Source organism: Sphingobacterium sp. UBA7625 (assembly GCF_002484085.1).
GTDB classification, from domain to species: Bacteria; Bacteroidota; Bacteroidia; order Sphingobacteriales; family Sphingobacteriaceae; genus Sphingobacterium; species Sphingobacterium athyrii.
The window spans coordinates 57672-173014 of record NZ_DLJD01000021.1; the positions used below are offsets into that span (position 1 = coordinate 57672).

The following is a 115343-nucleotide window of genomic DNA, read 5'->3' on the forward strand; positions in this document are numbered from 1 at the left end:
TCTCTCCTACGCATTTTGGCCATTGCAAAGCTTCCTATTCCGAATAAAATCGTTGCAACCAACAACAGCTTAAAGATCGCTCCCATAATCAAGCTGGCTAAACCCACTATTACCGTCAATGCAATCAAGCGGGGTAATATAAATCGAATTTTATTTTTCATTTTTTCTTTAATTTAATTGTTCTTTAAACCCAAAATCTGTCAATCCACTTATTGGTAATCCTATTCGTTATCCGATATACTTCTTTCGTTGTCAATTTCTCAACCCGTATCATTGTTTTATATCGCTAGTAACAGATCATCGCGTCCTGTCATTACCTTTACAGTGTTTCTTCAGCTCTTGGCATAAAAAAAGGCGCCTTTATAGAAGAAGACGCCTGTACCAGGTTTTTACTTTAAAAAATTTTATTTTTTTCAGAATCCACATCGTCCATTGAAACGACGTTTCCATTCCTCACGCAAGCGCTCCCTTTCCTCTTCTGAAAGATCTCCATGGCGGCCCATATCAGAGGGGAAATTTTTACGGAATCCGCCCCTTCCCGACTTACCAAATCCACGTCCAAATAGAATACGTGATAGCAAAAACAGACCAAATGCCTGCCAATAGCTAATAGCTTTCAAATTGAAAATATCACACATCAATGTATTCCACAAATATTGTAATAAGGCTACCAGCAAGAAAACTCCAATGATAATGGCAACAAATACAAAAGCAAATTTGCCTTTTCCCTGTCTTCTCATTCTTCTATTCATAGCTATATTGTTAAAATTTTAATTCTTCGTATAAGTTCCGCAAACGTAAACGCAGATGTTTTACAGCATAACCCTTTCTGCTTATTATCGTTTTTAGATTTTCATTCTCCATCTCGGCAATCTCCTGCAATGTTTTATCTTCAATTTCATTGAGCATAAAAACCCGACGTTGCTTTTCTGGCAATTCTTCCAGCGCTTTCATCAATTCATCCCAGAAAATATCTTTGAATAATTTGAGCTCCGGGTTGTTCGAATCATCGGCCAGCAGAAACTGACGTATCGGAAAGGCCGTATCCACTTCCTCTCCATCCCCCACTAAATCATCAAGTGATTCATCTTTCTTTTTTCGGTAGCTATCGGTAATCTTGTTTCGAGTGACAGCATACAACCATGCCCCGGCATTTTCAAGTTCGTCCATATTGGTCAAACGGCTGAATTGATACCAGACCTCCTGCAAGATATCCTCGGCATCTTCCGTTTTTTTGACCTTTCCTTTTACAAAACGCAGCAATTGACTCCCATAAGTCTTGACGATGTCTGTAAATGATCTGGAGTTTTTTTCTGCCATATGATTTTGGTATGCAATGTCCATAGCCACATAGACGAACCAACAACGCTTTTACTCTAAATTATTTGCATCTGTATATTTTTTTTCCTGTGATGCAGCTATCAGATTTATTAATCGTCTGTATTTTTTAAGCGACATTCATGAGCTCAATCGTTCGATTCATCCGGCGTAAAGAAATCACGATGGTTACATGAACATACAGGTTGTTGTTTAATAGGATTACTTGCGTTTATCCCGGACAACCTTTCCTTTGTCTGTAATAAAGATAAAACGATAATTTGGGAAATTACGGATTATTTTCTTCCCTTCTTTTTCACCCAGCACCATAATGGAAGTGCTCAGTGCATTGGCTATTTCTGCCGACGGGCCATAGATTGTCACCGAAGTCAGTCCCGTAGCTGGGTATCCGCTAATAGGATTAATAATATGAGAATAACGTTTCCCTTCGATTTCGGCATATTTTTCATAGCTGCCTGAGGTAGCGACAGCCATTTCATTTAGACGAAGAACCTGGACCATCTGATGCGATTTGAAGGGGTTGTTCACCCCAATCTTCCAGGGCTCACCATTTGGTTGGCTACCCCAGGTAGATAGATCCCCGGAAGCATTGACGATTCCGGCAGTGATTCCACGGGCTTTCATGATCTCCCGTCCCCGATCGGCGGCATAACCCTTCCCGATCGAGCCAAAGCCAATCTTCATGCCCGGAAGTTCCAAGAAAATAGTCGAAGCAGCACTATCCAAAACAATATGTTTATAGCCAACTTTGGCAACCGAATTTCTGATCGCATCCTCAGAAGGCATTGTATCCATGCTGCCATCAAACTTCCATATTTTATCTAAAGCGACAATGCTAATATCAAAGGCTCCTTGTGAATTCCAGCTGTATTGAATTGCCCTTTTAGTCAGGTCAAATACTTCCCGATCAACTTTAACAGGTTTAATCCCCGCATTGCGGTTGACCTCCGAAATCTGCGTATATGGACGCCACTCCGAAATCAGGTTTTCGATACGTTCAATCTCTGCGATGACTTCGACAATATGCTGGTTGGCCTTTACGCTATCCTGATCAACTAATGTGATCTCAAAAACAGACCCCATAAGGGTCACCTGTTTTTTGAGCAATACCTGTGAAAAACCGTTAACGGCGGCTATCAACCAAAATACTGAAATCAGTAGAAACTGCTTATAATAATCCATTACAAATTGTTATAACAAATAAAAATATAAGATTGTGAACCTTTTCAGGCAAAGTTCAAAATCAAAACCAAATAACGATTATGCTCTTCCAAGTGTCCAACAACATAACGGTTACAGGCGATTCTGCAGCATATCCTCATGCGATTACACACCATATAATTTGTTTCATACCCGAATCTAGTAACAATCTGTCAGGATCTGACCATTTTCTTTGTAGATGCTGATCGATTTGCCTGTACTTACCAGCAGTATCTCGTTTAAAGTTGCTTCGACATCCTGTTGCATACGAAGTGAACCACACAATAAGATACAGCCTTGCTGTTCGAGCAATTCAACAAAGTACGTACCGTCCTGACGGATCAGATCCATCACATACTGCCCCTGCTGTTCCCGTGAAAAAGCCAGCTGTACATCGTTCAGCTGTCCCAGTTTTTTTTGTGCGTCGGTAAATTCCAGATATTGTGTTGTGATCTCATTGTTCTTGCGGAAGCCTGCATAGAGTTTGACGGGTATTTTATGCTGATTTTCCGCAATCATACCCAAAAACGGTGCAATACCGGTTCCATTTGCAATCAACGCCACAGCAGGTGCTGTCTTGGGAAAATGAAAACTTGGATTGGCCATGACACGCGCTTCCAGAACCTGATCAGCTTTTAGTTGGTATAGAAATCCCGAGCCAAAACCATCAGGAAATAGCTTGACGACCAATTGAACCATTCCGTCCTTGCATCCAATGGAATAGAAACGTTCCCGTTGATCCTGTGCCGGATAGATGGCCAACAAATCTCCAGACAGCACTTTCATTTTTCCAAGTGGCTTTAATAAAAGTGTAAAGGTACTGTTGCTCTCCGAAACAGTTGATCGGGCAATCACTTTAAATTTCTTCAATCCAACAACTTTGAAGCTGTATATCGCTGGAGCAGAAGCTAAGGCAATATTGGTATGTTCACTCCAATGATGTACCCATGCAATCAGTTCATCAACACTTTTGTCATTGACCGTATGTGGGTCTATCAGTCGGGAGGCCCATACTTGCTGACTGAGCAACTTGTCTATCGCATATGCATAGGCACAAAAATCAGGGTACGCTTTCGATCCAAAACCGAGAACAGAGAAATTAATCGACTGCTGCTGTGGATAGGCCAATAGCTTTTTCTCAAACTGAGTCGCATTGGAAGGCGCTGTTCCTAGACCGTAGGTGGACGTAAACAGCAAAAGATGTTTTGCTTTTGGAAAATACTGATAGTGGTTCATCCCGAGCAAAAGTGATTTTTTACCATCAGCCAATAGCTGTTTGTGAATCTGATTGGCAAAAAACAAAGTACTCCCATTTTCAGTACCTACCAGAATAACAATTTCGGCGTCAGCTGCCTTATACTTATTCTTAATCTTTGTTCGCGTACGTTTGAAGGTAATGACAAAACCCGTATAAATAAAAAACACAATATTCAGTGATGCAAGCCCCAAAATGATGGCCCATATCATATTGGTTTTACCGGTGTGAAGATCGAGCGAAAATTGTTCTGCAAGTGCAGTAAAGGGATACTTGACTTCTTTATGTGCGGCACCATTCAATTGATTTACTGTCAACTCCCGGTCTTTCAGTTTGAGGACATAATATTCGTCAGGATCTCCTTCCATAAAAGGGAACTCCACCTTCACGACATCGTTAAGTTTCGTTTTTTTAAAGATCGAAAAATCTGCTATCGCCAGCTCCTCGGTCTCATTTTCCTTCACCGGATATTCAACCGTTTGATTTGTCTTCTTTAACAGTTCGATTCGGACCATAAATAAATAGGTCCCTGTCAAAGCCAAAATTAAAATGGGTATCAGAAACAACCGCCCTGAAACAACATGAAAATACTGTGCGAAGAAATCCCGATTGATCTTAGCAAAGAAATGTCGAACGCCCTGTTGACGTTTGATAATCAACACCAAACCTGAGATAGTAATCAAAAATAGTAGAAAAGAAGCGATGCCGATAATGATTCGGCCTGTTACCTTTAAGAATAAGGAACGATGCAGTGCTGTAGTCCATTGAACAAACTGTGTTTTGTTCTTTTGTGCACCCAGATATTTGCCGGTTTGCGGGTCAATATACCCTTTTACAGTATTTCCCTCAGCATCTATGGCGTCAATGCTCACAAATTGATTGTGGTCGACCGAAATTTCAATAATTTCAGGATAAACCTTTCGCAGACCGGTAATGGTCTGCGAAAGATCCAAAGAACCTATATTTTCTATTCGATAGGGTGGCATTTTTTCATTGACGGCGTCAATAGCCAAAATTACTCCCGTGACCGATAATAATAGTAAAAAAACAGAAGAAACAAGAGCTAAGGCTAAATGTGCATACCTCCAGACAGATACCAACATTTTTTCTTATTGTACTTTATTTAATTTGACAAGCTTAATGTATCCCTTACCATTTGCTTTTTCAGTAATAGCCTCTTTTGTTAATGGGATCTCTACATCTGAAGTATGATATTTTTGCTCTTCGACAGCGGATTCAAAGCGAAGTTTATACCCTTTGTTGAATTTAGACTCATCAATTTCCAAAGTACGCATCGCACGGTCACCGCCACCAACAGAAGCACCGGTCACTGCGCTCAGTTTTTCTTTGGTTTTAGCCTGAAATTTATACCACTCTTTCAATGTATTATACCATTGTTTATCTGGCCCCAATACAGCAAGTGTTTTTTCGTATGCTCCCTTCGGGAATATGAGTGAAATAACGACATAAGCTCCTTCTCCTTGATAGGCGTTCATTTGGATCATACATTTATACTTACCCGTTTGGGCAAATGTGCTGACAGAAACTGCAGAAAACAAAAGTGTGATTAGCGCGATTTTAATTATAGTATTCATCTTATTATTTTAAAAAGTCCAACTGTACATTTCCTTTTGACAAAAAGTCATTTTCTTTAGCCAAATCGTATGCGGTTTCATCAAATTCGGTTTTCAGTTCTTTATTTGCTCCTAAAGCGACCAATCTCTTCAATAATGAATCGTCTTTCGCAATCAAAGCAGCTTTATGTAGTGCGGTGGTTCCGTCTTTATCCTGTGCATTGATATCTACCCCCAATTCGCTTGCTTTCTGAATGAGGTTTGTGCTTTCCTTAGCGACAGCAAGATGATAAAGTGTACTACCATTTTTCTGGGGTGCGACAACATCCAATCCACCAGCTTTAAGCACAGCTAATTTTTCTTTAAAATCATCTATGTACGAGCTATTGGATTGCGCTCCTTGTTGTGGACGTCCACCTTGTGGGGTTTCCTTAAAAGAATTAAACCAGTAAACGGCTAAGTTATTACCGTCTTTATCCAACAATTTGGTATCAGCACCGTTTTTAATTAAGAGTGCTGCGACCTCAGCTGTACCATTACCCACTGCCTTGGTCAATGCGGATTCACCTTTCTCATTCACCGCATTCACATTTTTCGCTTTGGAGAGTAGCAGTTCCACTAATTTTGCGTCCTTGCCATTTGCCGCAACCATAAGGGCTGTATTGCCCTCGTTATCTGCTTTTGCAACATCAACCCCTTTTTCTAAAAAGTAATTGATCACCGCCATATCTGGGCGACGCACCAAGGCATGCAATAAAGTCGCACCGTCTTTATTAATGGCTTTAGGATCCAATTTTAGTTTCTCTACCAAATAGGTATACGTGTCCAAGCCATTTGAAACCTGTCTTGATCCTTGAGTAGAAAAAAATAATGCATTGTTTGTCGGTTTTACACCACGGGCAATAAACTTTTCGACCAAGGCCATGTTACCCAATTTTGCCGCATAATCTGTTACGGTACGCCCATACTCATCTTTATCTTGTATAGAAAGCCCCTTCTTGATAAAGTAATCTGTCAATGCAAGATCTTTATCAGCAGAAGCCGCCAACATCATTAACGTAGCTCCACCTTCATATTTTTGTTTAGGATCTACTCCAGCTTTAAATAAAGCCTCATAAACAGCGGTATTGGTATTTCCTGTCGACGCTGCATAGGCTACGATCGGGTAGCCATGACTATCCTGGTAGTTCACATCGGAACCTTTTGCAATGAGATAATCCACCAATTCAGCATTACCACTTGAAGCCGCCCAATGCAGATAACTCCGGCTATGGTGGGTTTTCTTAGTGACACTATTTCCTTCTTGTTCGATCATGAATTTGACAACATCAGTCGGGGCTCCATTTAGGATTGCCATCGTTACAGGATCGAAAGATGCCGCATTTGGTTGTGAAGGACTATTTCCTTTTGTAATCTCTTCCTTAACGGTAGCCAAAGTAGGTTTACCTTTCCAAAACTCACCATTCATCAATGAATTTGTCTGTGCCTGGGCATAAGATGCCGCTAAAAGTAAAGCTGCTAAAAGTGTCTTTTTCATTAGAACGTATTTTTATTAATAATGAAGTCATCATGAACAATCGCTATCCCCTACCTTTTTGTGAATATCGTATGGCTCTTGCCAACCTCAGCTGGATTCAAATATTAAACCGAAGAACTAATATCTTATTTAAATTAATTCTAAATTACTGCAAATCTAAAAAATATTCTGGTACTAAAAAATTAATACGGGCGAAATTTGCTCGGTATGCGTCACTTTGCTTTTTTATCCAAACGATAAACTCCACTTGCAAATCCAACAAAATTATCTTAGTTTACTTTAACACTAAGGAAGCAACATCATGAATATGGTATCGTCCAATCTTTTTTCAATACGTTCTTTTGAAGGTAAACCAGCCCATAAACTCTTCTATACTATATTTAAACCTGAGAACCAAAAGGTACTAGGAACAATATTGATTGTTCATGGCATGCAGGAACATAGTGGGCGCTATCAAATGCTTGCCGATCATCTGGCTAACCGTGGTTTTGCTGTACTCCTTTATGATCAGTTGGGGCATGGGAAAACGGCCGTGAATGCGGAAGGGTTGGGGTATTTTCAACAATCTGATCCAGCGGAACAACTTGTGCAGGACGCGTTAACAATGAGTACTGTATTACAACAAAGCTACCCCGATCAACCGCATTTTATCTTGGGCCATTCCATGGGATCTTTTGTGACCCGATGTGCCTTACAACAAGCGGGAGATCGTTTTAAAGGAGCCATAATCGTAGGGACGGGCGGAAGACAAAAGGGATCCACAGCTTTTCGTACGCTATTGGCTGTACTGAATTCCCTTGCCCCCAAAAAACGCAGTAAATTAATCAACGGTATATTTGACAGGCGTAATAATTCCGGATTTAAGAATGAACCCAACCAAAACAATAGCAATTGGCTAAGTGTCAACAAAGCGAATCGCATGGCTTTTATTGAAGATCCACTATGCGGTGGTTTGTTTACCAACAATGGTTTTTATACGGTATTGAGTCTATCGCTACGAGCGACAGACAAAGAGCTGACAAAACGCATCCCAAAGGGTTTACCCCTATTGTTTATTAGCGGACAAGATGACCCTATTGGTGATTTCGGGAAGGGAGTGGAAGATACTGTCGCCCAATTGCGTACGCAGGGTCAGGCCGATATTACTTTAAAACTATATAAAGGCATGCGTCACGAAATACTCAACGAAGACTGCAGGGAAGATGTCTTTCAATTCATTGATCAATGGCTAGAGCAGCATCTAAGCTAATTGTAGCCAAGTATTTGGGCTAAACAATTGCTGTAACTCAAGCATCTCATCTAGTAGAGATAAAATGGCCCTTAGCAGTAGTAATCCAATTTCCGTCAAAATGTTAATCAAAACTATTTAAAGACAGGTGCGACCTTTTCCACAACGCTACTTGTCTCCCCCTCAATCGTAGGCCAATCTTCTTTCCAGATTACCCTATCCAGCAATAGCATGCGGCGATTTCCCCTGGTAGAAACACGTGGCCTTTTGGGGTCTATGGCATGATAAAGCAACCAATCGTTGCCTTGATCATCGGTTATAATCCGGGAAGTATGCCCTGTGCCCACAAATTTATCATTTCCTTTCAGTAATAATGTTCCGCTTCCTCTTTGTGTCAAATCACGGCCTTCCTGATCCAGATAAGGGCCCTGCAATTTTTTTGATCGGCCAACGAGGACATGATAAGTACTTTTTTCGCCTTCGCAACAGGATCCTTTTGAACCGATAAAGTAATAATAGCCTTTTCTTTTATGGATGACCACAGCTTCAAAATCACCAGCTGCAACCTTAAATTTCTTTTTAAGATCGGGGATTTGCATTCCATCATTATTTAAAGGAATACCAAAAGTCCCCTGCGTAGTGGCATCGCTAAAACTTCCCCAGAAGAGGTAGTTCCGGTTATTTTCCCTGAAAAAATAGGGGTCTATCGAATTGGGTACATCGATCGATTTACTATCGAACAGTTTGCCCTGATCCACGAATGGCCCCTCAGGTTTGTCCGCTAGGGCCACCCCAATACCGGGATTAGGATCGCCCCAAGTGGAGTAAGCATAGTACATTATATATTTCCCATTCAATAACACCACATCTGGCGCCCAGATCCCACCTTCCGGCTTCCAGTTGGGCTTGGCTGAAAATGCCGTTCCGATCCAGGTCCAATGTACTAGATCTTTTGACTGCAAAATAGAAACTAAACGCTGTCCCTTGCCATCGCCCCAATTATCAGCTGTTCCATAAGCATAAAATAATTTATTCTTTGGATTACGTACCACTGTAGGGTCTGCGAGTATCGGTTCAAAGACAGGATTTATATACGTTGTGTTTTTTACGGAAGACCGCGTAGTCTGAACAGGTTGTGTAACTGAACCTGAAGAACTTCTACAGGAGTTCAACAGGCTCAGGATTATCACTACGCCACTCCAATATTTTAACGAGTTCGACTGCAACATTTTATCAATTTTATGTTATCCAGATGCTTTCCTATCCTTGTATCCGAAAAAATTATATGAAAGCCGTCACAATTTCCATTCATGATGTTCCTTTAAGACTATTTCGTTGGCGCATGATAGAGGGCCTGGTGGGCAGCGTTTAATTCTGTTTCAGGCATTTTAATGACTTTACGATCATACGTCATCAAACCATTGGTTTCCACCTCCACATCTGTCGTCTGTGTATAAACGCCTGCCGACAGCCCCATAGGAATCAGTCTTGTCAAATCACGGATCAATTGTTTATACCGTTCGAGCAGTTCGGTTTTATTTTTGAAACTCTGGTAGCCCCAGTTGTCTTTTTGTTGCCAGGAATGACCATCTACGGGAAGTCCCAGACCTCCAAATTCACCTAATGCCAATACCTGATTTGCGCCAAACAATTTTGGATCCGGCATTGCCGCATCTGGGTAGTTGTGTATATCCAGTATATGGCCGGTTTCCATAAAATTACCGCCGCTGGCACTGTTTACCAAACGGGATGGATCATTGGCCATCGTCCATTCGGTGATTTCTTTTGTCTTAAATTGTCCCCAGGCTTCATTAAAAGGCACCCAAATCACAATGCTCGGGTAATTATGCAAAACCTCCATGATGGTTTTCCATTCCTTTCTATAATATCCTTCAGACTCTGCTGAACGCACCTTATCCCGATTTCCGCCAGATATTTTCCCAGGTTGCATGTCCCAATGATTTCCCCCGAGATCGCCGCTTGGCATATCTTGCCAGACAAGCATACCAATGCTATCACAGTAGCGATACCACCGTGCGGGTTCAACTTTAATGTGCTTACGGATCATATTGAAACCCATTTCCTTTGTCTTGATTACATCAAACTTTAGGGCTTCATCCGTAGGTGCAGTATGCAAACCATCGGGCCACCAGCCTTGATCAAGTGGTCCATACTGAAATGTAAAATTATTGTTCAATAGGAGTCTTTGTATCCCGTTTTCATCTTTTCCCATTGAAATTTTACGCATCGCGAAATAGCTTTTTGCTTGGTCAATGACCTTCCCTTTGCGGACTAACTGAATTTCCAAATCGTAAAGCTTCGGATTATTGGGTGACCAGGCTTCCAAATTCGGAACGGCAAGCTCGAAAGCTGCATTTGGTTGTCCCACCTGTTCTTTAATGACTTGAGTTCCGTTTAGTGCCCGCACTTTAATTTCATCACCGGCCTGACTACCTGCCACTGTCGCCTGGAAGGCAAGTATCCCTTCATCCAACCGCGGTGTCTGTTTTGTTGTCACGATATAAGATGATGGCACACTTTCCAGCCACACCGTTTGCCATATGCCGGTAACCGGTGTATACCAAATGCCATTCGGACGATTGACCTGCTTACCTCTTGGTTGTGGCCCCTCATCTGTCGGATCCCATACACGTACTGCGATTTCCTGTTTAGTTCCTTTTTTGAGAAAACGGGTCACGTCCATCGAAAAAGGGTCAAAACCGCCTTCATGTCTACCGACCAATTGATTATTTACATATACATCGCATTGCCAGTCCACAGCGCCAAAATGGAGCAAGACATTATTTTTGTTGACCGACTTGTCCAAGGTAATCGTGTTGGTATACCATAATGCTTTATCTTTACCAACTTCCTTACCAACCCCTGAAAGTGCAGATTCTACCGCAAAAGGCACCAGGATACTTCCGTCCCACTGTTTGGGAATTTCTTTTGCATTTACTGGAGTAATGGCATATTTCCATAAGCCGTTTAAATTTTGCCAGTTATTTGTCCGCACCAGTTGTGGTCTCGGATATTCTGGATGTGGTTTCTGTGCAGTCACTTTTTCACCCCAGGAGGTCAATATGTGATCGCCTACCGGCTTCCATTCCTGCGCAAAATTCAATTGTGCAGCCATCATCAGACTGGCAAAAAATAAAGTTTTCTTCATCATAAAAAAATCGTTATATCATTTATATCTTTAATTACTTTACTGTCGGAAATGCTGCTATACGCAAACGGGCAGCCCCCATTGGAATCAATTCGACTTGTTGAACTGCTGCCTGACTTTCCACTGGGCTCAATGGCAATACACCGGTCAATCCATTTTCATCTATTTTCCAGCCATCAATTCGTTTCGCTTTTACCAAAATGGAAATAGGTACCGCATCCGCTTCAAATGGAAAGGCATCTTTTGGCCACGCCCGTTTGACAACTTTCAATTGATCTGGAGCAAGCAATTCATTTTGGACAAGGCCATAATTCCAATCACTCGCAGGAAGGATCTCGTACGAAGGCCATTTGGTTGGGTCAGCGGTTTCCTGCCATTTTGAGTCACCAATAGCCGAAGCTTTACTATCCTTTTGTATATAATTCTCCTCAATCTTCAAGGCATAGGTCAATGGTCCCCGTTGGATGCTAACCGCATTTTTATTTGCCGTCCAGGTATTCAACTCAATGGACATCGGCAACAATAGTTCCACCTGATCTCCATCTTTCCATTTTCGGTCAATCCGGATGTACTTTGCACCTGGCTCAACGGTCTGTGCCTTTCCATTAATTTTGACCTGTGCCTGTTTTGCCCAGGCAGGAATCCGCAAGTAGAACGGAAAATCAGCTGCCTTTCCATTCGTTCCTATTGTAAAGCGAATCGATTCTTCGAATGGATAATTGGAGGCTTGTTTAATCTGAATCTTTTGATTGTCCCCGACCTTGATATCTGCATGGGATGCAGCATAAAGTACTGCGGCAACGCCATTATCGTTTGTTGCCATATACAGATGCTCTGCATAATATGGCCATCCTTGACTATGATTATGTTGGCAACAGCGTGAACTAAAAGGGTTCATCATCAAAAATGGACCGTTGTTATCAATTCCCGGAGCATGATTATGACTATCGCTAATGCTCATATTTGGGCTAGTGATATAACGTAGCGCTTTGAAATCAGCTGTTACTGCTGCGGGATAGGTATTAAAAGCAACCTCTTCCGCGTGATCTGCCCAAAATGGATCCCCTGTGATTCCAAGAAGAATTTCATTTGAGGCCATCTGTTCGACCATACCGCAGGTTTCGACTCCTTGCCGCGGGTCGGTATACCCCGGACGGGCATTTTCATCGGCGCCGAACATTCCGCCCGGCACTTGACCAAATACTTGTCTGACAAAATGAAAATTATTGTAAGTCGCCTTCAGATCTTCAGTGGACTGACTTTTGAGATAATAAGTTGCCGGCTCCCTGAAACATTGTGCAACATTGACATTGTGCCAGTTGGGCAAGTCATCTTTTTGCCGCCAGTTGGCTGTGTTACGATGGATTTTATCTGCAAGGCCCATCAACCATTCGTTCCCTTGGGTCCGATTATAAAGCCAATAGACTGATAATAAATTATCCCCACCACGACTATTCTCCCAATAGTCTTTTAGAAAAAAGCTATCCGGTAAATTTGACTGCCATTTAAAGTAGTTGGTCATTAGGGTTAGCACACGTTGATCAGCACTATATTCGTAATAGGATTGTAAGCACCAAAGCATGATCATATTACCCCATAAATCGGGTTTATTGTTCCGCAAGATCAGGGGACCAAAGTAGCCATCAGGCCGTTGGCTCTTGATTGCTGCTTCCAACCATATTTTTGATTCGGCTATTATTTTAGGGTCTTTCAGAATATACCCCAGATTTGCATAACCTTTCAGCCAATAGGGGACTTCCTCCCAACCGTAATCACCTTTCCCATTGGAGCTCAACCATGCATTATTTTTCTTTGATAACCATGCACTAATTTCACCAAGATGCCCCGTAAGACCATCTTTCTGCAGCTCCAGGTATTTGCCTAACCAGCCTTCCGGAACAATACTCCCTACAGGTAGCTTCAGCAGGGCGTTCTGTTTTAACGGCAAGCGGTTGTTAATATAGTTTAGATTTTTACCCTCAACCGGTAGTTGATCAACGGCGACTACGGCATTGCTCTGCGCAGAACTTAAAAAACAAATTCCAATGAAATAAGATAATAGACCTATTTTTTTTGTCATTATTGGCTTGATTAGTTTTATAACTGATTATCCAAAAATAAGATTTAATCAATGAGTTGGACGATTGATTTTTCTCAAAAGACTGCCTATTTGTATCAAAAGAAGAAAGCACATCCCCATAGGGATGTACTTCCAAAACCAATCATTATTAATCTATACTATTTTATTGAAAAACGATACAGGGACTTCGTTTGATAGACCTGCCCAGGACTTACAATTGTTGTTGGAAAGTTGGGTTGATTTGGCGCATCCGGAAAATGCTGTGGTTCTAAACAGAACGCTGTCCGAAAAGAATCCTTTTTTCCATTTTTTAACTGCACTTGCTCATTCATAAAGTTGCCGCTGTAGAATTGAATCCCCGGTTCGGTGGTCAAAATATCCATGATAATACCAGACTTATCTCCCACGACCTGTGCGGCTTTATACCACTCGCCTTCTTTCTCCTTGCTCAACACAAAATTATGGTCATATCCTTTTCCATAGGTGAGCTGCCTATCAGTGGCATTGATATCTTTTCCAATAGTCTTGGGAGAGGTAAAGTCAAACGCTGTTCCTTTTACTTCGGCTAATTGTCCTGTAGGTATCAAGGTACTGTCGACGGGGGTATATTGATTGGCAAACAATTGAAGCTGGTGGTCCAGAATCGTTCCGCTGCCCTCGCCATTCAAGTTAAAATAAGCATGATTTGTTAAATTAATCACTGTCTTTTTATCAGTTTCAGCTCGGTAAGCGATCATCAATTCATTCTTGTCATTGAGCGTATAAGTAACTTCCATCTGAATGTTGCCCGGAAATCCTTCCTGTCCATCTGGCAAGATATACGCAAAAGTAAGGGACGACCGATCAGCTTTCTTTAAGGTCCAATGCGCAAAATGTACGCCTTTGAAACCACCGTGTAATGTATTCGGTCCATTATTGACAGCCAGCGTATAGTTCTTGTCATCCAGCTTAAATTGCCCTTTTGCAATACGATTGCCGAAAGGTCCCACGATTGTTCCAAAAAATGGTTCTTTGGGATTATTATAATCACTGGCCTTAGAAAATCCCAAGACAACGTCACACAATTTACCTTCCTTATCCGGTACCCATAAACCAACAACGCGGGCTCCAAAATTAGTAAAATAGGCCTGTACACCGTTTTTGTTAGTCAATTCATATAGATGGACTTTTTTTGTATCGATTGTCGCGCTGAATGATGAAGTGTCCATTAAGGCTGCTACCGTGTCTTTTGAAGCCGTTTTTGAACTATTCATTTGTTGACAGGACAGACAACAATAGGTAAGTAAACCGGAAATACCCAGCACCATCAATTTTCCTTTCATTTCTTATGATTTAAACAGTTTATAATCTTTGTTGAATAACAAATGCGTTGTTATCCATATTTTTTATAATTTTATTGGTTGCAATACAGATACTAAAATCTTATTTTTTTTTATTCTTTTGGGATTAAATTGTTTCAATTTTAAGCTATTTTGTATCAATAACCAAATGATCATGATCAACCTGAAGCCGCTACATTTTTTATTTTTCTTGCTGCTGTCTCCTTTGCTTATCCACGCACAACCCTATTATTTTAACCATTATCAAATAAATGAGGGGCTTTCAAACAATGCGGTGATCTGCAGCATGCAAGATAGCTACGGATTTCTCTGGTTCGGCACTAAAGATGGTCTCAACCGATTCGACGGAAATAGCTTCAAACATTTTGATGCTTCCGACAAAAACAGCTTAGGGGGCAATAATATTATCTCCCTGAAAGAAGATTTCAAGAGAAGGATATGGATTGGTACGGATCAGGGAATCTACTGTTACAATCCCATCGATGAACAGTTTAGATTATTAAGTAAACAGTTCGAAAATTCGGATGTCCCAGTTATCATTACAGATCAAAAAAAAAGGATCTGGTTTATATCGAATGGTATGCTCTATTACCATCATTTGATCAACAACGAAATTAAGCAAATCACCAAATCGGATCTTTATATTACGGCAGTCGGTTGCACGAAAAATGGAACTATTTTCTTTGGCACTCCGGAAGGAAAAATTTTCCAGATCAATAATGTCGACAAAGCCGCTCTCTTGCTGGACTTTCAACTAAAATATGGTACAAAAGACTGGTTCAGTATCGAAAAAATAACGGAGAACCGCAAGGGGGAGTTATTGATCGGCACCTCCAAATCTGGCGTCTATGTTTACGATTTACAAGCCAAGACTCTGAAATCCATCTTAGGGCCAGATCGCCTAAAGCAATTTCTCTATGTTCGAGACATCTTACAGCCCAATGATACCGAATATTGGTTTGCGACCGAGTCAGGGCTCTTTATTTATCAAATTGCAGATCAAAGCTTTATCAATATTCAAAAAGAACAGGAAAATCCATGGGGCATTTCTGACAATGCCGCTTATAATATCTTACAGGATAAGGATCAAGGAATTTGGATAGGTACCTATTTTGGTGGCATCAACTATTATCATAAAAACAACAGCATTATCGAAAAATTTTTACCAAAAGATAAACCTGGTAGCCTAAAAGGTTCTGTTGTACGGATCATTACCAAAGATCCAACAGGCAATGTATGGATCGGCACTGAAAATGGCGGTCTATCCAAACTAGATCCTATATCAGGCAAAATCAAAAATTTCTCTGAAAAACAAGGAAATCTGGCGAACAATAATATTCATGGAATTCTTCCATTTGACAATAAAATATTGGTCGGTACTTTTGTCAACGGGCTGGATATTTTTGATCCCAAACAAGAAAAGGTTGTTTACCATATTGATAGAAATAGTTATTCCAACCCAGATCTACAGAGTAATTTCCTGTTTTATCTCTATAAAACAAAGAAAGGAGACATCTTAGCAGCTTCCACCCGCGGTTTGTATCGTTTTGATTTCGCCAATAAATCTTTTCATATACTGCGAAACGTTCCCGAGTATATGTTTTATACGACTTTGCTCGAAGATAAACAGGGAAATATCTGGCTGGGCACCTGGAGGGATGGCTTATTCTGCTATACGCCTGCTACCGGAGCGCTCAAACATTATACTCACCAAAAGGACGACCCAACATCGCTACCAAACAACCGTATCAATAGCCTATTTGAAGACTCAAAAAAACAGATTTGGGTGGCCACGGAAGGTGGTATGGCAAAGAAACTGCCTACTGGAAATGGTTTTGACAAAATTGGCATCAAAGAAGGTATGCCCAGCAATGTGATCCTGGCCATTCTTGAAGACGCGCAAAATAATCTTTGGGTGAGCACCTCTAAAGGACTGGTTCGTTACCATTTATCGAACGGGAAAAAACGCGTTTTTAACCTGGAATCAGGCTTGCCATCCATTCAGTTCAATTACAATTCCTCATTTAATGACGGTCAGGGAAATTTTTATTTTGGCACGATCAACGGCTTAATCCGTTTTGATCCAAAAAAACTCAATCAGATCAATTACAATACCCGAATTCCGATCTATATCACCAATCTCTATATCAATAACAAAGCGATCAACCAGTATACAGATGGCAATATACTTTCCAAATCCATCCTATTTACGGATAAGATTCAATTGAAACACGATGAATCATCCTTTAGTCTTGATTTTGCTGCACTTCATTACCAAGCCCCCCACTCCATCCATTACAGTTACAAGATGGAGGGCCTAGACAATAACTGGGTAGATATCACCAGCAATCAACGGGCTTATTTCACGAAGCTTGCACCGGGAAACTATATTTTTACAGTCAAAGCGGAAGATCCCAACGGAAATGTCATTCCTACTGCTGCAAGTCTTAGAATTGTCATCCTTCCCCCCATCTGGGCAAGTATACCAGCATATATCTGTTACGCCCTTATCCTTATTGCGCTAATTATATTTATTATTTATCATTTTAATGAAAAGGCAAAACAACGAAACCGCCAACATTTACTGACTGTTCAAAATCTTCGCGAACAAGAGCTCTATCGCTCAAAAATCAATTTTTATACAGATGTAGTCCATGAAATACGTACGCCTTTAACATTGATTAAGGCACCATTGGAAAAACTCATGGACAAAGTCGAACACAATCCAGTAACGAATAAGCTATTGACGACCATGCAGAACAATACCGAAAAATTGATTGCGCTCAGTAATCAGTTGCTGGATTTTCGGCAAGTCGAAACAGAAGGATTTAAATTACACTTTGAGCTGGAAAACATTAGTCAGGCAGCACAAAAAATCAGCAATGATTTCAGTGTCACTGTTCAGGCCATGGGCAGGAACATGACAGTGACCATAGCTCCCGATATCATGGGGTACATTGACATAGATGCTTTTGATAAAATCTGTTATAACTTATTCAATAATGCCTTAAAATACTCATCACAGGATATTGAAGTGAATTTAGCGGCGGATAAACAGAAAAATATTGCTATATTGACCGTGAAAAACGACGGTGCTTTAATTCCTTCAGAAGAAAGGGAACGAATTTTTGAACCATTCAATCGCTTAAAACAAAATAAGAACATTCCTGGAAGTGGTCTAGGCTTAGCATTGACAAGATCCTTGGCATTAAAACATCAGGGCAGTCTAGTATATGAAGTCGAAAATTCACGCTGGAATGTATTCCGTTTGACGTTACCGCTAAACCACAGTTCAAACCAATGATTATGAATGCAAAAGCCAATTTATTAATAGTAGATGATCATGCTGAATTACTTGAATTTATTGCAGACGACCTCAATGAAGATTACCATATCACCACCAGCACCAATGGAAATGAGGCCTTAAATTTACTCGCGTCCGAATATTTCGACTTAATCATCAGTGACGTGATGATGCCCGAAATGGATGGCTACGAGCTTTGCCAAAAAATTAAGGAAGATATCGCTTATGCACATATTCCCGTCATCTTATTGACTGCAAAAAATAGCATAGAGTCGAAGATCCAAGGTTTGGAATATGGTGCCGATGCGTATATTGAAAAACCTTTTTCGCCCGCATTTTTAAAAGCTCAAATTGCTAGCTTATTAAAAAACAGGATTAAAATCAAGGAATTTTTTATCAAAAATCCGATGTCCCAGATACAACAAATCGGTCAGAATCAAAGTGATCAGGATTTCTTGCTCAAGATCGACGAAATCATAATGGAACATTTGGATGACCCTCAATTTAATGTGGACCGAATGGCAGACATACTCTGCATGAGTAGACCCACATTGTATCGAAAAATAAATCTGGTATCGAGCCTGTCACCAAATGAACTGATTAACCTGACCAGGCTTCGAAAAGCAGCTGAATTGCTTAGTTTAAGACAATACAAAGTATATGAAATTTCAAATTTATTAGGTTATAGTTCGGCCACACATTTCTCCCGAAATTTCCAAAAACAGTTTGGACTCAGTCCGACGGAATTCCAGGATGCCCAATCGAAATAATTGAACAGCGACTTTTCATTAGAGACAGATCAAATTTGTGCTCGGTAATTTAAATCAAATCATTGGCCGAATAATAACTACGGTCACAAACTTAGCCCGGATTCAATTGAGATTGCTATTAATGCAGCTATAAAAAAGAACCATATTTCATGGAAAATATGGTTCTTTTTTTTGATATGGCAACCAACGTATAATTAGTCTCAAGTTCACAAAATCAGAATTGCTATCATCTCCTTTATCTGAAAATCGAGTGGTCTCACCTATTACCATTTGATAGCTACATGTACACCGTCGGGACTATTTTCAAATCCCAACAGATACGTTTTTGTTTTTGTATCCCAATTTTCCTCCGAAAAGACTTCTTTTTTATCCACCAGCACGCTCTTTGGTTTATTAGGTAATAATATCCGCGAAATATTTGTGGTGTTAATCGGGCTTTTTGCCGTAAATGAATAGTGATGATTAGCCGATGTTTCGTTGTAGATACGGCTTGCGGAAGCTAACACTTGCGGTTGTTGTTTGTTTTTTATATGATCTAAATTCACAAACAAACATTGCTCATTCGGTTGGATATTTTTGGAAGTAACAATGGGCAAAGTCGGATCATAAAGATCAATTAGATTTCCTTTAACATGATATGGCTGATTACTCACACTCTCATCCAATACGGCGATCAGATCGTAATTACCGCGCGTCAACGTAAAATAGTTTTTAAATTGTAGCTTTTCAGATTTGCCGTTGTTTTCATAAAGATTTTTCGTCACGTCCAGCAGTTTCTGACTGTTATCCGGTTTGACCACAAATTCTTTGGGATCCGATCTTAACACATAAAAAGTACCTTTCCCATACGTATATTTCCCCTCCTTTGTCATACCGTCCTTCAGCCCCATTTTCTCAAATAGATGATCCGATGGCCGTTGGTAATTTTTACCATTCGTGTTCCACCATTCCTGTACCGATTGAAAGGGATCGAGATCTGTACCACAATAAATTAGGATGCCGCCATTCTTTACCCAATCTGCAAGGTACTGATGCGCCTCAGCTGACAGGGGCTTCATATTGGAATAGGACATGAGGAGTACCTTAGTCTCCGCCAGGGCGTCCTTAACCGCCAAATTCTCCAGGTGAACTGTTTTTATGGGCACCCCACGTTTTAGGAAAGGAAGAGCGAGACCATAAAAGTTCGCCAGTTGTGGATCGTCATACCCGGCATGCGTCGGAAAACGTTGAAACATCAACGAATTTGCCAACAGGACACTGATCCCCGTCGATCCAGAAACTTTACTGGCCGTTTTTGGCATACTATTCAGGCTATTGATCATCACCTGCATCTGCGTCGAATAATGCTGTGGTATTTTTTCCTTTTGGTCACTATTGGGGCTTGTCTTATACAGTCCCTCATAGATCCGTTCGGGCCAGGGCATCACTTCATAGTCAGCGATATTCGGATAGAGCAGCTGTGCTGTGAACGTAGCTTGATAATTCTTTTTGTAATCTGCCCAATCCCGGGGCCAGTCTTCGATTGGATCCGTCAGAAAAAACATCTTTCGTCCAGTAGGTGCGGTCATAGATTCCATTGCCCCATACTCCAAAAATGCGGTTTCGAAAACACGTTCTTTCGCTACACCATTAAAATAGTTAGGTTCACGCGAAGTCCCCGTCCATACCTGCGCGATATAACCATCCACACAGGGAAGCGAAGCTAAACTCGCTTCAGGACTCACGATCATCCACTGCGAATAGTTGATCAAGGAATGCGTGGGCACATAACATTTCACATCCATCCCTTTGGTTTTTCCATAAGATTTCGCGTACGTAAAGACCTCATTCAGTGCATTGAGGTATAAAGCGTACTTTAATTTATTGGATAAGTATGTGTTCTCAGGCGATTCATGCTGTGGTCGCCAATCAAAACCATAGTATTTTTTCCATTCTTTCTTAAATGATTCACTGTAACCTGCACGTGCCCAGAATTCGGGTTCCTCCATAAATATGGCGTCAATCCCGGCATCAATAACGCGCTTGACATGCATCTCTTTGATGTATTTTAAATAATTTTCAGTAGGAACAATATAGGGAACCATATGACCATGCCAGATGGTATCCCCTTTTACGTCAACCTGTCCCTCATCCAAATGCATCTTTCCATCCCATTTTCCTGTAAAATAATCCTGGTACTCGCCCCAGGCAATCCCGGTCATAAAATGGGTAATATATCCTTTATCACGCCAGGATTTCACGCGCTCTTCAAATGGAATCTTTCGAGACTTGTCGGATGGATTCCCTCCTGTTCCATAGATCATCACCGCATCCGTCCGGTTGTCTATTGTCGGGCGCCATTCTCTGGAACTCTGAAATGTCGTCTTTACAGGATCTTTTTTTTGAGCGATCGCGGTAAGCGTCGTCAGCATCAATAAAGCGAGTATGTTCGTTTTTATCATAATCTGTTGTCTATTTCCATTGCTATTACTTATCGTTTACTTCTGCATTTTTCATACTATGAAATATGATTAGCTTGTTTATTGGTCAACAAGCTGAACCAGTCTTATTCAAATCCAACTGCAACATTGATATTTTAAACAGACTGGTTCAGCCCGGTAGCGAATTTCTTTATGGAATATCTACTCTTTTGGCTTCATTGTAATTCCACCGCAGAATTCCTGTACCGCGGGGGGTATCATAGTTAATTCTGGACGCCGCCCGAACAAAAACCGTACGACCAGCCGGAATTTCATTTGCGGACTCGATCTCAATAACCTGTCCCAACTTTGTATCAAAACTATTTCCACTATAGTCTATTTTGGTTGACCATCGCTCATCCCGTGCCCTATAACCTACCGTGGAGGAATAGCTAACAAATAACTGAATATCCTTAACATTTAGAAAATCTGGACTAAAATTTCCCATCGGTTCTATTTTTTCGCGAAAAAACTGTTCGCTTACCGCACGGGTGACCTTTACCTTAGCTTTTATCTTGCCGTTTTCGACAGTGGGGTCGCCAACCCATTCCACTTTAAGAAAAGGGTGCACCTCCATTTTTATTTCATGCGAACCATTCAGCTCCATCGTTTTACTATCGTCTGACAATACTTTACCATCAACATCTGTACGCACCAATGGGATAAAAGGCCCGTCTACCGTGATATGATAATTACCTTTAAATAATTTGGTATTCTGAAAAGTTCCATCTGGCATGCAATAAAAGTCAGGGTTGTGCTCCACATTATCTCCCCAACTAAGCTCTGTCAATCGGACACGGATACCTTCACTCCCCTGATCGGTCAATACCGGTTCACCCGTCTGTGCATCAACGACAACTCCTTTTAATGCCACAGAAGGGGCTTCATAATTATCTGCCTCAAAGAGGCTACACGAACTCAGCATACATAATATGCCTATCGTGCCAAAAATGCTATTTTTCATCTCTTGTAATTCATTATACGTTAATAGTAGAAAATCACTCCTCCAATTAAAACTGCCCTGTTCAATTACGTTCGCAGCACAGCATACTTATCTATCGGTTGGGTTGCTGGTCGATCACCGGACTTTTCGCCACCTCTCCACCGGGAATTTCAAAATAATAGTCTACAGGTGTGTACCGGAATGTTTTGGTACTTACCCATTGAAATCGTGCATCAAAGAAGTATTTACCTGTTGCGGTGGAAAAAAACGGATACAATCCTCTGAACCTGAAGTTCTCGTTATTGCTGTATAAATTTTTATCCTTTTGTGTCCCCCAGAAACCATCCCGACCTTCAAAATGCAATACCCGCCAGCGACGTAAGTCCCATTTTGCCTTATGTTCAAATGCTAGTTCTTTACGACGCTCTCTTCGAACAATGTCTCTTCCGGTATTATCACCGGTTATTGTACCTGTAAGTAGATCTGCTCCTGCCCGGGAGCGAATCTCATTGACGGCGGTAGTTGCTGTCTGTAGTAGGTCGCTTCCATCGGTGGGGTTCGCTCCCAGCATTTTCAGTTCAACAGCTGCTTCGGCAGCATTCAACAAGACTTCCGCATAGCGCATCAAAATAAAGGGCTGATCGGATTTCCCTTCGCCAACTTCTTTTGCTGGATTTGTATTGAGCCATTTACGTACATAAAACCCTGTTAGTGTCGCTTCACCATTATCAAAGAATGGTCCTTCGTTTCCAGCGGCATTCATTTTTTGCCCATTGTAATCCACCGTTTGCTGTCCATTCCCATCTCTTGGACTCAGATATAAAGTCTTTGGTGAGCCCGAATAAGCACCCAGCTGTTGATAACGCGTATCTGCTGTAGCATAAGAATAATCTGAGAACAACGGTTTTATAGGAGTCTGACCGGTATAAACCCCTGCCCGTATATCCATTTTTCTTTCCTTGAAGATATCGTCAGGAAAAATAACATAAGCGCGCAAGCGGGGTTCCGCGTTTTTAAAGAAGTCCATTGGTTTGTCGTACAGTTTATACTCACCCTCCTTATTGCTTTGTCCGGTAGTCACTTTGACAGTTCCGTCAGGGTACTTGTCAAATCCATCAAACAATTCCATAAAATCCACCGTAGGACAGGTGCCGGCAGAAAGTGGTGACCGAAAGGTGAAAGGCGAGCTAAATGCATCAAAACTATGTGTCAACGTCGGATAAACATATTCTTTGACGTAGATATTTTCCGGGCTACTGAGGTCACTAAACATATCTACCATATTTTGATATTGCGCATCTTTGTCGTTTGCCGCCCATTTCTTTTTATACAGAGAATAGCCTCCCGCCGTTATTACTTGTCGGGCAGCAGCATAGGCTTCTGCAAAGTACTTTTGTGAAGCTGTTTTTGCTCTACTGGCGTCAAAACCGATAACCCGTACACCAGTTTTCCTTCCGAGTCCTGTCAAGCGACCAGAAACAGTTTCATTGTATTTGGCTACGCTTCCCGCATAAAGCATGGCTTCGGACTTAAAAGAAAGTGCCACATATTTATTGGAATATCCAGTTTTTGGACCTTTTGGAAGCATTAATTTGATTGCTTCATCATAATCCTTCAGGATCTGGTTCCAGGTATCTTCTTCCGATGCACGGGGGACTTCTAAGTTTTCCGAAGTGTTTGGATACTGCAAAACCTTCGTCACTAATGGAATCCCTCCAAACCGTCGGGCCATCGCGTAAAATACCGTTGCCCGAACATAATATCCTTCACCTAAATAATGGTTGTAAAGATCTTCAGAAAACTTGTCCTTGTAATTGGGTAAATTCTCGATCAAATGGTTTGCATCCCGAAGTAATTCGAATGCTCTCTCCCAATAGGCTGTCCTTTCACCGGTAAAGGAAGTACTAATGCCATCCCTGGTCACAGCTTCCCCCGTTCCTTCAATGCCGATGGCAGCCAACCAGCCATTGAATTCTATTCCCCATTGTGCCATATATTTGAAATCTTCAAAAGGCATTAGGCTATACATCCTGGCCATGTAAATATCCATGCCAGCGGGACTGTTCAACAGATCTTGATCTGTAACCACATTTTTGGGTGTAATATCGAGATCGGCGCAACCGGTAAATCCGATTGAGCCAGCTAATGATAATATAATGAGTAGTTTTTTCATTGGAATATTTTTTTGCGTGCTAAAAAGTAAGCGATAAGCCTAATGAGTAGGTCTTATTCAATGGATACATCCGACCTAAGTCATCATCCGGATGTTCTGGATCCACAAATCGTACGCCTGTTATTGTAAATAAATTATAGGCATTCGCGTACACGCGTAAACGCATCGTCGACGAAGGCTTTAGGTTTGAGAAAGTATATCCTAGTTCCAAACTCTTCAATCTCAAGTAAGCTGTACTGACGCGATTGAATTCAGAGTTTTCCTTTGGATATCTCCCCGTAAAGGCATAATATCCTTTCACCCATGCTGTTGCCGGATCGTAGGGATCAGCAGAAGGATCCACGGGATGCCAGCGATCAAGATATTGTTCCAGCGTTCCACCACCATTTGATCCCCAGATTGCATAGAGAGGTTCTTTATACTGCATGGAACCGAGAGCAGACCCTTGCAATAATAAGTTCATATCAAAATTTTTGTAGGAAGTCTCAAGGTTCATACTATAGTTAACCCAAGGTGTCTGGTCGAAGGCAAAGGGATGCTCATCTTGACCATTAATTTCACCATCGCCATTCCAATCCAGGTATTTATAATCTCCGGGCAATACATCACGTTCCTTATAAATCGGGTAGCTCCAGATATCTGCCCAATTTTCGTATCTACCGGCCGATTCATAGCCAAACTGAAGCCCCTGATAACGATTGTTCAGATTATCATTGCGCCAGCGATCATAGGAATTGCTATAAGGTCCATTTTCAACAGAAGTCAGGTACTTATTCCTTGTCACTGTGGCGATCGCTCGAATATTATAGGAGAAATCATTGATTCTATTGCGATGTTTCAATTCCAGTTCTAGCCCCATATGACGATCACTATCCGCATTTTGCAATGGCGGAACAGCCCCGATTACTGTAGGGAATTCGCTTTCAGGACGCTTAAATAGTCCTGATCTCGTGCGTTCAAAATAATCCAAGGTAAAACCAAATAAACCGTTCCAACCTTCAAAGTCTATACCGGCATTGAATGTTTTTGCAGTAAACCATGTAATTAACTCGTTTGCAATAGGTTTACGCGTAACTCCAGTGACGTATTTATCACCAAAAATATAACCCGGAGCATACTGATTGTTATAGCCGTTTTCGGCATTTCCGCTAGTTGCTGGATAAATATAGCCCGGTAACCAGCCAAAATCCCAGTCTTTGAACTGATCATCACCCAATGCGCCATAACTTGCTCTCAATTTTAACTGATTGACAAAAGAAAGTGCATCATTAGACTTGAAAAACGGTTCTTCAGAGATACGCCAGCCTACAGAAGCTGATGGAAAAAATCCCCATTGATGCCCTTTTGCGAAACGCGACGATCCATCATACCGAAACTGGAATTCAGCGATGTATCGGCCTGCAAAATCATAATTCACCCGCCCAAATAAAGCGGATTTCGCTTCGTTATAGTAATCTGCAATCCCAGGATACATCGAACTCATCTGACCGTCCTCCACACCAGCTGATAGTCTATCCGAACCAAATGCTAGATTTTTTAAAGCATAGAAATTATCGCCGTCATTTTTTTGTGATTCCCATCCCACAAGTCCGGATAGCTTATGTTGCTCCCCAAACGTTCGATCATAATTCAAGATAAATTGCCCCAATACCTGTTGTTTATCGAAAAACTCCCGTTTCATTTGATTCGGGCTGCTCAGATTATAGAGTTTCTGATCATATTTACCCGTTGTTTTATTCAACGCATATTGATAATATTCCTTTCTGAATAAGGAATTGTTATCCGTACGGTAATCATAACTAATCAATGCTTTTGCGGAAAACCCTTGAAGAGCGGGAGATAAATTACTCAGATCGTAATTCAGTGCGGCGGAGGATTGAAGGGTCTTCTTTTTGAATTTACGATACCCGGAAATATCCGCGTCCATCATTGCTACTGTATTTTGTTCTAAATCCAGTCCCTCATAATTTAACAAGGTATTTTCGGGATCAGCATACGCGGCGAATAACATCCCCTGTTTCCAATAGTTTCGAATAATATCAACAGAGCTGTTATAGGGATTATTTTGCTGATCGGCCATACCACTAATATTCAGATCCAATTTCAATCCCTTGGCCAATTCTGCCGAAATATTGGAACGTAGGTTGTATTTATTATAATTGAGATCACCTGATTTAAAGAATCCTTGTTGATAAGAATAGCCCCCGCCAATATAATACTGAACTTTATTACTACCGCCAGAAAAGCTAATATCGTGCTGAGTCTGCGGTGCATATTTGGAGAAGATTAACGAGGTCCAGTCTGATGAACGTCGTGTCCCATTTCTAAAATCTTCGAAATCTTTTTCCGTATAAATAGGACTACCACCATTGATGTTGTTCATGGACTTCTCATTGTAGATCGTCATTGCGCTGATCGCATCGGCCAATACAGGCAGACCCGAAGGCCTTTGGAAGGTATAAGATCCATTATAATTCACTGTGGTCTTCCCTTCCTTCCCTTTTTTGGTTGTAACCAAAACAACACCATTAGCCGAACGCACCCCATAAATTGCTGCCGATGCATCCTTTAATACCGAAACATCTTCAATATCACTTGGATTCAGGCGTTGAAAGTCTTCGCTCGTACGAGGAACCCCGTCGATCACAACCAGTGGAGCACCAAGTCCACGAATGTCGAAATTAGCACTGTAGGCACCCGGCTCTGCACTTCTCTGCCACACGCGTACGCCGGCCACACGACCCGTCAGCATATTCTGCGGATTTTCATTTTTCGTCTGCCTCATTTCCGTCCCCTTTACGGAGGAAATAGCTCCTGTAAGAGACTGCTTTTTCTGCGTTCCATAACCGACAACAACAACCGTTTCCAACTGTGTATCATCATTTTCCAATACAACATTAATTGTGGATTTTCCCTCAGTAAGCTCTTCCTTAGCGTTGAAACCAAGTGATTTAAATAAAAGCTTTTTCCCTTCCGGAACACTGATAGTATAACTACCATCCGCATCAGTCGTTGTTTCAATGCGAGTACCGGCATTCTGAACCGATATTGTCACTCCGGCAATAGGCTTATTGTTACTATCGAGCACTTTTCCACTGACATTCTTCTGTTGTGCCCATCCGATGGACGGAATGCCCAGCGCCATCAGCACGAGCAGCGTGCTGAGTCGCCGCCTTGATTTCCCTATATCCTTTTTCATCTTAATAAATTGGTTTTTAAATAGTTATTATACTACCTGATGTATTTCATGAGCTCGAAAGCCCGGTTTTTATTGGTATTCGTTTTTCTTATTCACAATTGTTTATGCCGATCTTCTGTTCATCGCACTATCTGCCGGCCTCATATTGCGATAGCATCGCATACTGTGCCGCATAAGCGAACATGAACATCCCTTCCAGGTTATTTTTGTCTTTGTCCGCATGCCATCCTCCAAGAAGGTCCTGTGGTAATAAACCGGAGCGCAAAAAATGGCTATACCCGTAGTCCAAATTCTGCTGAAAGGTGTCCATATAACTTCCCGCTTTTTCAAAGACTGGAGAAATCTGAAGAAACCCCCGAAGTAATACACCATTAAACCAGTTGTTAAACCCGTCCGAAGCATAGGTATAATGCTCCGAAACCTGTGAATCAGGCCTGGCAAAGTACCGGAAACTGGCATTCGCGAGTTCCTTTCCTTCTTCCAAATAGACCTTAGATCGGGTCGCGCGGTACAGATCAGCAGCTCCAGAAATCATTGTTCCGCTGTTGTAGGAAAAAGAGGTTCCGACGGCTTTCCTTAATTGGGTATTTTTGCGGTATTTTACGCCATCAACAATTTCGTAGGCAATGCTACAATCTGGATAACAGTCGCCCATCATATCGTCATAGACACCTTTATTATTCAATAAATTATCTTTTTGCCAAGCATAAATCCTTTTAGCAAAATCCAAATAAAAATCACTTTTTCGGATCATTTTAGAACGGCGGGATTGTTTATCCTTGGCATCAATATAATTGTATGTTATCTGGTCCTTCTTTTTCTTATAGATTTCATGCAGCCAGACCAAAGGGCTAACCATTGGGGCATTGCTACAGGCATGTTTGGTCACATATCCGGGGCCCCACGGGATTCCACCGTTCTCATTCCCTTGATCATTGCGGGTACAGTCCCATCCATCCAAGACGTAAGCTGTTAGATATTCTGCTTCTTTCAAATAGGTATCTTTACCGGTCAGGTGATAGGCTTCTATCAACTCGCGTATCATCCACATTTGATCGTCATAAACATTCAGAATACCTGTTGCGTTAGCTCCGCCTTTTTCGCGCGCACGGTCCACCGCATATACTGTCCAGTCCTTAGTTTGTGTAAAAGAAATCAGGTTGAATTTCCCCAAATAATGAGCAGCATTTTCATGGAGCTGGGCCAACAGGTCGACATAGCGCTTATAATGTTTATCAAATAGGCCATGATTCCCCTTTTCTTTTTGCAGTCTGAGACCACTCAATATCGCATTGACAGCTTCTATTGAAGCGGAATACATCCATACGCTTGCCTTTTCTTCGGGACGCACCTTTGTATCCGGGTTATAAAAACGATACATGGCTTGCCTGTCGGCTGAGAAATAAACTTCCATGGACCGATCAACGAGTTCCATCGCACGGACCAAGTTTTGCTCTTGAACAGACTGAAAGTTATTGATATTGATAACAGAAAAGGAGGTTCGTGTTTCACCGTGCGCGTGCCGAACAATCATCATTGATACGGAAGCAACAACAATTAATTGCAGCTTTTTAAAGACTTTCATAAGTAAGATTTCGATTTATAATTAGTTCGAGTTCCCACTGGAAATACCTGCAGGAATTCTAACGCAAGGTAATGTCGAATGATTAATTTTTGGGTTAAAATCGGGTTAAAACGCAAAAATAAAACAATAACCCAGCGACTATTTTTTTATAGCTTAATAGGAGACACAAATGCCTGTCGTGATTGTAACGTAGCTTTTATTTTATTGCGCGCATTTTTTTGCATACTTTTAATCCTGTAAGATATTGATAAGGGATATCCTAACCGTTACGATTTCATAAAAAGCCGACAAGGAACAATCTTTATATTGAACAGCTCATTGTCGACAACTATTGGTTTAAGTTTTTTTGATTGCGCTATGCGACGCTGTATATTATATATTGTTTTTTTACTTTTGATTCCGATACTTTCCCGATCTCAGGGGCTCAAGTTTAGAGCCGGACATGAACCTATAGATAAGCGAACCTCCTATGAATTATTCGACAAAAAGGATATTTCTTTTGAAAAGCAGTTTACCCTAACATTCCAACTATCCATTTATTCATCAAACTCATTAGGCAATATCTTCCGTGTCAAGAATAAAAACAATAACACGGTTTACAATCTATTTTATGATGAGGAGGCCGGAAATTGTATCTTCCGTCTGAATGAAGAAGGCAAAAGTAGCCTGATCATTGCAAAAATAAGCCAACAGCGACTATTTAGAGAAGAGTGGATTGATATCCAATTGACTTTCAACCTTCAAGATCAACTATTTGAACTCAAAATACAAGATCAGACTTTTCAGTCTCCAAAGGTGAAACTACCGCAGCAATATAGCCCCCAGGTTATTTTTGGAAAAAGTGATTACCTGATCGATGTACCAATGATGTCCATCAAAAATGTACGTATTGGAAATAAAAAAAATAATTATTCCTTCCCGCTAAAGGAAAATTCGGGGCATATTGTCCACGATGAACACGGTACGGCTTATGGGCGTGTCTCCAATCCAACCTGGCTGATTGTAGATTCTTACAAATGGAAAAATATTTTTACTGGCAATTCCCCATCACAGGCCGGTTCTAGTTACAACGAGCGCACAAAAGAGATTTATTATTTTAATCAGGATTCCATTACCATATTCAATGTAAAGAACAATCAGACAAGGAAACTCGCTTTTCCTAACCCCTGCCCTGTCAAACTGGTTTTAGGAAACAATTTTATAGACTCGACGACAAATAAACTATATGTCTATGAGCTTTTTTATACGCAACCTTACTTAGGTCCCACTGTCGCCAGTCTCGATCTTGAAAATTTCGAATGGAAAGTTGAGAGCGACGACCTGATGAAAAAAGAGCTAAACCATCATGGTTCTTTCTATGATGAAAGACATCGGCAGTTCTATATTTTTGGTGGTTACGGAAATATGGCTTATAGTGGCGAATTTAGACGTTATTCCCTAGACTCCAGTAAATGGCAAACCGTAGATGGATGGTCAGGCGATAAAATTTTCCCACGCTATTTTCTGACGGCTGGACAAGGACCTAAGGATCGGACAGCTTATATATTCGGTGGTATGGGAAATGAATCCGGTGAACACATTGTCGGACGAAAATATCTTTATGATTTCTATCAGATTAATCTGGACAGCAAAAAAATCACAAAAAAATGGGATATCGTTTGGAAAGACAAACATATTGTACCTGCCCGTGGTCTGGTCTTCCCTGATAGTGCTCACTTTTATGCCTTATGCTATCCGGAGTATCTGACTAAATCCAATATCCAACTTTACCGCTTTGCTGTTCAAGATGGAAGTTTTGACATATTAGGAGACTCTGTCCCAATCTATTCAGATAAAATAAGTACGCATGCCCAACTTTATTTTGATAAGCAATTGGGACGGCTTTTGATATTGGTTCAAGAATCAAAAGATGACATACAATCTACGCTAAAGGTTTATTCGTTAAATATGACGCCAATAACCCTCGCTGAATTAAATAGCTTCCCCACATACCGTTCAAACCACAAGGTGCTCTTATTGTTGATCTTGTTTGGCACATGTGGGCTTGGCGCTTACTTTATCTGGCGACGAAACCGAAGGAAAAGAAGCATGATCCATAGAACTGAGGAACCAACACTTAGTACGGTTCCAATAACAGTAACAAATCAATTACGACAAAATGATGAATATATTCGCGCTAATTCAATTTTTCTATTTGGCGAGTTTCGTGCTTTTGATCGCAATAAACGCGATATCTCCTATTTATTTAGTACAAAGCTAAAGCAGGCATTTTGCCTCATCTTGTCCCATAGGTCCGGAATCAGCTCGCAATATTTCAGTCAGCTGATGTGGCCTGACAAATCAGAAGATAAGGTAAAAAACTCGCGCGGAGTTACGATCAACCATTTAAGAAAAGTGCTGAGCGAGTTTACAGGAATAGAACTTGTACATAAGCAGGGCCGATTCATTCTTGAAGAAACAGATGAATTCTATTGTGATTATGTCGATTGTATCCAATTGATGGCAAACCCTTCCAATATCAATGAAAGTAGATTAATTCAGATCATTCAAAGAGGTAAGTTTTTACAGGGATTGGATCAACCTATATTTGATGCCCTAAAAACTGAAGTTGAACAAAATTTACTTCCCATTTTACTGGCAGAACTTCAGCAGGCGGATCTTGGACACCAGTATAAAAAAAGTATTGAGCTGGCACATACGATTTTCTTATTGGATCCCTTAAATGAACAGGCTTTATTTTCTGAAATAAGAGCGATGTTTGCTTTAAATCAACAGCATGATGCCCGTATTAAATTTCAGCAATTCTGCCTCAATTATAGACAGCTAATGAATGAGGACTTTCCACACCACTTGGATAAGATTATATAAATAAGGCCAATCATACGGCGAGGTATGATTGGCCTTATTTATATCACCACCGAAAAATTTAGGAGACCAATACCTCGCGATGACGTTTTACGAATTGCTTTTTGAGCAGATATAGTTTATAATGATCATACAAACCTATAATCAGCAACACGAAACAAACGACATAAAATGTTTTATTGGACAGGTAATTAAAGGAAATTCCGCTGAGTAGTCCCCCTATTACATAACTTGTAACAATGGTCAGCAACAAATGAAACTTATCCACCAAATCTTTATTGCTTCTATTGGCTTCTTTGGTGAACATGGATATCAATATCGCCAAATCGGTCGTCAATCCCGTCAAATGGGTTGTTTTCACAACAGAATTGGATATACTCGCCGTCAGTCCATTTTGCAGGCCCATTGCAAACAATAAGGCTCCGACCAATATTTCGGTTTCCTTTAGCGAATCTTCATAAAAAAGATCGAGGTATATCCCGACAAATAATATACTTAATATCTCCAGCACCAATGGTATCGAATGCGTCAGGTATGCGCTGAACTTTCCCTTTCCATGGATGATAATCAAATTGGAAAACATGCTTCCAATTAAAAACAACAAGATCCAAAACAAAACAACAGCGCCCTGATACCAATTTCCTTTCGCTATCTCCTGTGCAAAAACGGCATAATATCCTGTTACATTAGATGTAAAGGAAAAAAATACAATAACAGAAGCAACATTGACCATGCCGGCTGAAAATGCTGTTAGTCCACCCAGCTTAATATTGTCTTGAATCGTCCGATGGTTGCTATATTTCCTTAGCATATTTTTCCTTTCCTCCTTTTTTCAGCACGATACGTGCTATTCCTTTAGTTTGCATATCCAGGTTGAGATGTAAGACGAGCTGGTTTTTATTCAGTTTCTGAATAATAAAGCTTTCTACAAGCTCATTATTTTTACGCAGCTCAAGGATATGTCCCCTTCCTTTTAGAAACCAGTTATATTGTTTATCCTTGTGGTGGGCAACAAAATTCTTCTCACCCATTCTTTCAAAGTGCCAAAGGCCATCCTGTAGTGGCGGCAGATGTGCAATCGCAGCATCTTTAATTTCTTCGTGGATAATCGCCTGTTTTTTGAAAGTTGGTGATTTTTCTACCTTTTCAAAGTACCACCCCTGTTCTTCCCACTCTCCTTCCAAAAGCCTCTCGGGGTTTTCATAAAGCATAACCATTGACGACGCCCCGAAAAGCAACAGTGCCAAAAAGACAAAGTTGAATCTCGCCAGTATTTTTCTTTTAGTAATTAACATCCCATTTTTTATTAAAAAATAAATCCGCCAAGACACTCCTTCCCGTTTTGTTCGTTGCCGGCTTTTCGACAATATTCACATGCTTACGCTTAGTCTTGTTCAAATGCAGCAATGCCTGTCCAACATCAAAGAAATGTCTCGTTCTTTTTTCAAATTGATAATCCGTAGGAATCTTGACCTCGTCAATTCGCGCTCCAGTCAGATAATGATGTAAATAATTGGGATTGTCTGTACCGATAATATCTGCGTAAATATTCAGTTTGCGGTTTTCATATCGATGGCAAATCATCTGACAAGCCTTTAAAAAGTCTTCAGATTGAAGATCATTGAGCCGGTCCTCCAGTGTGATTCCTAATAACTCACTGATTGAAGTGCTGCTCTTATTTCCGTAAACCAAAATAATATCCAGCTGTTCGGCCTGAGACTGCTCGATACTATGGATTACAAAAAAAAGAGAATCAATTGTAAAATCACTTGGAATCAATACACGCGTTGTTTTTGCCATACCCAATTATTTTTTTAACAAAGTTAATTGGCGCGCATGGCAATGGCATGAAGCTAGAATTAGCTTTCCATTAGAATTTTAACAGACTTATTAAAATGAGATTAAAAATACAGCACGAATTAAAATGAGATTAAAACCGAATGTATGTTGGCAGTTCAATCTCTACGGTTGTACCCTCACCAACCACAGAATTAACCTTCAATGTTCCACCGTGTAGTTTGATTATATTTCTCGCCAATGGAAGGCCGATACCGTATCCATCGATTCCACTCGTATTGGAAGCCCTAAAATAGGGATCATAAATATATTCTAATTCTTTTGAAGGAATCCCGATTCCCTTATCTTTTATCAGAATAAACACTTTATTATCCAACGCCCCCAGAGCGATATAAGCTGTCCTATTAGAGGAATATTTACAGGCATTGCTAATGATATTGGATAATGCCAGTTGGAGTAAAATTGCATTTCCATTGACTTTAAGCCGCATACTATCATCAGGTAACAGACTAAAATCAGTCGTAATTTTAAATTTATCGTTGATGGCTTTAACCGTCAACTCGGCATCCATAACAATCTGGTCTATACGAACAGGATTGAACGTTGTTGAATTGCTTACAAAACCTGTGCGGGCTAACAACAAAAGTGCTTTGGTCTTTTTTTCTAAATGTTCAGCTGATTCAATAATTTTACCCAATGTACGTTGATATTCATCAACTGTTCTTTCTTTCGAGAGCGCCAGATCAGCTTGTCCGATTATTGAGGTCAGCGGCGTATTCAACTCATGTGAAGCATTACTGATAAAGTTTTTCTGGGTTTCAAATGAAGTTTCCAAACGCGTCAACATGTTGTTGAATGTAAATGCCAGATCATGAAGCTCACCCTTATATTTCTCTTCGTCAAGCCGTTTATCGAGATTCTCAGAACCAATCTGCTGGACTTCTTTCATCATTGTGAGGATAGGCTTCAAAAATGAACGTTTCATGAATACTGAAACCAACGAGATAAAGAGGATACCCAAAATCAAACTAATAATGAGCAAATTACGCAGGTAAGCCAAGTGATGTGTATAAAAGTAATTTTCAGCCGATGCACCGATAATATAATTTTTATTGTTTTTTGAGAAGTACTTTGTCGAATAGAATTGATGTCCAGCTTTGAAATTTGATGTTCCGGTCTTATTAATTTTATCCCATAACGCTGAATGAAAGCCCTGACTTCTTAAAATCTCCCCGTTCTTATCAAATTCAACAAAAAATTCATGTTGATTATTTAGATTTTCTATAAAATCCAAACTCCACTGATCTGTTTGTGATGCAGATTTACCATTGAGGAATTTTTCCGCCGCAATATTTCTCCGCAGATCCAGGCGTTTATAGAAATCCGTAAAAGCAAAGTTTGTAATCGAATAAAAGATAAAGCCAACGAAACAGCTGACATATATAACTAATATTGCTATTAGATAGATGAGTTTCCTATTGTAATTATTCATTTTAACCTATTCTGCATTCTTAACCAATTTAGTCTTCGATTTTTAACACATAGCCCATTCCGATAACCGTATGGATCGCTTTTTTGTTGGTTACCTTCTCGATTTTCTTTCGTAGGTAATTAACATATACATCAACGACATTTGATCCGATATCAAAATTAATTCCCCATATTTTATCTAGCAACTCACTACGCTCAAATACTTTCTTAGGGCTTTGAATGAATAGTAGAAGTAACCGATATTCGGTACTTGTCAAGTTAAGCTCCTGACCTTCGCAATAGGCAACTTTTTTGTAATCATCAATCGTTAGAAACCCATAATTAAATGTATCTTTCGAAGGTTGTGCTTCGCGTTGTGTTGCCTGAACTATGGATTGCTGTCTACGGATCAACGAACGTATTCTGGCCTTGAGTTCGATGAGTTTAAATGGCTTGGAAAGATAGTCGTCGGCGCCATTATCAAGTCCGAGAACCACATTTTCGGGTGTCCCAAGTGCTGTTAACATCATGACTGGCAAATCGGTATACCCCCATTGCCGAATCTGTTTGCAGATATCAAGTCCATTCGTGCCCGGCAAAAGAATATCCAACAGAACAAGAGCAACATCTTGTTTGGCCAATAATTGTTCGAGTCCTTCTGAGCGTCCAAGATGAAACACCCTATAACCTTCTTCCCCTAAACCCTGAACGATTAAATCTGCAACGTCCTGCTCGTCTTCAACCAAAATAATTTTTTGCTCCTCCATATTCGTCATAATCTATATTTCCTATTATCGCTCCGAATCCAAACCATAAAAATACTGTTTTGATACTATAGACACAAATCCCTTAGCCGTGATAAAGGGCAGCAGGGCTAGATATATCAAAAGAAGTGATTGTTTCCGCAAACAGCGCATCATATACAGGAATAAAAATTGAAAAACTATATTTGTATAACTAGTAATACGGCAGTTTATTTTACGGAATTATCTGATATAGTTCATTTTTTAACCTTAATCAGTGCATCGTTTATTGGTTGTTAGACATAGCCCCCCATTCCTATTTATATGACGGTTAGCGCTATGCTCTGCTAAGCTCACTTGTGAATTGACTTCTTCGCTCTTCTTACGACGTTTGTTAGCGGATTTATCCTCTGCGACACCAATTTTCCAAAAGGAATAAACGTAAAGTTCTTCCCTTTTCCAACCAAGATCCTTACGCAAATAGTTTCGTATTCCTCGAACGGTTGAAAATTCGGCAGCAACATAAGCTAACCGATCCGTATATCCTGTATCCCATCAGAGATCGATTAAAATATCCGCATTAATTTTTCAATTTACTTGGTGGAAATCCAAATTTTCGTCTAAAAGCGTCTGAAAAATGACGCTGATTTTATATTTAAAAAATGCACAAAATACGACATCTGGCATCGATATTTCGAGTTCTGACGTATTTTAGTGAGCTATCTACCGGGAAGTAAAGAAGGGGGAAGCAAAATTTAACCCCATTTGAAAAAATCGAATGGGGTTAGACAAAGCAGTTAAACTTAGGAACTATTCAGGGATTTTTAGCAAAGAACGGTGCTCCGCCAGCCAATTTCTTGCCGCATCAGCTTTATCTCTTTTTCCTTCCATTTGTACCAAGAGATCAGCCATCGTCCCCTCATCAAAGTGGATGTGTGAAAAGAGATTTGCCAATTCCGGTTGATCTTCGCCAAAGTCTTTGCGTGCAAAGATTTTAATCGCTTCTGTACTTCCCAATGTCTTTTTAGGATCGTTTAAAAATTTCAATTTCATCTTACCAAACATCCAATGGGGCTGCCAACCCGCCACGACAATCCACCTATGATCCTTAATAGCATTTTGCAGCTCAGTAATCATCGCCACTGTGGATGAATTTATGTGTCTGTAATTCAATTCATAATCTTTAACAACCTGATCTACTACCGCTGTAATCCCTGCGCCTTTTTCGATCCCAATAATGCTATTATTGAATGCTGCTTCATGCTCTTTCAATTGACCGATATCATCAATGGAAACATAATCGGGCACAACAAGACCATTGCGTGCGGAAGCATAACTGGTACCTATTTCCTTTAGATTTGGGAATTTCGCTACCTTAGCGCCATGTGTCAAAGGTAGCCAGACATCCATATAAAGATCTGTATCACCATTATTCATCGAAGCCAAGATCATATCTGGGGTAGCACGCTGTATAACCACATGATACCCTTTCTCCTCCATGATCGCTTTGGCAATATAGGTCATCGCAACCCCCTCTGCCCAACCGTCAACCATCCCGATATGGATGATATTATTCTTCTTGCCACTATGACAAGCCGAAAACAAAAGCACGATTACACAGCATACTAGTATCCTAATTTTCATCATTATTTATTTTTTATTTACAAAACCTTGTGTTATCCGGTCTAAAATAATTGCTAGAATCACCACGGATAGTCCACTTTCAAACCCAAGGCCTATGTCAAGATTATTGATTCCCTCAAGAACTCTTTCGCCCAAACCGCCAGCAGCAATCATCCCCGCAATTACCACCATCGATAACGATAGCAATATTGTCTGATTGATCCCGGCAAGAATGGTTTTAGTTGCCAAAGGCAATTCGACCTTAAATAAAATCTGCCGATTGGTTGCTCCAAATGAACGGGCAGCCTCAACAATATCCTTCGGTACCCCATCAATACCCAGCGTGGTCAAGCGAACCGCTGGGGGCATGGCAAAAATGATCGTAGCAAAGGCACCGGGTACTTTTCCTATACTAAAAAACAGTACTGCTGGTATCAGATAGACAAAAGCAGGCATCGTCTGCATTAAATCCAATAAAGGCCGGATGATCTTTGCTGCAAATTTATTTTTGGCCGCCCATATCCCCAGCGGTACAGAAATAAGTAATGCTGTCACCGTCGCGACCAGCACCAAAGCCAATGTTTCCATTGTTTCCGTCCAAAATCCCATCAGATAGATCAATGTCAATCCCAGGAATGTGGTCAGCGCAACGCCTTTACCGGATTTCCACCAGGCCAATGCGGTAAAAAGTGCGATCATAACGAAAAAACGGGGTCGCGATCAATAACCATTCAAGACCAAGAATAGACGTATTTCCGGTATTTTTGATCAGGTCAAAAAATGGTTTCAGATTGTCTGTCAACCAATTGACAGCGATGGCTATATATTGTCCTATGTCGATTACTTTATTCATATCTATTGATTATTTGCTTGCTCTTTTAATTCTATGATTTCCTCTTCGTTGTATTTGGTCGCCTCAATAATTAATGAAGTCTGGGTTACGATTCCCAGTAAACGGTTGTGTTCATTGACCACAGCAATGGGCGATCGCACTTCTGATATCAGAGGTAACATTTCCTCCACAGTCACTTCTTTTGATACAGTAGGAACATTTGCGTGAATGATGGTCTCAACAGTCGGTTCTTTGCGTTTGGCCGACTGGATCACTTCGTTGATATGCACAAATCCGAAAAAATGATCATGCACGTCCACGACAGGTAATATATCTATACCTGAAGCACGCATTTTGCGCAGAGCACCTTCGGGACCATCTTTTTTGAACCGTACAACAGTCGGTTTCTCAAACATCAATGAGCCTGCCGTAATAATTGCTTTCCGATCCACTTTTTCAACAAAAGCTTTTACATAATCACTTGCTGGGTTCGTCAGGATATCCTCAGCAGTACCAATCTGCTCAATTACTCCATCCTTCATAATGACGATACGATCGCCTAATTTGATGGCTTCATCGAGATCATGTGTAATAAAGACAATTGTTTTCTGTAACGTATCCTGTAGTTCAAGCAGCTGATCCTGCATTTCGGCTTTTATTAGGGGGTCCAGTGCCGAAAACGCTTCATCCATCAGTAAAACCTCAGGATCATTGGCCAAGGCTCGGGCCAATCCCACGCGTTGCTGCATCCCGCCGGAAAGTTGAGCTGGCAGCTGCTGTTCGAAGCCGTTCAATCCAACGATATCAAGAGCCTTTTGCGCTTTTGCTTCACGTGATTCTTTGTCCTCCCCTCTTATTTCCAGTCCAAATGCAGCATTACTCAGCACCGTATGATGCGGAAGCAAACCGAATTTTTGAAAGACCATACTCATCTCTGTCCTGCGCACCTCCAAAAGCTCTTTATTATTTTTCCCGGTAATATCTTCGTCATTGACAAATACCTTTCCTGAGGTAGGCTCATTCAATCGGTTTAAACAACGAAGTAAGGTCGATTTGCCGCTTCCCGAAAGCCCCATGATCACAAAAAACTCACCTTCATGGATCTCGAAATTCGCTTTGTTGATCCCTATGGTACATGCCGTCTTTTCCAATATTTCTTTCTTCGAAAACCCCTCGTCCAATAATTTCAAAGCTTGTTTTTTTTGTTTACCAAAAACAATGGTTAAATCTTCAACTTTTACTTTTACCTTTCTAGTTTTATCCATTTTTTATTTTTTTTTAAACATAAATAAAACAAAAGAGCATGAGTAAACCACTAAGGCTGCACACCTACGTAGTTTTCATTCACATAAAATATCCCTACAGTTGAATTCGTTTGATCGAAATTTTAAACTTCAGTTCAATCTACTTATTAACTAAGACGCTTTACTCTCGGTTCGATAAGAGCAACGATGAAAAAGAAACTAATCTTTTAAAGATGAGCTATGCTAAACACAGCTCCAAAATATACTTCAACAAGTACAACGAACAACTTCGACTGTGCCTCAAAAAGGATCCAGTCCTAGCGGAATAAACTCACGCCATTCTGTCTTTTGACAGTACAAAGGTACGAAAAATAAATTAAACACCTTTTTAACCACATAGACAACTCACTGTAAGCATGTTATAAAAAACACCAAACAAAGTAAAAATAGGTGCTAGTGACTGCTAAAACAGACTATCCCGTAATCCATATTGTGAACACAACAACTTAGCCTTATTTGCAAAAGCCTGGCGGTAGTAGCCCGGCAATTTTCGATCTGCACCAAATAGTCGCTGATACTTTTGTAATAGCTGAGGATAATGTTTTTCGATAGCGCGCATGACCAGTGCGCTATTGTCCGCAGGATCATTTCCGTATAGGACGAGCGTAGCAGGGAAAACATAACTTGCACCAATAGCCTGAAAAGTCTGAAATAGCGATTCCAGACTCGCTCCAGTATCCGATATATAGGGCAACAGTGGCATCAGACTGACGCCACTATAGAGCCCCTGTTCAAGCGCTTGCCTTAATGCTTCCAATCGTAGTGAGGGCTTAGGAGCCCCCGGTTCGAAAATACCGGCAACGCGATCATCTATAGTCGAAAATGAAAAGGTAACAAACGCCTTATGTGTTAATTTTGACTGAAGATCCTCAGGAAGTATTGCCGCTGCATCACTCTCTCTTAACAAATCAAAATCCCGGGTAACTAAGTTCGACTTCGTAATAATATGTACCGGAAAACGATAGTGCAGGATGACTTCCAGCAACTGTCGGATAAGCAATTCGGACTGTTCCAGCTGCAGATACGGATCTGTCGCAGAAGAAAGAACGATAATTCCATACTGTTTTTTTCGCGCACGCAGAGACAACTGTTTTTCCAAGAGTTCGACAGCATTGCTTTTCATACTCAATTTTTCAGCCATGTTTATCCCGTACTTACTTCCCCTGATATAGCAATACAAACAATTGAAAGAGCAACCACTATAGGGATTCAGCGTATAATCGTCAAGAAACCAAGGGTCTCTTCGTTTGGTCTTATTGAGAATGGATTTCGCAATTAAACGGCGCATAATATCCCATTCACTTTAAAACGTTCTACCCATACCTCTTGATGCAGGCCACACCTCCTTAAAACCATATTGCGCATAGAGCTGGAAAGCAACACCATCTGCGATCAAACTGACATAACAGCTGTCAGGGAGGTTTGAATTCATATATTCATCAAGTTTCTGCATAATCAGTTTTCCAAGCCCTTTTTTCTGATGTTCAGGGAGCACACAGATGTCAACGACCTGGCAATGGCAAGCACCATCGCCAACAATCCTACCCATACCTACAATTTCATTATCATTGTCCTCATCTAAAATAGCCACGCAGCATAGGGAATTTTCCATTCCTAGACGTGCAGCTTCCTCCGTTTTTGGAGATAACCCTGAGTGTTCCCTTAAAAATTGATAGCGCTTATAATCTATCTTCTGATATACGGCTTGATAGTGCATAGTAAAATGATCAGTTTATTCGCTATGAAATTATTCATAATAATACATTTTTCAAAACCGCATTGATTATACAATACTAAAAAACACATAAATAGTTATTCTAAAATACGAATTCCAGTTGGGGATCAGCACGCTATTTTTCCTTAAATTAGCTCAATTATCTGGTTTTCGCTGTATTTTCACGGCCGGAAAATCACTTCGGAGGGGCTAATGCCCCTAAAAAATCTCTATATTCAGTGGATAATCGCAAATATTTAATTTTCAATGCATAATAAATATTTTAATTCATTACCTTTATAGCATTGAAACAAAACTCAACACCAGCCATGTTTATCGGCGCTGTCAAATGGTTCGACAATAACAAAGGATTTGGTACCCTTGCGTTACCTTCCGGAGAAGAACTCTTTGTGCATATACGCAGGTTTAAAATTCCTCCGGAGCATATTATTCAGCCTGCTGAGGTAATAGTCGGAGACAAGAAGTCTGACCCCAAGCGGAGCGGTTACTTAGCCCACAACTGTAAAATCCTCAAGAGACCTGAAGATTGGAAATTTGTCATCTCTCTCTTTGAAAAGGATCATACTGTACTCATCCCCGATAACCACGGCCACGAGCAAAAGCACAACCTCACCTCATTAGCAGCAAGACAATTATTACGAACCCAAGGCAAAGACAACGTAGTTTCCATGTTGACCTCTCATTTTGATGTCCGTTTCAACAGCTCCATTTTCTTAGCTTATGCTGAATTGCTTGACAAAAGTATCTCAGGTATTTTTGAAAAAGAAATAGCATCTGAACTTCTCGCTCAGATTTTCTCATACTTTGGAAACCATGTTTCACATCAGATTTTATTCAGGGTTTGGAAAGAAAGGATGTTCAGGTATATTGGCTATCCGGCCGATGGCGACTATGAGATTCCCGAAGAAGTGCTTAATCTGAACGCAACTGAGATAAATTACGACGATTTAACACGAATCAGGGCTTATAGTTTTGGTAAATCTTTCTGTAACGATTTTGTAGAAGCATTATTTGACGATTTGGAAACAATGGACAAGCAAGATGTCGAGCCCTTGATTCCCTATATTGATTTCCTTGAAAACGAAGATTCTATTGAGAAAATTAATCTAATCATGCAGTAAGGTGAATTGAGAATGGGAATAACAATCGTATTTATTGCTATACTCGTTCTTATACTCATGTTAATTATTCGTTCCAAACTGCCCATAACTCAAAAAATAGCAGTATCAATCGGCACCATTTTACTGCTCTTCTTCCTACTTGCTTATCTATTTATCAGCGGATTCGACAGTGGGAGAACACCGAAAAAAACAGCAGAAGAATTAAATCAAGAAGAAAAAAAATAAAACAACAGTCTTTCAAATATTAAGATAAACGAGTAATTTAGTTAGCGCAAAGCGACCATTAAAACAAGATAAAGCTGTAAGATTAATTAAATTAAAATAATGCCAGAATTATTATTCACATTACTAATCAGACTTTTACCGAGTCATTATCATATAATTGACTCTTTCCGTAACGACGATGACTTTTTAGCGGTACTGCTCCTGATGGGTTCATTCGTGTTTCTGGCACTCACGGTCATAAGCATCCTTCTTGGTTTACTCTTTGTAGCAACAATCATCCTGCTTATTAGCGCTGGCATTATTTCAACATCGGTTATCGTCGGGTTACAACAGCGGTCCGTAACCAAAGGATTCAAAACCCTATTCCTTTCTTCAGCCATTGTGGGCAGCACTATAGTTTCCGTTATATTTTGCATTTTCCTCAATGCAGTTTATGATTGGCACAGCAATAACATGGCTATTCTAATTGGCATCGGCCTGGGCATTGTTTTGGGTATAGGATTAGGTTTACTCGCCTTCAAAGCCATGACTGGACTTGTCAGGTTTTTGACGAATAAATACCGGAAATAACACCCATCTTCGCAAATTATCTCCTTCCTATTCCACATATTTAAACCGAAGAGCCGTTAGACTCGCCTTATCACCATTACCTTCGATCAACGAAACACTAATTTTATACCGCCCTGTCTTGCTGAATTTCATCCAGCCCCAAGGATACCAATTATATACATGCGCCGATCCCTGTTGGTTCTGTACAAGTTCTCCTGCCGAATTTTCTATACGCCACACCATCCGTCCTTGGCCCGCATAATTCATGTCTATCTGATAGTAGCCAGGCTTTTCAATAACTATTTCATAAGATAACCGGCTTTTTTCTGTCCATTTACTGGCCTGAAAGACATGTTTCCATTCACCAAATTTCTCCATCCAGGATTTCCCTTCTTTCGTACAGTTCACCACCTCTCCAAAATCAACAGGAATAACGGTTTCGAGCGCAGGATCAACACCCAGCATTTTTTCGACCTGAGGCGTACCGTTTACCTTAATCTCAATAACGGACACCATCTTATCAGGTACGATTCTTGGAATGTTAATTTTAAGCCAGTCCTTTTCAACCGTATAATTTAATTTTTCCTGATTGTCCGTTCCCATGAGTCTGATGGACTGTACCCCTTTGCTCAATCCCGGAACGTATAAGGCTCCATCGGTAGGCCAATGATAGACCAGTAAGGAAATTCGATCCCCCTGTACGGTGGCGTCGCCCCAGGGTAGCGCATGTTTCCAGGGCGATGCTTGCGCACCGTATACGGTTTCTGGATAACGTTTGATCCAAGCACCCGCATTGCGCAGGGCTAAACCCGCCTGATCCGGAATAGAACCATCCGGTTTCGGACCTACGTTCAACATATAGGTACCTCCGCGTGCAACAGTTGATAGTGTTCGCTGCAATAGCTCCTGACTACTCTTCCAGTTGTTATCATACCAAGCGTAACCCCAGGAATCATTGGTCACATCAACAGTTTCCCAGATACCATCCACATTCTCCCTGGGCACTTCCATATCTCCTAGCGTGGAGTAATCGCCCAGCCCATGCCCTACCCTTCCGGAGACATAAGCGCCAGGTTGATTTTTATGCACGAGTTCTACGAGTTTCTGTGCATATTTTTTGTCCATTCCACCCGGTGTATCAAACCAGACCAGTTCTATAGGGCCATAGCCTGTTGTAATTTGCTGTACCTCAGGGTAACATTTCTCCCAAAAATAATCGTCAAAAGATTTCGCTTTCCCCTGCGCATCCAGCTTGGGTCCTCCGTTTCCACCGGGATAAGTCCAGTCCTGATTTTGAGAATAATAAAATCCAAAACCAATGCCACCTTCCTTACAGGCTTTAGCCAATTCAGTCATCGGATCGCGTTTAAAATCCGTCGCATCAACAATATTGAATGGGTTCACTTTCGAATGAAACATCGAAAATCCATCATGGTGTTTACTGGTAATAACGATATAACGCATTCCAGCATCTTTCGCCAGCTGCACAATAGCCTTGGCATCAAACTGATCCGGATGAAAAGAAGACGCGGCCAACTTATATTCCGCAGGGGGAATATTCGCCATGCTCTTGTTCATAAGCCATTCTCCGATTCCATAATAGGTTTTTCCCTGCCATTTATTTGCTAATTGGGAATAAATACCCCAATGAATAAATAGGGCATATTTGCCTTCTCGAAACAGCTTTCCCCTATTTTGTGAAACAGCACTTTTCCCGCCGGCACCATCCCACATCTCTTCCATTCGTTGCGCAAGGGCATGATGTGTACATAATATACTGACTGCTACCCCGAATACGATCGTTTTAAAACTCATCGCTAAAAACTTTGATACATCCGGATACAACATTATACCTTAGGCATACTATACCCGTTTTGATAACTTTTAGCCAGATAGCGATCTGCATCCTTATCATTGAAAGTGCGCTTATTTTTATCCCAGTACAGCTTCTTTTTGCTTCGATAAGCAATATTCCCCATCTGGGAGAAAATGGCAATATGAGCACCCGCCTCAATCGGCGCATGCAGTCCTTCACTGGATTTATTGCGAACAGCTTCTATAAAATTGACCATATGCTTATCCAGTCCATTATCTTTTGAAGGTTGAAAAGCAACAGCCTCCATACGACCTTTTTCGGGGATAACCTCCCAGCCTTCACGATTGACCACCAATGTGCCATTATTACCGATAAAAGCGACCCCATGTGTTTTTTGATAAGGCCCTAGATCTATTCCTGTTGCCTGTTCCCACTGGACATTGAATCCGTCAAACTCATACACGGTGGTTAAACTATCCGGAGTTTCAGCCGCATCATCAGGATAAGCAAATTTTCCTCCGGCAGCCATAACGGATACCGGATCGGAAACTTTCATTCCGATCAGGGCATAGTCCAGCATATGGACGCCCCAATCCGTCATCAGCCCCCCCGCATAATCCCAGTACCACCTAAAATTAAAATGGAAACGATTGGGATTGAAAGCCCGTTTTGGAGCTGGCCCAAGCCACTTGTCATAATGAACACCGGCAGGAACCGAAGCATCAGGCAGCACCGGAATGCTTTTCATCCAACCTTGATACGCCCAAGCTTTAACCAAACGGATTTTACCCAGTTTTCCACTATGGACAAAAGCCATGGCATCCCTAAAATGCTGCTGGCTCCTTTGCCATTGTCCAACCTGTACCACACGTTTATATTTTTTTGCTGCAGCGACCATGAGCTCGCATTCCCGAATGGAATTCCCAATAGGTTTTTCAACATACACATCTTTTCCCGCTGCAACCGCATCTACCATCTGTAGGCAATGCCAATGATCTGGCGTGGCCACGATCACGACATCCACATCGTTTGCTTTGAGCAGATCTTTATATTCTATATAAGTTTTGACCGTAATATCTCGTTTTTTTAACTCTTCGGCCCTATTCCGAAGTATATTTTCATCTATGTCACAAAGCGCAGTACACTGGACGCCGGGCACCTTCAATATTGCATTTAGATTAGACCAGCCCATTCCATTTACGCCGACCAGCCCGACACGCACAGTTCCAGATTGCCTACCGAAAACAGGTGTATTGGCAAATAGCACTGAGACTGTCAGGATCCCGGTATTACGGAGAAAATCTTTTCTTTTCATTGTTTAATTTGGTTTAGTTTTGTATTATTTTGATTAGATCTACCATCTTTTTGGTAAAGACGATTCATGCAGCACTTTCCCTAGAGATAACTAATATAACATTTAATCATGAAGATCAGGAAAAATAAGGAAATTCTCTTTCCATTGAAATGAGTTTTACATTTTCAGAAAGTGGTCATCGGTCTTCCGGCGATGTGCCTTCCTGCCTTCATGCCCGAAAAAATGCAACCGCCCAAAAATGTCCCTTCCAATGCCCTATAACCGTGCATGCCTCCGCCTCCAAAACCAGCTACCTCACCGGCGGCATACAGTCCTTCGATGATATGGTCGTCTACTGTCAGAACCTGTGCGTCTAGGTTTGTCTTAATCCCGCCCAACGTCTTACGTGTAAGCACATGTAAACGTACAGCAATCAATGGTCCATTCTTCGGATCCAATATCTTATGTAGAGACGAGACCCTTCCAAGCCGATCACCGAGATACTTTCGCGTATTACGGATATAATTGACCTGCGTGTCTTTAGAGAATTTGTTATCCAACTCGCGGTCTCTTGCCATGATCTGTGATTCAATAGATTCGTAATTTAACAGATCATCTCCGGACAGGAGGTTCATTCTTCGGACCAATTCCGATAATGTGTCCGCAACGATAAAATCGACCCCATTCTCCTTAAACGCTTCAACTGGTGCGGGGGCCTTTTTACCGAAAATCCGTTTGAGGAAGAGTTTATAATCCCTATTGGTAATATCTGGATTTTGTTCGGAGCCGGAAAGTGCAAATTCCTTTTTGATGACTTTTTGCGTCAAAATAAACCAGGAATACGAATAGCCACTATCTTGTATATGCTTTAGTGTACCCAACGTGTCAAACCCCGGAAAAAAAGGCGCCGGAAGTCTATTTCCTTTCGCATCGAACCATAGTGAAGAAGGACCGGGTAAAATACGTATACCATGATTGGGCCAAATCGGATTCCAGTTCCGTATGCCTTCGGTATAATGCCACATACGATCTTTATTGATCGTATGGGCGCCGATTTCTTCGGCGACCGCAATCATCTTTCCATCTACATATGCCGGAACTCCAGAGATCATCGCGGATGGAGCTGTACCCAGCCGTTCAGGCCAGTTCTTTCGTACCAGTTCGTGATTGGCGCCAAGCCCGCCCGAAGCAACGACAACGTGCGGAGCATGATATTCGAAGGTGTCAATGACATTTCTATTGGTCGCAGCCCCCCTTTCTTTATCATCATCTTCTAAAATATCACCAAATACTCCTTTTATAGCACCATTTTCTGTAATCAACCTCGTAACACGATGTCTAAATTTAAATTGCAAGAGTCCATTTTTTTCTGCGGTATAGGCCTTTTCTATAAAAGGTTTAACGACTCCCGTTCCAGTTCCCCAACTTACGTGAAATCTGGGAACCGAGTTTCCGTGACCAGAAGCACGGCCATCTCCACGCTCAGCCCAGCCTACCATAAACATGAATTTCACACCTAGCTTCGTTACATATGCATATTTTTCACCGGCGGCGAATTTCAAGTAGGCATCGGCCCATTGACGGGGCCAGTAATCCGCTGCCCTATCAAAACCTGCGGTACCGAACCAGTCTTGCTGTGCCAACTCCAAAGAATCTTTGATCCCCATACGACGCTGTTGTGGTGAATTGATAAAAAATAGACCGCCAAAAGACCAGAATGCCTGTCCCCCGATATTTCTTTCGGTCTCTTGATCCAATAGAAGTACCTTCTTTCCTGCGTTGGTAATTTCCATTGCCGCAGTTAATCCTGCCAGACCAGTCCCGATAATGATGGCATCAGGTTTAAATTGTTCTTCTATCCGCATACTATAAATATCAATGGGTTCTATATTCTTTACGGTTCTTGTGCGTAAGTTCACTTTTGGTTCCCTTAAATTTACTTGTTTCTCTTCTGAAGTACAAAGAGAAATAAAATTCAATCTGTGAACAAGGAGTGCAAACTATCATTAAAATTATATACAAAAGCAATTAAAGCGGCCTGCTTTAAAGACACACCACCCTTAGGTTTAATTTTTGAACTGCCATAGCATCAGAATCGACACCTAAAAGCATTGAAATCTATCGTTGGCCTACTTATGGTCACTTATTTTATTTTAGCAAAACAATCAATAATTTCCATTAACGTCAAAGCCTCCTCCATAGGTGCAGGATTTGGACCATTCCCCTCAAAGAAAGCCACTGTACTAGCGATCATGGGATATTGTATATGCTCAGGATGCTCAAATACAAAGTCATTCTCTTCATCATCAGATTGAACCGTTACCAAATTGCCAAATATGGAGAAGCTAATCTTCCCGCGGCTACCTATGATCTCACAGCGATCTACATGATCTTCTTGCCTGACATTGAAACACCAGCTTCCATTAAAAACAACATGATGCTCAAATAATATAGTTCCAGTTGTGTGATCAGCGACAGCAGAGGCTGCATCCTGGATCTGGCTAAATCCTTCAAAAGAAATCGGCAAGCCAAAAAAATACAACATCAGATCCAATTGATGTGGTGCAAGATCAAAAAAATATCCACCTCCGGATATTGCTGGGTCTGTGCGCCAGTCTGCCGCCCCCTTGGTCACTAATTCCGGCAACCGACTCTGCCATAACCGGAGCTGAACAGTCCGAATTATTCCTATCTGTCCAGCATCTAACAACTCTTTTACTTTGAGAAATAGAGGTAACTGTCTTCGATAATGCGCAACCACCAACTTGCCATTAGTCTTTCTGACAACATCCAAAAGCAGCCTTGCTTCATGTGCATTTAAGGTAACCGGTTTCTCAACATAGACATCTTTTCCGGCTTCTAAGGCCTTCAATGCATAGTCAAAATGTGAAGAGGGCGGAGTAGCAATGTAGATGGCATTCAATGCCGGATTGCCCAACATGTCCTCGACCGTCGAATACCAATGCGGGACTTGATGTCTATGGGCATAATCGGCAGCTTTAGCGGCATCTCTCCGCATTACAGCCAATAATCTACTATCTTTAACTTTATTAAAAGCGGGACCGCTTTTTTTTTCTGTAACATCGCCGCACCCTATGATTCCCCACCTTACCTTTGCATCTTCCATTTTATTTATTTTTTGAACTAATCCTCGAACAAACTTTTTTATTCCGGTTTCAGGCGCCCGATAAACGCGTTTTTACCAAGCAAAAATCCGATTGCCTTTTCAATATTTTTACGTCGGCTTTCATCTGTCTTCAAGAAAGAAATGTAACGGATAATCTCTTTTCTTTTGGATGGTGCCAAACGGTCAAAGACTGCTTTTGCCACTTCATTTTCATTCAATGCCCGCTCAAGTTCGGGATGTGGCGCTAAACCTCGTTCAGTGGGATCAAAAATAACAGACACTTCCAATAGTTCACCGATCCGCTTAGGGGAGTTTGCCAACATCTGGGTATTGATATACAATCGCCACTCGCCCTTATACCGTAATAAGGTCTGTTTATAAGCTTTACCATTTACCTTCCCGCAAATAGGGATATATCCCTTATCCACTCCAGCTTCGACAAAGAGATTACGTAAAATTTCATCGGGCACAAAAACAAAAGGGTTGATTCCTATTATCTCCAATTTGGCTTTAAAGGCAAACATATATATCGACATTTATGGTTTATCCAAAAATTAAGTTGTAGATAGAATCGCTTCTATCAGTTTAAGCTCTTCCTGACTAAAACTTAAATTTTCGAGCGACTTTAACGAATCCGTCAATTGCGCACTGTTTCTCGCTCCGACCAAAACCGAAGTCAGGCGTTGATCCTTCAATAACCAGGCAATTGCCATCTGTGCCAATGATTGTCCACGTTGCGCAGCAAGTCCATTCAAAGCAGACAGTTTTGTAACAAGCTCGGATGTAATGGCGGTACTCTTTAAAAAATGCTCTTTTGAGGCCCGAGAATCTGTTGGAATACTACCCTGTAGGTATTTATTGGTCAGTAGGCCTTGGGCCAAAGGGGAGAAAGCGATAATCCCTATCCCCTCTTCATCCAGCACGTTCAACAGCCCTTCTTCCGGGGTACGCACCAACATGGAATACTTTGGTTGGTGGATCAAACAAGGACAATTCAGATCACGTAATATAGCTGCCGCTTCCGTTACCAAATCCGCGGGATAGTTCGATAAGCCTACATAAAGTGCTTTTCCCTGTCGAACAACATCACTTAACGCGCACATGGTTTCTTCCAACGGTGTATTGGGATCGGGCCTATGATGATAAAAAATATCAATATAGTCTAACTTTAAACGTTTTAAGCTCTGATGTAGACTCGCTATCACATATTTACGGCTCCCCCAATCGCCATAGGGACCTTCCCACATCGTATACCCCGCTTTGGTCGATACCAAGAGTTCATCCCGGTATCCGGCAAAATCCGTGGTCAATATCGCTCCAAAATTTTGCTCCGCACTGCCGGGAGGCGGTCCATAATTATTCGCAAGATCAAAATGTGTGATACCATTATCAAAAGCCGTACGTAGGGTCTGCCTAAACACTTCTTTCTGATCAATATCACCAAAATTCTGCCATAGTCCAAGGGAAATAGCCGGAAGTTGAATACCACTCTTCCCACATCGCCTGTAGGGCATTATATTATATCGGTTTGGATTGAATGTCACGTTGTCAAGTTTATATATGCAAAATACAAAACTATTTTGAAGAGTCTGAGCAATAACTGTCAATGCGCTAGAAATATTTCGACATGCAACAATTGAATTAAAATTTATACCATTCCACACAACAGATCTATGCTGGTATCACAAATATTTTTATATTTTTGATTATCGTCCATTAATAGCACAGCGTTAAGTAACAATGTCCCATGATCAGTAGATTCTTTAGAAAATTCTATTTACATATTGTGATATGGGTTATTCTGCTCTTACTGCCTTTTATTACCTATCTCTATCAGCCTGACAAAATCGCTGATTTTAAAATCTATTCGGCACTATCCCATCTTGCTAATATCATCTTTCTGGCGAGCAATTTTTATCTACATTGTTACCTTGTCGCGCCGAGGTATTTCTTTGGTCGTAGAAAGATTTTTGCCCTATTTATCGCACTGGGCTTTGTAGCCTACGTCATGCTCAATTATGCAATCGTCTATTTCAACCCCAATGGAGAATTAGCTCATTTTAAAAAGGAGAATATACTTTTTGTTCGTCTTGTTGTCGGTCCGGGAATTATCTATTCGCTTTGCATGATCACCTCGTCCATGATCTTTCTTTATAATGAACAAGCGAGACAAAAGGAGCTTAATAAACAAATCGCATTAGAAAAGACTACCGCAGAACTGACTATTTTAAAACTACAGATCAGTCCACATTTTTTATTTAACACCCTCAACAATATTCGTTGGCTGATCCGCAAACAATCCCCCGATTCCGAGGGGACAATAGTCAAACTGTCCGAAATGCTGCGTTATATACTCTATGAAGTCGATGGACCAAAGGTCGAACTTTTCAAAGAAATTGACCATATGCGCAATTTCATTGCTTTACAGACATTAAGGCTTCCCATTCCGGGGGAAGTTGACCTGAAAATAGAAAGTACCCTCAAGAACAGAATGATCCCTCCTTTATTGTTTATTCATTTTGTAGAAAATGCATTCAAATATGGCGTGGATAGTAAAAATATTCCCAACATACAATTTCAATTCATAGATATTCCAGGTGGACTCGTATTTAAATCTACGAACAAAATATTGCAATATACCGAGCATCGGTCAAATGAAGGCATCGGGTTAACAAATGTGAAACGAAGACTACAGTTGCTTTATCCCAATCGCCACGATCTATCCATCAAAAGAACAGCGGATGGATACTTTGAAGTTGCACTCAGACTAATGACAGATGAAGATTAAATGTATACTAATTGATGACGAACCATTCGCGCTTAATTTGCTGGAGGATGACCTATTGAGTTTTGACCAAATTGAAATTCTACAGAAATTCCATGCCCCTGTCGATGTTGCTGAATACCTAAAAAATCAGGCCGTGGACCTCATTTTTCTGGACATCCAGATGCCCGAACAATTAGGAACAGAGTTTGTCCGGAACCTTGAAGATCCACCCCTATTTATATTTACAACAGCTTATCATCAATATGCTGTTGAGGGATTTGAATTAAATGCAGTAGACTACCTTTTGAAGCCTATTTCGAAAGAACGACTTATGACGGCTATCCGCAAAGTCGAGGATATCATGACACTACGCAACAAACAGGTTGTCGAAAAAGACCATATTATCGTGCATGTGGAATATAAAAAAACAAAGATTTATCTCAACGAAATCAGCTACATCGAAGGTTTAAAAGATTACGTAAAAATCTATTTGGTTGACCGGCAGACCCCGCTGCTAACCCGAAGTAATTTACGTGGTATGGAGAAGCTATTACCAGCAAGCGATTTCCTACGCATACACAATTCTTTTATTGTTAACAAAGCTAGAATCGAACATTGCACACCAGCAAAACTTACATTACCTGAAATCGCTTTACCTATTGGCAAAAAATATGTCAAAAATATGGCGCAGTTCCATTGAAAGCTGCATCGAATCAAGATAACATCATCCCATAACGGCCATTCGTCTACACATTTGGTTCGTCGGTCTACAGATGATTGCATAGTATAAAAATCATTTTCAAATTTGCTTGGGGTCAATTTGTCCAACACCGGCTATTGATCCGTATAGCAAAGAAAAAATGAAAAAAATTATAGCAGCACTCCTATTGGCAACCGCTGTTGCCCCATTACATGCCCAAACGGCTCCAAGTGGCCGTCCAAGTAGTTTCTCCGTCGCTGAAGGCAAACTCTCCGGTCAACTGACCGACCTTCAGGGCAAGCCAATCGCACAGGCTTCCGTCAATCTGCTGCGGGTGATCCATGATCAGTCCACGGGCAAAGAGCGGGAGATCTTGTTCAAAAGCACGAGCTCACTCGACAATGGGAAATTTAATTTTACCGCGCTCTCCACTAAAGATAAATGGAAATTAAAAATAAGCTCAGTAGGTTATACCGCTAAAGACATTACTGTCGAATATGGATCCGATGGCAAAGTATTAGATAAAGACCTCGGTACGATCACTTTGGAGAATGATAATCGAAAGCTGGAAGAGGTAACCGTTACCGGCCGTAAAGCTTTATTGGAAATGGATATCGACAAAAAAGTATACAATGTAGAAAAGAATATTGTAGCAGCAGGCGGTACCGCTATTGATGTCATGCGCAATATGCCTTCTGTACAAGTCGATATTGACGGGAATGTCAAACTCCGGAATGCAGCGCCGACTATTTTTGTAGATGGCAAACCGACAACACTAACGCCAGACCAAATACCTGCTGATGTAATCGAAAAGATCGAAATCATCACCAATCCTTCTGCCAAATACGATGCTTCGGGAAGTATGGCCGGAATTTTAAATATTATCCTGAAAAAGAATAAAAAAACGGGTTATAACGGTATGCTTACTCTTGGGGCAGATCGTTTCGGCGGAACCAATTTTATGGGAAGTCTCAATTTGCGTCAGAACAAATTCAACATATCCCTCACAGGAATGAATATGCGTATGCGGACAAATACCGAAGGCGATAGTTATCGGGAAAGCACAATTGATGACGTTAATTCTACCGTTAAACAAGATATCGAGGGTAAAACAAAGGGAATGATCACCTTTGGGAGGCTCGGAGTAGATTATGACCTTAGTCCCCGCACGACGGTATCTGTTGCCGGAATCTTTGTCGAAGGTAAATTTCGCCCCAATGAAAATACAATGATAACAACGGAATCGCAAGGCAATAGCAATAGAATTTCCGAATCTGAACGTAGTTTCAAACCAAGGGGTTTACAGGCAGGCCTAGTTCAGAAATTCAAAACTGAGGGTGAGGAATTGACTGCGGATTTCAATTATTTCGGTGGAACAAACAAATCTAATGGCACTTACACCACCAATTATTTAGCTGATAACGGGGGAATCATTGGTTCACAGATCCAAAAAAACGATGGCTCTGGAGACAACAAATTCATGACCGTACAGGCAGATTATGTCAAACCATTCAAAAATGGGATGAAACTTGAGACGGGGGTTCGCGCGCAGATCAACAAGCTCAAAAATCTGAATAACAACAGTCTCAAAGCCCGCGGTGAAGATGAGTATAAAGACATCAGCGCTGCGTCAGCCAATTACGACAACAAGAATACAGTCTATGCGGCTTATGCTTCACTTGGTGGCAACCTCAAAGATTGGGTATCTTATAAAGTCGGTATGCGTGTAGAAAATTCCACCTATGACGGTGAATTAATCAACACAAACCAAAAATTCCACAACAGTTATCCGGTCAGTCTCTTTCCTTCACTATTCCTGAGCAAGAAACTGACAGAGAAAGATCAGCTACAGATGAGTGTCACCCGTCGTGTCAATCGTCCTAACTTTTTTCAGTTAATTCCATTTGTTGATTATACAGACAGCTTAAATATCACGCGCGGTAATCCGGACCTCGTTCCGGAGTTTACAACTTCTGGTGAATTGTCTTATAGCCGGACACACGGTAAAGGCACCTTCCTGGCTTCGGTTTACTACAAAAAAACCACGAACCTGATCACCCGTTTCCTGACTCAGGAACTCAATCCCATTACCGATAAAATGGATTTCATCAATACCTATATTAATGCAAATTCCAGCAAAAACTATGGGGCGGAGTTTACCTACACCAATAATTTAAAAAAATGGTGGGACCTTACAGCTGACCTCAATTTCTACAATTCAAAAATTGAAATAGATGACAACACACCATCGGAAGGTATGTGGACCGTATTTGGAAAATTAAATAATACATTCAACCTGAAAAAGAATTGGAACCTTCAGCTCGCCTTTGAATATCAAGGGAAAACAAATATGCCGGTCACACAAAATCAAACCTTTGGTCCGCCAATGAATCAGGCTCAAAGTTCCTCTCAGGGATACATAAAGCCTTTTTATGGAATTGATTTTGCCATCAAGAAGAGTTTCTTGAAAAACCAGGCTGCTTCCGTGACATTGGCTGTAAACGATATTTTTAGGACCCGCGGCAATACCATAGTCTCGTCAGGTGATGGTTTCTACCAAAACTATTATCGACTCTCCAATCCGCAGCTTGTCAAATTGAACCTTTCCTATCGTTTTGGCAAAATGGACATGAATATGTTCAAGAAAAATAAAAACCAAAATTCGATGGAAGGGATACAGATGCAATAGATACGCACATTTAGATGGATCTATTACAGCAGAAAGAGACCAAGTGGATGGTCTCTTTCTGCTATAATTCTTTTTATATTATCTTTATTTATTAAACCACCTGACTCGGGATATTGTATTTCTTTATAATCGGTACAATTTCCAATAAATCATCTATGATATAATCCGGATTGGCTGACTTTAGCTGATCAGCGTGGTGAGCTCCTGTCGTAATACCAATACTTAAAGCACAACCAGCATTCTGACCTTCCTGAATATCAATAATTGAATCCCCTATTTTCACAACAGTTGTGGGATCTGAAATTGAAAAATTGGCTCTTGCAAGATCAATCATATCTGGATAAGGTCTATTTTTAGGTACATCGGATGCCGTAATCAATGCATCAATATCCCGTCCGACAACCCAGTTAAGCTTTTTCAGAAGAGATTCTGCTGTTTTTCGGTCATACCCCGTATTCAACACCCTAAGTATATCCATGTCCTTCAAAACCGCAAAAAGTTCATTGGCGTTTGAATTCGGATAAATATCTTCCACCTCATAAGCTTTCTCAAGTGCTTGTAAAAATGATTGGAATATCTTCTCGGCCAGCTCCTCGTCTTCCACGTTCACACATTTTTTTAAGACGGTCTTAATGGCCTGTAATTTTTCTTTCCCCGCTCCATGCTCCAATACCTCCGTCAGTGGAAGTTCATAACCACCGATTTCATTAATCGCATGGCGAAGTGTCTTATAAACTATATTATTCTCATTTACGGTAGTACCTGCCATGTCAAATACCACCATCTTGATCGCTTCTCTCATCTATTTACTATTAAATGTTTAGCAAAAATAAAAAAATGTTAAATAACACTAAACTTTTAAATGTTAACTTATTGCTATATTTAAGTTAAGAAGACGCAAGTTAACACAGTACAAAATAATAAGTCCAGCAAATCAAAAATACCTGAAATGGGATCCGAAACCACAGATATCCGGTACCTTTCCCATCATACGTTGCCGTTTCATAATTTAAGTGCCTTATACTGGCGAATATATTTGTCGGTAGTATAAGGATAAAAAAGACAATCAACAGTATACCCGTGAGACGGCTTAGGGAGGGTACAAATAAACCGAAAGCGGCCATGACTTCCAATAATCCGGTCAAATAGATCATTTCTTTTTTCAATGGAATAAAATCAGGAAGCATCAGCATCATACCTTTTGTGTAGATTAGGTGTCCCAGTGAGGTGAACAATAAAGTTGCAGCTAAAGCGATCTTCCCTGCCAGATGGTAATCCATATAGCCTCTGTATTGTCGTATAACCAAGTTGCCAATGATAAAAACAATAAGTAAAACAAAAAGTGGTTTCATAATCTTTTTTATTCAAAGCTATAGGCCTTCCTGTTCCCTATCAATGAACAATTGTTAAGAAATTTCCTTCCGGATCCTACTCAGTGACTGAGGTCTGATTCCGATATATGATGCAAGATATTTTAAAGGAATATTTTTAATCAGCTCAGGCTGTTCTCGCATCAGATTGAGATACCTTGTCTTGGCTGAATCTTCAAGAAGGGTGAATTCGCGTTTCATTCTCTTCAAAAATATATCTTCGATTGCCTTACGACCGATAAAATTTCCCACCTGTGTCGTTTTATACACGGTATTCAAATCAGCATAAGATATCCGCCACAAGACACAATCTGTAATCGCTTCAAGATTATAGGACGATGGTGTCTGGGTAAGAAATGAATCATAAGCGCTCACAAAAGAGTTTTCAAATGCAAAACCAAATGTAAAATCATAATCTAATTTTGGAATATTGAACCGAATAATACCTCTTTCAATAAAAGACAGGTATCGCTCTGTTTTACCTATTTCCAGAATCAGTGATCTTTTCGGAAAAACTGCTTTGGTAAGCATCGACGAAAAAATATCCCAGTCCTCCGTCTCCATCGTAATAATCGAATCGAAATACGCTTTGATTTTATCCATGCTATCCATACTTCAAAACAAGATAAGAACTTCTGGTCAAACATAAAAAACGTAAACTTATTAATTATTTAAGCACTTAATTTCATGGATAAATATTAAATTAATCACTATAAACTTTCATAATGACTTCTATGCCAGACAGCAGTATCAAAATATGGTCCCCATCAAAGAAATTCATCTTCCGATTTTCATTTATTTTCATTTTTTCATTCCTATTTGTATTCAATAATGGCGCCTTTCCGATTTTCGGGTACATCAGCAAACCGCTAACCGACCTTATGCATTGGCTTACTCCCTGGTTTGCGAAAACCATTTTACGGTATCATTACGATTATACGATTTTTATCAATGGCAGTGGAGACACTTCCTATGGCTGGATATCATTACTTCTCCTCCTCATAATTGCTTCGGCAGGTACAATTATCTGGTCTCTGTTTGATGCAAAGCGACCAAACTATGAAACTTTATATTATTGGCTGACCACAGCAATACGTTACTATATTGCACTCATGTTGATAAACTATGGAGTATTCAAAGTAATGCATTTGCAGATGCAACCGCCCTCGCTGGTACAGCTCATGCAGCCCTTGGGCGAATACACTCCAATGGGATTGGCCTGGACATTTATCGGTTTTTCTAAAGGCTACAATATCCTCATTGGCATAGCAGAAATATTGTCGGGACTGCTTCTATTCAGAAAAATGGTTGTATTGGGAGCTTTGGTCACCATTGTTACCAGCATCAACATCATGTCCATCAATTATTTTTACGATGTCCCTGTCAAGATGGTTTCGACCGCACTATTTTTACTTTCACTGTTTTTGTTGCTTCCTTTCGTTCAGACACTGTTTTCCATCTTTATAAAAGGACGACCAGCACAGTTGACCACGATTCAACAACCAAGATTCAATAAAGCCTGGAAGAGAAAAGGACTTGTCATCGTCAAAATACTATTACTTACCGTCTTTGGCGTACAACAGGTAATTGGAATTTTTAAAACCCTGGAGCAGATGAATGCCTACTATAAAAAATCACCGCTCTACGGAATCTACCATTTTGAAAAAAATGATGAGAATATCAAAACCATCCCAAAAGAATGGCGACAGATTATTTTTCAGCATGACAACGATCATGCTTTTGTCCGTGATATAGACTACAATCCACAGACCTTACCGATCTCAATTGATTCCCAAAAACATAAACTCACATTGAACAGTTATCAATACGATTATGCAATCGATCAAAATGGAAATATCTTATTAACGAAGACTGTTGAAAACAGTATGGAAAAAATTAAGCTTATCAAACAGGATCCCAAACAATTGGAATTAAAAAAACATTCTTTTCATTGGATACAGGAATATCCAAACAGCCGATAGACAGCTCTTCAATCGGAAGGCTTTTGTACGAAAATTATCAATATTGTCAACTTTGATCAAAACGCAAACGTTTGTTCAAATTGGCAGTCCGGGCAATAGGGAGGCTCAACGCGAATGCCCCATCCGCCCCGGTAATAAAAACAGTTAAATTATGTATATTGCTTTAACAATTTAATAAACTAGTCAAATACAATTCGTATACATTTTTTTTAATACAGCATGGATACAGCAAGTGATTTTTATCAGCCAATAGCTCTTGCCCAAGATTGGGTCGACGCCTGGAACCAACACCTTTATCTGACCAGAAGAGCTGGTTATGTCACAATTCGTAAGGCAATTTAAACAAATTCAGTTTAAGATTGCAAGAAAAAAGCGACAAACCATCCCTAGTGCATTCAATTACTCTTTTCCTCGCGAACAAGAAAATCATAGGAATACCAAAACTTCAAAAGTGAAAAATCATCAAGACTCCGAAGTGAATAGCTTATGGGAAAATCAAATGAATTACTTTGCTTTTCAAACTCTTTTTTAAATTCCTTTACCAATTTTACTATTCCTTCTAGACCGTTTCCACGTTTGATAAAGCTTTCTTTTTTGCCCCCGCGTAAATAAATCAACAGATCCGAAGCGTTTAGGATCGTTTCCTCCTTTTCAGTCAATGGTTGACCGCTCAGCAATTTATCGAGTGCGTTTTTAAAATCAATTCGCGGAAAATCACTCTCCCCCATCATAATCACATGAGTACCGTAATTCACAACATTCATATAATAGGGATTAAACCCATCCTGCATTAGCTGAACGACATCCTTACTTCGAAAGGCAGACGAAAATTCATTGAGTTGTGCCATTAATGAAAACGAGATATTTTCACTACGCATCAAACAGCTATATGCTCTTTTAATTGTGGTTGAATCATGGTGTTCCACAAGCTTTAAGACACTGTCTACGTCAGGACTATTATTGAGATGATAGCGAATCGACTCATAATCAAAGAAATCTGTCACAGAAAACCCCGACATAGCGGGTTCTGAACTTTTATTTTTTCGGGCATAAGAACGAATACCTTCGAACGTAGGTACGATCTTCACACTTGGAATAACAGGAGTTGTGGGCACTAATGTGATTTTAAACGGCTTATAATGACTGCGCAAGGGAGTTAATCCAACGGTAGGCATGGTATCTTTCAGTCCCCACACCGTTCCCAAATAAAAATTTTTGTCTACGGTTTGGTCCACATAGAGCTGGTTTACCGAAAAACCAACAGAACGACTAATAAATTGATTTTTGTTTGCAAATGTACTACCATCGATCTCCATGGAATCATGATCAACTTCCTCCTTGTCACAACTTGACAATAAAAACAAACCGAGCAACAGTACAAAAAAATATTTCATGATTCAAAAATTACCCGTTCTCCAAAAGTCAAAATATTTCCGTACTAACAGCGGCAAGGCTAAAGGCTTTTGGTTCTCTATCAAAGATATAGAAAAATACTGTTCTAACCTATATAAAAATCAGAATAACAAATGAATAAAAAAAACATCTCCACAAGCACGGGGACAGCATCTTGTGCCACCATCAGAAGATAGAAGTAATCATCAAAGTCGAAAATTCTTAAAAAGCGAAAGCCGCTGAAACGGGGAATTCCGAACGGCTTTCTTCTAACCTAATGAAAAACAGCTATACCGTTGCCAGTAACGTGTTGATCTCCTATTTCAAATATATCAAGTCTATTTCGCCTGTATACCATCTATTTACAATCCGTCTTTGTGATTTACGATTCGTAAATACCCTATGTCTGCAGATGATCGCTGACCTTTGAAAACCATTAAGGGATAGTTGACCAACAACTGGCTTATCAGCTACTTAGATAACTTTTTCTGAATTCAAACAATAGAACTTTATGCTTCATTTTTATTTCTTTTTAAAAGATTGGTTGACAATAAAGCAGTAATGGATGTCGCAGTCAACGCAGAAATTCCAATGTTTAGCGTAATGACCAAAAAGTGATCGGAAAGTAAATATATAATACCATAATAAGTAATGGCATAAATAACCAAATAAGTGATAAATGCTTTAATAATTTCCATAATATTGACACATGGGATACAGCTACAACAATTTTTGATGCAAAAAAAAGAGTTTCTTTCCCCCAATTTCCGTCCGTTTACGATTCGTCTTAGATGATTTATGATTCGTCATTTTTAACGATAATAAAGACTTGTAAATTATAACCAATTGATTAAATAAAGCAAACATATTACTTATTTTCAAATCAATTTAGCATTAAAACCATGAAGTCATTCAACAAGAAGTAGCCAATTTTATTTCTGATGCTGTCATTAAATCTGACAGTAGAGGTATCAGTGTTAAAATCTGTAAGAAACAAGAAATCAAATTTAACGGTATCTTTTCCCGTTGATTTGAACACACTAAAAAGCACTAAAAACAACTAAAAAGAAAGGGTAATTATGCTAGTTCAGATGCCGAAAGAGACTTTATCAGTATCCGCAATACCGTCAGATCGCGTAAAGGTTTATCCGTGGATAAGATTAATACCGTGATTTGGCTTTCCGTAAAATTTCAAATACACATTCTCTCTGCAAAAGCCACATTCCCAGCTTATCTTCAGCCACACCGTCTGAAAGTTCATAGGTAAAGATAAGCCCTTTATGTTTGTCCAGTTTCACTCCCAAATGTTTCATTACTGCGCCTTTTCCCTTCAGAGAAGAAGAAATTTCGGTTATATGAGACGATAGCAAGAATATGCTATTGTCAAATCCGCGAAGGCAGCTGATGAGTTCTAACGTCGCCTCACTGGCATCATTATGATTTGTCCCCTTAAATAGCTCATCCATCAGCACAAACATTTTTTTGCCCTCTGCCAATAATTCAGCTAAGTGTTTTACGCGAAGTACCTCATTAAAAAAATGGCTGGCACCGGCACTGTTATTATCCCCTAGATTTATTGTGGCCGATATGCCATCAAAGAGTACAGTTTCCATCGCGTCTGCGGGAACTGGAAACCCTAGATGTGCCAGATACACGCAGGTACCTATTGTTTTTAATAATGTCGATTTGCCCGTCATATTCGCGCCAGTAAGGTACCATAAGTTACCACTGCTTTTTATTTCAATATCATTCTTGACCGGATTTTCCAAAAAGAGATTATATCCACCCCTGATCCGAATCATATCCGAACCTGGGTCATGATCCTCTATTCCGGGAAATACAAGATGCTTTCCTTTGGTACATTGTGCCACACCATTCAAAGCATCCAGCTGATACAAAACAGTAAAGACTTCACGTATCGCATTCCGTTTGATATTCCTAAAAAGATAATCGTATTTAATCATCAGTTCCAGTGTAAGTTTATTTTGAAGCAATTTTTCAAACTCTCCCAGATCAATGTCTTCCAATACGCGATCAATTTTATTACAATAATCGACAATAACACCTCTGGTAGAATACTGGGAGTTAACAGTGCCAAAAAATACGTTGAGATAGTCTATTATTTTAGCTATTTCATGAATAGAGCGTCTAATTAATAAATCACGTTTCTTAAAATCCGCCGAAAGAAAATTTGCGGAGACAAGCTCTAAATAATAGGAGGTTTTGGTTGGCGAATACGGTTCCAGTGGTAAAGATAAATATTGTTCCAGGTCCTGCATCATATACTTGTCCAAAATATCCGTGATATCTACTTCTTGCATAAAACCGATAATCCACTGCCTATCCAGTATTTCAGATTTAGCTGAAAGAGGCTCGAGAAAATAGGAATACAGCGTATCCCGCCCGCCCAATGTAATCGTACAATCGAATAGATCAAACAAATCTTTACATTGACTGTTCGTAACATTTAGGTCTGCCAGGGTTTGCTTGTCAATAATCAACATATTTCTTAAGGAAGTGCTCCATAGTAGCTTTTTTTACCATATTCCTAAACTTACTTAAAATCAATACCATTCACAATACTGTATCAGAATAGTTATGTTATACTTCTTTAATCGTCCATGAATTACAGCTCAATGACGAAAGTCATCTTTTAAAATTATTTAAAAAATAAAAAGGACTTACACGGAATGGATACAGAAAATAAAAATAAAAATCTTAACAAAAAAAACACCCGATAGCATGGGGTACTCCGGGTGTTTTAGCCATATTATTAACCTATTTTATGAAAAGTGCCCGTGATGGGCAACACTAAAGTAGAAAAAAACTTTGTATAAACAAAATAAAAAGTAAAAAAATAGATTTTCAACTTCAGCTAAACCGGTTAAACATTGATTTAGACAAACAACATAATCTTCTTTATCCGGTACACAAGCTCGGGCCTAATTAATCCCAAATCCGATAGTAACATCGTAATTACAGGGATATAACAGGGGGTTAACAGGGGTTTAGCAGGGGTAATTCCCTGCTAACTCCCTATTAATACAGTATAAAAGTAGTGTTATTTCACTTTTAATTTCGAAAATGGTATTAACTTGGTAATAAGACGTATACTACGACGCTATTCCATCCTTCCTATCCAGTGAATAATCAAAAATATATAGGCGCTCCCAAAAGAAGATACACGGCTCTGAGATTAGGAGATTTTGCTTAATTTTAGTCCATTAAATAACTGTAAGCTATGACCGGTCGCGAAATTCTCAGGCAACATATCAATAAAACCGTCCATTTAAATGATGAACAATTTGATTATTTCTTTTCTTTTTTCAAACCGGTATCCTTTAAAAAGAAACAATCGATTATCAATATTGGCGATACGGTGGAATGCGAATATTTTGTCCTCAATGGCTGCCTAAAAACTTTTGTTGTCAATGCTGAACAAAAAATGCATATTCTACAGTTTGCCACACAAACTTGGTGGGCATCCGATTATAATGCCTTACACAACTATATGAAAGCAACTGTCAACCTAGATTGTGTAAGCGATGCAGATACGCTTTGTCTACTTGCTGAGGACCGTGAACGTGTATGCAAGGAAATTCATGAAGTGGAGACATTTTTACGATGGCGTTCGAATAAGGGGTATATCGGTTTACAAAAGCGAATTCTATCCCTACTCAACAATGATGCCCGTAGCCGTTATGAGGAATTGATGCTGCAATATCCGGAATTGTACAATCTTGTTCCAAAACATTTGATTGCAGCCTATCTTGGGGTTTCCCGTGAGACGCTCAGCCGGCTCTATCACAGTAAATAATGTGATCTATATCACCAAAACAAACCATTCTTTAAAATGTGATGTACATCACATAGGGGTCTAATGAATTATGCCCTACTTTGTGTTATCATTTAAACAATTAAATTTTTAAAAGATGAAAAAAGAGAACTTAAAGGTATTGGTCGTTTTGACTTCACATGACCAACTGGGAGATACAGGAGCTAAAACAGGTTTTTGGGTGGAAGAGTTTGCAGCTCCCTACTATGTTATGGCCGACGCAGGAGTTACTATCACAATTGCTTCACCCAAGGGTGGACAACCACCTATTGATCCCAAAAGCGCGATGCCTGATTTTCAGACAGCAGCAACAAAACGTTTTGATGCAGATATGGAACTTCAGAACAAATTGGCAAACAGCATTGTCCTAACAGCGGTGAATGAGCAAGATTACGACGCAATTTTCTATCCGGGGGGCCATGGCCCGCTCTGGGACCTTGCAAATGACAAGACTTCTATTGCATTGATTGAATCATTCTGGAAACACAATAAACCTGTAGCCGCTGTATGCCACGCGCCAGGTGTTTTTCGATTTGTTAAGAATACCGATGGTAGTCCACTGGTACAGGGTAAGAGGGTGACAGGCTTTTCCAATTCCGAAGAAGAAGCTGTACAATTGACAAACGTCGTCCCTTTCCTGGTTGAGGATGAACTGGTCAAGCTTGGCGGAAAATACAGTAAAGGTGCAGATTGGAGCAGTCATGTGATCAAAGACGGCAAGCTGATCACCGGTCAAAATCCCGGCTCGTCGGAAGAGACTGCAAGGGAACTATTGGCTCTGCTGGAACAATAAGGCGCTATCAATTAAAATAGCGTTTTCCGTTCTGAAATAGACAACGATACGCTAGGTAATAAACGATACCAATAACACCAGAATAAAATCCCATTTTTATATATTGAGAACGATAAAAATGGGATTTTTGCTAACTTTCTCCGAATGACTTATATCATTATTTAATTAGTTTCGTTTCCAGTTCCTGAAGGTTATTTGCGCTTGTATTATTCCCGAGGTCGGCGGCCTGTTTCCAATACACCTTTGCTTTTTCGATCTGATATACTTTAATGAAAATATGGTTATTTCGCAGAATAGGCACCGATGATCTTCTTGAGATCGATTCCCTTGCCTAATACGGGTTTAAAAATATCACCCATACTAGTTATCCGTTCCATTGCATTAAAAATAGTAAAATCGGTCATTTTTAAGCCCTTCTTCACCTCATCCCAGTGAAGCGGCATGGATATGGTAGCGCCGGGTTTGGGTCTGACCGAATAGACAGACGCAATGGTCGCATGAGGTCTATTTTGAAGAAAATCCAGGTACATTTTCCCTTTTCGGTCACGTACCGTGCGTTCGAGACTAGTATAGGCTGGAATTTCAGCATGTACCAACGTAACGATGATGCGGGCAAATTCTTTAGCCTGATCATACGTGTATTTGTTTCCCAAAGGGATATAAATGTGGAGCCCCGTCGAGCCACTAGTCTTGCAATAACTGGGAACGCCCATACTGTCCAGAATCTGCTTGGTTACCTGAGCTGCTTCGATCACCTGATCGAAAGAGTTTTTATTTGGATCAAGATCAATGATACAGTAGGTTGGATGATCCGGTTTTTTTATCGTGCTATTCCATGGATTCATTTCGATACAACCTAAATTGGCCATATACAATAACGTTGCCTCATCCTTTCCGACTAAATAATGTCGATCTCGATTATCCGCCTCACTTTGATACAAATAAAGTTCGGCCCAATCCGGTGCGGTATCGGTAACATCTTTGAAATAGAACCCCTCTCCATTGATACCATTTGGGAATCGGTTCATGCTTTGCGGCCTACCTTTTAGGTATGGTAAGATAAAGGGGGCAACCTGGTAATAATAATTGATAAGGTCGCCTTTGGTGATCTTTTCCTTTGGCCAAAAAATCTTGTCAAGATTGGTAAACTTGAGCTCCTGCTTATTGATTTTTTTTACTTGGGTTTTCTCTGTTGGATTTAACAAAGTCTTGCGTCCTCCAGCCATACGCGATTTAACCATATGATTCGTTTTATCTTCAACAATCTGTTGTACTGGCTCTTCCTTTTCGAGCATTATTTTCTTTGGATTTTTATCTTCCCGCATACCAACAAACGAAGGATGTCGCATAACGCCATCGTTCGTTATTTCCGTAAAACTAACCTCACATACGAGTTCCGGTCGCAACCAAGTCACCGATGCGTGTGGTGGATTGGGACGGAAGCGCGAAGGTTTATTGACATTAGGCTCTTCTGCAAAAGGTGTCTTTTCTATGATCAATGGCTTAAATAATGTCATCATTTCTTTTTGCATCTTAGCATTGAAACCGGTACCAACCTTTCCGGTATAAATGAGTTTTTTCTCTTCGTATATGCCTACAAGCAGGCTACTAAATAACTTACCTGAATCATCGTTTAGGGTATAACCACCAATAACAACTTCCTGACGCTTATTGGCTTTAATTTTTAACCAGTCATGTGAGCGATTATTCACGTGATAGCTACTATATTTTCGCTTAGCCATAATCCCTTCCAAGCCTAACTTTTTCGCCTCCTTAAGAAAGTCGGCTCCGGAAGTATCAAAATGCTCACTGAAAAGAATTTGTTCGCTTTGCGGAAGTACTGTTTTTAAAATGGCTTTTCTTTCGAGAAGAGATAGGTTCTTTAAATCTTTACCCTCATACCATAAGATATCAAATACATAATAGACAAGATCACCATCGGCTTCACTGCGCCAATTCTGCAGACCTCCGAAATTTGCAACACCATTTTTGTCCAATACAACCACTTCCCCATCCATAATCGCATTGAGTTTTATTTCCTTGAGCTGATCGTAAATAGGGTAAAACTTTTCATTGAAACTCTTGTCATTTCTAGACTTCAATTCCACGTCCCCTTTATGCATAAAAGCAACTGCCCGATAACCGTCCCATTTCACTTCATAAACCCAGTCACCATTGTCAAAAGGTTTATCAACCAAGGTTGCAAGCATAGGTTCAATATGACTATAAAAGGCTTGCCTGGGAGATTTTTCCAACAGTTTATCTGGCACCGCCTGAGTTTCTAATTGTGCTCCAGGCTTTGCTTCAAGCTGTTCGCTAATCATTTCAGCAGCTTTTTTTGTTGTACTGTGTTTATCTTTTAGTGTGCTATCTTTTTTAACAATGCTTTTCCCATATACCTTATCTGGTGATTTTTCCATCTGTGCGATGGTCTTACCGGAGATAACGGATTTATCTTTTTTTGTGATATCCTGATCGCTGGAATATTTATCCTCAAGTTTCATCAGCAACCAGCCGTTATCCCCCCTTCCATGAGCCTTGACCAGCGCAAACTCTCCTTTCAGCTTTTTTCCATGAAGCCTGAATTTTAGTTTTCCGGAATAGAGCTGGTGTCTGAGACTTTTGTCCATAGTGGCGATATCATCCTTTGCACCTTCTACGGACTCATATGTTCCTTGATCCCAAACGATCACAGTTCCGCCACCGTATTGACCTTTAGGTATAATTCCCTCGAAATTTCGGTAATCATAGGGATGATCTTCAACCATCATAGCAAGTCGCTTGATCGTTGGATCCAGCGAAGGCCCTTTTGGCACTGCCCAGCTTTTCAGCACTCCATCCATCTCCAAACGGAAATCATAATGCAAATGAGAGGCATCATGTTTCTGTACGACAAATCTCAGTTCCTTGCCGTTTGGCTTTCCGCCAAAGGGTTCCGGTGTTTTTTCGGCAGTGCGTTTGTTTCTATATTTCGTTAATCCCATAGCACTATTCGTTAATGATAAATAATGTTAATCATAACACAATGCTGCAACTAAAAAGGTTTAAATAAACAAAATATATTTCTCCTGAATGCTGTTATAATTTTCATTACACACCCCATATCAATGTAATATTTTAAATACATTGGCATAGCATTTGTATCGGGTGTTACAAAAATACTAACTATGAAAATAAATTTAATTTTCACTGCATTAGCAGCCGCAGTGCTGTTAGGCAGTTGTAGTGAGGATGATAACCAAGCTACACAAACAACTCCCGTTACCATTAAAATCACGGACGCTCCTGGTTATTATGATGCCATTCATCTAAACATTGATGAAATTGAAATACGTACAAGTTCAGGCAGTGAAAGTTTAGATGTTGACGGAAACCCATTTAACATTCTCAATTATACAATGGGTAAAGATACCGTAATTGCTGGTGATGACGTTCCTTCAGGTATGATTCAGGAAATCAGACTAAAACTTGAAGATGAAGGGAATGAAATTTGGGTTGATGGAACCCGTCATCCGCTCACAACTCCCAGCGGTCAGTCTTCGGGTGTTAAGATAAAAGTGCAAGACGAACTGATTCCCAATGTCGCCTATACACTTTTACTTGATTTTGATGCATCGAAGTCAATCGTACAAACTGGCAATGGTAAATACCTGCTTAAACCGGTCATCCGCGCAATTCCAGTAGCGACTTCAGGTGCAATTACCGGCACTGTTAACCCTGCAGCTTCATTGGCACATGTGTTCGCCATCAATGGAGTCGATACCGTTGGAACTTTAGCTAATTCCGTCGGGAAATTCTATTTTCCGGGGATGTCAGAAGGTACATACAAAATCGTTATTCAACCTACAGTAACAGGTTACATGGACAAAACTATTGAAGACGTTCAAGTTGTGAAGGGAAGCGTTAAAGATATAGGTACTATTTCAGTCCAATAACAAGCGTTAGCTAACAAGAAGCCTATTACGATTATTTTCAAAAGCACGTAGCTTTCTCGAACATAATCGTAATGGGCTTCTTCGCATTCCATATTGTTCGCTCCCTTTTGAACCCCCTCAACTACCAATGGATAACATATTGGCAAAGAGGCGATAAGCTCCGACCACACCAGCGGGAAGTTGCCTAAATAAAGAAAGACTGCTATTGATATAGTAACCTTTGCCTTTTTTACTTACAAGCAACAAGCCGTCTTCGTTTCCCTTATCCGAATTTTGAGTACGCACAATCGGTTCAAACTCTTTACCCCAATCTTTTGGAAAAAACAGCCCCCGATCCTGTATCCAGTTGTCAAAATCTTGCTGACCTATTTTATTCGGATAATTCAGAATCCGATGAGTGGGATTCAAAAAGTGAATAGCCGATTTAGCATCGCTAATCCGTTCGCCTGAAACAGACAAAGGATACGGACCGACCTCCGCGACAGAAAGGTCATAGGGGGTATTGTATTGATTGATTAAAACCCCTCCTGCCTGGATATATTCCTGCAACTGTCCATGAAAATCCACCAGGTACGGATCCGTATTATAAATTCGGAAACCCAAAATTACTGCATCAAAAGCCGATAGATCTGTATCTTTCAATGCTGTAGGAGGTATCAATTCTAAATGATTCACCAGCTGTTTTAAGCTTGCTATAAGTTCGTCATTTTTGCCCTATATGTAAGCAATTCGACTAGCCAGACTTGCAACCGAACTATTTAAAACCCGTAACTCTGCTTTAGGATAATACACCACCTCTTCAATATGGGGATAACTGACCGATTTTATATTATTTTGATGGACACCATAGACAGTTTCGATTTCGAAACCAAGCTTTTGTATTCTTTCAGTATGTCCCAATGACGTTAACTGAAAATTGACTTTTTCAGAAGCATTGCCGCAAATGACCACAGTCTGTTCTTTGGGAAAAAGTTCCAGTCCTTCCCCTCCGGTTAACCTCACGTTGACAGTCTCCACCGTGGCTACATTGGATTGTATCTCCAGTGAAATAGAACGACTTGTAAAATCTGCCAAAACAACTATCTCTGTTTCAAAAGCTCCGGTAAATGCAGGGGAAATAGTGACGGGCTTATTGTTGGTCAACACAGGTACAGTAACCGCGATGGATAAAGCTGCAAACTGTAACTGCAATTTCACTACGGTCGGATTGTCCTGTTGGGGCAGTACAATATCTCCGGAAGACTGGGGAGAATAACTGCCCCTATCTCCCTCCTCCTTTAACCAAATGGGGAATGAGGGATTGATCGTATGACTGAGACGTCCAGTAATTTCAATCCGTTCAGTCTGTGATAATTGATAGGATTCATGATACACTGTTTCAAAAAAGGGAACTGTCACACTGTTCAAGATCAAATCAGACTCCTTTGGTATGTTGACTTGCAAAGATAAGTTAACGTTTGCCCCTCGTACCCACCTGTCATCTGTCGAATTTACTTCGAAAGATGCGCCCAGTGAGCGAAGCAAAAGCAACTCCAAATCACCGCGCTTTTCTTGGATGGCACTATTTGCGGGCACCGTATTCATCCAGAGCAAAATTGTCGCGATGGTCAATGAGAATTCACGATTGTTTTCATAAACATGCTTCATCAGCAAACCATCAACAAGTTTCTTAAAAACAGGAATATACCGATCCGAAATTTCTGGTGATGCAAAAAGAGAATCAAGCGCTATTGTATCCACAGGCTCACCCTTCAATAGTTCAAAATATTCAACGGAGGGGCTATGCTGTGTTAAACTAGCCATTGCTTGGGAGCGATGTTTATTGCGGCTTTCGGCAGCTATCTCACCATAATGCACCCCAGAATACCGATTATACACAGGCATGTAAAGCGCAAGATACTCAGGTAAAGGCGTTACATTACCGCCAATATCTTTGACACCACTTTCCCGATAGACGTTCCAAAGAAGATGTTGTGCTTTCCAGACAGACAGCTCCTCTAATTGTTCAGGAAATGCCTCCAGATCTGCAGCAAGGTCATAAGCCCGCTCAGTCAAAATTGCCGAACTCTGATGATGGCCATGCAGATCCGGAATATTCGGTGAAAATCGGGTAATAATGACCTGCGGGCGAAAATATCGGATAGTCCATACCATATCGGCGAGTACCGTTTGCTCATTCCATATAAACATGGTTTCATCCGCAGATTCTACAAAGCCAAAGTCCTTTGCACGCGTAAAAAATTGCCTCGTACCTTCCGTCTCTCTCGCAGATAGCGATTCTTGTACACGGAGTACACCTAACTCACTTCCTTTTTCAGCACCTATAAAATTCTGTCCCCCCTCGCCTCGTGTGAGTGACAAATATGCCGCATCAGCAAGCTGGTCCTGAGCAAAAAATGTTAATAGTTTATTATTCTCATCATCGGGATGGGCACCTACATATAAAATTCGATTGAAAACCTTCAACTTGCTTAACTCACGCATGGTGCTATCGTATTTTTTTTGCGTAGAAATTCCGTTTAAAGACTGTTGTCTGGTTTTTTCTGCGAGAAATTTTAATGCCATATCCATCTATTCTTTTAAGTGCGATGGATCAAATATAGGAATAATTTCACAAAGACTACTAATTCGATAGATATTATTATATTTTCTAAAATAAGTGCAATCAAGTGCTAATTGAGGTATTGTATCGGCTATTATGCATGTTAAAAATCCCCTTAGCTATCGGCAAAACGGGAGCTTATTTTGTATACTTGGCCAATAAAATTACGCAACCTCATAACGGCTGTCCCTGGTATTTAATTTGCCAAACTTCGTTTAATTCCTGTTCCAAAAATTTCTGACACTTTTACATCCCGATAAAGATAGTAGGCCGATGACAAAAAATGGTTTTTTTAACTCAAAATCCGACGATAGCATTAAAAAGTATTGTCTTATTATGTTAAACTTTTTGAATTAACACTTTTTAACCGATATATACCGTAGCTTAGCACTTTATCAACAATTAGAATCAACCAACAGAATGCCCTTTTTAGATCATGTACTCCAAACCCCCAGCTACGGATGGAAAGACGACAATGGAGACCTTATTAAACCGAGCCCAAAACAAATATTCAGCGAATTTTTCAAAAGATTGAATGTTTTTAAGGACCAACGCAATTGGCTGCCCTTTTTTAGCTGGCTGAAAGTAGCTTGTCTTATTCCATTTTTCTTTGTTTTTCTCTTTGCCCACCTCAGCTGGTGGACGGTTCTGGCAGCTTTTATTTACAGTATGATCATTATGGGTACGCATGGTACCATCTGGCATCACCGGTTTTCCACACATGGTGCCTTTAAATTTAGAAACTCCTTCTGGCGTTTCTTTACGCAAAATCTCACTATAAATGTAATACCCGAAGAAATTTATGTAATTTCTCATCATGTCCACCATGCAAAATCAGATCAACCCGGAGATCCATACAATGCACAGGCAGGATTTCTCTATTGCTTCTTGGCAGATGTAAACCATCAACCCATTGCCAAAGATCTGAACGAAAACTCTTACAACCGTGTTAAACTGCTTATGAAGCACACTGGCGTTACAGCCAATAGCTATGCACAATATCAAAAATGGGGTTCTTATGTTAATCCGACCCATGCGATTCTATCTTGGGTGTTGAACTGGTCATTTTGGTATATTGTATTCTTTTTGATCGGTGGACACGCTCTGGCCTGTTGCTTATTTGGCGCGGCTGGATTCTGGGCGATTGGCGTACGTACTTTTAATTATGAAGGCCATGCCAAAGGTGAAGATAAACAACGGGAAGGAATAGATTTTAATGAAAAGGACAAATCCATCAATCAACTTTGGCCCGGTATCGTAGCCGGTGAGTGGCACAACAACCATCACCTCTATCCCAAAAGCGCACGGAGTGGTTTTAGGCCTTACCAGATCGATCTGGCCTGGTGTTATATCAAGTTGATGCACAAGTTAGGTGCCGTCAGTAGCTATCGCGACGACAAAAAACGGTTCAATGAGCAGTACCACAAGCCTTATATTGATGCCAAAAAATAACATTTAATAAAGAGTAACATTGCTATAAACTATTTCACTGGCATTTAACCCTCACGAATCGACAAACAAAGTAGCTAAATATTAGCTACTTTGTTTGTCGATCCCAACTCTTTATTTAATAATTCATCCGCACGACATACTATAATTCATGCTATCTTGGTTCTGACAGGTAACGAGCCTTATCTATCATTCTAAGGATTTTCCAATCGCCCAATACCTTCTCTGATATATATTCCTTTTCGTTTACTCAGGCTCATTTACTGAGACCATACGCCCCTTTTTGTAAGATCAAATGTTCCGCCCCCTTTGGATCCAAGTTGGTCATAAAAGACAGTTTTCTTTCTCTGGATAAAATTTATCTCCTTTCCAGTTGTCAGAACAAATCCAAACGATGACATCATGCATTGTTTTTATAAAAAACGTTACTGATAAATGGTTATTTCTTAGGTTGCCATACTTCAATTCATATCATTCAGGTATAAACGCAGCAAGTTGCGTATTACTTCGGTCAACTTTAAACATCTTCGATCGGTTCTATATAAAAAAGACATTTATATGAAACCATTCAATAACAAAAAAGTTGGACATCGGGGTATGTTCATCTTTCTTATGACAATTATTCCCAACCCGGACCCAAGGGAACCAAGCCCAGATGTAAGTAAGCTAAATAACGACATCTTCACAGACGAAGACGATAGCACCGCAGATCCGGACGAACATAATAACAATCCAAATACAGATTTATCAGGCATTAAAGATGATCGCACACATGATCCTGATGAGGCTCAGGATGAGCAGGAAGACAAAGCAGATGATAAACCTGATTTATCCGGCGACATTAACGTCTAAAAAATACCCATGCATTGAAATTGTAATTATCGAAACTCACTGTTATTATGCCATTTTTAAAGTTTCGATAATCAGTTCGTAAAAATACTTAGCAATAGATTAAATACCTGAATCGCATATAGGGCAAACGAAGCAAGCCCTTGGCAGGTCTATTAAGTGTAAATAAATCAAATTTAATATGGAAAATAACATCAATAATCCCGAAATTATCAATGACATTATCAAGATCAATAACGATAGAATCGAAGGCTACAACAAAGCGATCGAACTTGCACACAACCACGGACTGCATGAACTGGAACCAGACTTTAGAAAATACGTCGATCAATCCCAATCATTTATTGCAGATTTGACACCTTACATGGAACTTGAAGGAAAAGAGCCTACAGACGGTACCATGCTCAGTGGTAAACTTTTTAGAGCTTGGATGGGTATAAAAGTGAATGTCACTGGCAACGATAAAAAAAGCCTGCTGGAAAGCTGTGAAAAAGGTGAGGACGCTTTTAAAGCCACTTATAAAAAGGTACTGGAGGAAAACACTGATGAGCTAACGCCCAATGTCAAAAATGTACTGACAATGCAATTAAACAAACAGCTGGAAGCGCATGACAACATAAAAATGTTGCGCGATAATGCTTCGCTATAAATAACTACTGACTAGGTTAAATTGACATCTGGATTTCTTCACAATCCGAATACCGAAGCCTTGAAGGCTTCGGTATTATTGTTTTACATATACAGGTTACTCCTTATTCAGGTTTCTGGATTTTAGTTCATCATCAAGCGCTTCGTCATTTTTTTTCCAACGCATAAATGCCCAAGCACCCATGACGAGGAGCAGAAATGTGAAAATAGTAATTCCCTTATTCACGATACCATAAATCAATACACCGGCACAAAATCCAACTAGCACGGCATTGATCAATTTGTTGCTTTTTTGCTGCTTTTTTCTTCCCAATAATTCCTGGTCAGTCAATTCGTTTAATTCTCGGTCTTTCATAGTGTCAATGTTTTGGTCAGTCTATATGAATCAAATATACACACAAAAAATTATCCGCATATGTCACTACAGGGATATATACTCTTTTTTTTATCAGAAAATGGGATACCCTAAATTCTATTATGTACTTTAAAAACTTTCTTGGCTTAAGCAAGCCTGGGATCTCATGCATTAATAACGGGAAAATCTTTTATTAAACCATATTAAAAACCAAACTTGCCAACAAAAAAAGTCTACATAAAAAATAATATGTAGACTTTTAGATCTATTCTTTGCCTGCGATTCAGCTGTATGTATATTCCTATAAACGCTGTTCTTAACGCTTTAAAAGGTTATCTTTTTTATTTTAGGCGGACACAAATGATATCTTAGCTTCCGGCTCCGAGATTTAAATCACCTTCCCTGCCAATATCTTCGGAATTACCAGTTACCGTCGCCTTCAGCATGTTAAAAAAATTGACAATCTTATTGGAATTCGAGTCCCAATAATGCGCATCCTGAGGAGTTACACGCACTAGCCTAATATTGGGATCTTCCTTCCCCTTTTTAAACCAGCCTTCCATCATTTTGTTCCAGTAACGATCAATTCTTGCCTGATCCCTGTATAAACTAGCCGTACCATTGACGCTCAAAAAGGTATAATTTTTTGGATCTGCATAAAAGAGCGATACTCTAGGATCATTTTCGATATTTCGATGAGTTTCGCTTTCTGCGGAACAAATATACCATATGTCGCCCGCAGGGTCGACTTCCTGTCTACTCATAGGAACACCATGTGGATATACAGACTCCTTGCCAAAAGAACAAATAGTGCCTACGTCGATCTGATCGATGATTGTTTTCAGTTTATCCAATGCTTCCTGATTGTTCATATTTTTCTCTGCCATAATATGTCGTTTACTATTGAACAACCGCTCCCACCAAATAGTTCGATTAAGTTTGAAACTTGGTACAGGTACTTACCCGGCAAAAGATTATATTTCCCGAACAATATTATCGACATCATACATCAACTTTTTTTGCTATCGGAAACAACATATATAACAGCGAAATCCACCGCATATAGTTCATTTCCCTAAATGGATACTTTCGAAGAACTTATTCTGATATAACTTCTATTTTCATCGCGTAGGTATAGTTATGTTCTTCCTGACATAACTACAGAATTATTTTTGCCATTACTGTATCTGAATTGCTAATAAAAATAGTAATTTTACACAAATCACTAAAATATTGATCATGATTGGATTTGACGATAAGTTGAGGCTCTTAGCTGATGCGGCAAAATATGATGTCAGCTGCAGCTCCAGTGGGGGAAAACGCAAAAATACCAATGGCATCGGTGATGCATCAGCGAGCGGTATCTGCCATACCTATACCGAGGACGGCCGATGTGTCTCCTTGCTGAAGATTTTAATGACCAACTATTGTATCTACGATTGTTCATTTTGTGTGAGCAGACGTAGCAATGATGTCCAACGAGCTGCATTTTCAGTTAAGGAAGTCGTCGACCTGACGATGAATTTCTATCGCCGTAATTATATCGAAGGCCTGTTTTTAAGTTCCGGCATTTTTAAATCCGCAGACTATACGATGGAAAGATTGATGCTCGTGGTAAAAAAACTTCGCACCGAAGAGAGATTTAATGGCTATATTCACTTAAAAGCTATTCCCGGAGCCAGCGAGTCCTTATTGAAGCAGGCAGGCCTATATGTTGACAGGATGAGTGTCAATCTGGAAATCCCCACGGAGGAGGGCTTAAAGCTTGTTGCTCCGGAAAAAGACCATCAATCCGTCCGTGAGCCTTTGGCGATTGTCAAAAATGAAATCCTTAACATTCAACAGCATAAAAAGATTGTTAAAAAACTTCCGTTGTTTGTTCCCGCGGGCCAAAGTACACAGATGGTCATTGGAGCTACCCCAGAGACAGACCTACAAATTATGCGGACCGCTGATGAATTTTACAAAGATTATAAACTTAAGCGCGTTTATTATTCAGGTTACATACCCATAAACTCCACGGATAGTATGCTTCCACAAATCGGCACCACACCACCTCTTGTGCGTGAAAATAGACTTTATCAAACAGACTGGTTATTGCGGTTTTACGGATTCTCCCTTCATGAAATCCTAAATACCAAACATCAACAGCTTGAACTGGATATAGATCCCAAGCTCGCTTGGGCCCTACGTAATCCCCAGTTCTTTCCGATCGATATCAATACGGCCGATTACAGCTCAATTATTCGAATTCCCGGAATTGGCAGACAGTCCGCAAACAAAATCGTGCAGGCGCGTCAATACGGAAAATTAAAGGAATACCAGTTGCGTAAGCTAGGAATTGCGTTCAACAGAGCCAAATACTTTATGATTTGTGTAGATACCGTAATAAGTGCCGGATTTCATTACCCGGAACAGATTCGAAAAACTCTTATTGGACACCAGACCAGTACCAAATCCAATAGCAGTCAAACGCAGTTAACATTATTTTGATGAACTATATTTTCGATGGAAGTTATTATGGCTATCTATGTTGTGTTTTCGAAGCTTTTGAACGAAAAGAATTTGACGCTATTCCAACCACTTCACAGCAGCTGGAAATCAATATCTTTTCACAGAAACGACAAATCCATTCAGATGAACTTAAAGCCTTACGCATCCTGACCGCAATGAATAAGATAATTGGACCGCAAAATGCCAAGATCTTTTATCACAATTTTCTAAGCGATAGTCCCTCCGAATGGATCAACGGCTTTCGGCTGATGGTAGAACTTTTCAAATCCGGAAAAATAGATATACAGAATTACGGACGGCCAGATCTGCTGCGTCTACATCAGATGGTCAAGAAAGTGAGCCGGGAGAGACACCGGATGCAGGCCTTTATACGATTTGTCAAATCCGACAATGGCTTGTATACAGCTATTGTGGAACCTGATTTTAATGTCATCCCATTGGTAATTGACTTTTTTAAGAATCGCTTTACTGACCAACAGTGGCTGATCTATGATATACGGCGAAATTACGGGTTTTATTATGATTGCCGACGTGTAGAGGAAGTATCTGGCTGTGGTGAAAATGAAGTTCATCCCCCCCACAGTTTGGAAATAGAGCTGGACCCCAAGGAAAAAGAATTCCAGCATCTTTGGAAAACCTATTTTAAAAGCACTACGATCGAATCCCGAAAAAATTTAAAACTTCACCTGAGACATGTTCCCAAGCGATATTGGAAATACTTGACCGAAAAACAATAGGTAATCATCGGCGCAGGGCCATTAAATAAAACGTTCATTCGAGGTCCTGCTCCGATCCCCCTTTTTTCGATTATTTAGAACCGCCGAATAATTTGCTAATGATCCATATAATAATTGCTACGACGACTACAACCAGCAATATACCCGACCAGACACCTGCCTTAAATATACCTTCAATGGCAGCGCAGCCGGAAACAAGGACCAATAAACTCGACATTAAAGCAAAAGGAATTATTTTTTTCATAAGATTATATATTTTACTCATTTAACTAATCATAAGACAATATATAATCTGAAATTGTTTCAAAAAACGAACTGCTCTTATATTATTTTATAAAAGCCCTGATTTCTATTATTACAATTCTAGTTAGTACCAATGAGCAAGATAGCATCAAAGGAAAAGGTCCGATTGATAACAATCTAGCCTTTAACTATACAATAATCAACTTTTATTTTTTTATCCAGCTTAAATATCTTGCAGACTACATTCCAATTCAGCCAAATATTTCTATTATCCAATAAATTGCCGATATTAAATAGCACATTATCGACATTTACTTACAATATCTTGCAGCAATTTCTGAACTAATTATTTATTATTGTACGGAATAACTCACCTAGTTCATTATGATAAACAGGGAAAAGAATAGACTAGATTTTACATTGTTAAACATCGGATATGCCGTGCACGATGCGGACTGGAATTTTAAAAATATCAAAAGTCCTTTTGCCAGGATACACTATGTTTGCGAAGGAGAGGCACAGATTATTCTACAGAACGAAGTGATTAAAATGCTCCCCGGGCATCTATACCTGACACCGGCCCATGTCCATCATAGCTATGAATGCATTGGTAAATTCTCGTTATACTATATCCATATTTATGAAAACCCTAACATTACCTCAAGTATTTTTGACCATTATATTTTCCCTAAGGTTATCAAGGCCGATCAACTGTTGCAGGAGCTCATCATCCGTCTTCATCAGATCAATCCTGGAAGTGCTTTGTCTATTTATGACCCTCAGCGTTATGAAAACTCAACCGAATTAATGAGAAGCATTGCCTTACAGGTAGCATCCCCATTTGCTCGTGAAGCCGAAAGCCACGCAATTATACAGTTACTGATGAGCCGGTTCTTAGCCGCCGCAAGCGATAAAATACCTCAGGTCGAAAAGCGCCTCAATCGAGTATTGAACTATATCGACGAGCATATCCACCAGTCCATTTCCATTGACCAACTTGCCGATCTGATCTTTCTTTCCAAAGATCATCTTATCCGGCTTTTTAAAAAACACATGAATGACACCCCTGTGAGCTATATGAACCGAAAAAAAATAGAAAAAGCCCAGTTAATGATGCTGGTTGATGATAGCAGCATTCAGGAACTGAGCTTTAGGTTGGGGTTTGAAAATATATCTTACTTCAATAGACTATTCAAAAAAGTGACCGGAGAGACACCGACAAGTTACAAACGCAGCGTGGCAACATTAACAAATGAGCAATCTACCCCTGATTAGATTATGCCGGAAACGGCCAATTCATCCCAAAATTCCATTGGAATCACCCGATTCACCATCGCCACATTGTCTTTCACTTTTTCCGCTTTACTCGTGTTCAATGCGACTGCTTTGACACCATCAATTCCGAAACCATAAGCAAAACAAGCTTCAGCGGGTTTAACCGCAAATTTTTCACAAATTTCCCAAAATTGCTCTCTCCATTTATATAATGTTTCACCTTCCACACTTTCCCTATTCACCAACTGATAATTGTAGTAATCACTACCGACTAAAAATCCGCCATTAAATACCGCCGAATTGATCACAGCAATATTTGCGGCCGCTAATTTGGCAATAAACTCCAATAATTCTGCCGGATGATCGTGTAATGTTAAACTATTGGCGATCATCACCCAATCCAATTCAACATCCTGAACAATGCGCTGAATAACTTTCCAACTTTTGGACCCGACTCCAACAGCGAGAACCTTGCCTTGATCTTTCAATTCATTCAGCGCACGGTAAGCTTCCAAAATATCCTGATAGCGCTGGTCCTCATCGGCTTGATCCGACGCCTTTGCCAGATATTCATCAGGATCATGTACCGAGACTAATTGTGCTGGATAATCTCCCAACAATTGATTTCCCTGATAAAAACACGATAAGATCCCAGCATAACTAATGCGCTGTTCAGCATCATAACGAAGTCCTTTCCATACCCCGGGCTCAAAGGTAGGTTCTTCCGTTTCCAAAGGAATACGATACCAGCCGAGTTTGTTGCTGATCAACACCGTTGACGGATCAACATTCAATTGCTTGAGTCCTGCACCTATGGATTCCAACGATAGGCCCGCGCCATATTTACCTGCCGTATCGAAAACAGCCATGCCTTCGGCATGCTGAACACAAGCTCGGATAATTGCTAATTTGTCTGCAAAAGACATTTCTTTATACAAATTGCCTAAACTACTTGTACCATAAATAACTTTTGGAAGCCATGCAAAAGTCGTTTTCCCGATCGCTTTAGACATCATTAATTCTCTTTTTAAGAGACAATTTTACGGAGAATAGTACAATATATTTTATGCTATATCGACTTAAAGTATGCACATATCGACATCATGAAAATACAGCCTCCGATGACGTCATCGTCATTTTTGCTTTCGTCAACACTAAGACACCATTCGTCAAAGATTTTTCCATACTGGTCCGAACATTTGTTTTTTTGCGCATATCAAAACAATAAAAATGAACAGAAAAACAATTTTATCATGCGTTGTACTCTTCGCGATGATGTTAAGCAAAATGGTATTCGCACAGGAACAACCCCGCATTCAGATTGGTATCAAAGGTGGAAGTAGCCTGAACAAACTCAATACGGAACTGGCGGATCTGGACGACAAATACGCCTTGGGCCTTCATTTAGGTGGTATGGCACGTGTCAACTTCGGTAGTGCCTATATTCAAGGGGAGGCCCTCTTCAGCAAACGGAAAGCCGCTCTTAAACCACAAGGACAGACCGAAACCAAACTCAAATGGAATGCGACCGATATTCCCGTGATGGTCGGCTATAAATTCATTCAACAGCAGGATATGAACTTACGAGTATTTGCGGGTGCGGTATACAATTACACCTTGAATGATAACCTATCTCCGCTTAAAGCTATTAAAGAAGGTGTCAAACATTTCGATAAGTCCAATATCCAATTTACAGGCGGCCTTGGTATCGATATCCAAAAGTTCAGCATCGATTTTCGTTACGAACGCGGATTTTCTGACCTTAGCAATTCATTTAAATCCAAGCCACAGGCATTTTCCATTGGGGTAGGTTATTTCTTATTCTAACGTAACCTTTAAACATGAGAACCTTTGGAGGCAATTGTATTCGCCTTCAAAGGTTTTTGTTATATATTTGACTATTTTTGTCCCATGTTTCTCAAAAAAAACTATCTCCATCGGCACCTGTTTCTCACACTCTTCTGGCTTGTCCTCTGGTTTGCCCTTTGGATACAGGTGAAGCAGGATATGGATACAGCCAGCGCACTGATCCATAGTTCATTAATCATGATCTGTTCCATTAGTATCTCACAGTTCCTGAGTGACAATATTTTGCCTAAAGCTATTAAGACACAAAAAATGAAGCCTTTTGTTTTCAAAGCTATCTTTTTCGTCCTTATTTTAGCGCTACTGATCAGTGTGGTGGATGTCTATTTTATTATGCATAGCCAAGTACTACCGGAAGATGAACGGGCCTCACTATTACTTGTTCAATGCTATAAATCTATTCCATCCTCTTTGCTGATCAATGGCACAGCCTGTGGCATCCGATTCTATCAGGAACATGCCAATATTCAGCAGGACCATAGCCAGTTGCAGCAGAACTTTCTGGAAAGCCAGCTAAAATTGTTGCAAGATCAGGTCAATCCCCATTTTATGTTCAACGTATTGAATCATATTCATATCCTGATGAAAAAAAATGTAGATATGGCCGATTATTTACTATTAAAATTTTCTGACATCCTACGCTACCAGCTCTATGAATGCAACCAGTCTTTCGTGCTGTTAAGCCGTGAACTACAATATTTACAGAATTTCATCAGCATTGAACAGATGCGTTGGGGAGATGAACTGGAAGTCAAATGTAATTGGTCACAGTCAACAGAAGATCTCCATATCGTACCGCTGATGTTGATTTGTTTTGTCGAAAATGCCTTCAAACATGTGGACCGGCTTCCAAATCAAAAAGGCAAAATCAGCCTCAACTGTACTGAAAAAAATGGCCATTTCCGATTTCAAATCAGCAACAGCTATCAGGCCTACCCACAACAGGCTTCGACCAGACATTCCGGAATTGGATTGGAAAATGTCAAAAAGAGATTGGAACTGCAATACGAAAAAAACTATTCCCTGACGATCAAAAAGCATGATAACAGCTTTTGTGTCGAATTGACAATTGATCTTAATTGCTAAAAAATGGAACAAACAAAGATGAGATGTATCATCGTAGACGATGAGCCATTGTTACGGCAGCATATTGCCGAAATGACCGAGCAAGTTGATTTTTTGGAGCTTGTGGATACTTTTCCCTCGGCCCTTGCGGCGGCATCCAGGTTACAACAGGGTGATATCGACCTCATATTTTTGGATATTAATATGCCGTACCTCAATGGGATTGATTTTTTGGAGTCTCTCGAGAATCCACCCCTATGCATTTTTATTACAGCCTATTCGGAGTATGCTTTGGAAGGTTTCCGCTTACAGGCCATAGATTATCTCCTAAAACCAATTGTTTTTCAGCGTTTTTTTCAGGCGGCAACCAAAGCCTATCAACAATTTGTGCAACGTAGCAAAACGTTACAGGATCCCAGTCCCAACGACACCATGCTCTTTGTCCGACAAGGCGACGCCTTTGTAAAAATCTCATGGACCGACATCCTTTATGCCGAAAGCATGCAAAATTATACCAAATTACATTTTAAAGAGCGGACACTTACGATCCATCAGACCATGTTGGCACTGGAAGAGGCTTTGCCCGCTAATCATTTCTTTCGTATTCATAAATCTTACCTTGTCAATGTCAACCATATTGATATCATCTCCGGTGGGCGGGTATACATTGCTGAGCAAGAATTGCCCATTTCGCGTACAAAAAGAGAGGAGCTTCTCCAAAACGTCGTTTTTAAGAAGCTCCTCAGCCGTTAATAGGGCATGTTCCATTTAAATCCAGCAGAGGCATAGAACGTTGGCGAGAAACGGGGATCAGCCTGTTTCTTGTCTTTGAAAATACTCTTTATGGATCTATCGTTTTCGACATACATCCGTGCGAGTGTGCTTCCCCCCGTCAGTTGTAACTTGAGGTGTTTGCCGAGGTTAAACTGGGGCTGAAGACCAGCTGTCAAAAGCATAAATCCTCCGAGTGTGGACTTTCCGTCCTTTTCGCGTTCGGCCGTCATCCCGTCTAGATTGACCACCGCTCTTAAATCCATAAATTTGTTAACTTGATAAGCAGCGGAAAGACCTTGGGGAAAATTCACATTGAATTTTACTTTTCCATTTGTTTTCCAGTCAAAATACAATCCAGGTAGGACCATCGGTACGCCGAAGCTATTGCTCAGTATCGGCCCAAAACCAAAAGCTAAATTGGGTTTAAACCGTTTGATAAAAAGTGCCCCTCCCTGCCCCAGCACATCTTTACCATCTACTTTGACCAGATCAGAATAAACACCAACAGAAGCAAAGGTCAGTAGAGACCAATTTTTCTTTAGCGAGGTCAAATATTGCAGTCCGATCTCAGCATTCAGCATTTCTGTCGGAAAGAGCGATTGCTCATAGTTACGATTTTCCATTTTCGCATAGGCAGCCCCCACTTTCCATGACCAACGTTTGATGTTGCCCATTGAATCCACCTTGGTCGACAAGGGGATCTCAAGATTAAACCGTATCCTTTTGAAATCACTTTTTGAACCAGTCTTTACACTATCTTCCGGTCGGATATAGTTTGATAGCGGTACGTAATCAACAACAACCTGTCCAGATACCGCATTTTGGGCATGTGCCGTCATTGTCGCTAAGCCACTGAACAAGATGGCACATAAAATTTGTTTCTTCATGTTTTTTCAGCAAAGGAAGGTTTTGCCGCCCGGAAGCAGGAAACATTTTGACGTATTGCTGCTCTCCGTTGACCAAATGCAGCACTGACACGATCTCGAAAAAACAATGAGCTAGAAGCCCCACTTTATATCTCATCAAACGGTGTATGTAAAAAGGGTGACATCAAAATAAAAAATTAATGCAAGTGAATATATGTAGCATAAAGATTTGCCTTATCGTTATAAATGTTAATGAAATAATTTTATAAACCATTTTATTAAGCCATGAAGCACATTTTATTATTATTGACAGTATTTATTTTTTCCGCATGCTCAAAAGAGAAAGGATACGGCCGGTTTAACTTGAAAGAAGGGCAAGAGGTCGAACTTTTAGTCAGCCACCGTTATGGCTCTATCCATGACCAACCATTACTTTTACCACAAAGTGAATCCCCAGAGCTACCATTGTCTGGCTTTGAGGATCGAGAACCGGGGTATAATTATAAAGTTAAAGCAAAGATGGTTCCTTATAAAGGTCCCGAACTAATGGACGGAGGCCCTTCAGACGTGCTTCAGTTTATTAAAATTATTAGCAAGGAAAAATATACGGATAACGAGACTTTTGAAATATCACTGATACGGGGAATAATCCCCAGCCCCGATGTAGTTATACTTCGAAAGGAAGGAAATAAGTATTTCATCAATATAGGAACCACCATCCATCTCAGCTATAGCGATGAAATCGTCGGCGAAAAATTAGAAGAAATCTGGCAAGCTATAAAACAAAATGTCAATACCGGAAATCGACCAGTATCTAAATGGAAATCCATCCGGGCGACCGTCAGTCATGATCAGAAAAATTTCGGAAAGACATACCTGGTCTCAAAAATCGAACTGGCGGAATAGCGCAACAACTTTCAAAAACGATTCGAGCAACAGGCGAATGAGCTAAATTCTGGCCTGCTGCCGAATCTTGAGGTTATGTAAAAGATCTTAATAGAGTCCTTTAATAAACTGATAGTTTTTTTCTAGACGATCATCACTATGCCACAGCGTATTGTCCTTTAGCATAAATAAGTACAGACTAGAAATATGTATGCCTTGAAAAACCACAATCAATGCTGAAAATATTGCTGTCAACACCGTCAGCCATACAAGAGGCACTTTGTGTTGATACCATGTCCAGGCCGAGGCTATCAATAAAGTGGCCTCTAAGAGATACAAAAAAGACAGATAGCCTCTTGAAACTTTAAATTTTCTCATGCTGTTTATTTTACTATTTCCAAAATCATATAAATGACCTGTCCTAACGCCACGCTTATCAGTATCATATCCAGCAACAGATCCTTATCACGGTTTAGTTTATTCAAATTCATCGCCTTTTTATTTTATCGACAACACATACTTCGTTATTTCGGTCAGTTCTACCTCCGACAATTGTGGAAAGCCAGGCATTTGCGGGTAATCTACTCTTTTCTTACCCGGCGCTTTGATCCAGTCTTTCAATCCTTTTTCATTGTCGCGATAGATCGTCATCATTTCCTGAATCGGAGGACCTACCAAGCGCTGTTTTTCCTTATGGCAGCTGGAACAATTTTGTTTAAATAACGCCGAACCTTTCGCTAGACTCCCCAACGCGGGATCAATATCCAAGTTTTCAGCATCGCTGACCGGACTTTCCCGGGCCTTTTTACTCATCTGTTCAAACGCCTTAGTTTTTGCTGCCATCAGCTCGCGATGCTGATGCAACGCTTGTTCGCGGTAAAGTTGACGACTTCCTCCATAAACCAGAATAAAAAACAGGATACTGATCAAGACCTTCCAAAATTGTTTATCCCGTTTGAGTTCGTTATCCGCAGACAGTGCTTTCCAAGAAGACCACATCGCTACAAGGAGCATTATCCCACCGACTACCATCAACTCAATGACTTCAAAATTTATCCCCTTTGCAGGTAAACTGATCATAACAATGAGGCCAAAGATTACCTGTAAACCAAGTCCAACTGTGGTGATATAATAGCCCAGTCTTTTCAATCTGTCCCGGCTGAATGTCTCATACAACAGATGTACCTGGTATGACTTTCTACCGTTATACCAAACGATAAATATACCTGTGACCGTCAGACAAGCACCAATAAACTCCAGATACCGCGGCAGCACATTAGGCAGTGTCAATGCACTTAAAAAACCTTTAATATATCCCCACCGTTCGGGAAACAGCATCAGGTTAACATTTGTCAAGAATATCGTTGGAACAATTAAAAAAATCATCACAGCCAATGCAATGATACTGATGTGCAAATACTTGTAGCTGGCCATTGCTCTCCAAGTATATTTGTGTAAATAGGTCAGCAAAAAAGCAGCGGTTACCAACGGGATAATCATAAACCAGGCCAGCCCCGTTAGCGCATTGGCCGAATAAAAATAGATGGTATAAAGTGTATTGATACTCAGTAAAGGGGCAACCCCAAGTACGACTGCCATACTCTTATTGACCGTCACCGTCTTGGCTATTTCATAAGCAAACAAATCGTAGTCACGATTTTTCAATCCTTTAATTTCTGCCCAAAGAGTAATGATGCTCCCTCCAACCATTAATTTGACGAATATGATATGAAGCAAAAATGAGCCGATCAATAAAGTGACCAATAGCCATTCGGGTAAAGGAAGGTCTAAAGGTAGATCCCTGGGAACGGGTGTAGTAGACACCTGTAGTAAATTCACTTGCATTTTTAAAAGTTCTTTTTTTATTTTTTTGAAACTAATACTGAATCTCCGTACGCTTTTACTGCTTGCTCCATATTCTGTAACGGATTGACCTTAATACCTTCGACCTGCGCACCCTGCAGGGATTCTCTAGTCCCTTGCAATTGTTTGATGTAAGCAACAATTGCTTCAAGTTCTTTTTTATTTCCGGGAAATGGGGGCATAAACGTACGTCCCTGGTGCATATTGGGGATATAGGCCGACATGGATTCCTCATCCAGCGGCTTGCCCCGTCCATACATTTTTTCAAAAACATCAACGATGGAATTGATGCCATTACTGGTGTGACAACGGCTACAGGTAAGCATGAAAACATTTTTACCAGCCTCGATTTTGTTTTCCGGCGTTATTTCCTGGACTGAAGTATAGGTGGCATGTTTTAAAATTCCTTCCTTTTTATACAGCGCATAGTCTTCTTCCCGCAACAAATTCGAATACATATACCCACCGATGACATAAGGTTTTCGGACAAACTCGCGTACCCGTTCGAAAATCCCCAGAAAACCAAAGATCAATAGACAGGGGCCGGTCACCAACATGACGTTTACTTTTTGAGGTTTCCAAATTGCCCAGATCGCAAGCAGAACAGAAAGTATCGTGGCTCCCACAATAAAATACTTGAGTATATCATAATATTCAGCAAAGTCCATCGATCCCACTGCTGTGCTCATATTAGCTTTCATGGCCTCAGGCATTGCATTCCAGTAATAGAGTGCTCCTGCAAGTGCAATCGGTGTCCAGCTCAAGATCCATTTGCCGCCCAGTCTGACCACCTGAATGCGGAGCGTTGATCTTTTTTTTGTAAATAATGTCGTCAGCAACATACCGAATACACCGCCCATCAGCATGGCGACCGGAGTTCTAAAAAATAGCTGTGGAATATAAATTGGATTCGTAAAACCGTTGACAAGACTCTTATGCGTATTCCAATTTCCCGGATCCATCATAAAACTCAGTATGGAAACGATAATAACCATGGTAATCCAGGAAGCAATACTCAAAAATGCGCCAAATCGGATATGTTTCAACTTGGAGCGGAGCGATTTATTGGCGCTTTCCCAGCTCAGGTAGTAAATAGAAATCAGAACTACTTCGGTGACGAAAACGATCCATTCGGTAAACCAAGCCCAATAAAATACCCGAATTAAACTTCCTATCGAGCTAGGGCTGACGAGTGCAACCGTAAACCATATCCCCACACCGGTCATAGCGCCAATGGTCGTCGTAATGATAAAACCGACTTTCATTTTATTATGGATAAGCCTATCCCACTCCCAATCTGCGATCTGGTCCCTGCCAGCACGCTGTACCCCTTTAAACTCAAGCCAAGTAATGTAAGGGATAAAACCTACCGCAAGGCCATGATTGATCATTACATGTATAATCGCCACCGCAGCGATTAAAAATCGGTCATTCAACCAATCTAAATGAAACATTGGAAAATCCATCGCTATTCTTTTTTTCAAAGATCCAGCTATATCCTTTCAAAAAGCAGAAATAACAGTTCCGATACCTTCTATTTCTATCCGATCTCATTCGATAAAGGGTCAACATACTTCCATTTTCGTAACTCTCGCCCATTAGACAGTCAAAGCGTCTTTTTCANNTGAAAAAGACGCTTTGACTGTCGTTTATGTCTCCTGGTTTTTTCTAAACTCCTCTGGGCTGCGCCCCTTCTTAGCTTTAAAAAATGTGATGAAATAAGGCACATTTTCAAACCCCAGTTCAAAGGCAATTTCCTTTACCGTTTTGAAGGTATGGTACAATAGGCGCTCCGCCTCCAATACGATCCTATCCCTGATCAGTGCACCACAGCTAATAGCTCTCTTTTCACGACAAATTCGGTTCAGATAATTCACTGAAATATTCAGTCGTTCAGCATAGAAAGACGGAAATCGTTTATGCTTATAATTTTCATCAACCAAGGTCTCAAATGCAACTATTCTTTCCTCCTTTTCATCCATCTGCACAAAGCCGAAATTTTTAGTGATTTGCCGACCCAGCATCTGAAGTAAAATATTCAGATAATTGCGTAGCACTTCTCTTGAACCCAATTTTGCTATATCATATTCCACCTGCATCAATTCCATCAAATGAATACAACGTTCAATTTCATCACTTGTCAATACAAAGCCATGCATCTGGTTACATTTTAAAAAGTTAAAATAATGTATCACTTCCGTATTGTACCGCTGCATAAAAAATGCTTCTGTAAATAGAATAATACATCCTTCAACAGGTACATGATGCTGGAAACTACAGACGCAATTGCAACTTATGCTGACGATATCATGTCTGCCCATGGCATACATTCTTTTATCTGCTACCATCATCAGGTTGCCGCTCTTTATCAACAGCAAGCTGTAGAACGAGCGTGCATGCAATGTGTTCTGGTTTCCCTTGACTTGTAAATACTCGGCTATGGGCATAATAACAATCCCGTTGGAAGCCGAATCAATATCTTCTAGTCTTAAAAAATCTAGTTTTTCTTTTCGTATTACCATTGTCTTAGTCTTTTCATTAATAAAAAATTCAAGGGGAATGGTTATACGATAGGAGGTTTAAAAATCCGCATAAAAATACCTTGAGACAATTGATGATCTCTGGATTGCGGATAACATATTTTTAAAATAAAGCTAAACGGACACTCCGAGCTTACGGCATCGTCAAGTCGTGCGAATAACAGTATCTCGGCACTTTTCACCTTGACGAGCACATCGCTGACATCCTTCTGTTCGAGTGTTTTTTCGCTAATGTAGCAGAAACCTTTACAGGTCGCGACAGGACCATAGCGATTGATACATAGGTTTTGTTCGATATAATCACGATTGCATTCAAAGCCAATAAATACCCACAACAGATTTGTTGCCTGCAGGCAAATTGCCCAGGCCATCAGTACACTGAATAGTGCTTTCAATTTGTAGGATTTCATTCGCTTCAATCTATCACTTTGTCACACTATTCCGCTCACGGAGGTATTCCAAAATTGCCCGCGCTTCTTCCTGCTGCAAGCCCAGACTTATCATTGGAGACGCAAACTCCTTACTCAGTGCCTTAGCATCCGGATCTTTGTCAAGCATGGTCCCGGGATCGAGCATCATATTCATGATCCATTCCGGTGTACGGCGCTTGACCACTCCGTCAAGCGATGGACCTACCAGTGTCCGGTCAAAACCATGGCACATCGCACATTTTGAGACGAACAGTTCTACCCCCTTGTTGGCAAGCTGCGCGTCGAAGGGTTTGTGTGTAAAAGATGTAACGGCACCTACCCCTTTGGATCCCGTCGTTATATAATCCAACATTTCATTAGTTGATTTAGTCTCTGCTGGTGCTGCAGCAGGACCTGTTGAGTCCGTTTTTCTGCCGCCATTGCCTCCACAGGCGATGAGGACAATAAACACAAGACAAGTAAGGACAATATTTATTCTAGCTTTCATTTCGCTCTCTTTTTTATTTTTGTTTAAAACAGTAAATCAGTTTTCCAAGCCATATTTTTACCGTTGATCAGACGATTCGATATTCTCATCAAGCTTGCTGATCTGACCTAGACAACTGGTGTCCCAATCGGCCCCCGAAACATACGCTGGGGAGTAATAAATGGCACGGAAAACTATGCAAAAGTCATCCCTAAAGGGAAAAAGACACAGGGATTGCCTCATTGGTATAAAAAGGCAATCGATTATCAGGCAAATTCCTTAAAAAGACATTAAACGAGCGGTGGGTGAAAAATAGAAAAGATGGGGCTGTAAGCATAATCTTCGTTTACTTCCGGAAAAGTGCGTGTTGCAGCATCTTCGTCGTACACCGAAGTTTCGAAGATAAAGTTCAGGGGATTGTTGATAAAGACAACATCAATAATGCGTGTTTCAAGGTTTTTTTGTTCCTTTTCTTCGTGCTCACGCATCTTTTTCATCAGTATGCATTGCCCTCTACAGGAAAGGGCTTGTTCGTTGAAGCGGTTGACACATTCATACTTGGCTATATAATCCCTATTGATCTGAAAAACGGTCCATATCCATACTGTTGAGAAGCTTTGTAGGAGCATCAAAGGCAGTAAGATCCATATGAATTGTTTCGCTTTCATGAGTTGGCAATGTAGCAAATATAATAATTGTTGCCATTTGAGCTAGAATTATTTTAGCATTCGCCCTAAAGGATTGATTTAGGGCTGTCCATCTATTCACAAGCGACGATCAGGTATGTAATATACCTGATCGTTTTACTGCCTAAGGTTTCAAGAAATCCAGCTCAGTTATGGCCAATGAGCTGCCATTTCCGGCAATCACTGTAGATTCAATTTTTACGAACCGTGCTTTTTTAGTATTTTTTAATCTAAATGTACGGGCCGTAGGGTCATTGATCAGAATTCGACCAATATCCGGAACACACTTCCGGGATCTTTCACCCAGGCGCTAAGAGCAGCATGTGCTCCGTCAGGAGTGCAGACAGCGGTAATCAGTTGTTCCACTGGGCAGGTGCCTGATTTTAAATAATCCATCACCGCTTCAAAGTCTTTTGGCAATGCGTTCCTTGATCCCATGATATCCAGTTCCTTTTTCACAAAAAACTGTGTATCAAAAGGAATAAGCTCCTTTGCATAACCAATGAAGACCACTCTTCCAGTAAACGTCACCGCATCAATTGCCGCCAGATAGGTTTCCTGTCTACCGACCGCCTCAATGACGACATCGGCGCCCATGAAGTTGGTCAGCTCATCCAGTCGCTGCTTTAAATCCTCCGTCGCTGTATTGATGCTGAATTTTGCGCCAAGACGTTTGGCCAGAGCAAGCTTGCTTTCGCTTACGTCTGCAGCGATAACCGAAGCTCCACGTCTGACGGCCCTAATTATTGCCCCTATACCGATCATGCCACATCCCAAGACCAATACGACATCATTATCGGTTACCGATGCCCTATCTACGGCATGAAAGCCCACACTCATCGGTTCGACAAGCGCCAGCTCCTTTGCAGACAGGCCATCTCCCGGGATTACCTTTTCATAGGGTACCGCTATATAATCCGCCATAGCACCATGACGTTGTACACCCATAGTTTCATTGAATTGACAGGCATTGGGCTTATTATTTTTACATGCGGCACAACGTCCGCAATTGGAATATGGATTTACGGTGACCCGCATACCCATTTGAATTTCAGGTGATACATCCGCTCCTATTTCGACCACCGTCCCCGCAATTTCGTGGCCGGGAATAATGGGCAATCTGACAAGCGGATTCAGTCCCCGAAAGGTGTTGAGGTCAGATCCACAAAACCCTACATAATCTATTTTGAGCAACACATGTCCCACCCGCAAATCAGGTCGTGGCAATTCCACGGTTTGTACAAGACCTTCTTTTATAATTTTTATCGCTTTCATTCCCTTGATGGATATTTTTGTTTTTTAAATCAGATATTATTGATTCATGGCTTTTTAGGTTTCTCCCCACTTTGCGACGACACAGGCGTGGCAACCAAAAAGTACATAAAATACCTTCTTTTTCTATTGGTTCGTTTTATCTAACTAACAAAATTAGAAGTAATCTCTTTGAATAAAAACCACTTTATCGACCAAAACTTTCACAAAATCGACAATATCTCAATAAAACTGTATCAGCTTAAAAGTCGACTCAACTTCCTCAATAGCGACTCAGTTTTATCATGAAGAATAATTTTTTACATGATTTTAAGCATTTATTACATGGTCTGCTGGATTTATATCCCGTCTTTTGATTAAGGTGTCAAATCATTAATCAGTTCATAAGTTTGGAGTCTACATCGCCAGACGTTCCATTAAAATATCTTAGAATCCATGAGGCCAGTTTATGCTAAAGCGCTTGAAAATTATAAACACCGTATTTTTGAAATCCGAAAAGAGAATCAATTTTCCGGAGCATATCATTTTCATAATGAATGCCAATTGACCCACATTATTCAAGGGAATGGCAGCAGATACATAGGAAATCAATTCGATGATTTTGAAGCTGACGAGCTAACATTTATTGGACCGGGCCTTCCTCACGTTTGGTACCATGAAAAAAACGTAGGTATAAACAGCCCAGTCCCCGAATCCTTATCTTTATTTTTTCACCCCGATGCAATCAGCTCAATGTGTTCGTCGTTATTCGACATTACAGTTCTCAAGGCATTCTTAGCCAGATCTAAGCAAGGGATGTTATTTTATGGGGCCACAAAAAGTAAACTAACAAAGTTGCTCCGAAAAATGCTCGGTGCGTCCGACATTCAAAAAACGGCCTGTTTATTTGAGTCCTTAGCAATTCTTCTTGATACGGATGAGTATACTTTGCTAAACAGTGAGCCCTATCTTATTAGTCCTTCAAAGAATTATGGTGAGGCCATTGATAATGTTTACAATTATGTTTTTAAAAACTTCGAAAAGAACATTTCGTTAGAAGAAGCGGCCAGGTTAGCTAACTTGACAAAACCCGCATTCTGTCGGTTTTTTAAAGCGCGTACAAAAAAAACCTTTTCGCAGTTCGTAAATGAAGTCCGGATTCAGGAAGCCTGCAGACTGTTAGGCCAAGACGAAAACCAGATCACCCATATTGCTTATGCCTGTGGATTCAATTCTTTACCCAACTTCAACAAATTTTTTAAATCCATCAAAGGCACTACGCCATCCGACTATAAAAGTAGATTATTCATATAACAAAGGGATTTCGCTAGATTCAGATCGTGAGCTTCTTCTACTGACATAGCCCGGTAGCTCCATATCGACTATAATTCAAGCTTCCAGACCGAAACCCCTGTCTTCTAATCCTCCAGCATTAAACCCGTCAAATAAACTAAACAATAAAGTTGTCATTTATAGCAAGAGAAACCCTACTTATTTTAGATAGTTTTTAGTATTTTGTATTCCAAATTGGTTAAACCTATCTAATATATGAAGAACACTTTAGGCATCAAGGATATCGCCCGGATGCTCCAGATTTCGGTATCAACGGTTTCACGGGCTTTTCGGGATACACATGATGTCAACCCCGAAACCCGGGAAAAGGTGCTGGCACTTGCCAAGAAACTGAATTTCAAACCCAACAAAAATGCATCGGCCCTTGCTTCCGGTTCAACAAAAAATATTGGCGTGATCATCCCCTTTATCACGAATTATTATTTTTCCATGGTAATTTCAGGTATCCAGGAGGAAGCCTATGAACGTGACTATAATGTCATATTATATGTGACCAATGATAATGTGGCACGTGAGAAAACGCTTTTGGAAAACCTTTCAACAAGCAGTCTGGATGGGCTTCTGATTTCGATCTCTTCAGACTCATCGACCAATGCGCATTTCGAGCAGCTCATGGCCAGAGGAATGCCCATCGTATTCTTTGACCGGGTGCCCCGCGACATCCGCGCTTCAAAAGTTGTTCAGGATGATTTTGCCGGTGCCATGCAGGCCACCGAATACCTGATCCAGCAGGGCTACCGTCGCATTGCCCACATCGCCGGTCCCGAAAACCTGCAGTTTACCCAACAGCGCCTAAACGGCTACCTTCAAGCATTGGAGCAACATGACATCTCCGTAGATAAGCAGCTTATTGTGTTCTCCGGTTTCTCCCAGGGACAGGGTGTCACAGATACACAGCAACTGCTTGCTCTCCCCGATCCTCCTGACGCCATCTTCGCTGCCAATGACCGCAAAGCCGTAGGTGCTATCCTGACCATTAAACAGCATGGGCTACGGGTAGGCCGCGACGTTGGCGTCATTGGATTCACAAATGATCCCATCGCTGTTGTAGTCGAGCCCAATTTAAGCACCATCGAAGAACCTGCCATGGAGATCGGTAGAAAAAGCTGTGCGTTGCTGATCCGCCATATCAAAAATCGGGATTTTGAAGTTCAGGACATCATATTGCCCGGAAAGCTGATCCAACGGGATTCGACCAATCGGCCGCGTGGCTAGTCTTTATTTGCTATACCGCAGTTCACCTGCAATCAGGCTGTGCTGGATATTAATATGATCATCAAAAAGCACGAGATCCGCATCCATGCCTACTGCTATCGATCCGATCTGATGATCTAGTCCAAGCAAGCGCGCCGGATTGACTGTCATCATTTGTATTGCCTCTGGCAGGCTCACGCCCCCCTGATTAATCATAGTCCGGAGCAGGCGGTCTGCCGTAGCCACACTGCCCGCAAAGGAAGAGCGATCAGGCAATTTGGCGACACCTTCCTCTACAATCACTTCAGTCCCCCTACGCAGGCTTCCAAGCACACTTTTCCCTTCGGGCATGCCTGCGGCACGCATTGCATCGGTAATCAATATCATTTTGTCCGTGCCCTTCACTTTATGGATCAGCCGCAGGAAAGGTTCGGGCAAATGCACCCCATCGGCAATAATCTCCACATCGACCTGGTCGAGAAGAAAACAACTTTCAATGGCTCCGGCATAGCGGTAGGCATTGCGCCGCGTCATACCGGACATTCCCGAATAAAAGTGCGTGGCCAGGCGGTAGCCCACCTCCACTGCAGGCAGGATCTCCTCATATACCGCATCAGTATGTGCCAGAGCCAGCAGGATGCCGTAACTGCGTACCGCACGCCCAAAGTCCAGTGCCCCCGGTAATTCAGGTGCGGCACTCCAACGGCTGATGATAGGATGATAACGCTCGAGGATGGGGATATATTCCTTCGGGTCAGGATTTCGGATGTATTTCGGATCCTGTGCCCCCCGTTGGTTCATCGCAAAATACGGACCTTCCAGATGCAGGCCCAGAAAACGGCTCCCCACTGTGTTTTGTTCCCGCGCCAATTCATAAACCGAAAAAAGTTCCAGTAGTTCTTCGGGTTCACTGGTCAGGGTCGTGGGCAGCATGGCGGTGGTACCATGGCACAGATGCGTTTCGGCAACCGTCAGAAATGCAGCCACGGTATTGTCCATAAAATCCGCTCCACCACCACCATGCACATGAATATCAATAAATCCCGGTGCCAGATAAAGCCCTTGCCCATCCATCCATTCGGCTGCCGACCAGGCTGCATCGACGGCCTCCCTGGCTACATACCCTTCCTTGATGGCTACAATTTTACCATCGGCAATCCATAGTGTTCCGTTTGCAATCATGCGGTCAGGCATGATGATATTGGCATTCGTAATAATCCGCATATTAAGTTGTTGTCTTCGTTTTTCCGATCCATCGCTGAATCCGGTGCCCTTTAAAGGCATAAAATACCAGGTATAAAAAACAGGGCGTCAGTATCCAATAAGCTGTTTTAGGATCCATGGCATCTGCCAGTATCCCATAGAGCAAAGGTAGGAGTGCATTACCACAGAGCCCCATGATCAACAGGGCCGACCCCTGCTTGGCCAGCGGACCAAGCCCTTCCAGCGCCAATGGCCAGATACCTGCCCAGATCAGCGCATTCGGAAACCCGATCAGCACGATAAACCAAATGGAGATATCCAGATCCATCTGAAAGAGGACAACATGTCCGTGTGTCGTCACCACCAAGATAGACAAAATCAGCCCAAAAACCGTGCAGAAACGCAGCATTGTTTGCTGGCTAAATACCTTAGGAATCAGTATAATTCCGGACAAATACCCCAGTATCGTTGCCGTCAGTGTATACGAGGGCAGCGCCTTAGCTTCCAGCAGTGATAAGCCCATCGCGCCCGCATAGTTTATAATCGTATCAATCGCAATAACCTGTGTGCCGACATGCAGAAATATGGCCACAGCGCCCAGGATCAGGTGCGGATATTGAGAAATACTTCTGTTGCCACCATAGCTATTTTCCGCTGCCCCCTGCTGTTGGTCGAGTTCAGGGAGGATGGAAAATTTGACCAGCACCCCAATTAGAAACAAGATGATACCGACCACGGTATAAGGGCCGACAACACGTAATATCAATTCATCCAATGCCAATGCACGTACGGCATCCGCCATATGGGGCAACTGCTTAAAGAGTTCATTGTCCTGTGGTCTCAAAATGACATAGGAAAAGAGTAAAGGAGCCAGTATTCCGGCGCCCTTATTGCAGATCCCCATGATACTGATGCGTTGTGCCGCCCGCTCCTTTTCGCCGATCAGCGTAATATAAAGATTGGCCACCGTCTGTAGTAGCGCCAGTCCACTCCCCAAGGTGAATAGCCCCAGCAAAAAGATCGGATAAGCCCGGTTATAAGCCGCGGGAACAAATAAAAATGCCCCCAGGGCCATAATCCAGAAGCCTATCATAATTCCATTTTTGTAACCTATTTTTTTAAGCAGGTAAGAAGACGGCATTGACATCAGCAGATAGGAAATATAAAATGCAAAAGCAACGAGGTATGACTGGAAATTACTGAGTTCACAGGCTATTTTAAAATACGGAATAAGGATGGCATTGATCCAGGATACGAATCCAAAGATAAAAAACATCGTACCGATGATGCCTATGGATATCCAGGTGGTTTTCCGATCGGGTGCTAGTGCTGTCATAAGATCCCAATTAGTCTAAAAGTGATGCCGATTCCGCGTCCAGGTAGCAGGTGCAGTCGGGGTGCTGCTGCAATATACTGGCCGGATACAAGTTGGAAACCGGTTTTGTCAGGCAGTTTTTCACCGCCTGAGCCTTGCGCCCGTCCGGTACGGCACAGATAATTTTCCGGGCCGATAGAATCTGCTGGATAGACATACTGATGGCTTGCAGGGGCACTTCCGCCAGTGAACCAAACCAACCTTCCCCCAGTTGCTGACGTCGGCACTGTTCATCCAGGTTGACCAGCAAATAGGCCTCTTTGACGTCAAAATCGGCGGGTGGATCATTGAAAGCCAGATGGCCGTTCTCCCCGATTCCCACAAAGGCGACATCGATCGGATGCGCTTTGATCTTGTTATGCAGACGTATGCATTCCGCGGCCGGATCCTCCTCACCATTGATCAATATCACTTCTTTTAACGGTTCTACCTGATTCACAAAGCGCTCGGTCAGGTATTTTCGGAAACTGGCCTTATGACTGATCGGCATACCGATATATTCGTCCAGGTGAAACATGCGTACCTTGCTCCAGTCGATGGAATCACTGGATACCAAGGTTTCAAGGGTTTCAAACTGGCTCTGTCCCGTCGCCAGGATAATGTTGGCTTCGCCTTTTTCCGCAATGGCGGCATTGATAGCTTCAATTCCTGCAGTTCCTGCATGTTGTCCGAGTTCTTCCCGGGTTTTAAATGTTCTAATGTTCACGTTTCTTGATTTTATAGCTTTATTCTTGTTCAATTTTCATTTATGATGTGGCGGCGACCGTCTCTGTTACCAGGTCTATATCATGTACTTTATTATTTTTCCAGTTGCCACAGGTAAAATCCGGCACTTCAATCGGTTGGGATCCATTGGCGACAGACCATTCGCTCAAGGGACCAATGACGCTCCAGCTGGCCGCATCATAGACATCCATATCCATCGGCAGGCCATTGCGCAGGCAATCGATCAGGCGCCAGTCCATCATAAAATCCATACCGCCATGGCCTCCGATCTGCTTGGCTAGTTCCCCGATCCTTTTGACTATCCCCGGCGTATATTGCTGCTCCAGCTTGGCCATCTCTTCGGCAGGCAGAAAGTCAGCATGGCCGATGGCGATCTTACCCGGCAGCGGATATTTCTGTGCAAAAGCTTTGGTGCCACTGATCAGATGAAGGCGCGAATAGGGTCTGGGCGAACTTACATCGTGCTGCAGCATGATTGTACTGCCGCTATGGGTCAGGATATTGGATATATTCATATTTCCGCGGAGCGGCTTTTCCGCATAGCCCTCAAACTGTTTATCTTTCGCTGCCATTTCCTTCGCTTTCTGCTGGAGCATAAAATCTTTGGAAGACATGGAACTCATATATTCCATCTTATTTCCGCGGTTTACTTTCAGCAGCTGACATACTGGTCCCAGACCATGTGTGGGATATAGATTGCCGTTGCGCGCTGCATTCTCCTTAAGCCGCCAAAAATCAAAGCGCTTTTCGGCATCGAAAAAGCTTTCCAGGATATCATGGATATAAGCGCCCTCACAGTGAACGATATCGCCAAAAAATCCATTCCGGGCCAGATTTAAGGTCAGGAGTTCAAAGTAATCGTAACAGCAGTTTTCGAGCATAACGCAGTGCTTTTTAGTTTTCTCCGAAGTCTGTACCAGTCGCCAGCAGTCCTCCACGCTCGTCGCCGCTGGGATCTCCAGGGCTACATGTTTTCCCTGTTCCATCGCATAAATGGCCATCTCAGCGTGCAGTTGCCAGTGTGTCGCAATATAGATCAGATCATACTCTGCCTGTTCACACATTTTTTTCCAGTGTTCCGCATTTTCAGTAAAAAGTTGGGCAGGATGGCCGGCAGTTTTGATCCTGCCTTTGGCTTCAGCAGCTTTCTCGGGCCGTACATCACATATACCGTTGATTGCTACACCTTCGATCTGGCTCAGGCGCTCTACCGCGGCTGAGCCCCTATTGCCGACGCCAATAAAGCCGACCCGTACCATGGGTATTTTTGGAGCTGCATAGCCTGACATATTAAAGGTAGAACTGTATTTTTTTGTTGCCTCCAACCTGATATGATCCAGTTTGGCCGTTGTCGCAGCCTTATTTTCCTGTGTACAGCCAGTCATCAATCCAATTCCGGCCAGTCCTGACAGTTTTAAAAATGATCTTCGATTTGTTCCCATAATATTTAGTTGATAAGGAGTACTCCTTCGTTATTCAATTGCTTTTTATAGCCCCGTACTTTGTCCTGTAACTGCTGTTTTTCGGACTGATCACACAATTTACCGTTCAGATGATAGAGCTCCTCGAGGCTGGCTTGTTGTTTGTTGAGGGCCAGTAGCATCGGGATATCACCCCAGCGGAGTATACCCTGCATATGAATCGCCATATTGTAGCTATCCAGTACACCGCTCTCGTCCGGCAGGTAACTGACAGGCAACTGCCGCAGCAACAAGGGCTGCCCGGTGTCAACCAGCACATTGCTGATCAATGCAGCGATGGCGGTCTCACGGTCAGCAACAAGCAACCGTTTGTAGCTGCTATATTCTTGTTGCAGATAGTCGTTGATAAGCCCGATTTCAGCTGCCCAGATCCCCATCATGTTGCTGCCCGTCCAGAGCAGGGAGCGAGATAATGTATGAAAGCGTGGCAGGGCACCATCGATCTGATCAGCATTCATGGAGGCGCGTTCGCCGAGCCCATATAGATCTACCAGCACAACCCCCTCACCTTTACTCCGTAGAGCGTCAATCTCCGACAATGGCGCCTCTTGTTTACCTTTTGAGGGAAAGTAGACATGCATGGCATTCGCCGCTGCATGGGGCGGGCTAATCAACAACGGAATCAATTGCCCAGTGGTATTCTCCAGCACAACCCGATTCCAGCCCTGCTGCGGCTCCAGCGACTGCACATGGAGTAAGTGGTCAGCAGTATCCATCAGGATCATTTTTTGCAGTTGTTTTTTATATGCATCTCCGTCCAGCGGCGAGGTGGCTATCTGCGATTCAACACGGCTGAATTCTCGGCTGACAAATGCAGGGATACTGAGGATACCAGCTTTCTTGCGTCCTTGTTTCAATACAGCCAGCGCATTGGTATCCAAAGGATGGAAATCGGAAATCCGGTGATGATCTCCCCGGCGCCGCACGGTAAACTCCCTGTCAAACCAGCTGATCATACTTCTGTTCATTTCTTCGGTATAGCTGTGTGGCTCATCAAAGAGTTCATAATCGAGTCGTTCGGTTATACCCTGCTCCACATAAGCGCGCTTCGCAATGCGAAAAGATTTGAGCATCTGTTGTGCATTGAAGGCCGCATTACCATCGCGGAGTGCCGTAATAATTTTGATTGCTTTGGGTGCCATTGCCTGCAAAAGTTGCCCTTCTTCAAAATGCAGCAACCCATTCGGATGGAGTTCACAGACACAGTTGCTGTTCATGATATAGGCGCGGAAGGTACCGACGCTAACGACGGGGACAGCTGCTTTGACCCGAGCGTCCATAGCTGCCAGCCACATGGTCTGATTGCCACCACCGCTGGCTCCGGTAGCTCCTATCCTTTCGGGATCCACCTCAGGCAGATCGCAGAGCAGGTCAATCGCACGGCTATTTTCGAGCAGCTGCATTCCCATCAGGGGCGTGCCCAGATCGAGCAGCGCCGACCCTAGGTTGGCCCCATGATATTCATGCTGATGCCCGCGGCCACGCTCGCCCGAGCCCATGGCATCAATGCATAAACATACATAGCCGTTGGATGCCAGCATGTGCGCCGTGCGCTGGACAATTTCACTGCGCCGTCCTGGAGGCCAATGCCCATGGCTGTTCAGTATTGCCGGGAAGGGGCCTTTGCCTTTGGGTACATATAAGCTTGCCGGGACATATACTCCAGGCAAACTCTGGAAGACCAAGGTATGGATGGTATAGCTCTCCTGCTCGATCGAAGAAATAAGCTGCATATCCAATGGCGGCACTTCGAATCCGTCCACCCTCAGGTTATTTCTTATTGTCTGGACAATTTCCTGCGGATCTGCCGCAGCGTCATAATTCAGTGCCGCCATAAGCTGTTCCACCCGGTCGTCCATCCCAGCCTTTAACGGATCTATTTGTGCCGGCATTGCCAGTACATTAGGTAATACTGGATGTTGTTGTGCTTGTATGTTCGAATTTAATCCCATAAATATACCTAAAGATATCAGCCCTATTTTGAAGTCTATCATTGTAATTTACCCAAATTAGTCCACATCCCACCAGAGTTTTGTTGCCGCATTGTCGGTACCGCCAAGCAGCGCGCGCCCCTTGTTAAGTTCGGTCAGATTGTCCGTCGCTTCAGTCAATGGATAGGGTAACCTCTTGATAAATGTCCCTACAGGCAGATCCGCGTTATCCGACTGGATCAGCGGATACATTTTAGGGAATCCTGTACGCCGGTATTCCGCCCAGGCTTCCATGCCATTGGGGTATATGGCCAGCCACTTCTGTATGCCGATCTGTTCGCGCTGTTCAGCAGGACTCGCCGCCCATCTGACAGGGGTACTGGCTACTGCAGCTGAATTGTAGTAATCACCCGGTGCTGCAGGTACACGATCTGAAATTATGTAGCTGTTGATCTGAGCCGATTCCGTTACCCCCCATTGTTCCATACTGGTTTTTATGCCATCTTCATACAGCTGTTTGGCCTCACCCCCCATATTCCAACCATTTAGCGCCCCTTCTGCCCGAAGGAAAAAAGATTCAGCGGCACACATCACATGAAAGTTTTGCGTAAAGTTTCCTTCGATGGCTGCACCATTGTAGCGTACCCAGTATGTACCCACATTGGAATTGGACCCCGACTGGTTGCGTACATTGCCGAGGTCGGTTGCCGTAGCACCATTGCGGACACTATTAAATACTTTTCCAGTGTAACTGGGCTGAAAATAAATACCTAGCCTCGGATCGGCATAGCCTTTTAAATAAGAGGCTATGGTAGAGCTCATGGAAAACTCATTCCATACGGCGACTTGGGCCAGTCCGTTGGTATCATTGCCCGATAAAGACTTGAGCATGCTGGCATTGTGGGAATTGCTAGACATTAATCCTGCCGCCACAGCGGCCTCCGCTTCGGTTTTTGCTTTACTGGCATCCACTTTAGCGATGCGCAGGGCCAGTCGCAAACGGAGTGAGTTGGCAAAACGGATCCAACGATCGGTATCCCCGTCAAAAATCAGGTCGTAGCCCTGAAAGATCTTCGTCTCTGCAGGGAGCCCCTTTAAATTAGCCACGGCAACCGTCAGTTTTTCAAAGAAATCCGCATAGATCTTATCCATGGGATCATAGGGAATGACATCATTGGCTTCGGCAGCACCGAAATACGGGATCGGTCCAAAATGGTCTGTCAGGCGATGGAAGGCATAGACCCACATAATATTGGCCAATGCAGCCTCCCCCGATTTGGGATCGGTATTTTCAAGAATACTTTTGAGCTGAGGTGCCGTATCCACATAGACAACGGTCCAGAACCGGCGCTGCCAGTCCGGCGTCAGCAGATAGCGGTCCGTGCTGAAGGAATTCGTGGTCAGTGCAAAATACTGGGCATATAAATCTGCGCCCAGGTTTTGTACTGTCTGGTAAAAAGATCTGTTCATCGCAGCCGAAGACTGGGCCTTGGCAAACATAAAAGGCAATTCACGCTGTGTGATCACCGTGATATTATTGGGATCAGTATTGACATCCTGAAAGTCTTTTGTACAGGACAGCAAGCTTAATGCTAATAGCGAGGTATATATCGTGCTCTTTCTCATTTTTTCAAGGATTTAAAAAGTTAACTTCACATTCAGCCCAAAGGAGCGGACTGTAGGCGGCAGGCCCACTTCGACTCCCTGAAAATTACCTGCGCCAAGCGCTGCTTCCGGATCAATAGGATTATCCGTTTTGCCTATGCCCGGAATATCCAGCTTGGATTTTCCGCGGTAAAAGAAAAATAGGTTGCGGCCCGTCAGCATCAGCTGCGCACTTTTGATCGCTGCTGTGCTCTTGAGGTTAAACTTATAACTGACAGACAGTTCACGCAAGCGTACATTGGTCATATCATAGGTAAAGAACTCACCCCAGGCATCACGGCCATTCTGCGACACGCGAGTCCAGAGCTGCTGTGCCGTGATGGCCTTGGTATTGGTGGCACCACTGGCATCCACGGCATCCAGCACCAGACCTCCATCGCGATAATCAGCAGTATAATCCGCCACACCGAAAGCCGCCAGGTAAGCCGAAGTTCCCGATACGATCTCACCGCCGATACGAGTATCAATCAAGGCATTGACCGTGAAATTTTTGTAACGCACCGAATTGGACCAGCCCAATAAAGCCTTTGGGTTAAAATTACCCAGTTTCTGATTGGCCTCGACCACAGGAAGACCACCATTGTCCACCACATATTTACCGGTCTGCTCATCTCTTTTCCACTTATAGCCATATAGATCACCATACCGCTCTCCTTCATTGACTACGACTGAAGCATATTTGGTATTTTCGCTGATCGTCGCACGTTTTGTTTTTTCGTGCAGTTCTATCACCTTGTTGGTATTGGCGGCAAAGTTGAGGGTGGTCTGCCATTCCAGATTTTCTTTTTTCAGGGGTGATGCGGTCAGCTGCACCTCGATTCCCCTGTTTTCAATATTTCCGGCATTGATATACTGCCGGCTATAACCACTTGCCATGGGCAGACCGAGAGACAGCAGCTGGTTGATCGTATTGCTTTTGTATACGGTCAGGTCAAACCCCAGTCTGTTGGCAAAGAACTTCATATCCAGCCCGGCTTCATAGGATTTTGTCAGCTCCGGCTTCAGCTCGGGAATCATTTTCATTGGTGAGCGTGAAATAAAGCCCTTTCCGGCACCGAGACCAAAAGAATACAGTTGCTGGAGCAGATAAGGATCCGGGTCGTTACCCACCTGCGTATAGGAGGCACGCAGCTTGCCATAGCTGACCCAAGCCGGTAGTTTGAGCCATTCGTTAAAGATAGCAGATACACCGACCGAAGGATAAAAGTAACTGTGCGGTGACTTCAAGGTCGAGGTCCAGTCATTTCGTGCCGTCATATCCAGAAAAATATTGTCAAAAAAAGCCAGCTGCGCACTTCCGTAAACTGAATTCATACGTCGCTGATAGCCATTGATCAGGAGAAATTCAGGTGTTGTAGCCATTTTTAGGCTAAATTCATTGGGAATGGATAGCCCATTGGCCATATTCTGAAAGCTGGTATACTGCCGGTTTAAAAAACTTGCACCGACATTGTAACTGATTTTAACGGCTTCACTGATTGAATTCTTTCCGTTAAATAAGAGATCAAAATTGCGTTCCTGATAGCGCGCATGTGTTTCAAAATACTTACCGCCGGGACGGACATCCCCAAGGGAAACTGTACCCGCATAGAAAGAACCGTCTGTCTTATCGATGTATTTATCATAACTGAACCGTCCCATGACATTTAACCAATCCGTCAGTTGATAGGTTGCCGAGCCCATGGCGGTAATACGGTCCCGGACCTCATTGACCGAGGTACGATTGGTGCTCCAATAAGGGTTGTCGTAGACGGCAGAACCGGACCAATATTTCCGTTGTGGCTCGCCGGTGACGGGATCGATGGTTTCATAATCCTGTAGTTCAGCCTTATCCATATCCCTTGGCATCACATAAGCTTCTACGGGGATCCCCATATCACCCAGTCGGGGCCGGTTGTCGATCTGCTGGTTGACATAGTTGAGCTTAACATCGGTTTTCAACTTAGGGATCAGCTCCGTATTGACCCGCAAGTTGAGGCTATTCCGTTTGAGGTCGTTGCCCGGAATGATGCCGCCGATCTTATTATTGGTGTAGGAAACGTAGCCCTGCACCTTTTCGGTACCACCATAGGTACTGACACTGTTGTTGAAGGTAGCCGCATTTTCAAAGAAATCACGGACATTATTTTTGTAGGTCGTGCCCAGAGGGCCCCAGCTTTCGCCAACATTGGTACCCGTGACACCTCCATTTCCACGGCCATAGCTATTCTGGAATTTACTGAGCAGGTTGACCTGGTCCAGGGATGCGCTGCCGTTGTAATCAATTTGGTACCGGCCCGCTTTGCCCTGTTTCGTTGTAATAAGGATAGCACCGTTTGCTGCCCTGCTTCCATAAAGCGCTGCAGCCGAAGGCCCTTTGAGCACATTGATGGATTCGATATCATCAGGATTGATATTCGCTGCCCCGTCACTTGTACCATAATTGTAGGTGGTGCCGCTGGCCTGCTGCCCACTGGAATTATCGTAGGGCACACCATCCACGACAATGAGCGCATTGTTGTTGCCCGTAATAGATTTGTTACCGCGGAGAACCACCCTGGCAGATGCCCCAGGCCCTGTTGCTGCGGTGGTGACCACAGCACCGGCGACTTTCCCCGTCAGGCTGCTCAGCACATTGCCACTATTGTCACGGGCATTGTTGACCGCAGCACCATCCAATTGTTGCGTCGCATAAGTCAGTCCCCGGACCTGGCGCTTGATCCCCAGTGCGGTGACGACCACCTCTTCCATCTGCTGGCTTTCCGTTTCGAGTGTGATCTGAAGGTCGCCCGTGGCGGGAACAGCGATTTCAACGGTTTTGAAACCGAGCAGCGAAATCTTGAGCCTATCTCCTCCATTGGCCGTAATACTAAAATTGCCCTGTTTGTCAGTCTTTGTGGCTAGCTTGTTCATCAGGTTGCTAACCGTAGCCCCTACCAGGGCATTTTGGTCAGTAGCGCTGCTGACCCTTCCTTTGACGGTTGTCGTCTGCGCCGCAGCGATGCCTGTCCAAAGGAAGAGACAGCCCAGCATCGTGCCAACGGCAACTGTGCGATTACTGTGGATATGAACTATCATAATTTATCCATTTTTAGGTAAGATTTTGAGTTTATTCAATTGCGTTATATCCCAAAGAAAGATCTTAACGAACAGAAATCCAACAGATTTACCGGATAAAGTAGCGGTAGCGTTATCGTAAATTGAGCAATCATAGCTACATCAAGCCCTTCAAAAAAAGGTAAAAATACCAGTCCGCTTCTGTTAATTCTAGATCATACAATATCATTTTGGGGTAATAATAATCCTCAAAAAAGAATCTTTTACTATCCAAAACTTACTTTTGAATTCAAAAAGTCAATAAAGGTATTCAAATGAAAAAAAAAAGCACATACATCGCACTGTTCGCCGTTCTCTTTCTTATCCATGGCTGTAATATGTTTGATGTCCATCCCTATTCCGGAAAAATCGATGGAAGGCAACATATTAATGCTGAAAATATTGCAAAAATAGAGCATGAATACGCCCAACGAGATACCATTAGATACGCTTTTATCAGTGATTCGCAGCGATGGTACGACGAACTTGACGATTTTGTAAAAATAGTCAATAAACGTAACGACATTGATTTTATTATTCATGGTGGCGATCTCAGTGACTTTGGCCTTACCAAAGAATTTCTATGGCAGCGTGATATTCTGGACAAATTAAAACAGCCTTATGTCGCCTTGCTTGGAAATCACGACTGCCTCGCCAATGGTGAAGAGATTTTTCAGCAGATGTTTGGCAGTCCCAATTATAGCTTTATAGCTGGGAAAACAAAATTTCTATGCTTAAATACAAATGCATTGGAATCTGATTATTCCACGCCGGTACCCGATTTTTCATTTATTGAGCAGGAGCGTCAGACGGATAAAGGGCGCTTTGAGCAGAGCGTAGTGGTCATGCATGCCAGGCCGACATCCGATCAGTTTAACAACAATGTGGCATCTGTCTTCCAATACAGCATTAAACAATACCCCAACTTGCTCTACTGCAATAATGGCCATGACCATACTTACCAGAAAGATGATATTTTCAAGGACGGCATCGTCTACTACGGCACCCCCAACATCGGCAAACGTCAATTTCTAATTTTTACAATCACCAAGGATCACTATACTCATGAACTTGTCTCCTATTAAAGCACGCAGATCATTCCTCTTGTTTGTTTCCCTTTTCTTTTCCACAATCAGTGCGGCCCAGATACTCGTCCAAGAGCACGGCACGATTCCCGGTACCGACAGCAGCAGCACGCATATCGACAGCAACAGCAGCAGGGAACTAAAAAAAGCGGCCTTCAGGCTTGTACCATCGAGTTACCTCGTTCAGTACGCTGGGTCCATCGGTTTATTTTCGGCGGGTGCAGGTTGGGATTATGGTCGGCAGAAACAGTGGTCGACCGACTTTTTGCTAGGCTATGTACCCAAGTATGATACTGACCGTGCCAAGCTTACCTTAACCCTTCGTCAGACTTATACCCCTTTTACGGTAAAGCTCCATGAACAAGTCAGCTATCATCCACTGCGCACCGGGGTGTATCTCAATACCACGCTGGGCAAACAGTTCTGGTACAAGGAGCCCGACAAATATCCGAACAGCTATTATAGCTTCTCCACTAGACTACGCATCAATATTTTTGTTGGCCAGGACTTCAGCTATAAATTAAAGTCCAATTCCTCCTACTTTGAAGGAATAAAATTTTATTATGATCTACATACAAGTGATCTGTACCTGGTCAGTGGTGTTCAGAATAAATACTTAAAATTTGATGACTACATAGGGCTTGCGCTCGGTATCAAATTGCAGATCAGACGGAAATAGGCGAGTCAAATTAAAATAGAAGGTAAAAGACAAAGATATGCGAAAAAGCGGCGCCGACAGACCGCCATCTCAGTCCAATGTACTGAGGGTCTGCATAAGGCTCCGCATATCCTGTTGTATGGAGCGGATAGTCGCCTGAAGCTCATTGTGCATATTGGCCAGATTATGTAATTCTTCCGCGATGAAGACGCCACCCTCCCTAAAATAAAGTTTCTCCTGGGGACTATTCAATTGATCGTCCAAACCATATTTTAACCAGCGTTGCCGGGTTGTCTCCAGCAGTGAAAGATTTTCAGAGTTACTAAATCTCTTCTCCGACAAAATCCCCCAGACCGACGCCGGATAGATCTGCGCAGTATTATTTTGAAACCAGATGCTCTGCAGCATATTGCGTTCCATATGCATTCTGACACGCTTTCCTTTGGGATTTAGGGTCATAAATCCCAATACTGCTGTTCCTACCCCACCTGCTATGCTCAGCCCATTATTAAGCTTATCATTTTTGATTGTTGTTGCTGTCACAGCAGTGACAGCTCCCAAAAGTATGGAAGCCACAGTCAGACGCGTTTGCCTATTCGAATTCAATTCATCTATATAGGCGGCTAACTTATCGATACGCTCACCATTACAGTCCAATTCCGCTGCGATGGCATTCAATTCCGTTTCAAACAGCATACATTGGTCAGTTATCTTTTGTTTCGCAACCAGCTTCAGCGGCGTGTTGTCCGGATTGTTCAAATAGGCGATGATAGTCGGCGAAAGGTTGAGGTATTTGACCAATACAAAATCATGAGCAGAGAAAATAGTACTCAGCCTAATGCTGTCAGCAGATGGAATTACTTGTACAGGAATTGATTTATAAGTGACATTTGGCGCACAATAGTTCTTTGTCAGCGTCTGCACCTGCACATTATTGATCCATGTCGAGCAACCGGTCAAAACCAGGTTAGACAATACAAGAAAGGGCCTTAGTTTTAAAAGCAGTAATTTCATCATGGGAGTCATACCTTGCATTCAAAAACAATAGACCAAAAAAAATGTTTTGAAAAAACCAACTTCATCCCGCCATACATTTACATACCTATTGGGGAAACATCAATTTTACTGAAGCTTCCGTTGCATTTTTATTTTCTAAATGCAACATTTTAACTGCCCAGATTTCAGCAGATGTTTTTAGACGATCATCTTTTTATTTGTAATAAGTCTAAATAGAACGTATATTTGTTCGCTTTGAAAAACGCAGTACATAAAATAACACTCAACAAAAGGCAATTTGAGGAGTTTTTCCAATTGTATTGGAAGAGAATGTATTCTTTCGCACTCAAAAGCATTGGCGATGAAGATGATGCCAAAGAGATTGTCCAAGATGTTTTTAAATCCCTATGGGAAAGAAGAGCTGATCTTCGGTTGCAGGATGCAGAACGCTATCTTTTGCGCTCGGTGAAATTAAAATCACTGGAATTTCTAAGGAATAGGGGCAACAAACAGCGACACCATGAATTGATCTCAATCAGCAAAACTGAATTTTACGAAGATAATAACCTCTATTACAAAGAGCTTAAAAATCATTTGGATGATGCTGTTGACTCATTACCCAAGCAATGTAAAAATGTATATAAATTGAGCCGTGACGAGGGATTAACCAATAAAGAAATAGCCACAAGCTTACTAATTTCAGAAAGAGCAGTCGAATACCATATTAGTAAGGCATTAACAGTAATTAAAATCAGACTTAAAAAGTATTGTAATATCCATATTGCCCGGTTTCTATTAATTACTTTTTTGTACTTTTGAATGTATACGGATTATCAAAAAATGGAAATCAACCAGGATATACTAAAAAAATATGCTTCCGGTCAATGCGGTGAGGCTGACAAACATTTAGTCGAAAAATGGTTGAACAATGATTCCTGGGATAGTATCGCGGAGAGCAATCCTATAAACGAAGAAATTGGATCCGCCATGTGGGACAAAATTAATTCGGACGCACGGCAAAACAAGCGAATAAACTGGGGCAGGATTATCGCAGCAGCTTCTGTAATTTTTGTGCTCGGTTTTTCTATGTTCTATTTTTCTCATCCTACCTTGGACAATCAGACCTTTACCAATTCATCTGCTGAAAATAGCAAGTTCTTCACCGAAGAATATTACGATGTGCAGTTAAGTAAAAATAGTACGGCCAACATTGATTTGGTCAATAAAAAACTGGCCTTCTCCGGTGATTTTATCATAAAACCTAAACGGGATTTCGAGCTTCTGGATAGTAATCAGAACAAATTTGTATTTAAAGCCGGAAGAGAGTATTTTGTGTCGAATTCTCCGGATTTTGGTAAAATTGTAGCGTTTCAAAAAAGTGATCTGGCTTTTTTACCATCTACTATGCAAATTAAAATCAGGGAACAATTTCAAAGCATTTAATTGACAAGTATGAAGCGATTACTAGTGTTGTTTTTCCTTATAACTTCCATTTTTTCGTGTACGCAAATTTCAGAAAAAAATATAGATCCCACCTTTGTCTTTTGTCTGTTCAATAAAGAAGAAAACCCCACCAGCTTATTGTTTACCGAAAATTTAGATGACGACGGAAGCCCTACCCTCCAGATTCCATTGTCCAGTTCGCGTATTCAGGAGAGAGAATATATCTACAAAAATGGTTTCTTTTATCGATTATCGAGTCAGACGTGTGTCTTTACAAAATACCAATTACAGGGTTCATCCTTTGTCCTTGTAGACAGTATACAATTAAAAAACCGTGATTTTGAAACCATTACCTGGAAAGATGACGACAACCTAATTGCTGTCTGTCGGGAAGACGCCGGAAATAGAACACCGCAAGCTAGACTATATCAGATCAATGTTGCAGGGATGAAAATCGTGAAACAAGATACGATTGTTCTCCCCTTTGCCAACAAGGAATATAGCGCGCTGCACCTAGGGCTTGTGAATATTGAAAACAACGATCTTTGGCTGGCCTACTCCTTCTTTAAATCAACGGGGAAGTATGGCCATACAACATCCGACACGACCTACTACGCCAGCATAAAATACGATAGTTTTAAACTTAAAAATATTCAGAAAGAAACACGTTCAACTTATCCGGGCGGCTTCAATATCATACAATCCTATAGTTTTAAAGACGAAAAAGGCGATTATTACTTTATGACCAATCCTGGCATAGCACTGGGAAATAACCCGAAATTACCAACAGCTATCTTTAGAAAAAAGAAAGGCCAGCAATCCGTTGATCAAGACTATATGATCAATATTTCCAAGTCAATCGGAAATCACGCCTATGGGATCTGGTATGTTGGCAAAGGCAAGGCAATTATCCGCAACGAACAAAAGAAGCTCTATACCGATTTCTCTAATTTTCATGCTGTCTATCAGTTTGAATACAGGTTAGTTGATCTGCAATCCGGTTCTATAGAAAAAATCCAGGTTCCTTTGGATAAAGGGACCCAAAAAGAAAACGTATGGACGGATGGAAAGTACGCGTATTTTGCCATAGATGATTCAAACGACCAGCACCGTGTCTGGAAATATGATTTACAGACCAAAGAAATTTCGAAAGGACTTAAGCTTCCCAAGATTACCAATTTTACCGTACGAATGGATTATTTAAAATAATAGACCTATCCTCGACAAAAAAAACAAACTCACAATCAACCATTTGTATATTTTTTAAAAAAATAATCCCTATCAACATTCGGTAAAAGATAAGTATAAGCAACCTTCCTATATATACTTAATCTAAATAAAATGTTGAAGTCAACATCTACCTTTGTTCTAATATTAATTTTTACTGTGTTTACCCAAGCACAGACCAAAAAAAAGCATGCCCTTTCCGGCTTTGTCAAAGATAACTTTGGGAAACCCATTCCGGGGGCAACCATACGCTTAAAAGATCAGCACACAGGCACATCTTCCGATATAGACGGCTATTATAAATTACAGATAAACAGTTCAACGGACGCCATCTTACGTGTCACTGCTGTTGGTTACCACAGCGAAGAAAGAGCCCTAAACGAAAAGCTCATTCAGGATTTTCAGCTTATAGAAGATCGCAATTATATAGAGGAAGTGACCGTATCGGCACACGGGAAAACTGAAAATGAGAAGAAAGTGGCCGAGATCAAGCGATCGGGATTCAATGTAAGTGTCATTGACATGAACAAACATGCCAACGAAGCAGCCAATCTGACCCAGGTTTTGAAACGCGCTACGGGAGTCACCATACGTGAAGATGGTGGACTCGGTTCTAACTTTGTGTTTCGCATCAATGGACTCGATGCAAAGATCTACATTGACGGTGTTCCCATGGAGAATTTTGGTTCCTCGATGTCTTTAAATAATATTCCTGTCAATCTGATTGATCGTGTTGAAGTATATAAGGGTGTGGTACCCGCTTTTTTGGGTTCCGATGCGCTAGGTGGTGCTGTCAATATCATTACGAAACGTCGCGCGCGACCTTACTTGGACCTGAGTTATTCCTATGGCTCCTTCAATACACATCAGGCTGCGATCGTGGGTACCTTTACCAATCCAAAAAACAAATTATCATTTCGAATGAATGCATATTATAATCATTCAGACAATGATTATAATATGTATACCAACGAAAAGTACAATGTTCTTATCGAGGAAACGGTCGACAACAAGTATTATGTCATCCCAAAAGCCAAGCGATTTAACGATGCTTACACCTCCGCCATGGGACAACTGGAGGTTGGTTTTCGCGATGTATCCTGGGCAGATCAATTTTATGCAGGCCTGACCTATTCCCAAAATCACAAAGAAAATCAGATCGGTGCTTCCCTCAGCAAGGTATTTGGTGGCGCATGGTCAGAAAGCAACTATCTGATGCCAACCTTAAGCTACAAAAAAAGCAATTTTCTGGTCAATCGCTTATATACGGATATTTTCACAAGTTATAGTTACGACACCCGCTATGTGAGAGATACCGCCATGTATAATTACAACTGGAATGGTGCCTGGGTCTCAAATTACGAAGGCACAACGCCAAATCCCCAAAAAGACATGAAATATAATCTGTCGAACTATTTAGCGCGGGTGAATTTAAACTATGACTTTGACGAAGCCCGTAACCAAAGTATCAATTTCAACTACAACTTTAACAGCAATGATCAGAAAGAGTACGATCTGATCGGCAATTATAACCGCTCAGGTCTGCCATCCTATTTGGGAAGACATATTTTTGGGCTATCCTGGCAGAACCAGTGGTTCGACAAGCGCTTATCCAATGTACTGGCGGTAAAATACTATCGCATGGATGCTTCGAAAGATATTGATGAGCGCAAATTCGATGGAAACAACAATTTGATCAGCGGTGAAATAATTCATCAAAAAAAACAAGGTAATTATTATGGCATGAGCCTTGCTTCCCGGTATCGAATAACCAAGGATGGCGGATGGAAACTATCCTACGAAAGGGCATACAACTTACCCTCTATGACCGCGCTTTTTGGCGATGGTGTCAATACGACGGGCAACTGGGCAGTAAAACCCGAGCATAGTGACAACATCAATACTGGATTTTATTATAATACCTACATCAACCAAAATCATTTTCTGAACGTCGATGTGACAGGCTTCTATCGCCTGGCAAATAACTATATAAACAGCCGGGCGGTCATTCAGAATGGAGTTTCCTATTTTCAAAGTTACAACGAAGAAGGTGTGAAGCTCTATGGCTTCGAGGCCGAAGTCAAATACGGTTTTAAAGATCTGCTGGCTGTTACCCTCAATGGATCTTACGATAAAGCCTTATACAACAAAAAATATACAGACGAGTCCCACCAGCAAATCAGTTTAAATTATAACAAACAACTCATAAACCGACCTTGGGTCTATGGAAATGCTGATATCAGCCTCATCCAGAATAACTGGTTTCAGCAAGGAAGCAGAGTTCAACTATCGTACTTATATCAATATACGCACTGGTTTTACCTCACCGAATCAGATCAAGGATCGCTTGAATCCAAAGATCTCATTCCGTCGCAAAATATCCACTCCGCTGTGCTGAGCTATGCCTGGGATCGCAATAAGTACAACGTATCCTTTGAAGCAAGAAACCTCACAGACGAAAGAGCATACGACAATTTCCGTCTCCAACGGCCTGGACGTGCATTTTACGTCAAGCTGAGATTATCAATCATGTAAAACAAATAAATACATATTTTTATGAAAATCAACAAATTCGCCTTCGCAATATTCGCTGCGACTGTATTATTCTCTTCCTGCAAGAAATCATCACCTGAAACTACTTCACCGGAAGAGCCAACACCAACTTCAAATAGTCTGTACAGTGTTTGGGTGACAACCGCGGCTGGTTCATCCTACCTACTGACAGCTGATAATCTGATGAAAGATACCCTTTTGACCGCCGCAAACAATCAAGGTATCGATATCACATCGCATTTACCAGCAGCATTTTATGCTATTTACGCCTATGCCTACGAAGGAAAGTATTACCTTTCAAACGATGGAACACGATTCAGTCAATTTGAAGTTGTCAACAGTAAATCCTGGAAAGAAACGAACAACTATGCATTCCCTGGAAATTTTTACCTAGGCAAAGTCCTAAAAGATATTAGCACCAAAGATGAGATGGTCATGACCAAAACAGCGGGGACCACCAATAAGACCAAAAATGTATTGGAACAACCAATCTATTTCATGAACGTTAACAATCTGACAATCAACAAGACCATCGGTATCGAAATCCCGATGATCACATTTAATCCCAAAACACCGGAGGGCAAAGATCACAACCCTTATATCGTACCTACAAGCTTCACGCAACGAGGCGACAAACTATTTGTAGGTCACAAATATAGAAGTAATGAAACGCGTAAGGATATTATCGACACCGCCTATATGTACGTATGTGATTACCCAAGTTTGGCCAACGGAAAAATTATAAAAGATGCTAGAGGCGGTTTTGCAGCTGGCCATTGGGAAGTGCAGACACTTACTTTTACCGATGACAATAAGGATCTCTATGTTGTAACCAAAAAGACAGACGCGGCGACCTATGGCCTGTTACGTATTAAATCGGGACAGACAACCTTTG

Annotated in this window: 97 protein-coding genes and 1 pseudogene (2 of these 98 cut by a window edge); 34 read left to right on the forward strand and 64 right to left on the reverse strand. The window is 41.4% G+C overall.

All coding sequences use genetic code 11. From position 1 onward, the window contains the following. From B4G94_RS07705 to B4G94_RS07735, 7 genes are all read right to left on the reverse strand, one after another. A protein-coding gene (locus tag B4G94_RS07705) for a hypothetical protein (protein WP_286858102.1) crosses the window boundary here: on the reverse strand, positions 1–161 show its 5' portion. The gene continues 133 nt to the left of window position 1, outside the view; 161 of the gene's 294 nt are visible here — the first part of the coding sequence; the start codon lies at positions 159–161; its stop codon lies beyond the left edge, outside the window. Positions 162–413: 252 nt separating this feature from the next. After that, positions 414–752: a hypothetical protein gene (locus B4G94_RS07710; RefSeq protein ID WP_286858104.1), complete on the reverse strand. Its 339-nt coding sequence runs from the start codon at positions 750–752 to the stop codon at positions 414–416. A 10-nt stretch (positions 753–762) separates the two neighbouring features. Continuing rightward, on the reverse strand, positions 763–1320 hold the full coding sequence (locus B4G94_RS07715) for an RNA polymerase sigma factor (RefSeq protein ID WP_286858106.1): 558 nt from the start codon (positions 1318–1320) through the stop codon (positions 763–765). Between the two features lie 219 nt (positions 1321–1539). Beyond that, entirely contained in the window at positions 1540–2520 is a 981-nt protein-coding gene (locus tag B4G94_RS07720; protein ID WP_286858107.1) for an FAD:protein FMN transferase, read from the reverse strand. Between the two features lie 177 nt (positions 2521–2697). Continuing rightward, positions 2698–4896 carry a PepSY domain-containing protein gene (locus B4G94_RS07725; RefSeq protein ID WP_286858108.1) on the reverse strand — a complete coding sequence of 733 codons (2199 nt, stop codon included), beginning with the start codon at positions 4894–4896 and terminating at the stop codon, positions 2698–2700. A gap of 6 nt (positions 4897–4902) precedes the next feature. Then, the gene (locus B4G94_RS07730; RefSeq protein WP_286858109.1) at positions 4903–5388 is read right to left on the reverse strand and encodes a DUF2271 domain-containing protein; all 486 of its coding nucleotides are present in this window, start codon (positions 5386–5388) and stop codon (positions 4903–4905) included. A gap of 4 nt (positions 5389–5392) precedes the next feature. Continuing rightward, positions 5393–6904 carry an ankyrin repeat domain-containing protein gene (locus B4G94_RS07735; RefSeq protein ID WP_286858110.1) on the reverse strand — a complete coding sequence of 504 codons (1512 nt, stop codon included), beginning with the start codon at positions 6902–6904 and terminating at the stop codon, positions 5393–5395. 301 nt (positions 6905–7205) lie between these two features. Between B4G94_RS07735 and B4G94_RS07740 the strand changes: the two genes are divergently transcribed. Beyond that, positions 7206–8153, forward strand: coding sequence for an alpha/beta fold hydrolase (locus B4G94_RS07740; RefSeq protein WP_286858111.1), 948 nt, complete (start codon positions 7206–7208; stop codon positions 8151–8153). Positions 8154–8266: 113 nt separating this feature from the next. On the opposite strand, the gene B4G94_RS07745 is transcribed toward B4G94_RS07740, so the two are convergent. The 4 genes from B4G94_RS07745 to B4G94_RS07760 form a co-directional block, all read right to left on the reverse strand. Further along, entirely contained in the window at positions 8267–9361 is a 1095-nt protein-coding gene (locus B4G94_RS07745; RefSeq protein WP_286858113.1) for a family 43 glycosylhydrolase, read from the reverse strand. A gap of 98 nt (positions 9362–9459) precedes the next feature. After that, positions 9460–11304, reverse strand: a complete 1845-nt coding sequence (locus tag B4G94_RS07750; protein ID WP_286858115.1) for a glycoside hydrolase family 2 protein — start codon at positions 11302–11304, stop codon at positions 9460–9462. 31 nt (positions 11305–11335) lie between these two features. Then, entirely contained in the window at positions 11336–13381 is a 2046-nt protein-coding gene (locus B4G94_RS07755) for a beta-L-arabinofuranosidase domain-containing protein (RefSeq protein ID WP_286858117.1), read from the reverse strand. Positions 13382–13539: 158 nt separating this feature from the next. Further along, positions 13540–14703, reverse strand: coding sequence for an aldose epimerase family protein (locus tag B4G94_RS07760; protein ID WP_286858119.1), 1164 nt, complete (start codon positions 14701–14703; stop codon positions 13540–13542). A gap of 172 nt (positions 14704–14875) precedes the next feature. Between B4G94_RS07760 and B4G94_RS07765 the strand changes: the two genes are divergently transcribed. Both B4G94_RS07765 and B4G94_RS07770 read left to right on the forward strand, forming a co-directional pair. Then, complete coding sequence (locus tag B4G94_RS07765; protein WP_286858120.1) at positions 14876–18025, forward strand: ligand-binding sensor domain-containing protein; 3150 nt, start codon at positions 14876–14878, stop codon at positions 18023–18025. A gap of 2 nt (positions 18026–18027) precedes the next feature. Next, positions 18028–18795 (forward strand): response regulator transcription factor, encoded by a 768-nt coding sequence (locus B4G94_RS07770; RefSeq protein ID WP_233789191.1) that lies wholly within the window; start codon positions 18028–18030, stop codon positions 18793–18795. Between the two features lie 263 nt (positions 18796–19058). Here B4G94_RS07770 and B4G94_RS07775 read toward each other — a convergent pair whose 3' ends face one another. From B4G94_RS07775 to B4G94_RS07795, 5 genes are all read right to left on the reverse strand, one after another. Beyond that, on the reverse strand, positions 19059–21236 hold the full coding sequence (locus tag B4G94_RS07775) for a hypothetical protein (RefSeq protein ID WP_286858122.1): 2178 nt from the start codon (positions 21234–21236) through the stop codon (positions 19059–19061). Positions 21237–21405: 169 nt separating this feature from the next. Next, positions 21406–22218, reverse strand: a complete 813-nt coding sequence (locus B4G94_RS07780; protein ID WP_286858123.1) for a DUF3823 domain-containing protein — start codon at positions 22216–22218, stop codon at positions 21406–21408. A 91-nt stretch (positions 22219–22309) separates the two neighbouring features. Further along, positions 22310–24370 carry a RagB/SusD family nutrient uptake outer membrane protein gene (locus tag B4G94_RS07785; RefSeq protein ID WP_286858124.1) on the reverse strand — a complete coding sequence of 687 codons (2061 nt, stop codon included), beginning with the start codon at positions 24368–24370 and terminating at the stop codon, positions 22310–22312. Positions 24371–24389: 19 nt separating this feature from the next. Continuing rightward, a complete protein-coding gene (locus B4G94_RS07790; protein WP_286858125.1) occupies positions 24390–27569 on the reverse strand; it encodes a SusC/RagA family TonB-linked outer membrane protein in 3180 nt (1059 codons plus the stop codon). Positions 27570–27696: 127 nt separating this feature from the next. After that, positions 27697–29154, reverse strand: a complete 1458-nt coding sequence (locus B4G94_RS07795) for a glycoside hydrolase family 76 protein (protein WP_286858126.1) — start codon at positions 29152–29154, stop codon at positions 27697–27699. Between the two features lie 393 nt (positions 29155–29547). On the opposite strand from B4G94_RS07795, the gene B4G94_RS07800 reads away from it, so the two are divergent. Next, complete coding sequence (locus B4G94_RS07800; protein WP_286858127.1) at positions 29548–32022, forward strand: hypothetical protein; 2475 nt, start codon at positions 29548–29550, stop codon at positions 32020–32022. A gap of 58 nt (positions 32023–32080) precedes the next feature. Here B4G94_RS07800 and B4G94_RS07805 read toward each other — a convergent pair whose 3' ends face one another. The 12 genes and pseudogenes from B4G94_RS07805 to B4G94_RS07860 all read right to left on the reverse strand — a co-directional run bounded on the left by B4G94_RS07805 (position 32081) and on the right by B4G94_RS07860 (position 41505). Further along, positions 32081–32830, reverse strand: a complete 750-nt coding sequence (locus tag B4G94_RS07805; RefSeq protein ID WP_108632413.1) for a YoaK family protein — start codon at positions 32828–32830, stop codon at positions 32081–32083. Continuing rightward, positions 32814–33314: a hypothetical protein gene (locus tag B4G94_RS07810; RefSeq protein ID WP_165306228.1), complete on the reverse strand. Its 501-nt coding sequence runs from the start codon at positions 33312–33314 to the stop codon at positions 32814–32816. Before B4G94_RS07810 ends, B4G94_RS07805 begins: the two co-directional genes overlap by 17 nt. Next, positions 33301–33819, reverse strand: coding sequence for a hypothetical protein (locus tag B4G94_RS07815; RefSeq protein WP_108632415.1), 519 nt, complete (start codon positions 33817–33819; stop codon positions 33301–33303). The genes B4G94_RS07810 and B4G94_RS07815 overlap by 14 nt, the downstream gene beginning before the upstream one ends. A 130-nt stretch (positions 33820–33949) precedes the next feature. Beyond that, positions 33950–35308 (reverse strand): HAMP domain-containing sensor histidine kinase, encoded by a 1359-nt coding sequence (locus tag B4G94_RS07820; RefSeq protein WP_108632416.1) that lies wholly within the window; start codon positions 35306–35308, stop codon positions 33950–33952. 28 nt (positions 35309–35336) lie between these two features. Beyond that, positions 35337–36053 (reverse strand): response regulator transcription factor, encoded by a 717-nt coding sequence (locus B4G94_RS07825; RefSeq protein ID WP_286858128.1) that lies wholly within the window; start codon positions 36051–36053, stop codon positions 35337–35339. A gap of 246 nt (positions 36054–36299) precedes the next feature. After that, positions 36300–36554, reverse strand: a pseudogene (locus tag B4G94_RS07830) (SIP domain-containing protein); the annotation flags it as partial. A gap of 285 nt (positions 36555–36839) precedes the next feature. Further along, on the reverse strand, positions 36840–37676 hold the full coding sequence (locus B4G94_RS07835; RefSeq protein ID WP_286858130.1) for a glycine betaine ABC transporter substrate-binding protein: 837 nt from the start codon (positions 37674–37676) through the stop codon (positions 36840–36842). Between the two features lie 3 nt (positions 37677–37679). After that, positions 37680–38351, reverse strand: a complete 672-nt coding sequence (locus B4G94_RS07840) for an ABC transporter permease (protein ID WP_286858131.1) — start codon at positions 38349–38351, stop codon at positions 37680–37682. Next, complete coding sequence (locus tag B4G94_RS07845; RefSeq protein ID WP_286858133.1) at positions 38308–38505, reverse strand: hypothetical protein; 198 nt, start codon at positions 38503–38505, stop codon at positions 38308–38310. Before B4G94_RS07845 ends, B4G94_RS07840 begins: the two co-directional genes overlap by 44 nt. A 2-nt stretch (positions 38506–38507) precedes the next feature. Then, on the reverse strand, positions 38508–39749 hold the full coding sequence (locus tag B4G94_RS07850; RefSeq protein ID WP_286858135.1) for a quaternary amine ABC transporter ATP-binding protein: 1242 nt from the start codon (positions 39747–39749) through the stop codon (positions 38508–38510). Positions 39750–40191: 442 nt separating this feature from the next. Next, positions 40192–41076 (reverse strand): SPL family radical SAM protein, encoded by an 885-nt coding sequence (locus B4G94_RS07855; RefSeq protein ID WP_286858136.1) that lies wholly within the window; start codon positions 41074–41076, stop codon positions 40192–40194. Between the two features lie 15 nt (positions 41077–41091). Next, the gene (locus B4G94_RS07860) at positions 41092–41505 is read right to left on the reverse strand and encodes a GNAT family N-acetyltransferase (RefSeq protein WP_108632430.1); all 414 of its coding nucleotides are present in this window, start codon (positions 41503–41505) and stop codon (positions 41092–41094) included. A gap of 302 nt (positions 41506–41807) precedes the next feature. On the opposite strand from B4G94_RS07860, the gene B4G94_RS07865 reads away from it, so the two are divergent. From B4G94_RS07865 to B4G94_RS07875, 3 genes are all read left to right on the forward strand, one after another. Next, the gene (locus B4G94_RS07865) at positions 41808–42644 is read left to right on the forward strand and encodes a cold-shock protein (protein ID WP_146190972.1); all 837 of its coding nucleotides are present in this window, start codon (positions 41808–41810) and stop codon (positions 42642–42644) included. Between the two features lie 12 nt (positions 42645–42656). Next, positions 42657–42869, forward strand: coding sequence for a hypothetical protein (locus tag B4G94_RS07870; RefSeq protein ID WP_108632432.1), 213 nt, complete (start codon positions 42657–42659; stop codon positions 42867–42869). 99 nt (positions 42870–42968) lie between these two features. After that, the gene (locus tag B4G94_RS07875; RefSeq protein WP_165306223.1) at positions 42969–43439 is read left to right on the forward strand and encodes a hypothetical protein; all 471 of its coding nucleotides are present in this window, start codon (positions 42969–42971) and stop codon (positions 43437–43439) included. Between the two features lie 27 nt (positions 43440–43466). On the opposite strand, the gene B4G94_RS07880 is transcribed toward B4G94_RS07875, so the two are convergent. From B4G94_RS07880 to B4G94_RS07905, 6 genes are all read right to left on the reverse strand, one after another. Next, positions 43467–45233 (reverse strand): alpha-L-fucosidase, encoded by a 1767-nt coding sequence (locus B4G94_RS07880; protein ID WP_286858139.1) that lies wholly within the window; start codon positions 45231–45233, stop codon positions 43467–43469. 32 nt (positions 45234–45265) lie between these two features. Next, positions 45266–46549, reverse strand: a complete 1284-nt coding sequence (locus B4G94_RS07885) for a Gfo/Idh/MocA family protein (RefSeq protein WP_286858140.1) — start codon at positions 46547–46549, stop codon at positions 45266–45268. A gap of 164 nt (positions 46550–46713) precedes the next feature. Further along, the gene (locus B4G94_RS07890) at positions 46714–48447 is read right to left on the reverse strand and encodes an FAD-binding dehydrogenase (RefSeq protein WP_286858142.1); all 1734 of its coding nucleotides are present in this window, start codon (positions 48445–48447) and stop codon (positions 46714–46716) included. A 224-nt stretch (positions 48448–48671) separates the two neighbouring features. Next, positions 48672–49655 (reverse strand): Gfo/Idh/MocA family protein, encoded by a 984-nt coding sequence (locus tag B4G94_RS07895; RefSeq protein WP_286858143.1) that lies wholly within the window; start codon positions 49653–49655, stop codon positions 48672–48674. A 38-nt stretch (positions 49656–49693) separates the two neighbouring features. Continuing rightward, a complete protein-coding gene (locus tag B4G94_RS07900; RefSeq protein ID WP_286858144.1) occupies positions 49694–50179 on the reverse strand; it encodes a YdeI/OmpD-associated family protein in 486 nt (161 codons plus the stop codon). Between the two features lie 30 nt (positions 50180–50209). Then, a complete protein-coding gene (locus tag B4G94_RS07905) occupies positions 50210–51169 on the reverse strand; it encodes an aldo/keto reductase (protein ID WP_286858145.1) in 960 nt (319 codons plus the stop codon). 233 nt (positions 51170–51402) lie between these two features. On the opposite strand from B4G94_RS07905, the gene B4G94_RS07910 reads away from it, so the two are divergent. The 3 genes from B4G94_RS07910 to B4G94_RS07920 all read left to right on the forward strand — a co-directional run bounded on the left by B4G94_RS07910 (position 51403) and on the right by B4G94_RS07920 (position 55811). Further along, positions 51403–52443: a sensor histidine kinase gene (locus B4G94_RS07910; RefSeq protein WP_108632438.1), complete on the forward strand. Its 1041-nt coding sequence runs from the start codon at positions 51403–51405 to the stop codon at positions 52441–52443. Further along, a complete protein-coding gene (locus tag B4G94_RS07915; RefSeq protein WP_286858146.1) occupies positions 52433–53122 on the forward strand; it encodes a LytR/AlgR family response regulator transcription factor in 690 nt (229 codons plus the stop codon). Before B4G94_RS07910 ends, B4G94_RS07915 begins: the two co-directional genes overlap by 11 nt. A 160-nt stretch (positions 53123–53282) precedes the next feature. Then, positions 53283–55811, forward strand: coding sequence for a TonB-dependent receptor domain-containing protein (locus B4G94_RS07920; protein ID WP_286858147.1), 2529 nt, complete (start codon positions 53283–53285; stop codon positions 55809–55811). Positions 55812–55902: 91 nt separating this feature from the next. Here B4G94_RS07920 and B4G94_RS07925 read toward each other — a convergent pair whose 3' ends face one another. The 3 genes from B4G94_RS07925 to B4G94_RS07935 all read right to left on the reverse strand — a co-directional run bounded on the left by B4G94_RS07925 (position 55903) and on the right by B4G94_RS07935 (position 57784). Further along, positions 55903–56613 (reverse strand): HAD-IA family hydrolase, encoded by a 711-nt coding sequence (locus tag B4G94_RS07925; RefSeq protein ID WP_286858148.1) that lies wholly within the window; start codon positions 56611–56613, stop codon positions 55903–55905. Positions 56614–56713: 100 nt separating this feature from the next. After that, on the reverse strand, positions 56714–57163 hold the full coding sequence (locus B4G94_RS07930; RefSeq protein ID WP_286858149.1) for a DoxX family protein: 450 nt from the start codon (positions 57161–57163) through the stop codon (positions 56714–56716). Between the two features lie 54 nt (positions 57164–57217). Further along, complete coding sequence (locus B4G94_RS07935) at positions 57218–57784, reverse strand: Crp/Fnr family transcriptional regulator (protein ID WP_286858150.1); 567 nt, start codon at positions 57782–57784, stop codon at positions 57218–57220. A 122-nt stretch (positions 57785–57906) separates the two neighbouring features. Here B4G94_RS07935 and B4G94_RS07940 point away from each other — a divergent pair, with 122 nt between their 5' ends. Together B4G94_RS07940 and B4G94_RS07945 are read left to right on the forward strand one after the other, a co-directional pair. Next, entirely contained in the window at positions 57907–59163 is a 1257-nt protein-coding gene (locus B4G94_RS07940; protein WP_286858152.1) for a DoxX family protein, read from the forward strand. Between the two features lie 219 nt (positions 59164–59382). Continuing rightward, the gene (locus tag B4G94_RS07945; protein ID WP_277603203.1) at positions 59383–59505 is read left to right on the forward strand and encodes a hypothetical protein; all 123 of its coding nucleotides are present in this window, start codon (positions 59383–59385) and stop codon (positions 59503–59505) included. Between the two features lie 53 nt (positions 59506–59558). Here the strand turns inward: B4G94_RS07945 and B4G94_RS07950 are convergent, their stop codons facing one another. The 3 genes from B4G94_RS07950 to B4G94_RS07960 form a co-directional block, all read right to left on the reverse strand. Further along, a complete protein-coding gene (locus B4G94_RS07950; protein ID WP_108632444.1) occupies positions 59559–60557 on the reverse strand; it encodes a hypothetical protein in 999 nt (332 codons plus the stop codon). Positions 60558–61064: 507 nt separating this feature from the next. After that, positions 61065–61253, reverse strand: coding sequence for a hypothetical protein (locus tag B4G94_RS07955; RefSeq protein ID WP_286858155.1), 189 nt, complete (start codon positions 61251–61253; stop codon positions 61065–61067). A 462-nt stretch (positions 61254–61715) separates the two neighbouring features. After that, a complete protein-coding gene (locus B4G94_RS07960) occupies positions 61716–63059 on the reverse strand; it encodes a MutS-related protein (RefSeq protein WP_286858156.1) in 1344 nt (447 codons plus the stop codon). A 737-nt stretch (positions 63060–63796) separates the two neighbouring features. On the opposite strand from B4G94_RS07960, the gene B4G94_RS07965 reads away from it, so the two are divergent. Then, positions 63797–64372 (forward strand): Crp/Fnr family transcriptional regulator, encoded by a 576-nt coding sequence (locus tag B4G94_RS07965; protein ID WP_108632459.1) that lies wholly within the window; start codon positions 63797–63799, stop codon positions 64370–64372. 115 nt (positions 64373–64487) lie between these two features. Beyond that, entirely contained in the window at positions 64488–65183 is a 696-nt protein-coding gene (locus B4G94_RS07970) for a type 1 glutamine amidotransferase domain-containing protein (protein WP_286858157.1), read from the forward strand. 281 nt (positions 65184–65464) lie between these two features. Here B4G94_RS07970 and ligD read toward each other — a convergent pair whose 3' ends face one another. Then, positions 65465–68167 carry a DNA ligase D gene (gene ligD, locus B4G94_RS07975; protein ID WP_286858159.1) on the reverse strand — a complete coding sequence of 901 codons (2703 nt, stop codon included), beginning with the start codon at positions 68165–68167 and terminating at the stop codon, positions 65465–65467. Positions 68168–68350: 183 nt separating this feature from the next. Between ligD and B4G94_RS07980 the strand changes: the two genes are divergently transcribed. Beyond that, positions 68351–69118 (forward strand): DUF4382 domain-containing protein, encoded by a 768-nt coding sequence (locus B4G94_RS07980; protein ID WP_108632462.1) that lies wholly within the window; start codon positions 68351–68353, stop codon positions 69116–69118. Positions 69119–69235: 117 nt separating this feature from the next. Here B4G94_RS07980 and B4G94_RS07985 read toward each other — a convergent pair whose 3' ends face one another. Together B4G94_RS07985 and B4G94_RS07990 are read right to left on the reverse strand one after the other, a co-directional pair. After that, positions 69236–69793 (reverse strand): hypothetical protein, encoded by a 558-nt coding sequence (locus tag B4G94_RS07985; protein ID WP_286858162.1) that lies wholly within the window; start codon positions 69791–69793, stop codon positions 69236–69238. 39 nt (positions 69794–69832) lie between these two features. Continuing rightward, entirely contained in the window at positions 69833–71683 is a 1851-nt protein-coding gene (locus B4G94_RS07990; RefSeq protein ID WP_286858164.1) for a PIG-L family deacetylase, read from the reverse strand. A gap of 457 nt (positions 71684–72140) precedes the next feature. Here B4G94_RS07990 and B4G94_RS07995 point away from each other — a divergent pair, with 457 nt between their 5' ends. The 3 genes from B4G94_RS07995 (at position 72141) to B4G94_RS08005 (ending at position 74667) form a co-directional block, all read left to right on the forward strand. Further along, a complete protein-coding gene (locus tag B4G94_RS07995) occupies positions 72141–73172 on the forward strand; it encodes a fatty acid desaturase (RefSeq protein ID WP_108632464.1) in 1032 nt (343 codons plus the stop codon). Between the two features lie 555 nt (positions 73173–73727). Continuing rightward, positions 73728–74021, forward strand: a complete 294-nt coding sequence (locus B4G94_RS08000; RefSeq protein ID WP_286858166.1) for a hypothetical protein — start codon at positions 73728–73730, stop codon at positions 74019–74021. A 178-nt stretch (positions 74022–74199) separates the two neighbouring features. After that, on the forward strand, positions 74200–74667 hold the full coding sequence (locus tag B4G94_RS08005) for a PA2169 family four-helix-bundle protein (protein ID WP_165306195.1): 468 nt from the start codon (positions 74200–74202) through the stop codon (positions 74665–74667). Between the two features lie 96 nt (positions 74668–74763). On the opposite strand, the gene B4G94_RS08010 is transcribed toward B4G94_RS08005, so the two are convergent. Both B4G94_RS08010 and B4G94_RS08015 read right to left on the reverse strand, forming a co-directional pair. Further along, the gene (locus tag B4G94_RS08010; protein ID WP_286858169.1) at positions 74764–75021 is read right to left on the reverse strand and encodes a hypothetical protein; all 258 of its coding nucleotides are present in this window, start codon (positions 75019–75021) and stop codon (positions 74764–74766) included. A gap of 368 nt (positions 75022–75389) precedes the next feature. Then, a complete protein-coding gene (locus B4G94_RS08015; RefSeq protein WP_286858170.1) occupies positions 75390–75908 on the reverse strand; it encodes a pyridoxamine 5'-phosphate oxidase family protein in 519 nt (172 codons plus the stop codon). A 352-nt stretch (positions 75909–76260) separates the two neighbouring features. Here B4G94_RS08015 and B4G94_RS08020 point away from each other — a divergent pair, with 352 nt between their 5' ends. Both B4G94_RS08020 and B4G94_RS08025 read left to right on the forward strand, forming a co-directional pair. Further along, positions 76261–77514 (forward strand): putative DNA modification/repair radical SAM protein, encoded by a 1254-nt coding sequence (locus tag B4G94_RS08020; protein ID WP_286858172.1) that lies wholly within the window; start codon positions 76261–76263, stop codon positions 77512–77514. Continuing rightward, entirely contained in the window at positions 77514–78272 is a 759-nt protein-coding gene (locus B4G94_RS08025; protein WP_286858174.1) for a TIGR03915 family putative DNA repair protein, read from the forward strand. The genes B4G94_RS08020 and B4G94_RS08025 overlap by 1 nt, the downstream gene beginning before the upstream one ends. Positions 78273–78342: 70 nt before the next feature. Here the strand turns inward: B4G94_RS08025 and B4G94_RS08030 are convergent, their stop codons facing one another. Beyond that, positions 78343–78516 carry a hypothetical protein gene (locus B4G94_RS08030; protein WP_181390445.1) on the reverse strand — a complete coding sequence of 58 codons (174 nt, stop codon included), beginning with the start codon at positions 78514–78516 and terminating at the stop codon, positions 78343–78345. A 383-nt stretch (positions 78517–78899) separates the two neighbouring features. Between B4G94_RS08030 and B4G94_RS08035 the strand changes: the two genes are divergently transcribed. After that, the gene (locus B4G94_RS08035) at positions 78900–79790 is read left to right on the forward strand and encodes a helix-turn-helix domain-containing protein (RefSeq protein WP_286858175.1); all 891 of its coding nucleotides are present in this window, start codon (positions 78900–78902) and stop codon (positions 79788–79790) included. On the opposite strand, the gene B4G94_RS08040 is transcribed toward B4G94_RS08035, so the two are convergent. After that, complete coding sequence (locus tag B4G94_RS08040; protein WP_286858176.1) at positions 79787–80806, reverse strand: aldo/keto reductase; 1020 nt, start codon at positions 80804–80806, stop codon at positions 79787–79789. The genes B4G94_RS08035 and B4G94_RS08040 overlap by 4 nt on opposite strands. Before the next feature lie 214 nt (positions 80807–81020). Between B4G94_RS08040 and B4G94_RS08045 the strand changes: the two genes are divergently transcribed. The 3 genes from B4G94_RS08045 to B4G94_RS08055 all read left to right on the forward strand — a co-directional run bounded on the left by B4G94_RS08045 (position 81021) and on the right by B4G94_RS08055 (position 83474). After that, a complete protein-coding gene (locus tag B4G94_RS08045; protein WP_286858177.1) occupies positions 81021–81617 on the forward strand; it encodes a porin family protein in 597 nt (198 codons plus the stop codon). An 84-nt stretch (positions 81618–81701) separates the two neighbouring features. Further along, on the forward strand, positions 81702–82742 hold the full coding sequence (locus B4G94_RS08050; RefSeq protein ID WP_108632474.1) for a sensor histidine kinase: 1041 nt from the start codon (positions 81702–81704) through the stop codon (positions 82740–82742). Between the two features lie 3 nt (positions 82743–82745). Next, positions 82746–83474 carry a LytR/AlgR family response regulator transcription factor gene (locus B4G94_RS08055; protein ID WP_219929305.1) on the forward strand — a complete coding sequence of 243 codons (729 nt, stop codon included), beginning with the start codon at positions 82746–82748 and terminating at the stop codon, positions 83472–83474. On the opposite strand, the gene B4G94_RS08060 is transcribed toward B4G94_RS08055, so the two are convergent. Continuing rightward, positions 83471–84382 (reverse strand): DUF6268 family outer membrane beta-barrel protein, encoded by a 912-nt coding sequence (locus tag B4G94_RS08060; RefSeq protein WP_286858178.1) that lies wholly within the window; start codon positions 84380–84382, stop codon positions 83471–83473. The genes B4G94_RS08055 and B4G94_RS08060 overlap by 4 nt on opposite strands. Before the next feature lie 264 nt (positions 84383–84646). Here B4G94_RS08060 and B4G94_RS08065 point away from each other — a divergent pair, with 264 nt between their 5' ends. Beyond that, positions 84647–85267 carry a hypothetical protein gene (locus tag B4G94_RS08065; RefSeq protein ID WP_286858179.1) on the forward strand — a complete coding sequence of 207 codons (621 nt, stop codon included), beginning with the start codon at positions 84647–84649 and terminating at the stop codon, positions 85265–85267. 87 nt (positions 85268–85354) lie between these two features. Here B4G94_RS08065 and B4G94_RS08070 read toward each other — a convergent pair whose 3' ends face one another. The 8 genes from B4G94_RS08070 to B4G94_RS08105 form a co-directional block, all read right to left on the reverse strand. Then, a complete protein-coding gene (locus B4G94_RS08070) occupies positions 85355–85624 on the reverse strand; it encodes a hypothetical protein (protein ID WP_108632477.1) in 270 nt (89 codons plus the stop codon). Between the two features lie 120 nt (positions 85625–85744). After that, positions 85745–87091, reverse strand: a complete 1347-nt coding sequence (locus B4G94_RS08075; protein WP_286858180.1) for a c-type cytochrome — start codon at positions 87089–87091, stop codon at positions 85745–85747. 17 nt (positions 87092–87108) lie between these two features. Continuing rightward, on the reverse strand, positions 87109–88575 hold the full coding sequence (locus B4G94_RS08080) for a c-type cytochrome (RefSeq protein WP_286858181.1): 1467 nt from the start codon (positions 88573–88575) through the stop codon (positions 87109–87111). A gap of 183 nt (positions 88576–88758) precedes the next feature. Then, positions 88759–89631, reverse strand: a complete 873-nt coding sequence (locus B4G94_RS08085; RefSeq protein WP_108632479.1) for an AraC family transcriptional regulator — start codon at positions 89629–89631, stop codon at positions 88759–88761. 41 nt (positions 89632–89672) lie between these two features. Then, entirely contained in the window at positions 89673–90059 is a 387-nt protein-coding gene (locus tag B4G94_RS08090; RefSeq protein WP_165306189.1) for a hypothetical protein, read from the reverse strand. A gap of 13 nt (positions 90060–90072) precedes the next feature. Beyond that, entirely contained in the window at positions 90073–90567 is a 495-nt protein-coding gene (locus B4G94_RS08095; protein ID WP_165306188.1) for a c-type cytochrome, read from the reverse strand. Between the two features lie 269 nt (positions 90568–90836). Further along, positions 90837–91214: a hypothetical protein gene (locus B4G94_RS08100; protein ID WP_165306187.1), complete on the reverse strand. Its 378-nt coding sequence runs from the start codon at positions 91212–91214 to the stop codon at positions 90837–90839. A 276-nt stretch (positions 91215–91490) separates the two neighbouring features. After that, on the reverse strand, positions 91491–92507 hold the full coding sequence (locus B4G94_RS08105) for a zinc-binding alcohol dehydrogenase family protein (protein WP_108632481.1): 1017 nt from the start codon (positions 92505–92507) through the stop codon (positions 91491–91493). 432 nt (positions 92508–92939) lie between these two features. Here B4G94_RS08105 and B4G94_RS08110 point away from each other — a divergent pair, with 432 nt between their 5' ends. After that, the gene (locus B4G94_RS08110) at positions 92940–93797 is read left to right on the forward strand and encodes an AraC family transcriptional regulator (RefSeq protein ID WP_286858182.1); all 858 of its coding nucleotides are present in this window, start codon (positions 92940–92942) and stop codon (positions 93795–93797) included. Between the two features lie 234 nt (positions 93798–94031). Further along, entirely contained in the window at positions 94032–95051 is a 1020-nt protein-coding gene (locus B4G94_RS08115; protein ID WP_165306185.1) for a LacI family DNA-binding transcriptional regulator, read from the forward strand. Positions 95052–95054: 3 nt separating this feature from the next. Here B4G94_RS08115 and nagA read toward each other — a convergent pair whose 3' ends face one another. Genes nagA through B4G94_RS08150 form a run of 7 tightly spaced genes read right to left on the reverse strand, consistent with a single transcriptional unit; the run spans position 95055 to position 106468 of the window. Further along, positions 95055–96254: an N-acetylglucosamine-6-phosphate deacetylase gene (gene nagA, locus B4G94_RS08120; protein ID WP_165309587.1), complete on the reverse strand. Its 1200-nt coding sequence runs from the start codon at positions 96252–96254 to the stop codon at positions 95055–95057. Between the two features lies 1 nt (position 96255). Beyond that, positions 96256–97569 carry a sugar MFS transporter gene (locus B4G94_RS08125; protein ID WP_286858183.1) on the reverse strand — a complete coding sequence of 438 codons (1314 nt, stop codon included), beginning with the start codon at positions 97567–97569 and terminating at the stop codon, positions 96256–96258. A 10-nt stretch (positions 97570–97579) separates the two neighbouring features. After that, positions 97580–98314 carry a glucosamine-6-phosphate deaminase gene (locus B4G94_RS08130; RefSeq protein WP_286858184.1) on the reverse strand — a complete coding sequence of 245 codons (735 nt, stop codon included), beginning with the start codon at positions 98312–98314 and terminating at the stop codon, positions 97580–97582. A 40-nt stretch (positions 98315–98354) separates the two neighbouring features. After that, positions 98355–99776 (reverse strand): Gfo/Idh/MocA family protein, encoded by a 1422-nt coding sequence (locus tag B4G94_RS08135; protein ID WP_165306182.1) that lies wholly within the window; start codon positions 99774–99776, stop codon positions 98355–98357. Between the two features lie 5 nt (positions 99777–99781). Then, positions 99782–101767, reverse strand: a complete 1986-nt coding sequence (locus tag B4G94_RS08140; RefSeq protein WP_286858185.1) for an alpha/beta hydrolase family protein — start codon at positions 101765–101767, stop codon at positions 99782–99784. Between the two features lie 57 nt (positions 101768–101824). Then, positions 101825–103372: a SusD/RagB family nutrient-binding outer membrane lipoprotein gene (locus B4G94_RS08145; RefSeq protein ID WP_286858186.1), complete on the reverse strand. Its 1548-nt coding sequence runs from the start codon at positions 103370–103372 to the stop codon at positions 101825–101827. A 12-nt stretch (positions 103373–103384) separates the two neighbouring features. Further along, positions 103385–106468 carry a SusC/RagA family TonB-linked outer membrane protein gene (locus B4G94_RS08150; protein ID WP_286858187.1) on the reverse strand — a complete coding sequence of 1028 codons (3084 nt, stop codon included), beginning with the start codon at positions 106466–106468 and terminating at the stop codon, positions 103385–103387. Between the two features lie 293 nt (positions 106469–106761). Between B4G94_RS08150 and B4G94_RS08155 the strand changes: the two genes are divergently transcribed. Further along, entirely contained in the window at positions 106762–107571 is an 810-nt protein-coding gene (locus tag B4G94_RS08155) for a metallophosphoesterase family protein (protein ID WP_286858189.1), read from the forward strand. After that, a complete protein-coding gene (locus B4G94_RS08160) occupies positions 107552–108250 on the forward strand; it encodes a hypothetical protein (RefSeq protein WP_286858191.1) in 699 nt (232 codons plus the stop codon). Before B4G94_RS08155 ends, B4G94_RS08160 begins: the two co-directional genes overlap by 20 nt. A gap of 69 nt (positions 108251–108319) precedes the next feature. On the opposite strand, the gene B4G94_RS08165 is transcribed toward B4G94_RS08160, so the two are convergent. Then, entirely contained in the window at positions 108320–109246 is a 927-nt protein-coding gene (locus B4G94_RS08165; RefSeq protein WP_165306177.1) for a hypothetical protein, read from the reverse strand. A gap of 234 nt (positions 109247–109480) precedes the next feature. On the opposite strand from B4G94_RS08165, the gene B4G94_RS08170 reads away from it, so the two are divergent. From B4G94_RS08170 to B4G94_RS08190, 5 genes are all read left to right on the forward strand, one after another. Beyond that, positions 109481–110044, forward strand: coding sequence for an RNA polymerase sigma-70 factor (locus tag B4G94_RS08170; protein ID WP_241254953.1), 564 nt, complete (start codon positions 109481–109483; stop codon positions 110042–110044). Between the two features lie 21 nt (positions 110045–110065). Beyond that, positions 110066–110668, forward strand: a complete 603-nt coding sequence (locus tag B4G94_RS08175; RefSeq protein WP_146190974.1) for a hypothetical protein — start codon at positions 110066–110068, stop codon at positions 110666–110668. A gap of 9 nt (positions 110669–110677) precedes the next feature. Next, positions 110678–111877 (forward strand): hypothetical protein, encoded by a 1200-nt coding sequence (locus B4G94_RS08180; protein ID WP_165306176.1) that lies wholly within the window; start codon positions 110678–110680, stop codon positions 111875–111877. Positions 111878–112009: 132 nt separating this feature from the next. Next, positions 112010–114430, forward strand: coding sequence for a TonB-dependent receptor (locus B4G94_RS08185; RefSeq protein ID WP_165306175.1), 2421 nt, complete (start codon positions 112010–112012; stop codon positions 114428–114430). A gap of 21 nt (positions 114431–114451) precedes the next feature. Then, positions 114452–115343: the 5' portion of a DUF4374 domain-containing protein gene (locus tag B4G94_RS08190; protein WP_165306174.1), read on the forward strand. 335 nt of this gene lie beyond the right edge of the window; 892 of the gene's 1227 nt are visible here — the first part of the coding sequence; its start codon is at positions 114452–114454; its stop codon lies beyond the right edge, outside the window.

Bases quoted from the DNA above. Each gene is read 5' to 3' on its own strand.
- B4G94_RS08100 (WP_165306187.1), bottom strand. From the start codon at position 91,214: ATGAAAGCGAAACAATTCATATGGATCTTACTGCCTTTGATGCTCCTA.
- B4G94_RS08030 (WP_181390445.1), bottom strand. From the start codon at position 78,516: ATGAAAAAAATAATTCCTTTTGCTTTAATGTCGAGTTTATTGGTCCTT.
- B4G94_RS08095 (WP_165306188.1), bottom strand. From the start codon at position 90,567: ATGAAAGCTAGAATAAATATTGTCCTTACTTGTCTTGTGTTTATTGTC.
- B4G94_RS08185 (WP_165306175.1), top strand. From the start codon at position 112,010: ATGTTGAAGTCAACATCTACCTTTGTTCTAATATTAATTTTTACTGTG.
- B4G94_RS08140 (WP_286858185.1), bottom strand. From the start codon at position 101,767: ATGGGATTAAATTCGAACATACAAGCACAACAACATCCAGTATTACCT.
- B4G94_RS07760 (WP_286858119.1), bottom strand. From the start codon at position 14,703: ATGAAAGGAAAATTGATGGTGCTGGGTATTTCCGGTTTACTTACCTAT.
- B4G94_RS07790 (WP_286858125.1), bottom strand. From the start codon at position 27,569: ATGAAAAAGGATATAGGGAAATCAAGGCGGCGACTCAGCACGCTGCTC.
- B4G94_RS07940 (WP_286858152.1), top strand. From the start codon at position 57,907: ATGACTTCTATGCCAGACAGCAGTATCAAAATATGGTCCCCATCAAAG.
- B4G94_RS07825 (WP_286858128.1), bottom strand. From the start codon at position 36,053: ATGGAGGAGCAAAAAATTATTTTGGTTGAAGACGAGCAGGACGTTGCA.
- B4G94_RS07740 (WP_286858111.1), top strand. From the start codon at position 7,206: ATGAATATGGTATCGTCCAATCTTTTTTCAATACGTTCTTTTGAAGGT.
- B4G94_RS08155 (WP_286858189.1), top strand. From the start codon at position 106,762: ATGAAAAAAAAAAGCACATACATCGCACTGTTCGCCGTTCTCTTTCTT.
- B4G94_RS07755 (WP_286858117.1), bottom strand. From the start codon at position 13,381: ATGACAAAAAAAATAGGTCTATTATCTTATTTCATTGGAATTTGTTTT.
- B4G94_RS07920 (WP_286858147.1), top strand. From the start codon at position 53,283: ATGAAAAAAATTATAGCAGCACTCCTATTGGCAACCGCTGTTGCCCCA.
- B4G94_RS08015 (WP_286858170.1), bottom strand. From the start codon at position 75,908: ATGGCAGAGAAAAATATGAACAATCAGGAAGCATTGGATAAACTGAAA.
- B4G94_RS07990 (WP_286858164.1), bottom strand. From the start codon at position 71,683: ATGGCATTAAAATTTCTCGCAGAAAAAACCAGACAACAGTCTTTAAAC.
- B4G94_RS08110 (WP_286858182.1), top strand. From the start codon at position 92,940: ATGAGGCCAGTTTATGCTAAAGCGCTTGAAAATTATAAACACCGTATT.
- B4G94_RS08020 (WP_286858172.1), top strand. From the start codon at position 76,261: ATGATTGGATTTGACGATAAGTTGAGGCTCTTAGCTGATGCGGCAAAA.
- B4G94_RS08050 (WP_108632474.1), top strand. From the start codon at position 81,702: ATGTTTCTCAAAAAAAACTATCTCCATCGGCACCTGTTTCTCACACTC.
- B4G94_RS07840 (WP_286858131.1), bottom strand. From the start codon at position 38,351: ATGATCGCACTTTTTACCGCATTGGCCTGGTGGAAATCCGGTAAAGGC.
- B4G94_RS07750 (WP_286858115.1), bottom strand. From the start codon at position 11,304: ATGATGAAGAAAACTTTATTTTTTGCCAGTCTGATGATGGCTGCACAA.
- B4G94_RS07770 (WP_233789191.1), top strand. From the start codon at position 18,028: ATGAATGCAAAAGCCAATTTATTAATAGTAGATGATCATGCTGAATTA.
- B4G94_RS08005 (WP_165306195.1), top strand. From the start codon at position 74,200: ATGGAAAATAACATCAATAATCCCGAAATTATCAATGACATTATCAAG.
- B4G94_RS07880 (WP_286858139.1), bottom strand. From the start codon at position 45,233: ATGAGTTTTAAAACGATCGTATTCGGGGTAGCAGTCAGTATATTATGT.
- B4G94_RS07885 (WP_286858140.1), bottom strand. From the start codon at position 46,549: ATGAAAAGAAAAGATTTTCTCCGTAATACCGGGATCCTGACAGTCTCA.
- B4G94_RS08175 (WP_146190974.1), top strand. From the start codon at position 110,066: ATGGAAATCAACCAGGATATACTAAAAAAATATGCTTCCGGTCAATGC.
- B4G94_RS07915 (WP_286858146.1), top strand. From the start codon at position 52,433: ATGAAGATTAAATGTATACTAATTGATGACGAACCATTCGCGCTTAAT.
- B4G94_RS07995 (WP_108632464.1), top strand. From the start codon at position 72,141: ATGCCCTTTTTAGATCATGTACTCCAAACCCCCAGCTACGGATGGAAA.
- B4G94_RS07945 (WP_277603203.1), top strand. From the start codon at position 59,383: ATGGATACAGCAAGTGATTTTTATCAGCCAATAGCTCTTGCCCAAGAT.
- B4G94_RS07805 (WP_108632413.1), bottom strand. From the start codon at position 32,830: ATGCTAAGGAAATATAGCAACCATCGGACGATTCAAGACAATATTAAG.
- B4G94_RS07930 (WP_286858149.1), bottom strand. From the start codon at position 57,163: ATGAAACCACTTTTTGTTTTACTTATTGTTTTTATCATTGGCAACTTG.
- B4G94_RS08150 (WP_286858187.1), bottom strand. From the start codon at position 106,468: ATGATAGTTCATATCCACAGTAATCGCACAGTTGCCGTTGGCACGATG.
- B4G94_RS07780 (WP_286858123.1), bottom strand. From the start codon at position 22,218: ATGAAAAATAGCATTTTTGGCACGATAGGCATATTATGTATGCTGAGT.
- B4G94_RS07765 (WP_286858120.1), top strand. From the start codon at position 14,876: ATGATCAACCTGAAGCCGCTACATTTTTTATTTTTCTTGCTGCTGTCT.
- B4G94_RS07965 (WP_108632459.1), top strand. From the start codon at position 63,797: ATGACCGGTCGCGAAATTCTCAGGCAACATATCAATAAAACCGTCCAT.
- B4G94_RS08065 (WP_286858179.1), top strand. From the start codon at position 84,647: ATGAAGCACATTTTATTATTATTGACAGTATTTATTTTTTCCGCATGC.
- B4G94_RS08085 (WP_108632479.1), bottom strand. From the start codon at position 89,631: ATGGTAATACGAAAAGAAAAACTAGATTTTTTAAGACTAGAAGATATT.
- B4G94_RS07870 (WP_108632432.1), top strand. From the start codon at position 42,657: ATGGGAATAACAATCGTATTTATTGCTATACTCGTTCTTATACTCATG.
- B4G94_RS08165 (WP_165306177.1), bottom strand. From the start codon at position 109,246: ATGATGAAATTACTGCTTTTAAAACTAAGGCCCTTTCTTGTATTGTCT.
- B4G94_RS07905 (WP_286858145.1), bottom strand. From the start codon at position 51,169: ATGCCCTACAGGCGATGTGGGAAGAGTGGTATTCAACTTCCGGCTATT.
- B4G94_RS07710 (WP_286858104.1), bottom strand. From the start codon at position 752: ATGAATAGAAGAATGAGAAGACAGGGAAAAGGCAAATTTGCTTTTGTA.
- B4G94_RS08070 (WP_108632477.1), bottom strand. From the start codon at position 85,624: ATGAGAAAATTTAAAGTTTCAAGAGGCTATCTGTCTTTTTTGTATCTC.
- B4G94_RS08000 (WP_286858166.1), top strand. From the start codon at position 73,728: ATGAAACCATTCAATAACAAAAAAGTTGGACATCGGGGTATGTTCATC.
- B4G94_RS07950 (WP_108632444.1), bottom strand. From the start codon at position 60,557: ATGAAATATTTTTTTGTACTGTTGCTCGGTTTGTTTTTATTGTCAAGT.
- B4G94_RS08160 (WP_286858191.1), top strand. From the start codon at position 107,552: ATGAACTTGTCTCCTATTAAAGCACGCAGATCATTCCTCTTGTTTGTT.
- B4G94_RS07925 (WP_286858148.1), bottom strand. From the start codon at position 56,613: ATGAGAGAAGCGATCAAGATGGTGGTATTTGACATGGCAGGTACTACC.
- B4G94_RS07955 (WP_286858155.1), bottom strand. From the start codon at position 61,253: ATGGAAATTATTAAAGCATTTATCACTTATTTGGTTATTTATGCCATT.
- B4G94_RS08055 (WP_219929305.1), top strand. From the start codon at position 82,746: ATGGAACAAACAAAGATGAGATGTATCATCGTAGACGATGAGCCATTG.
- B4G94_RS07725 (WP_286858108.1), bottom strand. From the start codon at position 4,896: ATGTTGGTATCTGTCTGGAGGTATGCACATTTAGCCTTAGCTCTTGTT.
- B4G94_RS07875 (WP_165306223.1), top strand. From the start codon at position 42,969: ATGCCAGAATTATTATTCACATTACTAATCAGACTTTTACCGAGTCAT.
- B4G94_RS08010 (WP_286858169.1), bottom strand. From the start codon at position 75,021: ATGAAAGACCGAGAATTAAACGAATTGACTGACCAGGAATTATTGGGA.
- B4G94_RS07835 (WP_286858130.1), bottom strand. From the start codon at position 37,676: ATGATGAAAATTAGGATACTAGTATGCTGTGTAATCGTGCTTTTGTTT.
- B4G94_RS08145 (WP_286858186.1), bottom strand. From the start codon at position 103,372: ATGAGAAAGAGCACGATATATACCTCGCTATTAGCATTAAGCTTGCTG.
- B4G94_RS08135 (WP_165306182.1), bottom strand. From the start codon at position 99,776: ATGGGAACAAATCGAAGATCATTTTTAAAACTGTCAGGACTGGCCGGA.
- B4G94_RS07810 (WP_165306228.1), bottom strand. From the start codon at position 33,314: ATGTTAATTACTAAAAGAAAAATACTGGCGAGATTCAACTTTGTCTTT.
- B4G94_RS08125 (WP_286858183.1), bottom strand. From the start codon at position 97,569: ATGACAGCACTAGCACCCGATCGGAAAACCACCTGGATATCCATAGGC.
- B4G94_RS07980 (WP_108632462.1), top strand. From the start codon at position 68,351: ATGAAAATAAATTTAATTTTCACTGCATTAGCAGCCGCAGTGCTGTTA.
- B4G94_RS08105 (WP_108632481.1), bottom strand. From the start codon at position 92,507: ATGAAAGCGATAAAAATTATAAAAGAAGGTCTTGTACAAACCGTGGAA.
- B4G94_RS07895 (WP_286858143.1), bottom strand. From the start codon at position 49,655: ATGGAAGATGCAAAGGTAAGGTGGGGAATCATAGGGTGCGGCGATGTT.
- B4G94_RS07735 (WP_286858110.1), bottom strand. From the start codon at position 6,904: ATGAAAAAGACACTTTTAGCAGCTTTACTTTTAGCGGCATCTTATGCC.
- B4G94_RS07815 (WP_108632415.1), bottom strand. From the start codon at position 33,819: ATGGCAAAAACAACGCGTGTATTGATTCCAAGTGATTTTACAATTGAT.
- B4G94_RS07730 (WP_286858109.1), bottom strand. From the start codon at position 5,388: ATGAATACTATAATTAAAATCGCGCTAATCACACTTTTGTTTTCTGCA.
- B4G94_RS07795 (WP_286858126.1), bottom strand. From the start codon at position 29,154: ATGAAAGTCTTTAAAAAGCTGCAATTAATTGTTGTTGCTTCCGTATCA.
- B4G94_RS08045 (WP_286858177.1), top strand. From the start codon at position 81,021: ATGAACAGAAAAACAATTTTATCATGCGTTGTACTCTTCGCGATGATG.
- ligD (WP_286858159.1), bottom strand. From the start codon at position 68,167: ATGGGATTAACGAAATATAGAAACAAACGCACTGCCGAAAAAACACCG.
- nagA (WP_165309587.1), bottom strand. From the start codon at position 96,254: ATGCGGATTATTACGAATGCCAATATCATCATGCCTGACCGCATGATT.
- B4G94_RS07845 (WP_286858133.1), bottom strand. From the start codon at position 38,505: ATGAATAAAGTAATCGACATAGGACAATATATAGCCATCGCTGTCAAT.
- B4G94_RS07900 (WP_286858144.1), bottom strand. From the start codon at position 50,179: ATGTTTGCCTTTAAAGCCAAATTGGAGATAATAGGAATCAACCCTTTT.
- B4G94_RS08115 (WP_165306185.1), top strand. From the start codon at position 94,032: ATGAAGAACACTTTAGGCATCAAGGATATCGCCCGGATGCTCCAGATT.
- B4G94_RS07720 (WP_286858107.1), bottom strand. From the start codon at position 2,520: ATGGATTATTATAAGCAGTTTCTACTGATTTCAGTATTTTGGTTGATA.
- B4G94_RS08060 (WP_286858178.1), bottom strand. From the start codon at position 84,382: ATGAAGAAACAAATTTTATGTGCCATCTTGTTCAGTGGCTTAGCGACA.
- B4G94_RS08075 (WP_286858180.1), bottom strand. From the start codon at position 87,091: ATGCAAGTGAATTTACTACAGGTGTCTACTACACCCGTTCCCAGGGAT.
- B4G94_RS07855 (WP_286858136.1), bottom strand. From the start codon at position 41,076: ATGCGCCGTTTAATTGCGAAATCCATTCTCAATAAGACCAAACGAAGA.
- B4G94_RS07960 (WP_286858156.1), bottom strand. From the start codon at position 63,059: ATGTTGATTATTGACAAGCAAACCCTGGCAGACCTAAATGTTACGAAC.
- B4G94_RS08040 (WP_286858176.1), bottom strand. From the start codon at position 80,806: ATGATGTCTAAAGCGATCGGGAAAACGACTTTTGCATGGCTTCCAAAA.
- B4G94_RS07850 (WP_286858135.1), bottom strand. From the start codon at position 39,749: ATGGATAAAACTAGAAAGGTAAAAGTAAAAGTTGAAGATTTAACCATT.
- B4G94_RS07775 (WP_286858122.1), bottom strand. From the start codon at position 21,236: ATGATAAAAACGAACATACTCGCTTTATTGATGCTGACGACGCTTACC.
- B4G94_RS07910 (WP_108632438.1), top strand. From the start codon at position 51,403: ATGATCAGTAGATTCTTTAGAAAATTCTATTTACATATTGTGATATGG.
- B4G94_RS07785 (WP_286858124.1), bottom strand. From the start codon at position 24,370: ATGAAAAAACTACTCATTATATTATCATTAGCTGGCTCAATCGGATTT.
- B4G94_RS07745 (WP_286858113.1), bottom strand. From the start codon at position 9,361: ATGTTGCAGTCGAACTCGTTAAAATATTGGAGTGGCGTAGTGATAATC.
- B4G94_RS08080 (WP_286858181.1), bottom strand. From the start codon at position 88,575: ATGGATTTTCCAATGTTTCATTTAGATTGGTTGAATGACCGATTTTTA.
- B4G94_RS07820 (WP_108632416.1), bottom strand. From the start codon at position 35,308: ATGAATAATTACAATAGGAAACTCATCTATCTAATAGCAATATTAGTT.
- B4G94_RS07935 (WP_286858150.1), bottom strand. From the start codon at position 57,784: ATGGATAAAATCAAAGCGTATTTCGATTCGATTATTACGATGGAGACG.
- B4G94_RS08180 (WP_165306176.1), top strand. From the start codon at position 110,678: ATGAAGCGATTACTAGTGTTGTTTTTCCTTATAACTTCCATTTTTTCG.
- B4G94_RS08025 (WP_286858174.1), top strand. From the start codon at position 77,514: ATGAACTATATTTTCGATGGAAGTTATTATGGCTATCTATGTTGTGTT.
- B4G94_RS07715 (WP_286858106.1), bottom strand. From the start codon at position 1,320: ATGGCAGAAAAAAACTCCAGATCATTTACAGACATCGTCAAGACTTAT.
- B4G94_RS08035 (WP_286858175.1), top strand. From the start codon at position 78,900: ATGATAAACAGGGAAAAGAATAGACTAGATTTTACATTGTTAAACATC.
- B4G94_RS07970 (WP_286858157.1), top strand. From the start codon at position 64,488: ATGAAAAAAGAGAACTTAAAGGTATTGGTCGTTTTGACTTCACATGAC.
- B4G94_RS08090 (WP_165306189.1), bottom strand. From the start codon at position 90,059: ATGAAATCCTACAAATTGAAAGCACTATTCAGTGTACTGATGGCCTGG.
- B4G94_RS07860 (WP_108632430.1), bottom strand. From the start codon at position 41,505: ATGCACTATCAAGCCGTATATCAGAAGATAGATTATAAGCGCTATCAA.